Origin of the sequence: Candidatus Pantoea deserta (assembly GCF_003813865.1) — a bacterium.
Lineage (GTDB): Bacteria > Pseudomonadota > Gammaproteobacteria > Enterobacterales > Enterobacteriaceae > Pantoea > Pantoea deserta.
Genome location: NZ_RMVG01000011.1, coordinates 1 through 115343 on the forward strand (window position 1 = coordinate 1; position 115343 = coordinate 115343).

Sequence of the window (115343 nt, forward strand, 5' to 3'; positions counted from 1 at the left end):
TAGTTTTGCGACAGGCTGGATATTGGATCGTCAATGACAATAAGTTTTTCTCTGGCATCATATTCTTCGCGACTCCTTCTTCCCTGACAGGTTTCTATAAAATATAAAAAGGCAATCAGAGTTTTTTCTCCCTCACTTAAGCAATGAAATACTCTTTCTTGATTTTCGCCATTCGTTCGCTCCAGATAATAGGAATCTTGTTCTAAATCATGGAGCTTAATCCTAAAGCCAGATATGCCGAGTGCCTCCAGTCCATCATTTATTTTTTTCACTGTATCACTACAATTGACTATTTGACTTTGAAGTTCACGAATTTCATTATGTAAGGATAATAACGCCTCCTTTATCTGACGCTCTTGTTCTTCCAACTCATCTATATTTAATTTAATTTTAGAAAGTTTTTCATCATGTTTTGAAATTTCATCCATTGAAAGAAAACGAATGTGGCTACGCAGTCGTTGTTTCAGTTTTTCATATTCAGCTTGATAGTTATCAGCGCGTTGATTATGTTCGGTAATGTTTAAAGATAATATTTCATAGGCAGAGTTAAATGAGTTAATATGATTTGACAGGTCTTCTAAATAAATAGGTTGAGAAGGTGTAGAGATTTTTTTTAATATTAGTTTAAGATTGTTGTTCCAGCCCTTCATAAGATCGTTGAGCGCGCAGATAAGCGGACATTCTGGGGTTACAAGAGGACACAACATTGCTTCACTCGACCATTTTTTTGCTACATCAAGCCATTTGCTAATGCGTTGCGCTAAGTTCTCCAGCTGCATAATAGAATCTTTCCAGCTGCGTTCAAATAATGCAGAAATTTCCCGACGTAAATGATCTGCATCAATTTTACTCTGACAGAACGGGCACTCATCTTTGATTAGCCAGACTTGGCCCGATGCAACCCAATCTATGTTACCAAGTCTTGCAATTGCAGCCGAAAGCGTACTGTTTTCTGAAGGAATTAACATCTGATTAAGAAGTTCAATCTCTTGACTGTTTATAGATGGTATAGATAATGTTGGGATTACGGCAAGATGATTCCCTTGGCTTAGCTTAAGCGCCTGAAGCTCAGAAATGAGATTCGTAGTGGTTGTTGTAAGAACATCCGGATGTCCGATAATCGCATGATAGAGTCGGTCTCCCTGCTTAGCTCCGGCCATCAAATCCCATAGCTCAGTAGTTCTAATCTCAGCAACGCTCCCTCGAATCCTTTCAGCACATTTTTCGCGGACTTGTTTAGCAATTCGCTCATTTTTATCTTTGTCAGTTTTTATCCAATTGATTTTATCTTTTATTTTATCGGATTCTGCTTCTAGTTGTTCAATGCTGGCTCTTACCGTTGCATTCTCTTCACTTAAAGAAAAAATTCCGGGCTGGAACGCATTACTGAATAAATCAACAACGTATTCTTGGCTGAATACCAAAGTACGCATATCAAGTGGTGGACTGAGGCTGCATTGCCTGTAGTCATGATGGTTTGGACGGTAGAAAAACCGCGATATTGTGGATTTCCCCGAACCATTTTGGCCGTAAATCATCGTTACAGGTTCGCTTAAATCAAATGTCACGGGCTCAGGGCCACAGTAACTCCGTACCTTACTGAAAGAAAGTATGCTCATGGATGTCCCTTCCTGAAAATAAGCAGCGTTATTTTCTCTTCAGAGTAATTACTAGTGAATATGAGGTCCAGTAATAAATGAATACATGAGCTTATGATTTTCCTTTGTGATTTACTTTCATCTTAAATCGTGACAATCTTTGCACTTTGAAAGAAAATGAGTTGATTTTCTCCATTAATTGTTATTCGAATTTTTCACCATGAACCTAAACTAAGCTACAAAATAATACAGCCAACAATATATTCCTTTAGAGGAATGAGAATATCATTTCTTGCTATGTATTCCTGTATTGGAAAGATGTATAACCAGGTCCGAAATTAAGGCACAAGTCTTTTCCGCAATTCAAATTACCCAAACATGAAAAAGCCGACCCTCTGGTCGGCTTTTCCACTCACTCCTCCGCCAGAAACAGCTCCAGCAGCGAGTTTAAAAACAGCTTGCCCTTATCCGTGATCTGCCAGTGCGTCGCGCTCTCCGCCACGTAGCCTGCCGTAATCGCCGCATCCATCTGCGGACGAATTGTCTGCTCGCTTAATCCGGTGTAGCGGCTGAACTCGTCGCGCGGCGCGGCCTCCAGCAGTCGGAAGCGGTTCATAAAGTACTCGAACGGCTTCTCCGCGTCGGCCACCTCATACTGCTTCTCCTGATAGCGGCCTTGCATAAAACCGCGCGGATGACGCGTCTTCACGGTACGCACGATGCGCCCGTCCGGCTGGGTCAGCTTGCCATGCGCGCCGCAGCCGATGCCGAGGTAGTCGCCAAAGCGCCAGTAGTTAAGGTTATGCTCGCAGCGATAGCCCGGCTTTGCGTAAGCGGAGGTCTCGTACTGCTGATAACCGGCGGCGGTCAGCAGGCGATCCCCCTGCTCGAAAATATCCCACAGCGCGTCGTCGTCCGGCAGCGTTGGCGGACGCGAGCCAAACAGGGTATTCGGCTCAATGGTCAGCTGATACCAGGAGAGGTGCGGGGGATTGAGCGCAATCGCCTGTTTCAGATCGCTTAGCGCCTCCTCCAGCGACTGATCGGGCAGGCCGTGCATCAGGTCGAGGTTGAAGCTGCGCAGATGCAGGCCTTCAGCCAGCTGCGCAGCGCGCTTCGCCTCGTCGGGACCGTGGATGCGTCCCAGCCGTTCCAGCTTCTGCGGGCTAAAACTCTGCACGCCGATGGAGATGCGGTTAATGCCCGCGCGCTGGTAAGCGCTAAAGCGGTCGGCTTCCACGGTGCCGGGGTTGGCCTCCATGGTCACTTCCGCGTCGGCGGCCAGCGGCAGACGCGCGCGCACGCCATCCATCAGCATCTGCATGGCTTCGCTGCTGAGCAGACTTGGCGTGCCGCCGCCGATAAAGATAGTGCGCACCTCGCGTCCGTGCGTCAGCGGCAGATCGTTTTCCAGATCGCGCAGCAGGTGCTGCACATACTCGATGTGCGGCACCTCGCCTTTTAACGCATGGGAATTAAAGTCGCAGTAAGGACACTTCTGCACACACCAGGGAATATGGATGTACAGGCTTAACGGCGGTAAATCAGGCATTGCGCATCGCTTCCAGCAGCAGCGTCAATGCTTTACCCCGATGAGAAACCGCGCCCTTTTCCGTTTTGCTTAGCTCAGCGGCGGTTTTGCCCAGTTCAGGCACGTAGAAAATCGGATCGTAGCCAAAGCCGCCTTCACCAGCGGCGGAGCGGGTGATTTCGCCCGCCCAGCTGCCGTGGAACACCAGCGGCGTCGGATCCTCTGCGTGACGCAGATAGACCAGCACGCAGTGGAACTGCGCCTGACGTTCACCGTCCGGCACCCCATCCAGCGCCTTCAGCAGTTTTTCCAGATTGTCACTATCGCTGGCCGATTCGCCGGCGTAGCGCGCCGAATAGATGCCCGGCGCGCCGCCCAGCGCATCCACCGCCAGACCAGAGTCGTCGGCGATGGCGGGCAGACCGGTAATCTGCGCCGCATGGCGCGCTTTCAGGATGGCGTTTTCGATAAAGGTCAGGCCGGTCTCTTCCGCCGACTCTACGCCCAGATCGGTTTGCGCCACAATATCCAGGCCAAAGGCGGAAAGCAGATCCGCCAGTTCACGTACCTTGCCGGGATTGCCGGTGGCGAGCACAACTTTTTGCATAGCAGTTCCAGTCATATTTACAGCAGAAACCAGAGTCCGGGGAACAGGTCCATACCAAGGAAATTCAGCGCATAGAGCACCAGAATGACAATCATCGCCGAGAAGTCGATACCGCCCATTGCGGGCAGAACGCGGCGAATCGGCGCCATCAGCGGTTCAGTCAGTTGAACCAGCACATAGTCCAGCGGGCCGCGACCCTGGCTAATCCAGCTCATCAGCGAACGAATGATAATCACCCAGAACACCAGATAACCGGCGGACTTTACCAGCGACAGCAGGCCGACCAGCAGGTTCGCCGGATCGACTGAGAACGCGCCGACCTGAATCAGCAGCAGAATCGGGTACTTCAGCGTTGTCAGTACAAACGCCAGCAGCAGCGAGGCGGTATCGATCGGCCCGATGGCCGGAATAACGCGACGCAGCGGCTTAATAATCGGCTGAGTGATTTTGACCACGAACTGCGACAGCGGATTATAAAAGTCACAGCGTGACCACTGCATCCAGATGCGCAGCAGCAGCACCATCACGTACAGGTCGATCAGCGTTTTGACTAAAAACGTCAGTGTTAACATGGGGTTCCTCAATTATTGTTGTGGGTTGCGCGCAGCGTCTCGCGCGCCAAAAATCGCGGTGCCGATACGCACCATAGTGCTGCCCGCTTCGATCGCCGCTTCCATGTCGTCGCTCATTCCCAGAGAAAGCGTATCGACGTCGGGGTAGTGCTGCTTCAGCTGGCGGAAGGCATCAGCCATCTGCTGACACACTGCCAGCTGACGCGAGTGGTCGCTCTCAGGCGCCGGAATCGCCATCAGTCCGCGCAGGCGCAGTCGCGGCAGCGCGGCCACCTGCTGCGCCAGTTCGGGCAAAGCCTCCAGCATGATGCCAGATTTGCTGTTTTCGTCACTGATATTTACCTGAATCAACACATTCAGCGGCGGCAGCGAGGCCGGACGCTGATCGCTCAGGCGCTGGGCGATCTTCAGCCTGTCCACCGTGTGGCACCAGGCGAAATGCTCCGCCACCAGACGGCTCTTATTCGACTGCAACGGTCCGATGAAGTGCCATTGCACCTCAGGATGTGCGGCCAGCGCCTCAATCTTTTCAACCCCTTCCTGCACGTAATTTTCGCCAAAAGCAAGCTGACCGGCGGCGATGGCTTCTCTGACCGCGCTCGCAGGTTTGGTTTTGCTCACGGCAAGCAGGGTAACTTCTTCTGGATCGCGCCCGCATTGCGTTGCAGCAGCGCGGATTCGCTGACGCAGTTGCTGTAGGTTGTGCTGAATTGAGGTCATCGTCAGGAGGCTTTCTATGGAGTTGGAAGAGATCGTGGCGCTTAGTGTAAAGCATAATGCCGCCGATCTGCACCTGTGCAGCGGACATTCGCCGCGCTGGCGACGGCACGGCAGGCTGGAACCCATTCCGGATATCAGGCCGCTGACGGCTGACTGGCTGGCGCGCTTTACTGAGCGTTACCTTAACGCGCGGCAGCGCGAAGAGCTGGCGGCGCAGGGGCAAACCGATTTTGCGCTCTGCCTCGCCAGCGGCCAGCGGCTGCGCGCCAATCTGTTTACCCAGCGGCAGGGGCTGTCGCTGGCGCTGCGCACGCTGGCAACCGACTGTCCGGCGCTGGAAAGCCTGCACTTGCCGCCGGTGGTGTCGCGCTGGCTGACGCTGGAGGACGGGCTGATACTGGTCACAGGCGCGACCGGCAGCGGAAAATCAACCACGCTCGCCGCGCTGGTCGATGCGATCAATCGCCAGCAGGCAAAGCACATTATCACGCTGGAGGACCCTGTTGAGTTCGTGCATCAGAGCCAGCGGTCACTGATCCAGCAGCGCGAGATTGGCACCCACTGCGCCTCTTTTAGCCTGGGGCTGCGCGCCGCGCTGCGTGAAGATCCAGATGTGATCCTGCTTGGCGAGCTGCGCGACAGCGACACCATTCGTCAGGCGCTTACCGCGGCGGAAACCGGTCATCTGGTGCTGGCGACGCTGCATACCCGCGGCGCGGCGCAGGCGATAGACCGGCTGGTGGATGTCTGCCCGGCGGTGGAGAAAAATCTGGTGCGCACGCAGCTGGCGGGTAGTCTGAAGGCGGTGATGGCGCAGAAGCTGGTGCCGGCCAATGGCGGCGGTCGCATCGGACTGTTTGAGGTGCTCACCGCCACGCCCGCGATTGCCAACCTGATCCGCGATGGCAAAATGCATCAGATTGGCGGGCTGCTGCAAACCGGCGCGCAGGCTGGCATGCAAACCTTTGAACAGAGCCTGCTGGCACGGCAGCGGGAAGGGCTAATCGCCCGTGCGTCTGACGAGGGCGAACGGCCAGCCGAAAGCGGCGATCAGTGGGTCTCGAACCAGTCCTGCAAAATAATGGCGGCGGACTGCGAATCTACCGAGCCTTTATTCAGCGCTCGATAGCCGCCGCGCTCAAACAGGCCGGCGCGCGCCTCCACCGTGCTGAGGCGCTCGTCCTGTAGCTCAACGCGAATGCCGAAGCGGCCATGCAGGCGGCTGGCGAACTTACGCGCGCGCGCGGTCAGCGGCTGCTCGGTGCCGTCCATATTCAGCGGCAGGCCGACCACGACGAAATCAGGCTGCCACTCTTTCAGCAGACGCTCTATCTGTAGCCAGTCCGGCGTGCCGTCCTGCGCCTTCAGGGCGGCGAGAGGGCGGGCGCTGCCGGTGAGCTGTTGACCCACGGCCACGCCGATGCTTTTGGTGCCGAAGTCAAAACCTAACAGGGTTTGCGTCGTCATCAGGCGTGTCCCGCATCGCTGGCGATACTGTGAATATCGATGCCCATGCTGCGGGCGGCTTCGCGCCAGCGTTCGGCAATCGGCGTCTGGAACAGAATATTGCTGTTGGCCGGCGTGGTGAGCCAGGCGTTCTCCATCAGCTCATTCTCCAGCTGATCTTTCTCCCAGGCGCAGTAGCCCAGCGCCACCAGCACATGCTCCGGCTGCGAAGCCGTGCCGAGTGACTCCAGCACGTCGCGCGAGGTGGTGATCACCGTGGTGTCTGAGATACGAATGCTGGAGGAGAAGGTACGCTGCGCGGAGTGGAGAATAAAGCCGCGGTCGTCGGCCAGCGGGCCGCCGCTGAAAACAGGTTTATCCAGACGAATGGCAGGATCGCGCTCGCCAGAGACTATTTTCAGCTTCTTTAAAATGCCTTCGACCGTCAGGTTTTCCATCGGCTTATTAATAATTAAGCCCATCGCGCCTTCTTCATTGTGCTCGCAGACATAGACCACGGAGCGTCTGAAAAAAGGATCCTGTAGGGAAGGCATGGCAATCAAAAAATGATGCTGTAAATTCATTCTCACTCGATGTACCAAAAATAGCCGGCGCGCGGGCGCGCCGGTTTGGGTTGATCACGGAGCCTGGCTCCAGGGTCATGTTCAGCCCAGACGCTTCTCGATAGCGTCCATCAGCATACCGGTGATGGAGATCGGGAATGCGGCTTCGATTTCGCGCACGCAGGTCGGGCTGGTGACGTTCACTTCAGTGAGTTTATCACCAATGATGTCCAGGCCGACAAAAATCAGTCCTTTTGCTTTCAGCGTGGGACCGACGCGACGCGCGATTTCCCAGTCGCTTTCGCTCAGCGGGCGCGCTTCGCCGCGGCCGCCTGCGGCGAGGTTGCCGCGCGTTTCGCCGCCCTGCGGAATACGCGCCAGGCAGTAAGGCACCGGCTCGCCGTCGACGACCAGCACGCGTTTGTCGCCGTCTTTAATCGCTGGCAGATAATTCTGCGCCATGCAGAAGAACTGGCCGTGGTTGGTCAGCGTCTCGGTGATTACGCCGAAGTTCGCATCGTCCTGCTTCACGCGGAAGATAGACGCGCCGCCCATGCCGTCCAGCGGCTTCATAATAATATCGCCGTGCTCCTGCCAGAAGGCGCGCAGCTTCTCTTTGCTACGGGTGACCAGCGTATCCGGCGTAAACTCAGAGAACCATGCAGTATAGAGCTTTTCGTTACAGTCGCGCAGGCTCTGCGGTTTATTTACGATCAGCGTGCCCTGCTCTTCGGCGCGCTCCAGAATATAGGTGGCGTAGATAAACTCGGTGTCGAACGGGGGATCCTTACGCATCAGCACTACGTTTAGATCGGCCAGCTTGATCTCCTGCTCGCTGCCAAACTCGTACCATTTATCGTAGTTCTGATCCACGCTCAGCAGGCGCGTACGGGCATAAGAGACGCCTCCGCGCAGCGAGAGATCGCCCATCTCCATGTAGTGAATTTCGTAACCGCGGCGCTGTGCTTCCAGCAACATAGCGAAGCTGGTGTCTTTTTTAATGTTAATGGACGCGATGGGGTCCATAACGATGCCAAGTTTAATCATTATTCTCTCCTCAGAGAGGCGGTCTTTACCGCCCCGTTCCGTGCGGTCAGTCTGTGCTGACCAGTCAGGACGCCAGTGAGTGCTGCGCGCGTCTTAATATAAACCCTGATTATTCCCTAGCCCAGATCGCCAAACCTCACCTGAAGTGCCGTAATCGCGGTGAGCGCGGTGGTTTCCGTGCGTAAAACGCGCGGACCGAGCAAAATATCGGTAAAGCCGTGCTCGCCGGTCATGGCAATCTCTTCGCCGCTCAGCCCGCCTTCCGGCCCAATCAGCAGGCGAACCCGGTCAACCGGCTGCGGCAGGGTATTGATGCTGTGCTGCGCGCGCGGATGCAGGTTCAGCTTCAGACCGCTGTCTGCTTCGGCGCACCAGGCCTCCAGCGTCATCGCCGGGCGAATTTCCGGCACGCGATTGCGCCCGCACTGTTCGCAGGCGGCGATAGCGATCTTTTGCCACTGCTGGCGCTTTTTCGCCAGCCGTTCAGCATCCAGCTTGACGCCGCAGCGTTCGGAAAACAGGGGAGTGATCACGCTCACGCCCAGTTCAATGGATTTCTGGATAGTGAACTCCATTTTTTCGCCGCGCGACATCACCTGGCCGAGATGCAGAAACAGGGGAGATTCACGATCGTCAGGCTGGCCTTCAAGGACTCTTACTTTTACACGCTTTTTATCTGCAAGAGTGATCTCTGCCGCAAAAGTCAGATTAGTGCCATCAAAGAGTTCCAGACGCTGGCCGCTGGTCATGCGCAGGACGCGTCCAACATGATTAGAGGCGTCTTCGTCCAGCGTAATTTCGCTGCCGCTGGTTAAAGGTTCGGAATGATAAATGCGAGGTATGCGCATACAGGCCCTGAAAGCTGAGCGCCGCGCACGCGGCGCGGCGGAATCGAGAAGACGTTAGTGTAGGGCAGTGATTTTAACGCTGGCAAGCCTGCTGCACATAAGGATTGTGATTGCCCTGCACGCGGGCGATGCGCTGGTCGCGTTCACACTCCCAGCGGGAGACCGGATACTGCTTGTCCCAGACGGTAAAGAGCTGCGTCTGCTGGCGCGACAGGCGCAGATGATACTGGTCGCGCATATAGAAGTAGGTGCGCGCGATGGCGCCGCGGGCGCGGGCGGGCGGCTCGGCCTGTTTGTATTTAAAGTCGACCTTCATGGCGCACTGGCCGTACTGCTGTTCGCCGCCGTTCCACTGGCTGTAGGCGAAGTTGCCGCGATCGCCGTTTACTTCGCCCACAGCCGGTTGCAGGTTATGCAGATCGCTTTCGATGCGGCGATATTCCGCGTCTTTGCTGCAATTTTTGCGGCCGCCGTTCTGCCAGCACTGACGCTGATGGCCAAACTCCCAGGCCGGCATCACATGTTCCCACTCGATGCGCCCGGCGCGGCTGGCGTTTTTACGCACCTGATAGCCGCAGCTGCTGAGGTCGGGAATGCCTTTTTTACCCTGCCAGTTAATTTTACAGCCGCAGTAAAAGGAGCCGGGCGCATCGGCATTGATGGCGGCGGCGAAGATTTTTGCCTGCTGAAAATTATTCTGATGGTAGTTATCCAGCGAAAGCGCCTGAGTGGCGAACGGGGAGAGCAACAGCGTGACGGCAGCGATAAATTTGCGAGACATATTCCAGAATTCTACTCAGTCGGAAAAAGGGCGGCAGGGTAGCAGAATGGCGTAACGAGCGGAATGAGAATTGCCCTCAGGATGGCGAATAGTCGCCGGGTTTTAACAGGCTTTTGCAGCGGACGCAGCGATATTCGCTTTCGCCGCGCAGCACGCGGTTATGACGCCGGACGGTAAGATGATGCTGCTGACAGCCGCAGCGGTAGGGAAAGGTTTTCGCGCGCACCGAGGCGATCTCAAACTTATGGGTGCGGCGGGCGGGCACGCCAAGCACCTCCTGCATCATCCATTTCCACTCTTTGCCGTGCGGCGGCACGCGGCCAAACACTTTCCACACCAGCAGGTGCGCCAGCTCATGCGGCACCACTTCATCGACAAACGCCTGCTGGTTTTCCATCAGCAGAACCGGATTGAGGCGAATTTCCCACTTCTCCATCCAGGCGGTGCCTGCCGCCGTGCCGCGCTGCTGGTAAACCAGCGCCGGTTCGGCAAAGGGGCGCTCCAGCCTGTCGCTGGCAAGCTGAAGAAAGTGACGCAGCGAGCGCATAACGGCTTGCTGTACGGCGACAGGAAGGCGGGGTGTTTTCATGCCGGAAAGGATAAGCGGCGAAGGAAAGGAACTCAACCAAATAAAAAGGCGGGCTTTAAAGCCCGCCAGAGAGTTCGCGATGTGCTGATGTGGGTGACAAGGAGCGAGCGCAAAACGTCATCCCTGTCCGCTCGTCCCGCGCGCGGGACGCGTTGCGCCTGTCCATGTCACCGGGTTGCAGGCATCCGTGCCTGCTGCGGCTGGTTAGTCGTGCGAGCCGATGTCGCGCAGTTTCTTGCCGGACATCAGGTTACGCTCGATATGCTCCAGCGAGACGTTTTTGGTTTCCGGGATCAGCATCAGCGTCAGCACAATAAAGAAGACGTTCAGCAGCCCATAGACCCAGAAGGTCGGAGCGTTGCCCAGCGTATTCAGCATGGTGAGGAAGGTTGCGCCGACGATCATGTTGGCAATCCAGTTGGTGGCGGTAGAGACCGTGATACCAAAGTCGCGGCCTTTCAGCGGCTGGATTTCCGAACACAGCACCCAAATCAGCGGACCGGCGCTCATGGCGAAGCCAATGATAAACATCAGCAGCATCGCGATAGCGAAGTACTGCGCGCCCTGCGAATGGATGCCCATATGCAGCATGGTGCCCAGCACGCCCATACCGGCGGCCATCACCAGGAAGCCCAGGATCAGCGTCGGCTTACGACCCCAGCGGTCTACCAGGCCGATAGCGATAAAGGTCGCCAGCACGTTCACCAGGCCGACAATCACCGTTCCCCACATCTGCTCCGTGGTGTTGGAGAAGCCGGCGATCTCGAAGATTTTCGGCGCGTAGTACATGATGACGTTCATACCGGTAAACTGCTGCATCACCTGCAACAGCACGCCGAGGAATACCGCGCGGCGGAAGTTGCCGTTGCTCTGGAACAGCTGCCAGCCGGACTGTTTGATCTTCAGGCTTTCGCGGATCTCTTCCAGCTCGCGTTTCGCCTGCTCGCTGGTATCGCGCAGACGATCGAGCACGCGCTGGGCATCGCGGAAATCCCCTTTCGCCGCCAGCCAGCGCGGACTGTTAGGCAGGAAGACCACCCCAACCAGCAGCAGCACGGCCGGAATGGTGATAATACCCAGCATCCAGCGCCAGTCGCCTGATGCGCTGAACGCGGTATCAGAAAGATAGGCGCCGAGAATACCAATGGTAATCATCAGCTGATAAAGCGAAATCATACTGCCGCGAATTTTTTCCGGCGCGATTTCAGACAGGTAGAGCGGGGCGGTATAGGACGCCACGCCGACGGCCAGGCCCAGCACCACGCGCGCGACGATCAGCATGTCCGGGTTCGGCGCCATCGCGGACCAGAGCGAACCGATGACGAACAGGATAGCGCCGGCCATCAGGCTCTTCTTACGGCCCAGATGCGACGACATCCAGCCGGAGCCAATCGCGCCCACGGCCGCGCCAAACATCATCGAGCTGACGATCCACTCCTGCTGATGCGCCGTTACGTTAAAATCTTTGGCGATAAACGGCAGCGCGCCTGCAATCACGCCGATATCCAGTCCAAATAACAGGCCTGCAAGGGCCGCAAGAAAGCAGACAAAATAGGTCATCGCCTTGTTTGACGTTCTGCTTTTATGAGTGTTGCCAGGCATTTTGCCTCCGAGTTCATCCATCATTGTTGTTATCAATGTTAAGAAACCTTATCGGGGGAAAAAGTGAAGGCGATCACGCTAATGTAATCGCTTACACACGCTGAAACCCTGAAATTCAGCATTTTCAGCCCGAAAAAGTTAAATAACCAGTAAGGTATAGCACCTGTTAAGTTTCTGACATGGCGTCAATTATCGGCTATCAGAGGACGCTGAAAATAACGCATTTTCAGTGGAATAACCACGGCGGTTAAATCCTAAATAGCAGAAAAATAAAGCGTTTCAATTTGTAATCGGTAACACGCTTCCCATTGACGGGCCACAGAAGTGTAGTTGAGAAAAGAAAAAGTGCTGGAGAGGGGGCAAGAGGGAGCGGCAGAGGGGCAAAAACAGAGGCTATTCCCCGGATGGGGAACAGCACAATGTGATCAATTTACAGACCGGCAGCTTCGCGCAGCTGAGCAGCCTTGTCGGTTTTTTCCCACGGGAAGTGTTCACGACCAAAGTGACCATAGGCAGCCGTCTCTTTATAGATCGGCTGGAGCAGATCCAGCATCTGGATCAGGCCGTAAGGACGCAGGTCAAAGAACTCGCGAACCAGCAGCGTCAGCTGCTCGGTGGCGATTTTCTCGGTGCCGAAGGTTTCCACCATGATAGAGGTTGGCTCCGCCACGCCAATGGCGTAGGAGACCTGAATCTCACAGCGGTCAGCCAGGCCAGCGGCGACGATATTTTTCGCCACATAGCGCGCGGCGTAGGCGGCGGAACGGTCAACTTTTGACGGATCCTTACCAGAGAAGGCGCCGCCGCCGTGACGCGCCATGCCGCCGTAGGTATCAACGATAATTTTACGTCCGGTCAGGCCGCAGTCGCCCATCGGGCCGCCGATTACGAAACGACCTGTCGGATTGATATGGTATTTGGTGCTGGCGTTGATCCACTCGGTGGGCAGCACCGGCTTGATGATCTCTTCCATAACCGCTTCGCGCAGCGTGGCCTGGTCGATCTCTTCCGCGTGCTGAGTCGACAGCACTACCGCGTCGATGCCGACGATTTTGCCGCTGTCATACTGGAAAGTGATCTGGCTTTTCGCGTCCGGGCGCAGCCACGGCAGCGTGCCGTTTTTACGCACTTCTGCCTGACGCTGTACCAGACGGTGCGCATAGGTGACCGGCGCAGGCATCAGTACATCGGTTTCGTTGGTGGCGTAACCAAACATCAGGCCCTGGTCGCCTGCGCCCTGCTCCAGCGGGTCGGTACGGTCAACGCCCTGGTTGATGTCAGGAGACTGCTTGCCGATGGCACTCAGAACGGCGCAAGAATTGGCGTCAAAGCCCATATCGGAATGGACATAACCGATTTCACGTACGGTATTACGGGTGATCTCTTCAATATCGACCCATGCGCTGGTGGTGATCTCACCGCCGACCAGCACCATACCGGTTTTTACGTAGGTTTCGCAGGCCACTCGCGCTTTGGGATCCTGTTCCAGGATAGCGTCCAGCACGGCGTCAGAAATCTGGTCGGCGATTTTATCAGGATGTCCTTCTGATACGGACTCGGACGTAAAAAGGTGTTTAGCCATTCTGTTCTTTACCTTACAAATGGTTTGAATTCGACTGCATAGCGTAAGTGAGGTAATCCTACTTGACGCCCCTTCAGGCAAAGCCGCGAGCAGTTTAAGAAGTGTCAGTAAGCCAGGCTCGATCCGCCTGGATGTTAACCAGTTTAGATGGAAAACCATCTGGACGGCTATTTTAGGTTAAGGGATAAACGAAATGCCAGCCCTTTTTCTGTTTCCGCATTTTTCGGAAAAGCGGCGGCGGACAAAAAATCGTGACGCGAAACGGCGGCGCGCCAGCGAAACGCTTTGCATTTTTGCCCGCCGGACGGTATAAAACGCGGCGGCTGCCAGGGGCAGCCATCAGGATGACGCCGCTGTGCGTAGCCACTGTCAGAGTGCTGCTCTGGCATTCACCCAGTTTGTTTCCACATGCGAAAACATGTGTGGAGGTGACAGAAGTAATGAACCACGCTCTTCTTCCTTGCGGTTCTCTGCGCTCTGGCGGCGCGCTGGCGTTCTCCTTTCCTGCCTTACCTCTGCTTTACCGACGCGTCGCGCCCTGCGGTCATTATCCCGACACGCGCGCCGGTTAATCTGTTCTTCTTTTATTTACTTGCGCTGGCGATGGCTCGTCAGTGAACGTCGTGATGCATTCGGGGTCCACTTACACGTAACTGGCCTGGGTGTTTTACACTTAGTTTTATGCTTTTTCTTCCTGACCTCGCCGTCAGGCAGACGGGACAAAGCGTTTTATGTGGCAACTCATTAACAGACAGGGCGCGTCAAAACCGCATAACTGTTTCACATTCCAACAGAAATTCGAGGTTCGTGATGTCTGACGACATGAAGACTATCAAGGGTTCGTCAGCTGGCGAACAGGGTGTGCTCCGCTCGATGCAGGAGGTTGCAATGAACGATCGGGATGCCAGCAAAATGCTGCGTACCTATAACGTTGCCTGGTGGGGCAATAACTACTATGACGTCAATGAACTGGGCCACGTCAGCGTCTGTCCGAACCCGGATAAACCCGCGCTGCGCGTCGATTTAGCGAAACTGGTCAAAGAGCGCGAAGCTCAGGGGCAGCGCCTGCCTGCGCTGTTCTGCTTCCCGCAGATTCTGCAACACCGCCTGCGTTCCATTAACGCGGCGTTCAAACGCGCGCGCGAATCCTATGGCTACCGCGGCGACTACTTCCTGGTCTATCCCATTAAGGTTAACCAGCATAAGCGCGTGATTGAGTCGCTGGTTAACTCCGGCGAGCCGCTGGGGCTGGAAGCGGGATCGAAAGCGGAGCTGATGGCCGTGCTGGCGCATGCCGGTAAGACCCGTACGGTGATCGTCTGTAACGGCTACAAAGACCGCGAATATATCCGTCTGGCGCTGATTGGCGAGAAACTGGGACACAAAGTCTATCTGGTCATTGAGAAGATGACCGAGGTGCGCCTGGTGCTGGAAGAGGCCGAGCGCCTTAACGTGATCCCGCGCCTTGGCATCCGCGCGCGTCTGGCGTCGCAAGGCTCCGGCAAATGGCAGTCGAGCGGCGGCGAAAAATCTAAATTCGGTCTGGCGGCGTCGCAGGTATTGCAGCTGGTGGAAATCATGCGCAGCGCGGGCCGCCTCGACAGTTTGCAACTGCTGCACTTCCACCTCGGCTCACAGATGGCGAACATTCGCGACATCGCCACCGGCGTGCGCGAGTCGGCGCGTTTCTACGTTGAGCTGGCGAAGCTGGGCGTCAATATTAAATGCTTCGACGTGGGCGGCGGTCTGGGGGTAGATTATGAGGGCACGCGTTCGCAGTCGGACTGCTCTGTTAACTACGGCCTGAATGAATACGCCAACAACGTTATCTGGGCGATTGGCGATGCCTGTGAAGAGCATGGCCTTGACCATCCGACGGTTATCACCGAATCGGGCCGTGCCGTAACCGCGCACCACACCGTGCTGGTCTCCAATATCATCGGCGTCGAGCGTAACGAGTTCATCACGCCGCAGGCTCCGCAGGAAGAGGCCCCGCGCCCGATTCTCAGCATGTGGGAAACCTGGCAGGAGATGCACGAGCCTGACGTGCGCCGCTCGCTGCGCGAATGGCTGCACGACAGCCAGATGGATCTGCACGACATTCATACCGGCTATGCGTCTGGCACCTACGACCTGTCGCAGCGCGCCTGGGCGGAGCAGCTCTACCTCAGCATTTGCCACTATATTCAGCAGCATCTTGATCCGAGCAACCGCGCGCACCGTCCGATCATTGACGAGCTACAGGAGCGCATGGCGGACAAGATGTACGTCAACTTCTCGCTGTTCCAGTCTATGCCGGACGCCTGGGGTATCGACCAGCTGTTCCCGGTGCTGCCGCTGGAAGGGCTGCACAAGAAGCCGGAGCGCCGCGCGGTACTGCTGGATATTACCTGTGATTCCGACGGCACCATCGATCACTATGTTGACGGCGACGGGATTGCGACCACCATGCCGATGCCGGAATACGATCCTGAAAACCCGCCTATGCTCGGCTTCTTTATGGTGGGCGCCTATCAGGAGATCCTCGGCAATATGCACAACCTGTTCGGCGATACCGAGGCGGTCAATGTTTATGCGCGTGAAGATGGGACGGTTGATGTTGAACTGTCGGACGAAGGCGATACCGTTGCCGATATGCTGGAGTATGTGCAGCTTAATCCAGACGAGCTGATGACGCTGTTCCGCAATCAGGTAAAAGAAACCGACCTTGATGATGAGCTGCGCGCGCAGTTCCTGGAAGAGTTTGAAAGCGGCCTGTACGGCTACACCTATCTCGAAGACGAGTAACACCTCCTCTCTGAGCTGAGTCTCCTCTGAGGCTCAGCTCACACCGCGCCTGCCTTTTATACCTTTCTTTTCTTTTTTTATTGGTTATGTGATCTGACGCACGTTTCAGATGCTGTTAACAGTCTGAAACAGCTCACTGTTTCCCAGGCATCATGCTGTCGCCAAATTTTTGAGAAAAAACGAGACGTTAGTCTGCTCTGATTTTTAGCTGCCGCTTAGATTGTTAAAGATTCAATGGATTTTCTAATTCAAAAGCCTGCTTATATATAATTTTATCTGAACTTTATTACTAAAGTGAAACTTCCCTTCAGCATGATTTATTTGGGTTTTTCTGGAAATTATTTGAATGTGAGTTCCTGATGATATTTATCAGGATGGCTGATGTTTTTCATGTTTCATTTGATATTTTATTTATATAAAACAATGAAGTATATGAAATTCATTTCGTCAAGGTCTGTATTGCAATAAATTTATAGAATGTTTTGTGATTTTTGTTGCCTGAAAATTCGCGCTAAATCTGCGTATTGATTGCTTTTTCCTATTGATAATTCTTAGTGGTTTGGCTTAAATCTATTTTTCAAAGTGTAAGTTGTACGTTAGCATCTGGTTAAGGCGTTAAGAATGCTCTATGTTTTCTTAACTTTTTACATAAATTTTCCTGACATTTCCGTTGCTAATCTTCGGTAGCTGACTTTTCGGGTGGATCAGGTAGCAGAATGGGCCGTCAACTTAATTTCCATCAGCGCTATGTATTGCTGCTCGAGCCGATCCAGGCCCCTTCAGGGGAAACTATTGCCTGGGAGCTGTTAACCCGCTTTACCCACAGGGATGGGACTGTCCGCCAGCTGCCAGCGAATGACCCGCATCAGCCGTTTATCGGCATGCTGGCCGCAGAAAAATGGCAGCTATTTCTGCTTCAGCTGGAACAGATCGCGGCGCTGTATCAAAACGGCTTCTCCTGCATCACCAGTCTTAATATTGACAGCGATATTATTCACGGCATTTTGAAAAATGAGACCGTGCAGCAAAAGCTCGACCGCCTGCCTTTTTTACGCCTTGAGATCTCTGCCTTCTTTACCGAGCGCTATCACGCCCGTGACCGTTTGCTGTTGCAAAACCTGGCGGCAATGACGCCCGCGCTGCTCTGGCTGGATGACTTTGGCGCAGGCAGCTCGACCTTATCGATGTTGAACAGCGGGATATTTGAATACGTTAAAACAGATAAAACCTTTTTCCAGAAATACGGTGAAGCGTATCTCTTCGATACGTTGCTGAATCACCTTAATGAATTATGCCACGGCGTCATTGTTCAGGGCGTCGATACGCCGATCCAGCGCGCCGCGCTGGCGGGTAAAAAAATCACGGGTATGCAGGGAGACCAGTGGCACAGATGTAACCTGTCTGATTTTACTGAAAGTTTGATCATCAGCCATTCCGCCAAGCCGCTGAAAACACAGCGCGATACCGCAACACATTACCGCCATTTTTTATGATGTTTAGCCTTTGCCAGCAGTAAAGGCAAAGGCATGCCCACAGGGCTTATTAAAAAAATAAAAGTGATTCCCTCACCAGGATAAAGGCTCAACACGGCTCAGAGCGATTTCATCAAAAAATATGAGATCGACAAAGAGGGGAGTGAATAGCGCCGGGCGCTATTTACGAACACACCGGGGTCTCAGGATGCCGGGCATTTTTATGAATATTAATAACCTCAGTGGGATATACATAACATGAATAATATCTCAGTAACGCCTAAAGGCGGCACAATCGCCTCGCAGCTGAGTGGCAGCGACGTCAATCTAACCGCTCCGAGTCTGGTTAAGCTCAATCTTAACCGGTCTGACATCAAATCTTTTGCGCGCAACGGTAACGACCTGGTTGTCACAACGAAATCTGGGGAAACAGTTGTTATTCATAATTTTTATAGCCCGGCAGGCGAAAGCGATCTGGTATTGCAGGATGACCAGGGCGCGCTGTGGTGGGTAGAAGATCCAGGCCAGCAGGGCTTCCAGTTTGTTTCCATCGACAGCACAGAAGGGCTGCTGGCGGACAATATTACTAATGATGGCGCGATTGCCGCCTACGGTTTCGGCGGCGCGGCGCTGGCGGGTATTGCCGCGATGTTTGCCGGTGGCGGCGGCGGCGGCGGCAATTCCTCTGAGGCCGCGCCGGCTCCCGGCGATGGCGGCACAGGCGATGGCGGCACAGGCGGCGGCGATACAGGCGGGGGCGATACAGGCGGTGGCGATACCGGCGGCGGCGATACTGGCGGCGGCGATACCGGCGGCGGCGATACCGGCGGGGGCGATACCGGCGGCGGCGATACTACCGCCCCCGGCCCGGTTACTGATTTGCTTATCAGCGACAATGTCGGCAGCGTTCAGGGATCCATCGGCGCAGGTAGCATCACGGATGACAATACGCCAGTCCTGAGCGGAACGGCCGAGGCAGGCGCGGTCATCAGCGTTTATGACGGCAGCACGCTGCTGGGAACGGTAACGGTCAACGCAGACGGCAGCTGGAGCTTTACCTCCCCCACGCTGGCGGACGGCCAGCATAGCCTGACGGTTACGGTAACCGATGCCGCGGGCAACGTCAGTAGCGCCACTAGTCCGGTTAATTTCACCGTTGATACCCTCGCGCCTGAATCCATTGCCGATCTGACGGCAACCAGCAACAACGGCACCCTCGTGACGCCCATCGGGCAGGACAGCGTAACCAGCGATAATACGCCAACGCTTCAGGGAACCGCCGAAGCCGGCAGCACAGTTACCGTTCGCGATGGCGATACCGTGCTGGGCACGGTGACCGCGGGCAGCGATGGCCGCTGGACCTTTACCAGCCCGGCGCTGGAAGAGGGCAGCCATACGCTGAGCATTACCGCGACCGATGCGGCAGGCAATATCAGCCCGGCGACAACCCTCACCTTTACCGTTGATACCCTCGCGCCAGACATCGCCAGCGGATTGCAGCTGACGGATAACGTGGGCGACAGCCAGGGACCCTTGACTTCTGGCGGCTCGACCGATGACAGCACGCCAGTACTGAGCGGCCTGGCGGAAGCGGGGACTCTGGTCCGCGTCTACGACGGCGATACGCTACTGGGTTCGGTCACGGCGGGCGCAGACGGCGGCTGGAGCTTTACCACGCCGGCGCTGAGCAACGGCAGCCACAGCCTGACCGCTACCGTGACCGATGCGGCGGGCAACGTCAGCGCGGCAACCACGCCCATTGTCATTAACGTTGCGGCGGATCTGCCTCCGGCTACCAGCTCGCTGGAAATTACGGATGACAGCGGCAGCACCCTGGTATCGCTGACCAACGGCGCGGCGACTGCGGATAACACCCCGACGCTGAGCGGCGTCGCCGCCGCTAACGCGCTGGTCACCCTCTATAACGGCGATGCGGTGCTGGGCAGCGTCACTGCGGACGCCAGCGGTCAGTGGGCCTTTACGCCGCAAACGCTGGCGGACGGCACCTATGCTTTCCGCGCCACCAGTACCGACGCGGACGGCAACGTGAGCGACACGCCGACCATCACGGTGACTATTGATACGCTGCCGCCGGACGCCGCAGACAATCTGCAACTCAGCAACAACAGCGGTGAGACGGTGACGCCCGTTACGCCTGGCGGGGCGACCAGCGATAATACGCCGGTGCTGAGCGGCACGGCGGAACCGGGCAGCACCGTTACCCTCTTTGACGGCGCTACGCCGCTGGGTACGGCCACGGCAGGCAGTGACGGCAGCTGGAGCTTCACCACCCCGACGCTGACTGAGGGTAGCCACAGCCTGACCGCCACCGTGACCGATGCGGCAGGCAACGTCAGCGAGGCGGGCGCGCCGCTGCTCTTTACCGTCGATACGCTGCCGCCTGCGGCTGCCAGCGGTCTGGTAGTGACAGACGATGCGGGCAGCAGCACCGGCCCCCTGACGTCAGGGGCGACGACCGATGACAGCACGCCGATCCTGAGCGGTCAGGCGGAGCCGGATTCGCTGGTCACTGTTTACGACGGCAGCACGGTCATCGGCAGCGTCACCGTGGGCACTGACGGCAACTGGAGCTTCACCACGCCGCCGCTCAGCAACGGCAGCCACAGTCTGACGCTTACCGTCACCGATGCGGCAGGCAATGTCAGCCCGGCGACCGATGCGTTTGAATTAACCGTGGCGGCCGATTTGCCGCCGGCGACCAGTTCGCTGGCGATTACCGACGACAGCGGTAGTCAGCTGGTAACCCTGGCCGACGGCGACAGCACCAGAGACACGACGCCCGTGCTGACCGGCCAGACCACGGCTGGCGCGCTGGTTATCCTGTACAACGGGGATGAGGCGCTGGGCAGCGTCACCGCAGACGCCAGCGGCCAGTGGAGCTTTACGCCAGAGGCGCTGGCCGACGGCACCTATGCTTTCCACGCCACCAGCACCGACGCGGCGGGCAACGTCACCGACTCCGCTACGCTGAACATCACGGTAGATAGCGTAGCGCCAGAAAGCGCAACGGGCGTTCAGCTCAGCACTGACGCCAGCGGGTCGCCGGTGCCGATCACCTCCGGCTCCACCAGTGACGCCACGCCGGTACTGAGTGGCAGCGCCGAACCAGGCAGTATCATCACGGTTTCTGACGGCGCCACCATGCTGGGCAGCACTACGGCGGGCGACGACGGCGCGTGGAGCTTCACCACGCCGACGCTGGCTGAGGGCGCGCACAGCCTGACCGCCATCGTAACCGATGCCGCAGGCAACGCCAGCGCAGCCTCCGCGCCCGTTAACTTCAGCGTCGATACCACGCCGCCAGCGGCGGCGGCTGATCTGCTGCTCAACGGCAACAGCGGCGGCGTTTCCGTGCCGATCGGCGCGGGCGGCGCGACAAATGACGCCACGCCAGTGCTGAGCGGCAGCGCCGAACCGGGCAGCACCGTAACCGTCTCTGACGGCGACACCGTGCTTGGCAGCGTCACGGCCGCCGACGACGGCAGCTGGAGCTTTACCGTTCCGGCTCTTGACGAGGGCAGCCACAGCCTCACCACCACCGTGACCGATACGGCAGGCAACACAGGACCGGCGTCAGCGGCCATCGACTTTACGCTGGATACCAGCGCGCCAGACGCCGCCAGCGGGCTGGTGGTCACCGATGACGTCGGCGACGACCAGGGAGCGCTGGCGTCGGGCGATACCACCGACGACAGCACGCCAACCCTGAGCGGTCAGGCGGAGGCGGGCAGTCTGATTAATGTCTACGATGGCGACACGCTACTGGGTTCCGTTACCGCCGATGCGCAAGGCGGCTGGAGCTTTACCACCCCGACCCTGAGTAACGGTAGCCATAGCCTGACGGTCACCGTGACCGATACGGCAGGCAACAGCAGCGCGCCAACAGACGCCTTCGATCTGACCGTCGCGGCGGATCTGCCCCCTGCGACCAGTTCGCTGGAAATTAGCGACGACAGCGGCAGCACGGTAGTGCAGCTTGCCAGCGGCGCGACCACCCCGGATACCACGCCGGTGCTGAGCGGCCTGACAGCCGCGAACGCGCTGGTGACGCTCTATAACGGCGATCAGGTGCTGGGCAGCGTGACCGCAGACGCCAGCGGTCAGTGGACCTTCACGCCAGACGCGCTGGCGGACGGGGTTTATGCCTTCCATGCCGTCAGCACGGATGAGGCGGGCAGCGCCACCGATTCCGACACGCTGACCATCACCATTGATTCCGTCGCGCCGGAAGCAGTCGGTAATCTGCAACTGAGCAGCGATGCAGGCGGCTCGACGGTGGCAGTCACTTCCGGGGCGACCAACGACAGCACGCCGGTGCTCAGCGGCAGCGCTGAACCGGGCGCTGTTGTCACCGTCTCCGACGGCGCAACCGTGCTGGGCAGCGTCACCGCCGGCGCAGACGGCGCCTGGAGCTTTACGACGCCGACGCTGGCGGAGGGCGCGCATAGCCTGACCGCCACCGCGACCGATGCGGCAGGCAACGTCAGCGTGCCTTCTGCGCCTGTTACCTTTGATGTCGATACCACGCCGCCAGACGTGGTCGCGGATCTGGTGCTGAGCGACAACCGCGGCATTCTGCTGCCGGTCGCCCCTGGCGGCACCACCAACGATACGTCGCCAATACTGAGCGGGACGGCAGAAGCGGGCAGCACCGTAACCGTGGCTGACGGCGATACCGTACTGGGCAGCGTGACCGTCGGCAGTGACGGCAGCTGGAGCTTCATCACGCCAGCGCTGGGGGAAGGCGGCCACAGCCTGACCGCTACGGTCACTGACGCAGCAGGTAACACTGGCCCGGCGTCCGTCCCGCTGGACTTTAGCGTCGATACCGTCGCGCCTGACGCGCCCGGCGCGCTGGTTGTCAGCGACGACTTCGGCGCTGCGCAAGGCGCGCTGAACTCCGGCGATACCACGGACGACCGCACGCCGACGCTAAGCGGCCAGGCGGAGCCAGATGCGGTTATCAGCATCTATGACGGCGCTACGCTGCTGGGCAATGCCATCGCTGATGTTGCCGGCAACTGGAGCTTCACCACGCCAGTGCTGAGCACCGGCGCTCACAGCCTGACGGCGACGGCGACCGACGCGGCGGGCAACAGCAGTCCGGCGACGACTCCCTTCGATCTGACGATTGAGGGCGGTCTGCCGCCTGCGACGGCGCCGCTGGAAGCCACCGTTGAAGCAGACAGTACGCTGACGCCGATCGTTGACGGCGCTACCACTAACAATGACAGCCCGATCCTGAGCGGCGTCGCCGATCCCAATAGCCTGGTGACGCTCTATGACGGTAACACGGTGTTGGGCAGCGTCACGGCGGATGCCGGCGGCCAGTGGTCCTTCAGGCTCTTTTCTCTCTCTAACGGGCTGCATGTGTTCCTCGCGGTGGCGAACAGCCCGAACGGCAGCACCACCAACGCCGGGCCGCTCACGGTTACCGTGGATACCCTGGCGCCGGACGCGGCGGATAACCTGCAACTCAGCAATAACGAAGGCAGCGCCTCTCTGCCGGTCAGCGCGGGCGGCGCAACCAACGATGCCTCCCCGGTCCTGAGCGGCACCGCTGAGCCAGGCAGTACGGTCACGGTTTCCGATGGCAATACGCTGCTTGGCACCGCCACGGTTAACAGCGACGGAAGCTGGAGCTTTACCTCGCCTACGCTGGCGGAAGGGGCGCACAGCCTGACCACCACCGTCACCGATGCGGCAGGCAATGTCAGCCCGTCCTCCGCGCCGGTAAACTTTACGGTCGATACCATCGCGCCAGCCGCCGCGACCGGGCTGGTCGTGAGCGATAACGCTGGCGACGTTCAAGGACCGCTGACGTCAGGCGCGACCACCGATGACAATACGCCGACCCTGAGCGGTCAGGCGGAAGCGGGCAGCGTGGTCAGCGTCTATGACGGCGATGCGCTGCTGGGCACGGTCACGGCGGGTACCGACGGAAGCTGGAGCCTGACCACCGGCGCGCTGAGCAACGGCGTTCATAGTCTGACGGTGACGGTGACCGACGCGGCGGGCAATATCAGCCCGGCGACCCCGGCGGTGAATCTGAACGTGCAGGCCGACCTGCCGCCTGCGACCACGTCGCTGGAGGCGACCGACGACAGCGGCACCACCCTTGTGGCGCTGGCGGACGGCTCCGCCACGCAGGATGCCACGCCGGTGCTGAGCGGCCTGGCCGCCGCCGGCTCGCTGGTGACGCTCTACAGCGGCGAAACGGCGCTAGGCAGCGTGACGGCGGACGCTAACGGCCAGTGGACCTTTACCCCCGACACGCTGGCGGACGGCACCTATACCTTCCTCGCCACCTTTACCGATGCCGCGGGCAACGTCACGGACTCCGCGCCGCTGACGCTGACCATCGACACCACGCCGCCGGAGGCGGCAACGGGCGTGACCCTGACAGATGCCAGCGGCGATCCGCTTATCAACGGCGTCACGACCAGCACCAGCGCGCCTGTGCTGAGCGGCAGCGCCGAGACGGGCAGCATCGTCACCGTTTCTGACGGCGGCGCTGTACTTGGCTCGACCACGGCGGCAGGCGACGGCAGCTGGAGCTTCACCACCCCGACGCTGACCGAGGGCGATCACAGCCTGACAACCACGGTCACCGATCCGGCGGGCAACAGCAGTCCGGCCAGCGACGCCATTGCGATTACCGTCGATACCTTACCGCCGGCCATCCCGGCTGATGTGTCGCTCAGCAGCAACGTGGGCGACACGCCGGTTCCTGTGGCGTCAGGCGACGCCATCAACGATACCACGCCGGTACTGAGCGGCAGCGCCGAACCGGGCAGCCTGGTCACCGTTTCCGACGGCGATACGCTGCTTGGCTCGGTAACGGTCGGCAGCGACGGCGGCTGGAGCTTTACCACACCGACGCTGGCGGAGGGCGATCATAGCCTGACCGCCGCCGTCACTGACGCAGCGGGCAACAGCAGCGGGCCGTCTGCGCCGCTGCTGGTCACCGTTGATACCACGCCGCCGGTCGCGGCCGCCGATCTGCTGCTGAGCAACGATCAAAGCGGCACGCCGGTCGCCGTAACGGGCGGTATTACTAACGATCCCACGCCGGTGTTGAGCGGCAGCGCTGAGGCGGGCAGCCTGGTGACCGTTTCTGACGGCGATACGGTGCTTGGCTCGGTAACGGTCGGCAGCGACGGCGGCTGGAGCTTCACCACGCCTGCGCTGAGCGAAGGCGACCACAGCCTGACCGCCACCGTCACCGATACGGCGGGCAACAGCAGCCCGGCGACAGAAGCGGTGGCGATTACCATCAGCACCACGCCTCCGGTAGCGGCGGCTAATCTGCTGCTTACCAACGACCAGAGCGGCACGCCGGTGGTATCTGGCGGCGTGACCAACGATGCGACGCCGGTACTGAGCGGCACGGCGGCGGCGAGCAGCGCCATCTCGGTCTACGACGGCGACGCGCTGCTGGGCACCACGACCAGCGACGCGGAGGGTAACTGGAGCTTTACTTCCCCGGCGCTGGACGACGGCGGCCACAGCCTGACGGCGACCGTCACCGATGCCGCCGGTAACGTCAGCGCGCCGACGGAGCCAGTGAGTTTCACCCTCGACACGCTGCCGCCGGTCGCGGCTGCGGAGCTGGCGCTCAGCAACGATCAGAACGGTACGGCGATCGCGGCAGGCGGCATCACCAACGACACCAGTCCGGCGTTGAGCGGCACGGCAGAGCCTGGCGGCATCGTAACCGTCTTTGACGGCGACGCCGCGCTGGGTAGCGCCGCCGTCGATGCCGACGGCAACTGGCGTTTTACGCCAGAAACGCCGCTTGAGGCGGGAGCGCATAGCCTGACCGCCACCGTGACCGATGCGGCGGGCAATACCGGGCCAGCCTCCGATGCCTTTACCTTTACGGTCGATCTCACGCCGCCCGCCGCTGCGGACAACCTGCAAATCAGCAATGACGCCAGCGGTACGCCGGTGGCGATTGCCGCCGGCGGGGCAACCAATGACGCGACGCCGCTGCTAAGCGGCACCGCCGAAGCGGGCAGCACCATTACCGTTTCGGATGGCGATACGGTGCTGGGCAGCGCCACGGTGAACGGCGACGGCAGCTGGAGCTTCAGCGCGCCAGCCCTGAGCGAAGGCGAACACAGTCTGACGGTGGTGGTCACCAACCCGACGGGCAACAGCAGCGCGCCCTCTGAGCCGGTGACCTTTACCGTTGATACCACTGCGCCGACGACGGCGACCGCGCTACAGCTGAGCAGCGACGATAACGGCAATCAGATTGCCGCAGGCGGCGCCACCAACGACACCACGCCGGTGTTAAGCGGCAGCGCCGAAGCGGGCAGCCTCGTCACCCTGTCGGACGGGACCACCGTGCTGGGCAGCGTAACGGCAGGCAGCGACGGCAGCTGGAGCTTTACCTCGCCAGCGCTGGCCGAGGGCGCCCACAGCCTGACCGCCACCGTGACCGATAGCGCGGGCAACAGCAGCGCGCCGTCTGAGCCGTTCGACTTTAACGTCGATCTCACTGCGCCAGTGCTGGCGGATAATTTACAGCTGAGCGACAGCACCGGCACTCTCCTGGTGCCGATTACCGATGGCGGCTTTACCCGCGACACTGCGCCGCAGCTGAACGGCACGGCAGAAGCCAACAGCATTGTCACCATCTATGATGGCGATACCGCGCTGGGCAGCGTCGCCGCTGGCGCGGAAGGCAACTGGAGCTTTATCACGCCCGATCTGGCTAGCGGCGCGCATAGCCTTAGCGTCGTGGTGACCGACCCGGCGGGCAACAGCAGCGGCAATACCCCGACCATCAGCTTTACCGTGGATACCGCTGCGCCTGCCGCCGCGGCCGATCTGCTGCTGACCAATGACGCCAGCGGCGCGGAAATCGGCGACGGCGACCTCACCAGCGACAACACCCCGGTGCTGAGCGGCACGGCAGAAGCGGGCAGCACCGTCACCGTCTATGACGGCGATACGCTGCTGGGCAGCGCCACCGCAGATGATGCGGGCGCATGGCGTTTTGTTTCGCCCGTTTTGAATGACGGCGCGCACAGCCTGAGCGTGACCGTTACCGATGCGGCGGGCAATATCAGCCCGGCCAGCGATGCGATTACCCTCAACGTCGATACCCTGCCGCCTGCCGCCATTACCGGCCTGACGCTGGCGAACATTGCGGATGGCGGCCTGACCAGCATCAACACGCCGGTGGTCAGCGGCGTGGCCGAAGCGGGCACGCTCGTTACCATCGCTGACGGCGATACCGTGCTGGGTTCCGTGACGGCCGCCGACGATGGCAGCTGGAGCTTTACCGCTCCCGCGCTGGATGACGGCAGCCATACGCTGAGCGCGACCGCGACCGACGCGGCGGGCAATATCAGCGCGGCGGCTACGGTCAGCCTGGTGGTGGACGCCACTGCGCCAGCCGCAGCGAACGACGTCAGCCTCAGCAGCGACAACGGCGGCGCGGCGGCGACAATACTGGATGGCGATACCACCAGCGACAGCACGCCGCTGCTGAGCGGCACGGCGGAAGCGGGCGGCGTTGTTAGCGTTTATGACGGCGATACGCTGCTGGGCACCACCACGGTCGGCGCGAATGGTCAGTGGAGCTTTGCGGTCGCCACCCTGACCGACGCGCTTCACAGCCTGAGCGTGACGGTAACGGATGCGGCAGGTAATACCAGCGCCGCCTCAACGCCGATTGACTTTACCGTCGATACCGTTGCGCCGGATGCAACCGTTCTGACGGTCAGCAACGATAGCGGCAGCGCCCTTATCAACGGCGCTACCACCAGCGATAACACGCTATTGCTCACCGGCACCGCTGAAGCCAACAGCCTGGTCACGATCTATGACGGCAACCTGGCCATCGGCTCAATCGTCGCCAGCGACACCGGCGCATGGAGCCTGAGTACGCCAGCGCTGGCGGATGGCGGTCATGCGCTGAGCGCGACGGTCACCGATGAGATCGGTAACGTCAGCGCGCCTTCTGAGTTGTTTACCCTGGTGGTCGATGTCACCCCGCCGGAACCGGCTGGCGATCTGACGCTGCAAACCAGCGGCGGCGCAACGCTGGCGGATGGGGCGATCACCAGCGATAACGCGCCGGCGATCAGCGGCACGGCAGAGGCGAACAGCATTGTGCGTCTCTATGACGGCGAGACACTGCTTGGCTCGGTGGCGGCCGATGCCGGCGGCAGCTGGAGCTTTACGCCCGCCGCGCTTGATGACGGCGTTCATGCGCTGAGCGTGACGGTAAGCGATGCAGCGGGCAACGTCAGCGCCAGCGCGTCGCTGGGATCGATTACCGTTGACACCCTGCCGCCGGACGCGGCGACCTTTGCTATCTATGATACGGCTGGCGCTACGCCGGTGGTTATTGCCGACGGCGGCGACACCGACGATCAAACGCCGGTACTGCGCGGCAACGCCGAAGCGGGCGCCACGGTCAATGTCTACCAGGGCGATACGCTGCTCGGTACGGCCACGGTAAACGAAAACGGCATCTGGCGTTTCGAAACCGGCACCCTTGATGAAGGCACCTATGCCTTCACGGTTTCTGTCACCGACGCGGCGGGTAATACCAGCATCGAAGCCGAGCCGTACACCATCACTATCGATGTCACGCCGCCGCTGGCTATTAGCGATCTGCTGGTGAATGACGATGCGGGCGCGACCACCGGCCCGCTGCTGAGCGGCGCGACTACCGACGACAACACGCCGACGCTGAGCGGAACGGCGGAGCTGGGCAGCATTGTCACCGTCTATGACGGCGCGACGCTGCTGGGCACGGCGGTAACCACGGCGGAGGGAACCTGGAGCTTTACGCCTGCGGCGCTGAGCAACGGACCACACAGCTTTACCCTGACCCAGACGGATGCGGCAGGCAACGTGGGTCCGGTCTCAGAGGCCTTCCTGCTTACCATCGCCAACGGGCTGCCGCCCACCACCAGTACGCTCCAGCTCACGGATGACAACGGCAGTACGCTGGTGGCGCTGACCAACGGCTCGACCACCAACGACGACACGCCCGTACTGAGCGGCGTGGCGACGGAAGGCGACGTCATCTCCATTTATGACGGCGATACCGTGCTGGGGCAGGTTACGGTGGGCGCGAACGGCATATGGAGCTTTACGCCTGAGGCGCTGGCGGAAGGGGCGCACGCCCTCTACATCACCACCCTGGATGCGCAAGGCAATCCGGGGGAAACCTCCGACACCATTAACATCACTGTGGACGTCACTGTTCCGGCCACGGTTGCCGATCTGCTGGTAAGCAATGACGCGGCCGCAACCCCGACAGGCATCGCTAACGGCGGCACCACCAACGACAATACGCCGCTGCTCACTGGCACCACGGAAGCGGGCGCGCTGGTCACCGTGTATGACGGCAACACAGTTATCGGTTCGGCGACGGCGAACGCGGAGGGCGGCTGGAGCTTTAACACGCCGATTCTCACCAACGGCGCTCATGCGCTCAGCGTGACGGTGACGGACATCGCCGGTAACGTCAGCGAGCGCTCGGCGGCGCTCTCCTTTACCGTCGATACCGTAGCGCCAGCCACGGCCACCGGTCTGGTGATCACCAACGACATTACCAGCACGGTGGTGCCGAACGGCGGTTCGACCAACGACAGCTCGCCACTCCTGAGCGGCAACGCCGAGGCGGGCAGCCTGGTTACCCTCTATGACGGTACGACGGCGCTGGGTTCCGTGACGGCAGGCAGCGAGGGAACATGGAGCTTTACCTCTCCTGCGCTGGGTCAGGGCTTGCACAGCCTGTATGCCAGAGTGACGGATGTGGCGGGCAATACCAGCGTCGCCTCGGCGTCGGTGACGGTGACGGTGGATACCATCGCGCCGACGGCCGCGACGCTCAGCGCCAGCAACAACAACGGCGCGACGGCGACGCAGATCCTCAACAACGGTATCACCAACGACAGCACGCCGGCGCTGAACGGAACGGCAGAGGCGGGCGCGCGCGTCACCATTTCTGACGGCACTACCGTGCTGGGCAGCGTGACGGCGGGCAGCAACGGACAGTGGAGCTTTATCACGCCGACGCTGGCCGACGGCGCCCATACCTTGAGCGTGATCGCCACCGATGCGGCAGGCAACAGCAGCGCGCCGACGACGCTGACGCTGACGGTGGCCACTACCGCGCCAGCGCCGGTCGCCGACCTGGCGGTCAGCGATAACGTCGGCGCGATTCAGGGGGCGCTGACCAGCGGAGCCTTTACTGACGACACTACGCCCACCCTGAGCGGCACGGCCAGCGCTGGCAACATCGTTACCCTGTACGACGGCACCACGCTGCTCGGCACGGCAACGGCCGGCGCGGACGGCGCCTGGACCTTCACCACGGGCGCGCTGGCGCAGGGTGAACATACGCTGAACGTGACGGTAACCGACGCGGCGGGCAACGTCAGCCCGGCAACGCCGTTTAACCTGACGGTCGATACCCTTGCTCCGGCGGTGTCAACGCTGGTGGTGACCAACGATGTCGCTGGCGTGGTGGTGCCGAACGGCGGCGCGACCAGCGACAGCACGCCGGTACTGAGCGGCGCGGCGGAAGCGGGCAGCGTCGTTACCCTTTACGACGGCAACGCAACGCTGGGCAGCGTCACCGTGGGCGCAGGCGGCACATGGAGCTTTACGCCAGCGGCGGCGCTCGCCGAGGGCGCGCATTCCCTGAGCGTGACGGTAACGGATGCCGCAGGCAACGTCAGCGGCTCCACCTCTGCCAGCGTGGTTATCGACACCACGGCGCCTGAGGTTACGCTGACGGCAAGTAACAACAACGGCGCTACCCCGGTGGCGATCGCTGGCAACGGCCTGACCAGTGACAGCACGCCGCTGCTCAGCGGCGCGGCGGAAGCGGGCAGCCGCCTCACTATCTCCGACGGCACCACCGTGCTGGGAACGGTGACGGTGGGCAGCAGCGGCCAGTGGAGCTTTATCACGCCGACGCTGGCGGACGGAGCGCATACCCTGAGTGTGACGGCAACCGATGCGGTGGGCAACACCAGCGCGCCCGTGTCGCTGACGCTGACCGTAGACACTGCCCCGCCGGCAGCCGTGACCACGCTGGAGGTCAGGGATAACGTCGGGACGATACAGGGGCTGTTGAGCAATGGCGCGACGACGGACGACAACACTCCGACCCTGAGCGGCACGGCGGAAGCGGGCGCGGTCGTGACCATCTTTGACAATACCACGGCGCTGGGGTCCGTTACGGCGGCCGCGGACGGGACGTGGAGCTTTACTACTGCCGCGCTGAGCAATGGCGTTCATCCGCTGAGCGTGACGGTGCGCGATGCGGCCGGCAATACCAGCGCGCCGTCGGCCACGGTGGCCATTACGGTTGATACGGTCGCGCCGGTAGCATCGACGCTGGTGGTGACCAATGACGTCACCGGTACGGTAGTGGCGAACGGCGGCTCCCTTAACGACAGTACGCCGACCCTGAGCGGCCAGGCAGAGGCGGGCAGTCGCATCACCCTCTATGACGGCACAACCTTGCTGGGCACGGCGACGGCAGGCAGCAGCGGCGCATGGAGCTTTACCACCGGCGTACTGAGTAACGGCACCCATCCGCTGAGCGTAACGGTTACGGATCTGGCGGGTAACGTCAGTAGCGCCACCACGGCCAGCGTCATCGTGGATACGGTTGCGCCTGCGGCGGTAACGGCGCTGGCGCTCAGCAACAACAACGGCAGCACGCCGGTCGCGATCCCCGGCGGCGGTATTACCAACGACAGCACGCCGCTGCTGAGCGGCGCGGGCGAGGCGGGCGCGAGGATCAACGTCTACGATGGCGCGACTCTGCTGGGCACCACCACCGTCGGCAGCAACGGTCAGTGGAGCTTTGTCTCTCCGACCTTAAGTAACGGGGCGCACACCCTGAACGTGATCGCGACCGATGCGGCAGGCAACAGCAGCCCAGGCGCCTCCGTCACGCTGACGGTCGATACCCTGGCGCCAGCGGCCAGTACGCTGGTGATCACCAACGACACGGTGACGCCAAACGTCACGGTGCCGAGCGGCGGGGCGACGCGCGATACCACTCCGGTACTGAGCGGGGTGGCGGAAGCGGGCGCGCTGGTCAGAATCTATGACGGCACAACCCTGCTGGGAAGCGTTACGGCGGGTACGGGCGGCGCGTGGAGCTTTACAACGGCCACGCTGACGCAGGGAACCCATCCGCTGAGCGTGACGGTAACTGATACCGCAGGTAATGTCAGCGCGACGACCTCAGCCAGCGTCATCGTTGACAGTGTGGTGCCAACGGCGGTCAGCGGGCTGGCGATTAACACCGCAGGCACCACGCTGACCGGTACAGGGGAGGCGGGCGCAACCGTCACGGTACGCGATGCGGGCGGCAACGCCATCGGCAGCGGCACCGTGGCGGCGAACGGCAGCTTCTCGGTGGCGCTGACCACGGCGCAAACCACCGGCGCGACGCTGTCGGTGACGCAGGTCGACAGTGCGGGCAACGTTTCGCCTGCCGCCACGGTGCTGGGCGCAATCCGCGTGATCGCGACCAATGATGTGACCGAGGTCGATTACGCTACCCAGACGGGTACCATCACGAACGCCAATACCAGCGCCAGCGGAACTGCGCTGCTGAACGTCAACCTGGGCGGCGCGATTACGCTGGGCGTGTTGCAGAGTGCGGGCGCATATCAGTTCAGCGTCGGCGCGGGCGACACCCGTACCGTGACGCTGCACGCGTCAGCGACCAGCCTGGTCGCGCTGACGTCAACCTATACGCTCTATCTCTATCAGCAGCAGGCGAACGGTACCTGGACGGTGAAATCGACCAACGCCAACTACATCTCCACCTTCCTGACGGTGGGCACGCAGTCAGGCGGTAACGTGACCTACAGCAACCTCGGCACCGGTAACTACGCCGTGCTGCTGGGCACCAGCAGCGGCGTGGGCGTTCTGCCGACGACGACCGTGACCACCACGTCCGATATTACGACGCTGGCGGTGACGGTGGCGGCAAGCGTCACTGGCAATCTGCTGACCAACGACACCAGTTCGGTGGCGGGCACGATACCGACAGGCACGCTGGTCACCACGGTATCAGGCGGCGCAGTGGCAAGCACAGGCAATACGGTGATCAACACCACGTACGGCACCCTGACCATTGATGCCAAAGGAAATTACACCTATGCGCTGAAGGCCGGTCTGGATGCCGACTCGCTGCCTGCCGCCGACGTGTTCACCTATTCGGTGCGCGACGCCAGCGGCGCGGTCACCTCAGCCACCCTGACCGTCGATCTGCATAACGGTCCGGCGACCACGCTGCTGTCGATCAACAGCCTGTTTGCCGAAACCACCGTTGATGACGGCACCACGGCGAGCGGCAGCATCTACGGCGACAGCACGGCAACCCATAGCGGCGCGCTGAGCATCACCAACGAGAGCGGCCAGACCACCGCCGTCAGCAGCAGCGGTATTACGCTGGTGGCGGGCGACTACGGCACCCTGAGCATCTCCGCAGACGGTCACTACACCTACACGCTGAACACAGCCGTGAACGTGCAGGAGATTGCGCATAAAGAGGTGTTCAGCTACAGCCTGGCGGCGGCTGACGGCACCATTACCACCAACAGCTTCACCATTGAGCTGCATCCCACCATCACCGGCACGGCGAGCGCGGATGCGCTGATCAGCAGCGCCTACGACGACACCATCACCGCTGGCGCAGGCACCGATACCCTGGTGTATCACCTGCTGAACAGCGCCGATGCCGTCGGCGGCAACGGGCATGACACCTGGACCGATTTCTCTGTGGCCGACGGCGACAAGATTGACGTCAGCAGTCTGCTGGTGGGCTGGAACGACAGCAGCAACGTCAATGACTTCGTGAAGGTGGACCACACTGCGGACGGCAATACCGTGCTGTCAATTGACCGCGACGGCACCGGAACCGCCTACAGCAGCACGCAGCTGGTCACGCTGGAGGGCGTTAACGTTTCACTGGAGGAGCTACTGCAACAACCGCACCAGAACCCGGCGGCGTAAGCGCCGTTATGTCTGGCAGGGAAGCACTATCGGGCGCAGGGATGCGCCCCTTTCTCTAACTGACGAGTGGAATACGATGGATCGGATGCAATCAAGCGCAATATATCGCCGTTCTTTTACGCGCAGCGTTCTCTGTGCTGGCATCGCTTTTTTTACCTTTTCCTCTCTGGCGGCCGCCAGCGACACCTTGCAGACGGCCAGTCAGATCAACGCAACCGGCCTGGCGCAGCAGCCGGATCTCCCATCCTTAACCGGCGCCAGCGCTGAACCCGCGCTGGCGCGCGTGCCGGAGACGCTGACGGTCAGTCAGGCCGTGCAGCGCGCGATTCAGTGGCATCCCGATATAGCCGAGGCGGTGGGAAAGCTGCGCGAGCAGGCCAGCCAGGTAGACGTGGCTAAGGCGAAATACTATCCACAGGTCAGCGCCGGTATGAACAACGGCTACAGCAACGCCTACAGCGAAAAGGGCTTTAGCCCCTCTTTTGTGCTGTCGGTTTCTCAGATGCTCTACGACTTTGGCAAGGTGAGCAGTTCGGTGCGCTCCGCTGAAGCGGGGGTCGCGCAAGAGCAGGCCAACGTGCTGGTGAGTATTGATACTGTGGCGCACGACGCGGCGGCGGCCTTGATTCAGGTGCAGGGCTATCAGCAGCTGGTGAAAATCGCCCGGCAGCAGCTGACGGCCCTGACGAAAATCGGCGATCTCGCTCGCCAGCGCAACGATGAGGGCGCGGCTTCGCTCTCTGACGCGACGCAAACCGACGCGCGTATCGAAGGCGCGCGCACCACCCTTACGCAGTATCAGGCCAGCCTGAACCGCTGGCGCGCCACCCTGGCCACCTATCTCGGCTGGCCAGTGGTGAAGCAGGTCAGCGACGATTTTCCTGCCGGGCTGATGCGCGCCTGCGAGACGTCTCAGGCGGACGACCGCCTTATCCCGGCGGTGCTTGCCGCCTGGGCGCAGGCCACGCAGGCGCAGGCGAAGCTCGATAACGCCAATGCGCAAATGCTGCCGACCGTATCGCTGGAGCCGCAGGTGACGCACTATCTTAACGACCACTACGCCAACAGCCAGACGCTGGACCGCACGCAATATTCGGCCTGGGTTAAAGTTGAAATGCCGCTCTATCAGGGCGGCGGCTTGACCGCCAGCCGCGACGCGGCCGCCAGCGCGGTCAACGCCGCCAATGCCGCCGTTAACTCCGCGCGCCTCAAGGCGCGTCAGCAGCTGAGCGAATCGCAGAGCGAGTCGCAAAGTCTGGCGCTCAGCCTGGCTATCCAGGCGCGGCAGCAGCGGCTTGGCGAAAAGACCCAGGAACTCTACCAGGACCAGTATCTGCAACTCGGCACGCGTCCGCTGCTCGACGTGCTCAATGCCGAACAGGAAGTGTTCCAGACGCGATTCACGCTCCAGCAAACCATCAGCCAGTTACGCTCGCTACAGCTCGACTGCCTTTACAGCACCGGGCATATGCGCTCAGCCTTTGCCCTGAATAATCAGCGGATCCAGTCCGTGGAGATCCAGCCATGACGCAAATGCAGCTTCCAGACTCGCCTGCGGGCAAGCCCGAACGGGCCGACAGCGGGGTGCCGCTCCAGGGGTGGGCCACCGCGATTATCCTGATCGCCGCGCACTATCGGTTGCCCTGTTCGCCGGGCATGATCCTTGCCGCCAGCGAGTGGCAGGGCAGGCAGACGCGCGATAAAGCGCTGCGTCACCTGGCGCGTCAGGCCGGTCTCTCTCTACAGCTGTATGAAGAGAACAAATGGGAGATTAACCACTGGCGTCTGCCGCTGGCGGTAGAGCTGGCGGACGGTCAGGTGGGGGTTATCACCAGTTTTGACGGCGATGACGAGGTGCGGGTGCACTTCAGCGGCGACGAACAGCCCACGCCGCTGTCGCTGGCGGCGCTGCTGCCGGACATCCGCTTCGCCGCGGCCTTTCGTCCTCTGACCGCGGCGAAAGACAGCCGCGTCGATCGCTATCTGGAGACCATCAAGCCCGACTGGCTGCGCCGTCTGGTGCTGCGCGATCTGCGGCCCTACGGCTATGTCATGCTGGGATCTTTTTTGATCAACCTGCTGGCGCTGGTGGGCATTATCTTCTCTATGCAGGTTTACGATCGGGTGATCCCGGCTCAGTCCTATCCCACCCTCTATGTGCTGTATGGCGGGGTGATCATCTCGGTGATCTTCACCTATATCCTGCGCGTCGGACGCGATCACGTCACCGATCTGCTTGGCAAACGCGCCGATATGCGCGTGTCCGATCGGGTATTCGGTCACGCGCTGCGCCTGCGCAACAGCGCCATTCCGCGCTCCACCGGCACCTTTATTTCCCAGCTGCGCGAGCTGGAGGCGATCCGCGAGATGGTGACGTCGACCACCGTCACCTCTATCGTCGATATGCCGTTTTTCCTGCTGTTTTTGCTGGTTATGGCCATCATTGCGCCGCAGCTGGCGTGGATCGCCCCGGTCGCGGTGATCCTGATGATCCTGCCTGGGCTGCTGAAGCAGAAAACCCTGGCGAAGCTGGCGCATCAGGCGCTGAAAGAGTCGACGCTGCGCAACGCGGTGCTGGTGGAGAGCGTGCAGGGGCTGGAAGACATCAAGCTGATGCAGGCGGAAGACCGCTTTCTGCAACAGTGGAACAGCTATATCCGCATTACCGCGCAGTCCGGCGTGGAGATGCGCAAGGTGATGCACTCGCTGATCAGCTGGGGCGTGACGGTGCAGGGGCTGGTGTATGCCAGCGTGATCGTTATCGGCGCGCCAATGGTGATCAACGGCGACATCACGACCGGCGCGATCGTCGCGGCGTCGCTGCTCTCGTCGCGCATGATCGCTCCTATGGGCACGCTGTGCGGCGTGCTGGCGCGCTGGCAGCAGGTTAAGGCGGCGAAAACCAGCCTCGACGCGCTGATGGCGCTGCCGGTTGAAAACAGCAAGGATGAAACCCGCATTCACGCGCCGGTGCTGTTTGGCCACTATCACTTCAGCGAGGCGATGTTTCGCTACTACAGCGACTCCGCTACCATCGCGCTGCGCATCAAAAGCCTTACCATCAAGCCCGGCGAGCGCGTCGCGGTGCTGGGCCGCAACGGCTCCGGTAAATCGACGCTGTTGCAGGCGATGATTGGCGGCATGGATCTGGCAGGGGGCGAACTGCGGCTCGACAACCTGAGCCTGCCGCATATCGATCTGGCGGACGTGCGGCGCAACGTCGGCCTGATGACGCAGAATGCGCGGCTGTTTCACGGCACGCTGCGCGAGAACCTGACGATGGGCGCGGCGCACGCCAGCGATGAGGCGATCTTTGCCGCGCTGACAGTCAGCGGCGGCGCGGATTTTATCCGTCGTCTGCCGCTCGGTCTCGATCAGCCGGTGATGGAGGGCGGCGTCGGGCTGTCCGGCGGCCAGCGGCAGTCGGTGCTGCTGGCGCGCATGCTGCTGCGCGATCCCAATATTGTGCTGCTGGATGAGCCGACCGCCTCGCTGGACGATCACACCGAAAAAGAGTTTATCGAACGGCTTGGTCAGTGGCTGAACGGCCGCACGCTCGTGGTCGCCACCCACCGCGCCGCCATTCTGGCGCTGGTGGATCGCGTGCTGGTATTAAAAGAGGGGCAGCTGGTGATGGACAGTCCAAAAGAGAGCGCGCTGCCGCCCGCGCGCGCGGCGCTGAATCGTCCGGAGGATCAGGCATGAGCGAGCTGTCAACAAAGCTGCGGCTGGCGGCGCCGGAACGGGAAAGCGCCGAGGATCTCAACGGCGATCTCCACTCGGAAACCTACTACACCGGCGCGGTACGGCTGATAGCGATTAGCGCCGTTCTGCTGCTGGCGGGGCTGATCTGGGCGTGGTTCGGCGTGCTGGATGAGGTCTCGACCGGCACCGGCAAAGTGATCCCCAGCTCGCGCGATCAGGTGCTGAGTTCGCTGGAGGGCGGCATTCTGGCCGAGCTGCACGTGCACGAAGGGGATCGGGTGCAGGCCGGGGAGATCGTGGCGAAGCTCGATCCCACCCGATCCGTCTCCAGCGTCGGCGAGAGCGCGGCCCGCTATCGCGCCGCGCTGGCGGCCAGCGCGCGCCTCTACGCCGAAGTGAACGATCGACCTCTGCGCTTTCCTGATGAGCTAAAGGCCTTTCCCGATCTGATCGCGTCGGAAACCCGGCTCTACACCACCCGACGGGCGCAGCTGAAAGATTCCACCGCGCAGATCCAGCAGTCCCTTGAGCTGGCTAACCGCGAGCTGGCGATTACCCAGCGGCTGGCGAAAACCGGCGCGGCCAGCAGCGTTGAGGTGCTGCGACTCCAGCGCGACCGATCCGATCTGGAGCTGAAACTCACCGATATGCGCTCGCAATATTATGTGCAGGCGCGCGAGGATCTGGCGAAGGCGTCGGCGGAGGCGGACAGCCTGGCGCAAACGGTAAAAGGGCGTGAGGATACCGTTAGCCGACTGACGCTGCGCTCGCCCATGCGCGGCATCGTGAAAAACATCAAGGTGACTACCGTAGGCGGGGTGATCCCGCCTAACGGCGAGCTGATGAATATCGTACCAATGGACGATCGTCTGCTGATCGAGGCGCGCCTGTCGCCGCGCGATATTGCGTTTATTCATCCAGGGCAGAAGGCGCTGGTGAAGATCTCTGCCTATGATTACGCCATATACGGCGGGCTGCATGGGGTGGTGGAGAGCATCTCGCCGGATACTATTCAGGATGAGGTGAAGCCGGAGATTTACTACTACCGCGTCTTTATTCGCACCGACACCGACTATGTGCAGAACAAAGCCGGACGCCGCTTCTCTATCAGCCCTGGTATGGTCTCCACGGTGGACATCAAAACCGGCGAGAAAACCGTGATGGATTATCTGATCAAGCCGTTCAATCGGGCCAAAGAGGCGCTGCGTGAGCGTTAACCTCTGCCGGTTGCTGTTGCGTTTAGACGACCCAGGCCACACTGATTGCAGGCTAAGTCGATCTTCAGGATAATCTTGTCAGATAACGCGTATTCAACTCCCTTCCACGTCGGGCTTAACGACGTGGAGGGGATTTTTTTATCAGGCGATGATTTCCCTGCAACGTGACGCTGGGCGGCGAGAGGCCGCTCAGCGGACAAAGAGGCGATTTATGTACAATACACTGAATAATCAATACGACAACTCACTGGTTTCCAACGCGTTTGGCTTTATGCGTTTTCCAGTGAACTTTCAGCCTTACAGCAGCGACGCCGAGTGGGTGATTACCGGCGTGCCCTTTGACGCCGCCACCTCAGGTCGTCCAGGCAGTCGTTTGGGACCGGGCGCTATTCGCCAGATCTCGACCAATCTGGCCTGGGAAGGCTGTCGCTGGCCGTGGCAGTTCGATCTGCGTCAGCGCCTTAACGTCGTGGACTGCGGCGATCTGGTCTATGCCTTCGGCGATTCGCAGGACCTTTCCGACAAGCTTCAGGCGCATGCGGAAAAACTGCTGGCGAACGGCAAACGTATGCTGACCTTCGGCGGCGACCACTACGTCACGCTGCCGCTGCTGCGCGCCCACGCGAAACATTTCGGCAAGCTGGCGCTGGTGCACTTTGACGCGCATACCGATACCTATTCCAACGGACCGACCTTTGACCACGGCACCATGTTCTTTACCGCGCCGAAAGAGGGGCTGATCGATCCGCAGCATTCGGTGCAGATTGGCATTCGTACCGAGTTCGACAAGAGCCTGGGCTTTAACGTGCTGGATGCGGCGCAGGTGAACGATCGCAGCGTGGATGACATTCTGGCGGAAATTAAGCGCACCGTGGGCGATATGCCGGTCTACCTGACCTTTGACATCGACTGTCTGGACCCGGCGCACGCGCCCGGCACCGGCACGCCGGTTATCGGCGGCCTGACCACCGACAAAGCCACCAAACTGGTGCGCGGCCTGCAAGGGTTGAACATTGTGGGCATGGATCTGGTCGAAGTCGCGCCGGGCTACGATCACGCCGATCTCACCTCGCTGGCCGCGGCGACGCTGGCGCTGGATATGCTGCACGTTCAGGCGGCGAATAAAGGCTAATTATCTAATCAGGGCGCGAACAGGCGCCCGCTTATTTCTGGAGAACATCATGGGATTACTCGATCAGCTTGTAGGGGCGTTAGGCAACGGCAACGGACGCAACACCCTGGGTGAACTGGAAGCGGTATGGCACTGGGTGCAGGAGCAGGGCGGCGTTGAAGCGCTGCTGCAAAAGTTTCAGCAGGGCGGCCTGGGCGAAATTCTGGCTTCCTGGATCGGCAATGGCGGCAACCAGTCGGTGAGCGGCGGAGAGCTGAAATCGGCGTTGGGCGAAGAGGCGTTGCAGTCGCTGGCGCAAAAGCTGGGCACCGATGTGAACGGCGCCTCCGGCACGCTGGCTGAGCTGCTGCCGCAGTTAATCGATCGTCTTTCACCGCAGGGCGAAATCCACCCGCAGGCGGCGCAGAACAATCAGCTCGATCTGGCGTCGCTGGTCGGACAGCTGTTTAAGCGTTAACACCCGGATGAGGCGCGCTGTCACATCACAGCGCGCCTCCGCTTATTTTCCGCCGTCCGCCGCGATGCGCTCGCGAATATGCTGCGCGCGCGCCGCCGAGTCCGGATGGGAATCAAACAGGCTGCTCTGCTGGCCCTGCTGCATTTTCGCCAGTTTCTCGAAGCTGGTGGCCAGACCCATCGGATCGATGCCGCGCTTTTTCAGTAGGTCGTAAGAGTAGTCATCCGCCTGAGACTCCTGCGTTTGCGAGAACTGGGCGTTAACCAGCTGCTCGCCCATATCCCCCAGCTGCGACTGCGACAGCGAGCCGATAATACCGCCAACCGACGAGGCCGCAGTGCGCGCCGCCGTGGTGCCGAATGCCACCTGCATCGCTTTGCGCGTATGGCCCAGCGCCACGTGTCCCATCTCATGGCCCAGCACGCCTTCGACTTCATTGTCATCCATCATATCCATCAGGCCGCTGTAGACGCGGATACAGCCATTCGCCATTGCCCAGGCGTTGACGTCTTTGGTGACGTAAACCTTATAGTTGGCCGGCGTGCCGTTGATATTGTCGCCCAGCGCGGCGGCGATCTTGTTGAGACGCTGCTGGTAGGTGCTGTCCGCAGGCGCAAGCTGATTCTCTTTGTCCATCTGTGCGCAGGATTGATCGCTAAGCTGTTTCACCTGCGCGTCATTGAGGGTATAAGCCTGAAAAGCCTGCGCCCCCGACTGTAGCAGCGCGTTATTGTCCATTCCCTGACAGCCGCTGAGCAGCGCCGCCAGAGAGACTGCAACCATTCCTGGAATCTTCATCGTTAAGTCCCGTACATAACAAGGTAAGAAAAACAGGCACCTGAAAAAAGGCCAGGCGCCGCAACGGATCGGTTATAGCGTGCAGGAGGCGACTGCGCTAGCAGATAATGCCCTAAATGCCAGACGGAACGGCGACAATTAGCACGGCACGCATGTACTTTTGCCCCGATTTTCATGTACATTGATGAGCGACTTTTTTCTTGTTTTGCCTGATAAACCATTAATAACAATGAGTTAAAAAGGTGAATCATTCATCCGACCTGGAGTAGAAAATGCCCTCTCGTAAAGAGCTTGCCAACGCCATTCGCGCGTTAAGTATGGACGCAGTACAGAAAGCCAAATCGGGACATCCGGGGGCCCCGATGGGTATGGCCGATATCGCCGAGGTGCTGTGGCGCGGCTACCTGAACCATAATCCGACCAACCCGCAGTGGGCCGATCGCGATCGCTTCGTGCTGTCTAACGGCCACGGCTCTATGCTGATTTACAGCCTGCTGCACCTCACCGGCTACGATCTGCCGATGAGCGAGCTGCAAAATTTCCGTCAGCTGCACTCAAAAACTCCAGGTCACCCGGAATACGGCTACACCCCAGGCGTTGAAACCACCACCGGTCCGCTGGGCCAGGGGATCGCCAACGCGGTGGGCTTTGCGATCGCCGAGCGCACGCTGGCGGCACAGTTTAACCGTCCGGGTCACGACATCGTCGATCACAACACTTATGTGTTTATGGGCGACGGCTGCATGATGGAAGGGATTTCCCACGAGGTCTGCTCGCTGGCCGGCACGCTGAAGCTGGGCAAACTGGTGGCGTTCTACGACGATAACGGCATCTCTATCGACGGCCATATCGACGGCTGGTTCACCGACGACACCGCAAAACGTTTCGAAGCCTACGGCTGGCACGTGGTGCGCGGCGTGGACGGTCACGATGCGGACGCGATCGCTAAGGCGATTGAAGAGGCGAAAGCGGTCAGCGACAAGCCTTCGCTGCTGATGTGCAAAACCGTGATCGGCTTCGGCTCGCCGAACAAAGCCGGCACCCACGACTCGCACGGCGCGCCGCTGGGCGACGACGAAGTGGCGCTGACGCGTAAACAGCTGGGCTGGGAACACGCGCCTTTCGTTATCCCGTCAGAAATTTACGCCGAGTGGGACGCGAAAGAAGCGGGCAAGGCAAAAGAAGCCAAGTGGGACGAGAAGTTCGCCGCCTACGCGCAGGCTTTCCCGGAGCTGGCCGCCGAGTTCAAACGTCGCGTCAGCAACGAACTGCCGGCTAACTGGCAGGAAGAGTCGCAGAAATTTATCGAACAGCTTCAGGCCAGTCCGGCGAAAATCGCCAGCCGTAAAGCCTCGCAGAACGCCATTGAAGCGTTCGGCAAGCTGCTGCCGGAATATCTGGGCGGTTCTGCCGACCTGGCGCCGAGCAACCTGACCATGTGGTCTGGCTCTAAGCCGATCAACGTTGACCTGGCGGGCAACTATATTCACTACGGCGTGCGCGAATTCGGTATGACCGCTATCGCTAACGGCATCGCGCTGCATGGCGGCTTCCTGCCTTACACCGCGACCTTCCTGATGTTCGTCGAATACGCGCGCAACGCGGCGCGTATGGCGGCGCTGATGAAGATTCGCCAGATCATGGTCTACACCCACGACTCTATCGGTCTGGGCGAAGACGGTCCGACGCACCAGCCGGTCGAGCAGCTGGCCAGCCTGCGCACCACGCCGAACATGAGCACCTGGCGTCCGTGTGACCAGGTTGAATCCGCGGTGGCGTGGAAATACGCTATCGAGCGTAAAGATGGCCCAAGCGCGCTGATCTTCTCGCGTCAGAACCTGGCGCAGCAGGAGCGCACCCCGGAGCAGCTGGCGAATATCGCGCGCGGCGGCTATATCCTGAAAGACTGCGACGGTCAGCCGCAGCTGATCCTGATCGCCACCGGTTCCGAAGTTGAGCTGGCGGTGGCGGCCTGGGACAAGCTGAGCAGCGAAGGCATCAAGGCGCGCGTGGTCTCTATGCCGTCTACCGACGCCTTCGATAAGCAGGATGCGGCCTATCGCGAAGCGGTGCTGCCGAAGGCCGTGGGCGCGCGCGTGGCTATCGAGGCGGGCATCGCTGACTACTGGCAGCGTTATACCGGCCTGCACGGCGCGGTGGTGGGCATGACCACCTTCGGCGAATCTGCCCCGGCAGAGAAGCTGTTTGAGGTGTTTGGCTTTACCGTCGACAACGTTGTCGCGCAGGCGAAAGCGGTACTGTAAGGCGTAAAGGTTCGCCTGCCTGTGCAGGCGAACCAGAAAGGCTACTGCTGCAACAGCGTCGCCTTATGCAGTTGAAACTCCTGACCGGAGGGCGTTGGCGCTTCGGTCTTATTCTGCTCCCAGGGTTTAGATACGCCGTAGAAACGTCCCTGATGATGGACGGCGAGCGAGTCGCATTCCACGGTGCCATCCATAAAGCCTTCGGCATTAATGGCGACTTCCCGGCTGCGGCACAGTCCTTTTAACTCGCCGCTGATTTCAATGCGCTGCGCATAAATCTCCCCGTCAACGCGCCCCTTTTTTTGCACAAAAACGGTTTTCTCGGCGTTAATTTTTCCCGTCACGGTGCCATTAATGTGAATATCGCCCTGGGAGGTGATTTCGCCGTTGATCGCGCAGGTTTCCGGGATGGTGGTGGTGTGATCCGGGGCGACCTTAACCACGGTGGCGACGGAGACGCTCTCTTCGAAGTCATCTTCGAGCGCGGGATCGGGAGCAAACTTCTCGGCGTAGCCGGCATTAAAACCGTTCTCTTTGCGTTTAAACATCATTATTCCTTTATTGAATAGTAATTTCCTGAAAGCTGCCTGGGCGATAAACGTCATCCCCAGCGCCAGCAGCAGCCCGCGATACTGACGAACCATCGCCAGCGTAACGCTCCAGCTAAATACGTAGACCACCAGAGCGAAAGACCAGATAAACCAAAGGTACCAAAGCAGGTTGTAATTCATAGGTTGTCTGTCATAAGGAAGCGCCTGTTACCGCTGTCCGACTGCGCGGCAAGCTACAATGACTCTATGAAACGGAGCCGCGTCAGATGGTCGTTTTATATGCATCCTGAAGTTTTTAGTGTGATCGCCGTCTGATTTTCAGATTCTGATTTGATCTGACGCATTCCAATTTTTAGCGGTTCTATTTATTGTAGCTGAACCGTTTCAGTAGGCGCTGCGACGGCTTTTTTTCAGCTGGCAGACCATGGCAAAAGCGCAATAATTTCCTGTACAAACGTCAACGTCTGGCTCAGGCTAACGCTCCGATTTTGCACTGAATTTATTTGCAGGGGTGATATGACGGTTCGCATTGCCATAAACGGATTTGGCCGCATCGGGCGCAACGTGCTGCGCGCACTCTATGAAACCGGCCGGCGGGCGGAAATCACCGTTGTCGCCATCAATGAGCTGGCGGAAGCCGCGGGAATGGCGCATCTGCTGAAGTATGACACCAGCCATGGCCGCTTCGCTTTTGACGTGCGTCAGGAGCGTGATTTACTCTGTATTGGCGACGATACCCTGCGTATTCTGCATCATGCTGACATCGGGATGCTGCCGTGGCGCGAACTTAACGTCGATATAGTGCTGGACTGCACCGGCGTCTACGGCAGTCGGGCGGACGGCGAGGCGCATTTACAGGCGGGAGCCAAAAAAGTGCTCTTTTCCCATCCCGGCGGTAACGATCTCGACGCCACCGTCGTGTTCGGCGTTAACGAACAGGCTCTTAAACAAACTGACCGCATTGTTTCCAATGCCTCCTGCACCACCAACTGCATTATTCCAGTGATTAAGCTGCTGGATGACGCCTTTGGCATTGAATCCGGCACGGTAACGACCATCCATTCGGCCATGCACGATCAGCAGGTGATCGACGCCTATCACAGCGATCTGCGCCGCACGCGCGCCGCCAGTCAGTCGATTATTCCGGTTGATACCAAACTGGCCGCGGGGATTACGCGCATTTTTCCGAAATTTAACGATCGCTTCGAAGCTATCGCGGTTCGCGTACCAACCATTAACGTGACCGCCATTGATTTAAGCGTCTCGGTGCGGCAGTCGGTAAGGGCCGCAGAGGTTAACGCGCTGCTGCGTCATGCGTCAGAAGGGGCATTTCGTGGTATAGTTGACTATACGGAATTACCGTTAGTCTCAGTAGATTTTAACCACGATCCGCACAGTGCCATTGTGGACGGCACGCAAACGCGGGTCAGCGGTCAGCGCCTGATCAAGACCCTGGTCTGGTGCGACAACGAATGGGGCTTTGCTAACCGAATGCTCGACACGACGTTAGCGATGGCCGCAAGCGGTTTCAGGTAAGGCGCGGTTTGCGCCTGGCAAAACTTATGAGAATCAACGAGAGGGTTCACCATGTCTGTAATTAAGATGTCCGATTTGGATCTGGCTGGTAAGCGCGTTCTGATCCGTGCCGATCTAAACGTACCAGTAAAAGAAGGGAAAGTGACGTCAGACGCACGTATCCGTGCTTCTCTGCCTACCATCGAATCGGCGTTGAAACAGGGCGCGAAAGTGATGGTAACCTCTCACCTGGGTCGTCCGACCGAAGGTGAATACAACGAAGAATTCTCCCTGCTGCCTGTTGTTAACTATCTGAAAGATAAACTGAACGGCACCAACGTTACCCTGGCTAAAGACTACCTCGACGGCGTGGAAGTTGGCGCAGGCGAACTGGTGGTGCTGGAAAACGTTCGCTTCAATAAGGGCGAGAAGAAAGACGACGAAGCGCTGTCGAAGAAATACGCTGCGCTGTGCGACGTGTTCGTTATGGACGCATTTGGTACTGCGCACCGCGCGCAGGCTTCAACTCATGGCGTGGGCAAGTTCGCGCCGATCGCCTGTGCCGGCCCGCTGCTGTCCGCCGAGCTGGAAGCGCTGGGTAAAGTGATGAGCAACCCGGAGCGTCCGCTGGTGGCCGTTGTCGGCGGTTCAAAAGTGTCGACCAAATTCGACGTATTGCAGTCGCTGGTGAAAATCGCTGACACCGTGATCGTCGGTGGCGGTATCGCCAACACCTTCGTGGCGATCGACAACAACGTGGGCAAATCACTCTACGAGCCGGACTTTGTCGAGGCGGCGAAAGGCCTGCGCGATCAGTACGGTATTCCGGTTCCGACCGATTCCCGCGTAGGCACGGAATTCTCTGAAACTGCTCCGGCGACCGTGAAAAAGGTTTCCGAAGTGGCGGATAACGAAGAGATTATGGACTTCGGCGATGAAACCGCGCAGGCGATGGCGAAGCTGCTGAAAGAAGCCAAAACCATTCTGTGGAACGGCCCGGTGGGCGTATTTGAATTCCCGAATTTCCGTAAGGGCACCGAAATCGTGGCTAACGCCATTGCCGACAGCGACGCGTTCTCTGTAGCAGGCGGCGGCGATACCCTGGCGGCTATCGACCTGTTCGGCATCGAAGACAAAATTTCTTACATCTCTACCGGCGGCGGCGCTTTCCTGGAGTTCGTCGAAGGCAAAAAACTGCCTGCGGTCGCCATGCTGGAAGAGCGTGCTAAGCAGTAATCCTTTGGGGGCGACGCCTCGGCGCGTCGCCTGAAGACTTGCCCCGTAGGGCGTTTAAAGCGCTGTCCCTTTTGGGATAGTCGGTCACGAAACAGGACACAATCATGTCTAAAATTTTTGATTTCGTTAAACCCGGCGTTGTCACTGGTGATGACGTTCAGAAGATCTTCCAGGTCGCGAAGGAGAATAAATTCGCGCTGCCAGCGGTAAACTGCGTCGGCACCGACTCCATCAACGCCGTGCTGGAAGCGGCTGCGAAAGTTAAAGCGCCGGTAATCGTGCAGTTCTCTAACGGCGGCGCGGCATTTATCGCGGGTAAAGGCTTTAAAACCGACAAGCCGCAGGGCGCAGCCATTTTTGGCGCCATTTCTGGCGCGCACCACGTTCACCTGATGGCTGAACAGTACGGCGTTCCTGTGATCCTGCACACCGACCACTGCGCGAAGAAACTGCTGCCGTGGATCGACGGTCTGCTGGACGCGGGCGAAGAACACTTCAAGAAAACCGGCAAACCGCTGTTCTCTTCTCATATGATCGATCTCTCTGAAGAGTCGCTGGAAGAAAACATTGAAATTTGCAGCAAGTACCTGGCGCGCATGGACAAACTGGGCATGACGCTGGAGATCGAGCTGGGCGTGACCGGTGGCGAAGAAGATGGCGTGGACAACAGCCACGTTGACGCGTCTGCGCTGTATAGCCAGCCGGAAGACGTTGACTATGCCTACACCGAACTGAGCAAAATCAGCAAGCGTTTCACCATTGCTGCCTCGTTTGGTAACGTGCACGGCGTTTACAAGCCGGGCAACGTTAAGCTGACGCCGACCATTCTGCGCGACTCGCAGAAGTACGTTTGTGAAAAACATGGCCTGCCGCACAACGCGCTGGACTTCGTTTTCCACGGCGGCTCCGGCTCGTCTGCGGCAGAAATCGAAGAGTCCATCAGCTATGGCGTGATCAAGATGAACATCGATACCGATACCCAGTGGGCAACCTGGGACGGTATTTTGCAGTACTACAAAAAGAACGAAGAGTATCTGCAAGGCCAGCTCGGCAACCCGCAGGGTGCCGACAGCCCGAACAAGAAATATTACGATCCGCGCGTCTGGCTGCGTGCGGCGCAAGCCTCAATGGTTGTGCGCCTTGAGCAGGCTTTCAAAGAGCTGAACGCTATCGATCGTCTGTAATCCGCATCGCGGGTAAGCACTCAGGCCAGATCTGTTGATCTGGCCTTTTTTATGCAGCCGCTGCGGTAAATTGCTTAAAATTTCAGCTAATTCAACGCGAATTTGGCATATCATTCCAATGTTGATTACCCTTGTTATCTGGTTTGCCGGAATTTTCTGGCTGTGATTTGACTTTCCCGACAGGGAATTCAACAACAGGGCACTCAAATGGAAGACTTAAATGTCGTAGACGGCATTCACAACGCTGGTGGCTGGCTGGTACGTAATCAGGCGTTGATCCTCAGCTATGCGGTCAATATCGTAGCGGCTATCGTTATCCTTATCCTCGGGATGATCGTTGCGCGCATTATCTCACGCGGCCTTAACCGCGTGCTGGTAGCGCGCCATATCGACAAAACGGTCGCAGATTTTCTTTCAGCGCTGGTACGTTACGGCATTATTGCCTTTACGCTGATCGCTGCGCTGGGTCGCATCGGCGTACAAACCGCCTCGGTGATTGCCGTGCTGGGTGCCGCAGGCCTGGCGGTTGGTCTGGCGCTGCAAGGCTCACTGTCTAATCTGGCAGCAGGCGTACTGCTGGTCACCTTCCGTCCGTTCCGTGCGGGCGAGTTTGTCGACCTCGGCGGCGTAATGGGCACAGTGCTTAACGTACAGATCTTCTCAACCACGCTGAAAAGCGCAGACGGTAAAATCGTCGTAGTGCCAAACGGCAAAATCATTGCGGGCAATATCGTTAACTTTTCCCGCGAGCCGGTGCGTCGCAATGAATTTATTATCGGCGTTGCCTACGAGGCAGATGTTGATGAAGTGATTGCGCTGCTGGAAGAAGTTGTGAAGAACGATCCGCGCGTGCTACAGGACATGGGCGTACAGATCGGTCTCAACGAACTGGCCGCCTCGTCGCTGAACTTCGTGGTGCGCTGCTGGAGCAACAGCGGCGACCTGCAAAACGTCTACTGGGATCTGCTGAAAAACTTCAAGCGGGCGCTGGACGCGAAGGGCATCGGCATTCCTTATCCGCAAATGGATGTACATCTGCATCGCGTCAAAGAGCCTGAAGCCGAAGCGCAAGCGCAGTAAAATCTGCCGGGCGGCATTCCTGCCGCCCGAATTAATCGTTCTAATACCCAATTAAATTTTTCAATTTCATCTAATAATTCCCGCTCTGTATACTCCCCCACATCTCACCGATGTAAGGAAAATTCCGTGTTATCCATGTACTTACAAGGGCTTGCTCTTGGGGCCTCGCTTATTCTGCCGCTGGGACCGCAGAATGCGTTCGTCATGAATCAGGGCGTAAAGCGTCAATACCATTTAATGACGGCTTCACTGTGCTCCCTGAGCGACATCGCCCTGATTTGCGGCGGCATTTTCGGCGGCAGCGCCTTGCTGCGCCAGTCGCCGCTACTGCTGATGCTCATTACCTGGGCTGGCGTGGCCTTTTTGCTGTGGTACGGCTGGAACGCTTTGCGTATCGCTTTCAGCGGCAATGTGGATCTGGCCAGCAACAGCGAGCTAAAGCAGAGCCGCTGGCGCATTATCGCCACCCTGCTGGCGGTTACCTGGCTCAATCCGCACGTCTATATCGATACCTTTGTGGTGCTGGGCAGCCTGGGCAGCCAGCTGCCGACGCAGACGGCGCGCCACTGGTTTGCGTTTGGCACCGTAAGCGCATCGGTCATCTGGTTCTTCGGGCTGGCGCTGATGGCGGCCTGGCTGTCGCCTCGCTTGCGCACCGTCCGGGCGCAGCGGGTGATCAATCTGCTGGTCGGCGCGGTGATGTGGGTTATCGCGGGTCAGCTGGCGCTGCAAGGAATAGCGAATTTCTGATTGAATAGTCTGAAAGCGGCAGAACAGAATAAGCAAAGCGCGCGCTTTTAGGGTATAACACGCTCTCAGCCGTGCATACTATTTCATTCAAGCCTGCGCCTTTGAAGCCGCAGCAAAACAGAGATTTCAAGGAGGACTTTCGTGAAACTGAAAGCACTGGCGCTGGTCGCCATTACAGGCGCGCTGGCGCTGCCGCTAAGCGCCGTAGCCGATGAGCTGCCGAACGGACCGCATGTTGTGACCTCTGGTCAGGCAACGGTTGACGCGCGACCGGATATTGCCACGCTCTCAATCGTGGTCAACGTCTCGTCAAAGGATGCGGCGGATGCGAAAAAACAGGCCGACGATCGCGTTGCTCAGTACTTTGACTTCCTGCAAAAAAATGGCATCGAGAAAAAAGACATCGATGCCGCCAACCTCAGCACGCAGCCGGAGTACGACTACACCAAAGAGGGCAAATCGGTGCTGAAAGGCTACCGTGCGGTGCGTCAGGTGCAGGTTACGCTGCGCCAGCTGGATAAGCTGAATGAGCTGCTGGATGGCGCGCTGAAAAGCGGTCTGAATGAGATCCGTTCGGTCGAGCTGGGCGTGACCAACCCGGAAAGCTATAAGGCGCAGGCGCTGAAGGCGGCGATTGAAAATGCGAAGCAGCAGGCTGCGGCGCTGGCGGAAGGGTTTGATGCGAAGCTGGGTTCGGTCTACAGCATTCGCTATCACGTTGCCAACTATCAGCCGATGCCGATGGCGCGCATGTATAAAGCCGCTGCCCAGTCAGCCGACACCTCTGCACAGCAGACCTATGAGCAGCAGAGCATTCACTTTGACGATCAGGTGGATGTGGTGTTCGACATCAAGCCGAATACGGCTGGCGCACAGTAAACACAAGGGGCGCTCAGCGCCCCTTTTTACTGACGCGCAGACCGTGAGTTCGCCAGGACGCAGGCGGCAAGCGAATGGCAACGCGACGCAGGCGGCACAATGTGCCCCCGGCATAGAGTCCGCCAGCCTGAAGGGTTTGCCTCATCCACGCGCAGCCTGCCAGTTTGTTGGCCGCAATGGGCTGAGCGCAGGGGCGACGCCCGCGCGCGCCGCTGGCTCAGGGCGCGCTATCCAGCCTGCGTTAAGCCGCTAAATCATCCTGCCGCAGCACGCGATGACCGTGAGAAATCAGCGCGTCGGTAACGCGTCGCATCAGGCGGCTCTCCGGCGCAAAGCGGTGCCAGTAGAGCATACGCCGCTGGCACAGGCCGGGGGTTAAATCCAGCAGCTCGCCGCCCGCCAGCTCGCGCTCAATTTGCAGATGCGGGATCATACAGCAGGTCGAACCCTGTCGCGCCAGCTGCACAAAGGCTTCTGACGAGTTGACGATATGGCAGGGCACGCTGCCGGGCGAAAGATCGAAGTTCTGTTGCAGGAAAGCCTGATGCATATCATCAAGGTGGTCGAAAGCGACCGCCGGGGCCTTCAGCAGCGCCGAGCGCGTCACGCCGTTAGGGAAATAGCGCGCGGCGAACTCTGGCGAGGCGACAAACAGGTAGTCGAGCGCGCCAAGCTGATCGACCAGGCAGCTCGGCAGCGGCTGCGGCTGAATACTGACCGCGCCGACCACTTCGCCGCGGCGCAGCCGCTCCTGGGTGCGCGTCTCATCTTCGACCTGCAAATTAAGCCGCACCGGCGAATCTGCCAGCACATCTTTCAGCGCGGGCAGCAGCCAGGTCGCCAGACTGTCGGCGTTGACCGCCAGCGACAGCAGCAGCGGCGTCGTGCCGCCGTTCTCATCGCTCAGCCACTCCTCTTCCAGCAGCTCCACCTGATGCAGCAGAGCCAGCAGCTTCTGGCCTTGCTCGGTGGGGCGCGGCGGCACGGTCCGCACCAGCAGCGGCTGGCCGAAGAGATTTTCCAGCTGTTTAATGCGCTGCGAGACGGCCGACTGGGTGATGCATAATTTCTGGGCGGCGCGCTCGAAGCCGCGTTCGCGAATCACTGCGTCCAGCGCCTGAAGCGTTCGATAATCAGGGCGTTTCATTGTTGTTTTCTCTCCTTCAGGATGGACGTTACTATGCCACAAAAAATTCATCTGACGCGCTTCGCTGCGGATCTTTCCGCGCGCCGCGCCGCAGAACCGCCTTCAGGCGTGGTTTTTTTGCGGGCTGGCTTCCAAAGCGATCATCGCAGCCGAAACAGCCGCGCACTTTCGGCAAACGTTGCTTTATACTACGCCCACTTCGTTGTCGCACAGGTTTTAAACATATCATGACCCAGGATGAACTGAAAAAAGCCGTAGGCTGGGCCGCGCTGAAATACGTGCAGTCGGGCAGCGTGGTCGGGGTGGGTACGGGTTCCACTGCCGCGCACTTTATTGATGCGCTCGCCACGATGAAACATCAGATTGAGGGGGCGGTTTCCAGTTCGGAAGCCTCAACGCTGAAGCTGAAAGCGCTTGGCATTCCGGTTTTCGATCTCAATGAGATCGACGATTTGTCGATCTACGTGGACGGCGCGGATGAGATCAATCCGCATATGCAGATGATCAAAGGCGGCGGGGCGGCTCTGACGCGCGAGAAGATCGTGGCGGCCGTGGCGGATAAGTTCATCTGTATTGCTGACGCCTCCAAAGAGGTGGATGTGCTGGGCCGCTTCCCGCTGCCGGTTGAAGTGATTCCGATGGCGCGCGCCTTTGTCGCGCGCGAGCTGGTGAAGCTCGGCGGCTTGCCGGAGTACCGCCAGCACGTCGTCACCGATAATGGCAACATTATTCTCGACGTGCATAATCTGCGTATTCTCGACCCCATTGAGCTGGAAAAAACCATCAACGCGCTGCCCGGCGTGGTCACCGTTGGACTCTTTGCGGCGCGCGGCGCGGATATTGCGCTGATCGGTACGCCTGACGGCGTGAAAACCATCGAAAAATGATCTGTCCGGCGTGCAGAGCGCGCCGGTTTTTTATTTGCCTGAAACATCTTTTCTGACTTCTGCCAAATTCGGTGACTTATGTCACATAAGCGTCATCGGCAGCAGGTTCATCCTCTGTTCATCGTTCAGCTCCCGATTTTCTGTGGCAATGTGCTGAGCTAAGCCGTCCCCGTGCTGGCAGCAAAGCAAACGGTTGTATTGCCGCAGGCGTAATTTTTGATATTTTGACAGAAGGCGCGCTTATGGCGGCCATTGTTGAAATCACAATAGGGTCGGGGAAATGGCAAAGGTATCACTGGAAAAAGACAAGATTAAGTTCCTGCTGGTGGAAGGCGTACACCAGAGCGCGCTGGAAAATCTGCGGGCGGCAGGGTATACCAACATCGAATTCCACAAAGGCGCGCTGGATGCGGAAGCGCTGAAATCCTCCATTCGCGATGCGCACTTTATCGGCATCCGCTCCCGTACCCAACTCACCGAAGAGATTTTCGCCGCAGCGGAAAAGCTGGTTGCCGTAGGCTGCTTCTGCATCGGCACCAATCAGGTCGATCTCAATGCAGCGGCGACGCGCGGCATCCCGGTGTTCAATGCGCCGTTCTCGAATACCCGGTCGGTTGCTGAACTGGTGATTGGTGAAATGCTGCTGATGCTGCGCGGCATCCCTGAGGCGAACGCCAAAGCGCACCGCGGTATCTGGAACAAAAACGCCGTGGGTTCTTTTGAAGCGCGCGGTAAAAAGCTGGGCATCGTCGGCTACGGTCATATCGGCATGCAGCTTGGCGTGCTGGCTGAGAGCCTGGGGATGCATGTCTTTTTCTACGATATTGAGAACAAGCTGCCGCTGGGCAACGCTACGCAGGTGCGCCACCTTGCCGATCTGCTGAATATGAGCGACGTGGTGAGCCTGCATGTGCCGGAAACGCCCTCTACGCAGGATATGATCGGCGCGCAGGAGCTGGCGCAGATGAAGAAGGGCGCGTTGCTGATCAACGCTTCGCGCGGCACAGTGGTCGATATTCCGGCGCTGTGCGACGCCCTGGCGAGCAAACACCTTTCCGGCGCGGCCATTGACGTCTTCCCGGTGGAACCGGCAACCAATACCGATCCCTTCAGCTCGCCGCTGTGCGAGTTCGACAACGTGATCCTGACGCCGCACATCGGCGGCTCCACCCAGGAAGCGCAGGAGAACATCGGTATTGAAGTGGCGGGCAAACTGGCTAAGTACTCCGATAACGGCTCTACGCTTTCAGCGGTTAACTTCCCGGAAGTGTCGCTGCCGATGCACGGTGCCAGCGCCAGCCGTCTGCTGCACATCCATGAAAACCGTCCGGGCGTGCTGACGGCGATTAACCAGATTTTTGCCGAGCAGGGCATCAACATTGCCGCGCAGTTCCTGCAAACCTCGCCGCTGATGGGCTATGTGGTTATCGACATCGATGCGCCGCAGGATCTGGCGGATAAAGCGTTGCAGCTGATGAAGGCGATTCCGGGCACCATTCGCGCCCGTCTGCTTTACTAATCCGCTAATCAGGCTTCAGGATGATATGTGCCGTCTGCTCTCTCCCGGACGGCACATAATGCTTAAGCCGCTCTCTCACGGCAAAAGCCGCTACTCCCACTGCCAGAGTCGCGACGGCGTCAGCACCGCAGGCAACGGCACATCCCATGCCGCAGCCGGCAAAGAATCCACCTGCTGACAGTCATGCGCCAGACCAACCGGTAAAAAGCCGTGCCGCCGCCAGTGCTGCAAGGTGCGATCGTAAAAGCCGCCGCCCATGCCCAGCCGCTGTCCGGTCTGGTCAAAAGCCACCAGCGGCACCAGCATGACATCCAGTTTATCCAGCGTAATGAGCTGACGAATATCGAGCGGCGGTTCAGGAATGCGCAGCTTGTTCGGCGTGAGCAGCGTGTCGGGCGTGTAGCGCAGAAACAGCAAATGGCCGGCGGCAAAAGGGTGCAGCACCGGCAAATAGACCTGCTTTTTCTGCTGCCAGAGTTTGGCAATCAGCGGACGCGTATTGAGTTCGCCGTCTACCGACAGAAACAGCGCAACATGATTAGCGTTAGCGAGAGGCGCAAAATTAACAGCATGTTCCGCCAGCCGGTCGGCGGCCTGTTCCTGCTGTTCTTCCGTCAGCGCGCGGCGCAAATGGCGCACATGCTGGCGAATAGCGTGTCGATCGAGAGGAGAGGGCTGAGACATAAAAACCCCGCTGATAAGCTGCTGATTGAGCAACTATATCATTCAGCGCGGGGAAGAACAGATGCAGAACGTAAGGAGATCTCCGAGATGCCGCCGCAGGCTGTAACCCTTGAACCCTTGGTTCAAGGTGAATGTGCCGTCGCAACCATCAGGCTTCTCGGACGAACCGAGCATGCTCACAGGTTACAGAGCGCCACACTCTGTTGGTATGAAATATCGGCTCAGGGGACTGGCCCGCTTGCAAACATCTCAGAGAAAATTGACTTCACCGTTACTCTAAAACAGCAACCATAAAGTATTATTCGAATTTCGCACCCTGGCGGTCGGTAATGCGACCCTGCTCAACAAGAGCCTGTTCAATCGTCTGCTGTAGCATACGGATACGTTGTTCCATATTAGCAGCATAATCGCGCGTTTTCACCTTCTCTTGCGCCAGTTCATGGCAGATGTTTAGCGCGGCGATGAACACCAGTTGCTCGGTATTTGTGACTCTAGTGCGAACTTTTAAATCTTGCAACCGTTGATTGAGATCGTCGGCAGCCGCGTTCAGCGCATCTTGCTGTTCAGGCGGACAATTCACTCTCAATGAACGACCAAAAATTTGTATATCTACTGGTTGTGCAGACATGCCACCTTCCTGACTGATTACTTCGCCCGCAGCTCCCTTTACTGTCAATGCGTTGGGAGGCGGGCAACTATATAGACCCGCGAAATAAGATACAACCCCTTTCTGGAAACCCTGAGGCAGCTAGTGGTAGCATAACACGAACTTATTCTGCCAACGACGACGAATCCTTATGTCTTTACAGAACGCAACCCCCGATTACAACGCGCTGGCGTCAGCGCTCTCTCAGCAAGGCGTGGGGATGACGCCAGCAGAAATGCACGGCCTGATCAGCGGCATTCTGTGCGGAGGCAACCAGGACAGCAGCTGGAAAACGCTGGTGCACAACCTGACTAACGAAGGCATGGCGTTTTCGCAAAACCTTGCGACGCCCCTTCAGACGCTGCATGACAGCACCGCCAGTACGCTGGAAGACGAAGGCTTTATGTTTCAGCTGATGCTGCCGGACGACGAAGACATTAGCGTATTCGATCGCGCCGATGCGCTGGCAGGCTGGGTCAATCATTTCCTGCTGGGACTGGGCGTGACCCAGCCGAAGCTGGACAAAGTCACCGGCGAAACCGGCGAAGCGATTGACGACCTGCGTACTATCGCTCAGCTCGGCTATGAAGAAGATGAGGATCAGGATGAGCTGGAGCAGTCGCTGGAAGAGGTGATCGAATATGTGCGCGTCGCGGCGCTGCTGTGCCACGATACCTTTAATCGTCCACAGCCGACCGCCCCCGAAGTGCAAAAACCCACGCTACACTAAGCCAGACATCTCAGGGCGCGGACGCGCCCGTTTTACAGGGAGTGCAAACATGATTTCTCTGGACACTTTCCAGCAGCGTCGTCAGGCGCTGCTGGCAAAAATGGCGCCGGGCAGCGCCGCCTTGATATTCGCCGCGCCGGAAGCGACGCGCAGCAATGACAGCGAATACCCGTTTCGTCAGAACAGCGATTTCTGGTACTTCACCGGCTTTAACGAGCCGCAGGCGCTGCTGGTGCTGATTAAAAGCGACGATACCCATAACCACAGCGTGTTGTTTAATCGGGTTCGCGATCTGACGGCGGAAATCTGGTTTGGACGGCGACTGGGCCAGGAAGCGGCGCCGGAAAAATTAGGCGTCGATCGCGCGCTGCCCTGGGATGATACTGGCGAGCAGCTGCACCTTCTCCTTAACGGACTCGACGTGGTTTACCACGCTCAGGGCGAATATGCCGAAGCGGATGCGCTGGTGTTCGCTGCGCTGGATAAGCTGCGTCGTGGTTTCCGGCAAAATCTCAGCGCGCCCGCGACCCTGACCGACTGGCGTCCCTGGGTTCATGAAATGCGCCTGTTCAAAGGGCCGGAAGAGATTGAGATTCTGCGCCGCGCGGGAAAAATCAGCGCGCTGGCGCACACCCGCGCCATGGAGAGCTGCCGCCCAGGCCTGTTTGAATACCATCTTGAGGGCGAAATCCACTACGTCTTTAACCGTCACGGCGCGCGTTTTCCCTCCTATAACACCATTGTTGGCTCTGGCGAAAACGGCTGCATTCTGCACTACACCGAAAATGAGAGCGAACTGCGCGACGGAGATTTGGTGTTAATCGATGCCGGCTGTGAATTTCACGGCTACGCCGGCGATATTACCCGCACCTTCCCGGTGAATGGCAAGTTTACCGCGCCGCAGCGCGCCGTATACGACATCGTGCTGGCCTCCCTTTATCGGGCGCTGACGCTGTTTCGGCCTGGCGTCAGCATTCGCGAGGTCAATGAGGAAGTGGTGCGCATTATGGTGAGCGGCCTGGTGGATCTGGGCATTCTGCACGGCGAAGTGGACACGCTGATTGCGGAAGAGGCGCACCGTAAGTTCTTTATGCACGGGTTGAGCCACTGGCTCGGTCTGGACGTGCATGACGTCGGCCATTACGGCACGCCTTCGCGCGACCGTATTCTGGAGCCGGGCATGGTGCTGACCGTCGAGCCGGGTCTCTACATAGCGCCGGATGCCGATGTGCCCGTGGAGTATCGGGGCATCGGCATCCGTATCGAAGATGACATTCTTATCACCGAAACGGGCAATGAGAATCTTACCGACAGCGTAGTGAAAGACGCGGATGCCATTGAGGCGCTGATGGCAGCGGCGCAGCAGGCATGAGTATTATCATCGTTGGCGGCGGGATGACTGGCGCAACCCTCGCGCTGGCCATCTCCCATCTGACCCAGGGGCAGCTGCCAGTTACGCTCGTTGAGAACAGCGCGCCCGGCAGCCGCGCCCATCCAGGTTATGACAGCCGCGCTATCGCGCTGGCGGCCGGTACGCGTCAGCAGCTGGCGGATATTGACCTCTGGCGCAGTATTGAAAAGCGCGCCACGCCCATCACCCATATTCACGTTTCCGACCGCGGGCATGCCGGATTCGTTACCCTGAACGCCGATGCTTATCAGATCCCGGCGCTCGGCTACGTCGTTGAGCTTTTCGAGGTCGGGCAGCGGCTGTTTGAGCGGCTGCAAACCGCGCCTGGCGTAACCTTGCGCTGTCCGGCGCGCGTCGCGGCCGCGCAGCGGCTGCCGGACAGCGTGCAGGTGAGGCTGGAGAGCGGCGAACAGCTGGAGGGCACGCTGCTGGTCGCGGCAGACGGCTCGCGCTCTCCGCTTGCCGCCTCGCTCGGCATCCAGTGGCAGCGGGAGGATTATCAGCAGCTGGCGGTGATCGCCAACGTCTCTACCCAGCTGCCGCATCAGGGCCGCGCCTTTGAGCGCTTTACCGAGCATGGTCCGCTGGCGCTGCTGCCAATGTCGGACAATCGCCTGTCGCTGGTATGGTGTCACCCGCTGTCGGCGCGCGAAGCGGTCGAAAGCTGGAGCGACGATGAGTTTCTGGCGCAGCTGCAACGCGCGTTCGGCTGGCGGCTGGGACGCTTTACCCATGCCGGCAGGCGTGAAAGTTATCCGCTGGCGCTGCAAAACGCGACGCAGCAGGTTGCGCATCGGCTGGCGCTGGTGGGCAACGCGGCGCAGACGCTGCACCCTATTGCCGGACAGGGCTTTAATCTGGGACTGCGCGACGTGATGTCGCTGGCGGAAACCCTGGCCGCCGCGCATCGTCAGCAGCAGGATGCGGGCAGCTATGCCGTGCTGCATCACTATCAGCAGCGTCGCCAGCCCGATCGCGACGCCACAATCCGCATCACGGATGGGCTGGTGCGTCTGTTCGCCAATCGTTATGCGCCGCTGGTGGCGGGACGAAATCTGGGGCTGATGGCGATGGATCATCTGCCGTGGCTGCGTAATCAACTGGCCGAGCGCACGCTTGGCTGGGTTAAGCGTTAACTAAGGGGCACCGATGCAAAGTTTTGATGTGGTCATCGCCGGCGGCGGTATGGTTGGACTGGCGGTCGCCTGCGGCTTGCAGGGCAGCGGGCTGCGCGTCGCCGTGCTGGAAAAAACAGCGCCGCCGCAGTTCGACGCCAGCGCTGCGCCGTCGATTCGCGTCTCGGCGATCAACGCCGCCAGCGAGCGGCTGCTGCAAAAGCTTGACGTCTGGCCTGATATTCTGACGCGTCGCGCCAGCGCTTATCACGGCATGGAAGTGTGGGATCGCGACAGTTTCGGCGCGATTCAGTTTGACGATCAGCAGCAGGGGCTGACGCACCTGGGACACATCGTCGAAAATCCGGCGATTCACAGCGCGCTCTGGCAGCGCGCCAGCCGCTGTAGCGACGTCACGCTGATGGCGCCTGCGCAGCTTCAGCAGGTGGCGTTCGGCGAAAATGAAGCCTTTGTCACGCTTCAGGACGGCGCCATGCTTACCGCGCGCCTGCTTATCGCCGCCGACGGCGCCAACTCCTGGCTGCGCAACAAAGCCGATATCCCCTTGACCTTCTGGGATTATGACCATCACGCGCTGGTGGCTAACATTCGCACCGAGCGGCCCCATGAATCGGTGGCGCGCCAGGTCTTTCACGGCGACGGCATTCTGGCGTTTCTGCCGATGCAGGACCCTCACCTCAGCTCGATTGTCTGGTCGCTGTCGCCGCAGGAGGCGAGCCGCCTGGCCAGTATGCCGCAGGCGCTGTTTAACCAGCAGCTTGCCGTTGCCTTTGATATGCGTCTTGGGCTGTGTCAGCTGGAGAGCGAGCGCAAATCCTTTCCGCTGATGGCGCGCTATGCCCGCAATTTTGCGGCGCACCGTCTGGCGCTGGTCGGCGACGCGGCGCATACCATTCATCCTCTGGCAGGGCAGGGCGTCAATCTCGGCTTTATGGACGCCGCGGAACTGACGGGCGAAATCCGTCGTCTGCATCAGCAGGGCAAAGATATTGGACAGCATCTCTACCTGCGCCGTTACGAACGCAGCCGTAAACATAGCGCCGCGCTGATGCTGGCCAGCATGCAGGGCTTTCGCGAGCTGTTCGCCGGCTCCAGTCCGGCGAAAAAGCTGCTGCGCGATCTGGGGCTGAAGCTGGCGGACAGCCTGCCGGGCGTGAAACCCGCTATGCTGCGTCAGGCGATGGGGCTGCATGATATGCCCGACTGGCTCCGCTAAACCCGTTTCGCCTTTTTTAGAGCCAGCGCTGAGCTGGCTTTTTTTATGCCTGCAAGCCGAGGCGCACCAAAAAAGGGCGTCGCTGCACCTCAGACGCGCCTCGTTTGATTTATTCTAATTTCACCCCCTTCTTCGCATTATTTTTATTTATGCGAAGCTGATTTGTCTCTTTTGTCTTTTTAACAATTTGCGTGGCTTTCCTCATTATCTGGCTGGATAGCTGCGCAACAATCCGATTTACTGCGCGATAAATCACAAAATGCTAGTTAATTATGCTATTGGCTTTGCCTGCACCTTAAAAGGCATGCTTCAATTCACCCCTGTACAGCTTATGGTTAAACGCGCTTTTCAATGATAACGTCAGGGAAAAGAGAACGTTTGCGCGGGCTGCCATCGTGACGATGACACCCCAAAACTTACCCGCTTCTGACAGGATGGCTATGACTCAGCAAACCCCTTTGTTTGAACAGCATCAGGCCTGCGGCGCCCGCATGGTGGACTTTCACGGCTGGATGATGCCGCTGCACTATGGCTCGCAGATCGACGAGCACCATGCCGTGCGCCAGGACGCCGGTATGTTTGACGTCTCACATATGACCATCGTCGATTTGCGCGGAGCGCAGACGCGCGATTTCCTGCGCCATCTGCTCGCTAATGATGTCGCCAGACTGACGCAGCCCGGCAAGGCGCTCTACACCGGCATGCTTAACGCCTCTGGTGGCGTCATTGATGATTTGATTGTTTACTTTATGACCGAAGACTTTTTCCGCCTCGTGGTTAACTCGGCGACGCGCGAAAAGGATCTGGCGTGGATCGGCAAGCATGCCGCGGCATACGGCGTGGCGCTGACGGAGCGCGACGACCTGGCGCTGATTGCCGTTCAGGGACCGCAGGCCCAGCAGAAAGCGCAGACGCTGTTCAGCGCCGCGCAGCGCGAAGCGGTAGCCGATATGAAGCCCTTTTTTGGCATAGAGTCCGGCGAGCTGTTTATCGCCACCACAGGGTACACCGGCGAAGCGGGCTATGAGATTGCGCTGCCTGCGACCGAGGCGGCAGATTTCTGGCAGCGCCTGCTCGCGGCGGGCGTGAAGCCTGCGGGGCTGGGCGCGCGCGATACGCTGCGTCTGGAAGCCGGGATGAACCTCTACGGTCAGGAGATGGACGAAGGCGTTTCACCGCTGGCGGCCAATATGGCCTGGACGGTTTGCTGGGAGCCAGAAGATCGTGATTTTATCGGGCGTGAGGCGCTGGAAGCGCAGCGCGAGAGAGGCACGGAAAAACTGGTGGGCCTGATCATGACGGAGAAGGGCGTGCTGCGTCACGGCCAGCCGGTGCGTTTCACCGACGCGCAGGGCCAGCCGCAGCAGGGCGTTATCACCAGCGGCTCTTTCTCGCCGACGCTCGGCTACAGCATTGCGCTGGCGCGCGTGCCGGCCGGTATTGGCGACAGCGCTATCGTTGAGATCCGCCAGCGTGAAATGCCGGTAAAAGTAACCAAACCTGTTTTTGTCCGCGGCGGTAAGCCGGTTCATTAATTTATTTTCAGGAGAAATGGCGATGAGCAATGTGCCGAATGAGTTGAAATACCGTGACAGCCATGAGTGGGTGCGCAAGGAAGCAGACGGCACCTTTACCGTCGGCATCACCGAGCATGCGCAGGAGCTGTTGGGCGATATGGTATTTGTGGACCTGCCTGACGTGGGCAACAGCTACGCCGCAGGCGACGAGTGCGCGGTAGCGGAGTCGGTGAAAGCGGCCTCCGATATTTATGCGCCCGTCAGCGGCGAAATTGTCGCCGTCAATGATCAACTGGGCGACGCGCCGGAGCTGGTCAACAGCGAGCCTTACGCCGCCGGCTGGCTGTTTAAAATTAAACCCAGCGATGAATCTGAACTGGATTCCCTGCTGGATGCGGACGCCTACAGGGCCTCCATTGACGAATAAGCGTTACGGCGGTCAGCCTTTTTGACCGCTTGTTAGTGCCTTGCTATGGCTGAACGCCAGCCCGATTCAGGATTGACTGCTAATGACCCAGACTTTGATCCAGCTCGAACATAACGGTGCCTTTATTGAACGTCATATCGGCCCTTCACCGGAACAACAGGCGCTGATGCTGGAGGCGATTGGCGCCAGCTCGCTGGAGGCCCTGATTAGCGCCATCGTGCCTGCCGACATCCAGCTGCCCGGCCCGCCCGCCGTCGGCGATGCCGCCACCGAGCAGCAGGCGCTGGCCGAGCTGAAAGCGATTGCGGGTCAGAACCAGCGCTACAAATCCTGGATTGGCATGGGCTACAGCGCGGTGGTGACGCCGCCGGTGATCCTGCGCAATATGCTGGAGAATCCCGGCTGGTACACCGCCTATACGCCTTATCAGCCGGAAGTCTCCCAGGGGCGTCTCGAAGCGCTGCTCAACTTCCAGCAGGTCACGCTCGATCTTACCGGACTGGACGTCGCCTCCGCCTCGCTGCTGGATGAAGCCACGGCGGCGGCGGAAGCGATGGCCATGGCGAAGCGCGTCAGCAAGCTGAAAGCCGACAAGTTTTTTATTGCCGATGATATTCATCCCCAGACGCTCGACGTGGTGCGCACCAGGGCAGAAACCTTTGGCTTCGAACTGATTATCGACCGCGCCGACAAGGTGCTGGAGCACGATGCGGTGTTCGGCGTGCTGCTGCAACAGGTGGGCACCACGGGTGAAGCGCACGACTACAGCGCCCTGATCGCCGAACTCAAGCGCCGTAAAATCGTGGTCAGCGTCGCGGCCGATTTTATGGCGCTGGTGCTGTTAGAAGCGCCGGGCAAGCAGGGGGCGGACATTGTTTTCGGCTCAGCGCAGCGCTTTGGCGTGCCGATGGGCTATGGCGGTCCCCACGCCGCTTTTTTCGCCAGCCGCGATGAGCACAAACGTTCCATGCCGGGACGCATTATCGGCGTCTCGCGCGATGCGGCAGGGAATACCGCGCTGCGTATGGCGATGCAAACGCGCGAACAGCATATTCGTCGCGAGAAAGCCAACTCCAATATCTGTACCTCGCAGGTGCTGCTCGCCAATATCGCCGGTCTGTACGCGGTCTATCACGGTCCCAAAGGGCTGAAGCGCATCGCTTCCCGCATTCACCGCCTGACCACCATCCTCGCCGCCGGGCTGCAACATGGCGGGCTGAAGCTACGCCATCGCAGCTGGTTCGATACCCTGACGGTTGAGGTGGCCGACAAGGGCGCAATCCTGAACCGCGCGCTGAGCTTTGGCGTCAACCTGCGCAGCGATATTCACAACGCTGTCGGCATTACGCTGGATGAAACCACCCGTCGCGAAGATGTTCAGACGCTGTTTGCTATCCTGCTGGGCGACCAGCACGGCCTGGACATCGACAAGCTGGACGCCGCTGTGGCGGCTGACAGCCAGGCGATCCCTGCGGCGCAGCAGCGTCAGGGCGACATCCTGACGCATCCGGTTTTCAACCGTCACCACAGCGAAACCGAGATGATGCGCTACATGCACAGTCTGGAGAAAAAGGATCTGGCGCTGAATCAGGCGATGATCCCGCTTGGCTCCTGCACCATGAAGCTCAACGCGGCGGCGGAAATGATCCCCATTACCTGGCCGGAATTTGCTGAGCTGCACCCGTTCTGCCCGGCGGAACAGGCTTCCGGCTACCTGCAAATGATTGGTCAACTGTCGCAGTGGCTGGTGCAGCTCACCGGCTACGATGCGCTCTGCATGCAGCCGAACTCCGGCGCGCAGGGAGAGTATGCCGGCCTGCTGGCCATTCGCCGCTACCATGAAAGCCGTAACGAAGGGGCGCGCAATCTCTGCCTGATCCCCAGCTCCGCGCACGGCACCAACCCGGCTTCGGCGCAGATGGCGGGCATGGACGTGGTGGTGGTCGCCTGTGACAAGCAGGGCAATATCGACCTGGGCGACCTGCGTGAGAAAGCCGCGCAGGCGGGGGAGCATCTCTCCTGCATTATGGTGACCTATCCGTCGACCCACGGCGTGTATGAAGAGACCATCCGCGAGGTGTGCCAGATCGTGCATCAGTACGGCGGCCAGGTTTATCTCGACGGCGCCAATATGAATGCGCAGGTGGGCATCACCACGCCGGGCTATATCGGCGCGGACGTTTCGCATCTCAACCTGCATAAAACCTTCTGTATCCCGCACGGCGGCGGCGGCCCAGGCATGGGACCTATCGGCGTCAAAGCCCACCTCGCGCCTTTTGTGCCGGGGCACAGCGTGGTGCAGATCGACGGCGTACTGACGCAGCAGGGGGCGGTTTCCGCCGCGCCCTTTGGCAGCGCCTCTATTTTGCCGATCAGCTGGATGTATATCCGGATGATGGGAGCGGAGGGACTGAAGCGCGCCAGCCAGGTGGCGATTCTCAACGCCAACTATATCGCCAGCCGCCTGCAATCGGCCTATCCAATCCTCTACGCCGGTCGTGATGGCCGCGTCGCGCACGAATGTATTCTCGACATTCGTCCGCTGAAAGAGCAGACCGGCATCAGTGAGCTGGACATCGCTAAACGTCTGATTGACTACGGCTTCCATGCGCCGACCATGTCTTTCCCGGTGGCGGGCACCCTGATGGTGGAGCCGACCGAGTCGGAGAGCAAAATCGAGCTGGACCGCTTTATCGATGCGATGCTCTCTATCCGCATGGAGATCGACCGCGTCGCCGATGGCGAATGGCCGGCAGAGGATAATCCGCTGGTTAACGCGCCGCATACGCAGATGGAAGCGGTCGGCGAGTGGCATCACCCCTACAGCCGCGAGCTGGCGGTCTTCCCGGCAGGCAGCGACAACAAATACTGGCCGACGGTAAAACGTCTGGATGATGTGTTTGGCGACCGCAATCTGTTCTGCTCCTGTGTGCCGATGAGCGAGTATCAGTAAACGCCGCGCAAGGGTAACAACGAATAACAAGGGCCGCTTATCCGGCCCTTTATTTTACTTCTGGAGAGCGTATGACACTGGCTCTGGTAACTGGCGCAAGCCGGGGAATTGGCCGCGCGACGGCGATTAAGCTGGCGCAGCAGGGCTATCGCGTAGCGGTAAACTATCGCCAGCGCGCCGAAGAGGCGCAGCAGGTGGTGGCGCAGATCCGCGAGCAGGGCGGGGAAGCCTTTGCGGTTCAGGCGGATATTGCCGATGAGGCGCAGGTGGTGGCGCTGTTTCAGCGGCTGGATCAGGAATCGATGCCGCTCGCGGTGCTGGTTAACAATGCCGGTATTCTTTTCACCCAGTGCCGGGTTGAGGAGATCAGCGCTGAGCGGCTGCAGCGCGTCTTCGCCACCAATGTCACCGGTACCTTTCTCTGCTGCCGCGAGGCGGTCAAGCGCATGGGCAAACATCACGGCGGCGCAGGCGGCGCGATTATCAACGTCTCCTCAGCGGCTTCGCGCCTCGGCGCAGCGGGCGAATATGTCGATTATGCCGCGTCGAAAGGGGCGATGGATTCACTGACGAAAGGATTATCGCTGGAAGTGGCGGCGCAGGGCATCCGCGTTAACAGCGTCAGGCCGGGCTTTATCTATACCGACATGCATGCGGACGGCGGCGAACCGGGACGCGTGGATCGCGTGGCGGCCACGGCGGGCGTGATCCCGATGGGACGCGGCGGAGAAGCGGAAGAAGTTGCCGAAGCCATTGTCTGGCTGGCGAGCGAGGCGGCCTCCTATATTACCGGCACCTTTATAGACGCTGCCGGAGGCCGCTAAACAGCAGGCCGCGTCCGCTGCGGCCTCACTGCTTACAGCGTTTCGCCGTTGCTGGCGATCACCTGCTGATACCAGCCGAAGCTTTTTTTACGCGAGCGGGCGAAATCGCCGCTGCCGTCGTCATGCTTATTCACGTGAATAAAGCCGTAGCGCTTATCGTACTGGCCGGTGGTGAACGAGACGCAGTCGATGCAGCCCCAAGGCGTATAGCCCATCAGCGCAACGCCGTCATGCACGACCGCTTTTTTCATCTCAGCGATATGGGCGCGCAGATAGTCAATGCGGTAATCATCTTCAATCAGGCCCTGCGCATTCGGCTGGTCGATGGCGCCGAAGCCGTTTTCGACGATAAACAGCGGTTTCTGATAACGCTCGTACAGCGCGTTGAGCGTATAGCGCAGCCCCACCGGATCGATCTGCCAGCCCCAGTCCGATGCGCCGACGTGCGGGTTTTTCACTACGCCGTCAAAGCCGGTAATGGGATCCTCAACGCCGCTGGCGTCGTGTTTCACCGCGTTGCTCATGTAATAGCTAAAGCCGACGTAATCGGCGCAGCCGTTACGCAGCGTCTCGGCATCATCCGCCGCCATCTCAATCTGGTAGCCTTTGCGCGCCCACTCTTTCAGGGTGTAGGCGGGATACTGACCGCGCATCTGCACGTCGCTGAACACGTAGCGCTGATGCATCGCTTCCTGCGCCAGCATCACATCGTCAGGATGGCACGAGTAGGGATAGATGGGCACCAGGGCGATCATGCAGCCAATCTGCAAGTCCGGGTTAATCTCGTGGCCGAGTTTAACCACCTTCGCGCTGGCGACAAACTGGTGATGCATCACCTGATACATCGCCTCTTCCGGCTTCTCATGGTCGGTAAATATGACGCCGGAGCAGCAGTAACCAAACAGCGGATACTGCCAGTTGCGCTGGTTATTGATTTCGTTAAAGGTCATCCAGTACTTCACTTTGTGCTGATAGCGGCGCAGCACCACGTCGCTAAAGCGCACAAAGAAGTCCACGACTTTGCGGTTATGCCAGCCGCCGTACTGCTTCACCAGGTGGTAGGGCATTTCAAAGTGGGAAAGGGTGATCACCGGCTCGATGCCATATTTCAGCAGCTCGTCGAACAGGTCGTCATAAAATTGCAGGCCCGCCTCGTTCGGCTCCTGCTCGTCGCCGTTGGGGAAGATACGCGTCCAGGCGATAGAGGTGCGAAAACACTTAAAGCCCATCTCAGCAAACAGCGCAACGTCTTCTTTATAGTGAGAATAGAACTCAACGGCCTGATGGTTGGGATAGTTGTTGCCTGGCTGCACGCCGTCGGTAATCACGCGGCTTACGCCGTGCGCGCCGCCGGTCAGCACGTCAGCAATGCTCACGCCTTTGCCGCCCTGATCCCAGCCGCCTTCAACCTGATGCGCCGCCACCGCGCCGCCCCATAAAAAATTGTGCGGAAAGCCTGATTCGTTATGCATATATCCCTCTCAGCGAAGTAAATCTTGTCGCGAGTGTAGCAAAGCAAAATACGAAGTCACGCTATAACACCGGCGCGCCAGCGTAATATGTTACGGCGCAAAAACAGCCTGTTTTATTTAATCAGCAGACGGCCAGTGGCTTCGAGAATATACATAACCGGCACCTGAGTGGTGATGTCGTAATTATCGTTCAGGCGCACCACCGGCACATGATACGCCAGCGTAAAATCGCTCATTTTAGCCAGCGAGCTGTTTTCCGAGTGGGTAATGGCCAGGGTTTTACAGCCGCGCAGGCTAAACTGGCTGGCGAGGCGCAATATTTCCGGCGTTTCGCCCGAAACGGAAAGCAGTATAGCCAGCGTATTTTCATCAAGTCCGCCGCTCACCGGATAATAGGGATCGTCAATATAGTGGCTGAATTTCCCGACGTTAGAGAAAAAGCGCGCGCCATATTTCGCCAGGCTGCCTGAGGTGCCTGCGCCAATAAAGAAAAGCTGTTCGGCCTGATTAATCATGCTGGCGGCGCGAGAGATCAGAGCGCTAAATTCGTCATTATTAATGCTTTTGAAAAAACTCAGCATCTCGCTGACGCCGACGTTGCTCTGCATCGGCTGCGTCTGCTGCTGCGCCAGCCGAAAACGAATACGAAACTCTGACCAGCCGTCGCACTGCATTTTTCGACAGAAGCGCAACACGGTGGTGGTGGAAACGCCGGCGCGCTCCGCCAGTTCGCGGATGGTCATATAGCTGACGCTTTCCGGGTGTCTGATGATGTCGTGATAAACCTGCATTTCCAGATCGTTCAGGCTGGCAAGATCGTGATGAGAGAACATCTGTACGCGCGCTCATTAAGATAAGATCAGCGGGCAGTGTACCAGATTTGCGCGCAGCCCTGGCTGTAACACGCATTCACACAATAATTTGAGCGTACAAGTGTACTCTCAAATTTTTCCTGGCTATGCTGGTGGTCAGAAAAAGTGCACTCAGTTTGATGTTCAGGATGTGACGTTATGAAAAATCGCGTAGTTGCTCCGGGTTACTCGCTTGCTGAAGATATCGCCAACAGCATTAGTCATGGGGTCGGCTGTCTGTTCGGCATTGTGGGGCTGGTGCTGCTGCTGGTGCAGGCGGTAGAGATGCGCGCCACCGCCACGGCCATTACCAGCTATAGCCTGTACGGCGGCAGCATGATCCTGCTGTTTCTCGCCTCGACCCTGTATCACGCTATTCCCCACTACGGCGCCAGGCGCTGGCTGAAAAAGCTTGACCACTGCGCCATCTATCTGCTGATTGCCGGAACCTACACGCCTTTTTTACTGGTGGGGCTGAAGTCGCCGCTGGCGCATGGGCTGATGGTGGTGATCTGGGGGCTGGCGCTGGCGGGCATAATTTTTAAGCTGACGATCGCGCACCGCTTTAAGGCGCTGTCGCTGGTGACCTATCTCTGTATGGGATGGCTGTCGCTTATCGTTATTTATCAGCTGGCGCTGACGCTTTCGGCAGGCGGTCTCTGGCTGCTGGTGGCGGGCGGCGTTATCTATTCGCTTGGCGTGATTTTCTATGTGGCGCGACGCATTCCCTACAATCACGCCATCTGGCACGGCTTTGTGCTGGGCGGCAGCGCCTGTCATTTCTGCGCAATCTATTTCTATGTGATGTAGCCTGCGGCAACCTTTCCCGGCGAAACGGGAAAAGTTGCCGCGCGGCCTTACTCTTCCAGCGTGTAGGGCAGCGGCTTAATCAGCAGACGACCGCCTTCATCGCCTTCGACCCGCAGGACGCTTTCCGGTTCCAGATCGTTGTTCATCACCACCTGAACCCACACCTCGCCATCTTCAAGCTGGACGGCGGTCAACACCGTGCCGGTGCGACGCCAGCGCTCGCCCATTTGCAGCTCCAGCGAATCATTCGCGGCGGGAACCCGGCTTGCCTGACCGGCCAGCCAGTAGAGCGCGCGCTTGTTGGCGCCGCGGAATTTGGCGCGCGCCACCATTTCCTGGCCGGTGTAGCAGCCTTTCTTAAAGCTGATGGCGTCCAGCGCCTGAAGGTTGGTGGCCTGCGGGATCAGCTGCGCTGTGGTCGCCGGTTCAATCACCGGAATGCCCGCCTCAATATCCAGCGTCAGCCACTGTGCGCTGTCGTTCAGCTGCGCGTCGTCGGCCAGCTTCTGCTGAAGCGCCTGCGCCTGTTCGCGCGTGGTGACAATCAGAAAACGCTCTGCGGGCGTGGCGAACCACAGCAGCGAGGTGTCCGCCTGCTGCACCACCGGATGCTCGCTGTCCGGCAATACCGCAAACAGGCTGGTCAGCGCCGCGCGCGCCTGAAAACCAGCTACGCCAAGCAACACCGCGTCATCGTCCGCCGCCAGCGTGACTTTGGAAAATACCGCGTATTTTTTCAGTTCGGTCAGCTGCTGATCGCGCAGCTCGCGACGCACCAGATAGGCGTAACCCTCACCGCGGTGAAACAGACGCAGATTGCTCCACATTTTGCCTTTGGCGTCGCAGTGCGCCGCTGGACGATGCTGATCCGCCGACAGGGCGGCTACGTCCAGCGTGAGCTGGCCTTGCAGATAAGAGGTGCTGTCGGGCCCCTGAACCGACACCAGCGCCCAGCCGTCCAGCGACATCAGGGTTAACGGCAGACGAGAGGCGGCCACAGGCTGGCGCGGCGGTAAGCTAAAAATAGGCATTGGCTGTCCTGATTGAAAAGTGAATCCTGAGTTCAATGTTAAAAGAGCGTACTGGCTTTGCAACAGGTTTACGGGACCAGGCGCACAAATCGCGAGTCGGCTTGCCCATCAGGGGCGGCGGCGTGCGGCCTGTCGCACAGCAGCGCAACGCGCCTCGGCAGGCGCGATAAAACCAGGTTACACTAGCCGCACTGTCTGAACTGCGGAAACAACACATATGGACATTCATGACAAATCACGCATTCACTGGGCCTGCCGTCGCGGCATGCTGGAGCTGGATGTCGCCATCATGCCTTTCTTTAAATACGAATACGATACGCTTAACGATGTTGATAAACAGGCCTTTGTCGCCCTGCTGAAGGCCGACGATCCCGATCTGTTTAACTGGATGATGGATCACGGCGAACCGGCCGATCCGGAGCTGAAGCGTATTATCCGGCTTATTCAGCAGCGCAACCGTGCACGCGGGCCCGTGGCACTGTAAGCTGCGACCTTCGCGTCAGGCGCGTCTTCTGCACGGCGCGTTTGTCGCTGGCGCGCTGGCGATCGTGGCGGGCGCGCCGCTGCCCGCGCTCTGCTGGCTGATAAAAGCGCCGCTGTTATGGCTGATGCTCAGAGAGGGACGCCAGCAGCAGCAGCGACTGGCGCAGCGGCGGGGCCTGCTACAGTGTAAAAACGACGGCAGCTGGCGCTGGCAGGGAGTACGCTGGCGCGTGGCCGCCCCGATTCGCTGGCTGCCAGGCGCGGCGTTGCTGGTGCTGCGCAGTGAAAAGGGACGCGTGCTCCGGCTGTGGCTGTTGCGGGATATGATGCCGCCCGCCCGGTGGCGTCTGTTCCGCGCCTGCTTTCTGCATGGCTAGAGAACGGTTAAACCTGCGCTACAGCAGCGCAGCGGTTTCAGTCAGAATCTGTTCGCACCACTGTTCGATACGCTCATCGGTCACGTCAAACTGATTGACGTCATCCAGCGCCAGGCCGACAAACTGTTTCCCGTCCGCGGTGAGCGGTTTCGGGCTGGTAAATTCATAGCCTTCCAGCGGCCAGTAGCCAATGAATCTTACGCCCATCGGCTGCAACAGCTCATGCAGCATGCCCAGCGCGTCAAGGAACCATTCGCCATAGCCGAGCTGATCGCCCATACCGTAGAGCGCGACGATCTTGTTGCGCAGATTAAGCGTGGGCAGCTGCGGCCAGATCGCCTCCCAGTCTTCCTGCAACTCGCCGAAATCCCAGGTCGGGATGCCTAAAATCAACAAATCGTACTGCTCCATCAGCAGCGGATCGTCATCTTTCACGTTGTGCAGCGTAACCAGCTCAGCGCCAATAAAGTCGCGAATTTTCTCGGCGGCCATTTCGGTATAGCAGGTGCTTGAGCCGTAAAAAAGACCAATTTTCATGCAGATAATGCTCTGAGTAAGACTGACTTTGGCGCAATTGTATCAGAAGCAGGGCGGATTCAGGCATAATGAGCACGATTTCACCTCAAAGCGGGGATACCGTGCAAGACAGCGACCTGACAGAACAGTTTCTGGATGCGCTCTGGATTGAACGCAATCTGGCGCAAAATACCTTGTCCTCCTATCGGCAGGACTTAAAGACGCTGCTCGACTGGCTGACGCATCACGGGCTGACCTTACTGACGCTACAGACGGCGGATTTACAGCAGTTTCTCGCCGAACGGCTGGAGGGCGGCTATAAGGCCAGCAGTTCGGCGCGGCTGCTGAGCGCCATGCGACGCCTGTTTCAGTACCTGTATCGTGAAAAGCTGCGTAGCGACGATCCCAGCACGCTGCTCTCGGCGCCGAAGCTGCCGCAGCGGCTGCCGAAAGATTTGACCGAGGCGCAGGTCGAGCGACTGCTCCAGGCACCGAGCGCCGATATTCCGCTGGAGCTGCGCGATAAGGCTATGCTGGAACTGCTCTACGCCACCGGACTACGCGTCTCTGAGCTGGTCGGGCTGACGCTGAGCGACATCAGCCTGCGTCAGGGAGTGGTGCGCGTTATTGGTAAAGGCAATAAAGAGCGTCTGGTACCCTTAGGCGAAGAGGCCGTTTACTGGCTGGAGCACTATCTGGAGCATGGGCGTCCCTGGCTGCTCAACGGGCAGACGCTGGACGTGATGTTTCCCAGCAGCCGGGCGCAGCAGATGACGCGTCAGACGTTCTGGCACCGCATCAAGCACTATGCCGTACTGGCGGGAATCGACGGCGAGAAGCTGTCGCCGCATGTGCTGCGCCACGCCTTCGCCACCCATTTGTTGAACCACGGCGCCGACCTGCGTGTCGTACAGATGTTGCTGGGACACAGCGATCTCTCTACCACGCAAATTTATACGCATGTCGCGACCGAGCGGCTGCGTCAGTTGCATCAACAGCATCATCCGCGCGCCTGACGTGGATAATAAGGAAAGAAGATGAAGAAATTTATTCTGCTGGCTCTGTTGACGGGCGCTTTCAGCAGTGCAGTTCAGGCCGATGACGGCGCAATCCTGCAATCCCTGAAAAAACTAGGGCTGCAACAGACGGAAATCGTGCCGTCGCCGCTGTCAGGATTCAAGACCGTGCTGACGGAAAGCGGCGTGATTTACGTCAGCGAAGACGGCAAGCATATGATTCAGGGACCGCTTTACGACGTCAGCGGCGCGCAGCCGGTAAACGTCACTAACCAACTGCTCGACAAAAAGGTCGAGGCGCTGGCGTCGCAAATGATTGTTTATAAAGCGGCAAAAGAGCAGCACGTTATTACCGTGTTTACCGACATCACCTGCGGCTACTGCCGCAAGCTGCATGAGCAAATGGCGGACTACAACGCGCTGGGCATTACGGTGCGCTACCTTGCCTTCCCGCGCGAAGGGCTGCACGGCCAGGTGGAAAACGCCATGAAATCCATCTGGTGCGCCGCCGACCGCAATAAAGCCTTTGACGAGGCGATGAAGGGCAATGCGCCGCAGATGAGCGCGCCGGATAGCTGCAAGATCAATCTCGATCAGCACTATAAGCTGGGCATCCTCTACGGCATTCAGGGCACGCCAGCGATCCTGACCGACTCCGGCATGATGATTCCGGGTTATCAGGGACCGCAGGAGCTGAAACAGGTGTTAGATCAGCAGAAGCGCGGTGGCTAATTGGCAGTGATGAAATCTGTAGAACTGCGGCGGCGCGCTATCAGCGTCGAGGATCAACTCCCGGCGGATCTTCCGCCGCTGCTTAAACGTCTCTATCTGCAACGCGGCGTGCGCAGCGCGGCCGAGCTTGAGCGCGGCGCAAAACATCTGCTGCCCTTTACCACCCTCAGCGGGCTGGAGGACGCGGTTGAGCTGCTGCATCAGGCCCTGCTCGACGGGCGGCGCATTATGGTGGTGGGCGACTTTGACGCCGACGGCGCGACCAGTACCGCGCTCACGGTGCTGGCGCTGCGCAGTATGGGCGGCCACAACGTGCAGTATCTGGTGCCTAATCGCTTTGACGACGGCTATGGCCTGAGTCCTGAAGTGGTTGAGCAGGCGCGCGCGCGGGGCGCGCAGCTTATCCTGACGGTGGATAACGGCATCTCTTCGCACAGCGGCGTCGCCTGCGCGCATCAGCACGGTATTCCCGTGCTAATCACCGATCACCATCTGCCAGGCGAAACCCTGCCGGAGGCGGAGGCGATCGTTAACCCCAACCTGAACGACTGCGAGTTTCCGTCGCGCGCGCTGGCGGGCGTTGGCGTGGCCTTCTACCTGATGATGGCGCTGCGCGCCCATCTGCGTCAGCAGGGCTGGTTTGGCGCCACGCGCGCAGAGCCGAATCTGGCAGAGTTGCTGGACCTGGTTGCGCTCGGCACCGTTGCCGACGTGGTGCCGCTCGACGTTAACAATCGCATTCTGGTGTGGCAGGGGCTGAGCCGCATTCGCGCCGGAAAATGCCGTCCGGGCATTCGCGCCCTGCTGGAGATCGCTAATCGCGACGCCCGCCAGCTGGTGGCGAGCGATCTCGGTTTTGCGCTTGGCCCGCGCCTCAATGCGGCGGGACGGCTGGATGATATGTCGGTCGGCGTGGCGCTGCTACTCACCGACGACATTACCCAGGCGCGTATGCTGGCCAGCGAGCTGGATGCGCTGAATCAGACGCGTAAAGAGATCGAGCAGGGGATGCAGAGCGAGGCGCTGGCGCTGTGTCAGCAGCTGGAGCGCCAGCAGACCGAGCTGCCGCTGGGGCTGGCCTTTTATCATCCCGAATGGCATCAGGGCGTGGTCGGCATTCTGGCTTCGCGCCTGAAAGAGCGTTTTTACCGTCCGGTGATCGCTTTTGCGCCAGCGGGTGACGGCACGCTGAAAGGCTCTGGCCGCTCGATCCCCGGCCTGCATCTGCGCGATGCGCTGGAACGACTCGATACGCTCTATCCGGGTCTGATGCTGAAGTTCGGCGGTCACGCTATGGCGGCGGGCCTGTCGCTGGAGGAATCGCGCTTTGACGAGTTTCGTCAGCGCTTCGCCGATCTGCTGGGCGAATGGCTAAGCGAAGAGACGCTGCAAAGCGTGGTCTGGTCAGACGGCGCGTTGCAGCCGGGCGAATTTAGTTTGCACACCGCCGAACTGCTGCGCGAAGCCGGTCCCTGGGGACAAGCCTTCCCGGAGCCAGCTTTCGACGGCAAATTTAAGCTGCTACAGCAGCGTCTGGTCGGAGAGCGCCATTTAAAGGTGATGCTGGAGCCGCTCGGCGGCGGCCCGCTGCTTGACGGCATCGCCTTTAACGTCGATACCACCCTGTGGCCTGACAGCAGCGTTCGTCAGGTCGAGCTGGCCTTTAAGCTGGATATTAACGAATATCGCGGCAATCGATCGGTTCAGCTGATTATCGATAAGATCTGGCCGCTGAATTAGCGCCCGCTTCAGTGGGAGAGCCGCGGCAGCTCTCTCGCTGACAGCCTGGTCATCTCCTCTGCCAGCGCCCCGGCCAGCCTGTGGCGCGCGACTGAAATCCTACAATCTCACGGCTATTTCGGTTAGACTGCTGGGTTTCCATCCCGACATTCAGCGAAAAGAACCGAAAGCCATGTTTGAAATCAATCCGGTTAAAAATCGTATTCAGGACCTCACCGAACGCAGCGACGTTCTTAGGGGGTATCTTTGACTACGATGCCAAGAAAGAACGCCTCGAAGAAGTAAACGCCGAGCTGGAGCAGCCTGACGTCTGGAACGAGCCAGAACGCGCTCAGGCGCTGGGTAAAGAACGCTCGTCACTGGAAGCCATTGTCGACACGCTCGACCAGATGAAGCAGGGCCTTGACGATGTCGAAGGACTGCTGGAGCTGGCGGTGGAAGCCGATGATGAAGAGACCTTCAACGAAGCCGTTACTGAACTCGACGTGCTGGAAACCCGGCTGGGCGAGCTGGAGTTTCGTCGTATGTTCTCTGGCGAATATGACAGCGCCGACTGCTACATCGATTTGCAGGCCGGTTCCGGCGGCACCGAAGCGCAGGACTGGGCCAGCATGCTGCTGCGTATGTATTTGCGCTGGGCTGAAGCCAAAGGCTTCAAGACCGAAATCATTGAAGAATCAGAAGGCGAAGTGGCCGGTCTGAAATCCGCCACCGTGCGCATCTCCGGCGACTACGCGTTTGGCTGGCTGCGTACCGAAACCGGCGTGCATCGCCTGGTGCGCAAGAGTCCGTTTGACTCCGGCGGCCGTCGCCACACCTCGTTCAGTTCGGCGTTTGTTTATCCGGAAGTGGATGACGACATCGACATCGACATCAACCCGGCGGATCTGCGCATTGACGTTTATCGCGCGTCGGGCGCGGGCGGTCAGCACGTTAACCGTACTGAATCAGCCGTGCGTATTACCCATATTCCGACCGGTACCGTTACCCAGTGTCAGAACGACCGCTCACAGCATAAAAACAAAGATCAGGCGATGAAGCAGATGAAGGCGAAGCTGTACGAGCTTGAGATGCAAAAGAAAAATGCTGAGAAGCAGGCGCTGGAAGACAACAAATCCGACATCGGCTGGGGTAGTCAGATTCGTTCCTATGTGCTGGACGATTCCCGCATTAAGGATTTGCGTACCGGGGTTGAAACCCGCAACACTCAGGCGGTGCTGGATGGCGATCTCGACCGTTTTATTGAAGCAAGTTTAAAAGCAGGGTTATAAGGAACCGACATGTCTGAACAACAACCGCAGAGCGCTGATGCCGCCCTTGAGTTAAATAACGAACTAAAAACGCGTCGCGAAAAACTCAGCGCGCTGCGTGAGAACGGCGTGCCGTTTCCTAACGATTTCCGCCGCGACGCCACCTCAGACGCACTGCACGCGCAGTATGACGAGAAGAGCAACGAAGAGCTGGAAGACTTAGGCGTCGAGGTCAGCGTCGCCGGGCGTATGATGACCCGCCGCATTATGGGCAAGGCGTCCTTCGTGACCTTGCAGGACGTAGGCGGCCGCATTCAGCTTTATGTGGCGCGCGACGATCTGGCGGAAGGGATCTACAACGAGCAGTTCAAGAAGTGGGATCTGGGCGATATTCTTGGCGCGCGCGGCAAGCTGTTCAAAACCAAAACCGGCGAACTGTCGATTCACTGTCATGAACTGCGTCTGCTGACCAAAGCGCTGCGTCCGCTGCCGGATAAGTTTCACGGTCTGGCCGATCAGGAAACCCGCTACCGCCAGCGTTACCTTGACCTGATCGCCAACGACGAATCGCGCCACACTTTTAAAGTGCGCTCAAAAATCATGGCTGGCATTCGTCAGTTCATGGTGGGCCGCGACTTTATGGAAGTGGAAACCCCGATGATGCAGGTGATTCCGGGCGGCGCATCGGCGCGTCCCTTTATCACCCATCATAACGCGCTGGATATCGACATGTATCTGCGCATCGCGCCGGAGCTTTACCTGAAGCGTCTGGTGGTTGGCGGCTTCGATCGCGTATTCGAAATCAACCGTAACTTCCGCAACGAAGGCATTTCGCCGCGCCATAACCCTGAGTTCACTATGATGGAACTCTATATGGCCTATGCGGATTACAAAGATCTGATCGAGCTGACCGAAAGCCTGTTCCGCACTCTGGCGCAGGATGTGCTCGGCACCACTAAAGTGCCTTACGGCGACCAGGAGTTTGATTTCGGTAAGCCGTTTGAGCAGCTGACCATGCGCGAAGCGATCAAAAAGTACCGCCCGGAGACCGATCTGGCGGATCTGGATGATTTTGATAAAGCCGTGGCGATTGCGCAGTCGATCGGCATTAAGGTTGAGAAGAGCTGGGGCCTGGGCCGCGTCGTCACCGAGATCTTTGAAGAGACGGCGGAAGCGCATCTGATTCAGCCGACCTTTATCACCGAATACCCGGCAGAAGTGTCGCCGCTGGCGCGCCGCAACGATGAGAACCCGGAAATTACCGACCGCTTTGAGTTCTTTATCGGCGGCCGAGAAATCGGCAACGGCTTCTCCGAGCTGAACGATGCGGAAGATCAGGCAGAGCGTTTCCAGCAGCAGGTTAATGCGAAAGACGCAGGCGACGACGAAGCGATGTTCTATGACGAAGACTACGTTACCGCGCTGGAGCACGGCCTGCCGCCAACGGCCGGTCTGGGCATCGGCATCGACCGTATGGTTATGCTGTTCACCAACAGCCATACTATCCGCGACGTGATCCTGTTCCCGGCGCTGCGCCCCACCGCGAAGTAAACCAAAAAGGCCGGATTCTCCGGCCTTTTTCTTTAGCGCTGAGCGAAGAGGGCGGGAAGGGGGCGATCGCAGACTCACTCAGGACATTCCCGTCGCGGGACCCTTTGCTCTTCGGACGCAACCCGGCGCGCCCAGGGCTGTCAGGACTTCACCACGCCGTTTAACCACGCCTCAAAGCGCGCGTAGGGCACATAAAGCGCGACGTCGCGATACAGGGTTTTCCCGCTCTGATTATCATTAATACGGCTGCTGTAGCCGACAATGACACCTGCAAGGGTATCATCCGAGGCGTTATAGACCGCGCCGCCCGACATGCCTTTCACCACGCCCGCATTCGCCGCAACCACCACGCATTCCGCCTTGTTCCAGCTATTCGCCAGCGACGTATTAATCAGGTTCTCGCCGCTGGAGCTGACCGGCATGGCGCTGATAAAGCTATAGCCGTACAAATTCACCTTGTCGCCGATACGGCTGTTGCGAAAACGCGGCGGCAGATTCGCCTCTGCATTTTTATGGTAGACCACAGCGATATCGCACTCGGGATGCCAGGCCTTAACGCGATACAGCGAAAATTTAGCGACGTGCGCGGCGGTGAGGCTGTACTCGGCCGTCAGCGGAATGGTGGTGCCCATGGTGCCCAGACCCAGCGCGGTAGGAATGCCGGTATAGGTCATATCAACGCGCTTCTGCGCTTCGCTGCTGTACTCATAGTGGCCGACGGAGCAGCCGCTGAGGCAGAGCGCCATTAAAACCATTAGCCGTTGCATTATCTCTCCCCGCTTAAGAATGGCTTCACGCTGTCAGGCAATCCCTTTGGGGTATCGGCAACGCGGAATATTCCTTTATTCGGTTGAATCCGGACAAAAAGCCTCTCTTTTCATAGCGCGACCGGCGGATGACATCAAGCGTCGCGTAGAGCAGGAATACATTAATAAGATTTTATCAGGCGTCTGACGCGCCATTATTGCGTTTGCGGCAAAAGATCCTTTCCGCACGCAGGGTATATGCAAACAGAGGGCTATGATTTAATACTTGCTGTGACGAAGTTCAAATATTTATAACCGTCCACGCCCGGCGTCCGCTGCGGCGTTCACCTGCTTATTTATTGGGAGACTGTGTTATGCCTGTTGCTTTACTGGCGCTGGCGCTGAGTGCGTTTGCGATTGGAACTACCGAGTTCGTCATTATGGGGCTATTGCCTGAGGTGGCGGGCGATTTACAGGTGTCGATTCCGTCGGCAGGCTGGCTAATCAGCGGCTATGCGCTTGGCGTGGCAATAGGCGCACCTATTATGGCGCTGCTCACCGCCAGTCTGCCGCGTAAAAAGACCCTTATCCTGCTGATGGTCATCTTTATCATCGGCAACGTGCTGTGCGCGCTGGCCTACACCTACAACCTGCTGATGATGGCGCGCGTGGTAACCGCACTCTGTCATGGCGCCTTCTTCGGCATCGGCGCGGTCGTGGCGGCGAGCCTGGTGGCCCCGGACCGTCAGGCCTCGGCGGTGGCGCTGATGTTTACCGGACTGACGCTGGCGAACGTGCTGGGCGTGCCGCTCGGCACCTGGTTTGGCCAACTGTTCGGCTGGCGAGCCACCTTCTGGGGCGTGGCGATTATCGGCGTGCTGGCCTTTATCGCGCTGATCGTCAGCCTGCCCACCAATAAAGAAGAGAAGCCCGTGCATCTGGCGAGCGAAATCAGCGCGCTGGCAAACGGCAAACTCTGGCTGTCGCTGCTGATGACGGTGTTCTTCGCTGCGGCGATGTTTGCGCTGTTCAGCTATATCGCCCCGCTGCTGTTGCAGGTAACCGGCATCAGCGCGCGCGGCGTCAGCTGGACGCTGTTCCTGATTGGAGCAGGCCTGACCGTCGGCAATATCCTCGGCGGCAAGCTGGCGGACTGGAAAGTCTCCTTTAGCCTGATCCTGAGCTTTTCGCTGATCGCCCTCTTTTCGCTGCTGTTTAGCTGGACCAGCCACGCGCTGTGGCTGGCAGAGATCACCCTGTTCCTGTGGGCGATGGCGACCTTCGCCACCGTGCCTGGCTTGCAGATCAACGTGGTGCGTCACGGCAAAGAGGCGCCGAACCTGGTTTCCACCCTGAATATTTCCGCGTTTAACGTCGGCAATGCGCTGGGCGCGTGGGTCGGCGGCGCGGTTATCAGTCAGGGCTATGGCCTGACCGCCGTGCCGGTTGCCGCCGCCGCGCTGGCCGCGACAGGCCTGGCGATCTGCCTGATTACTTTCCGTCAGTCGGGCGGCACCACCGCCACCGCGCGCGCCTAAGCCAGCCGCTCGGCGATGCGCTGAGGGAAATCGACCACCTGGGATTGCAGGTGGTCGATAAACGCCGCCGCCAGCGCCGAGTCCGGCCGATGCAGCGGCCGCACCAGGCTAACGGTAAACGGCACCGCGACGCTGAATTTACGCATCACCACGCCGCTGTCGGCATAATCAAGCGCCGTCAGCGGATTCACCACTGAAATGCCGACGCCCGCGCGCACCATGGCGCACACCGACGCCGCGCTGTGCGTCTCCATCACCAGCCTGCGCTCCACGCCATTCTCATGAAACAGCGCATCCAGCAGCTGACGATAGCTGTCGGCGCGCGACAGGCTAACGTAATTCTCTCCGGCAAAATCCTGCGGCGTCAGCACCGCGCGCTGGCACAGCGGATGCTGCTGCGGCAGCACGCAGACCTCATCGCAGGTCAGTAGCGCCAGCCGCTCGGTTCCGGCAGGGGCGTGCTGCGTTTCGGTCAGACCAAGATCGTAGCGCTGTGCCGACAGCCACTCCTCCAGCAGCGGAGACTCCTGCGGGATCATATTCAGGCTAACGTCGGGGTAGCGCTGTAAAAAAGGCTGCACCAGCTGGGGCAGCAGCGACTGCGAGAACACCGGCAGACAGGCGATGGACAGTTCGCCCTGGCGGAACTGACGCAGCCCTTCAGCCGCTTCGACGATGCGATCCAGCCCGTACCACGAACGCTGCACCTCTTCAAACAGACGCAGACCCTGCACGGTTGGCTGAAGCCGGCCGCGCACCCGCGCGAACAGCCGCAAACCCAGCTGCTTCTCCAGCCGCGCCAGCTCGCGGCTGACGGTAGGCTGCGACGTATTCAGCAGCGTAGCCGCCTGCGTCAGATTGCCGCTGGTCATCACCGCGTGAAAAATCTCTATATGTCGCCAGTTAATCTTTGCCATCTGTTGCCATATCCATTTTGCATAGCAGCTATTAAAACAGATATTTTTAAGCATGGCACGGTTCTGGCTTAATAGGCGTAACGACAGGAGAATCCCGATGCCACGCCCTTTAACCGACTCTACTACCGCGCTTAACGCCGATAACCTGCTGCCGCTGGCGCAACAGTACCAGGGCCCGTTCTGGGCCTATGACGCGCAGATTATTCAGCAGCGCATCGCACAACTGCGCGCTTTCGACGTGGTGCGCTTCGCGCAGAAAGCCTGCTCAAACATTCATATTCTGCGCCTGATGCGCGCGGCCGGCGTCAGGGTCGATTCGGTATCGCTGGGCGAAATCGAACGCGCGCTGGCGGCGGGCTATCAGGCAGGCGGCGACGAGATTGTCTTTACCGCCGACGTCTTTGACCGTCCGACGCTGGCGCGTATTGCTGAGCTAAAGGTGCCGGTTAACGCGGGATCGGTGGACATGCTGCATCAGCTGGGCGAGGTCTCGCCGGGCCATGCGGTATGGCTGCGCATCAATCCCGGCTTTGGCCACGGCCACAGCCAGAAAACCAACACCGGCGGCGAGAACAGCAAGCACGGCATCTGGCACAGCGAACTGCCGCTGGCGCTGGCGGCGATCAGGCAATATGGCCTGCGCCTGGTGGGCCTGCATATGCATATCGGCTCCGGCGTCGACTATGGTCACCTGCAACAGGTGTGTGACGCGATGGTGGAGCAGGTCATGGCGCTCGGCCAGGATCTTGAGGCGATATCCGCCGGCGGCGGTCTCTCTATTCCCTATCGCTCTGGCGAAGAGGCGATCGATACCGCGCACTATTTTGGCCTGTGGGACGCCGCGCGCCAGCGTATTGCCGCCCATCTTGGTCATCCGGTCAAACTGGAGATCGAACCGGGCCGTTTTCTGGTGGCCGAATCGGGGGTGCTGGTTTCGCAGGTGCGCGCGGTAAAAGCGATGGGCAGCCGTCATTTTGTGCTGGTGGATGCGGGCTTTAGCGATCTGATGCGCCCGTCGATGTACGGCAGCTATCACCATATTTCGCTGCTGCCGGGGGATGGTCGGGTCGTTGATCCACAGGCGCAGGTGGACAGCGTGGTCGCCGGGCCGCTGTGCGAGTCGGGCGACGTCTTTACTCAGCTGGAAGGCGGTAAGGTTGAAACGCGCGCGCTGCCTGCGGCGCAGGTTGGCGACTACCTGGTGTTTCACGATACCGGCGCCTATGGCGCATCGATGTCGTCGAACTACAACAGCCGCCCGCTGATCCCGGAAGTGCTGTTCGAACAGGGTAAACCGCGTGAAATTCGCCGTGCGCAGACCATTCAGGAGCTGCTGGCGCTAGAGCTGGGCTGATACACGCGATGAAAATCCTTGATTTGCGCGCTGCGCCGCAATACGCCGAACAGATCATCGACTGGCTGTGGCGCGCCTTTGATGCGGACAACAGCCGCGATTTTATGGCCAGCGTAGTGAACAGTTCGCTGCAAGAGGCGGAGTTTCCCGTCACCTTTGTGGCGATCGACCACGAGGGCAGGGCGGCAGGCACGGTGGGCTTCTGGCGCTGCGATCTGATCAGCCGGCAGGATCTCTTTCCCTGGCTCGCCGCGCTCTACGTGGATGAAAGCGCCAGAGGCAGCGGGTTGAGCGCGGCGCTACAGCAGCACGTTATCGCCTGTGCGCAACAGCGCGGCTATCGCCACCTCTGGCTGTGGTCAACCTTCAGCGGCTATTACGAACGCGCGGGCTGGATGCCGGCGGGCGAGGCGCTGGAGTATCCGGATAAAAAGGTCCGGCTTTACCGCCGCGAGATTTAGCCCGGCCCGCTCACGGAATGCCGCCGCACCAGCGTCGGGCTGAACATATTGGTGACTTCGGGCAGCGGCTGCGCGTGAGCCAGCGCCAGCGCCAGTTCGGCGGCCTGCTGCGCCATTGTCACGATGGGATAGCGTACCGTGGTCAGGCGCGGACGCACGTAGCGCGAAACCAGCACATCATCAAAGCCAATCAGCGACATCTCTTCCGGCACGCGCACGCCGTTATCGCTCAGCACCGCCAGCGCGCCGGCCGCCATAGAGTCGTTATAGCAGGCGACGGCGGTAAAGTTGCGGCCGCGTCCCAGCAGCTCGGTCATGGCCTGTTCGCCGCCGGTTTCATCCGGCTCGCCCAGCGCCACCAGACGATCGTTGCAGGGCAGGCCGTGCTCTTTCAGCGCGTCGTAATAGCCCTGAAGGCGATCTTCGGAGTCGGAAATGGGATGGGTCGAGCAGATAAAGGCGATGTTCTGATGACCCTGCTGGATCAGGTGCCGCGTCGCCAGCCAGGCGCCGTAGCGGTCGTCAAGCGCGATGCAGCGCGATTCAAAGCCTTTCAGCAGCCGGTTGAGCAGCACCATGCCCGGCACCTGTTTCATCAACACTTCCAGCTCGGCGTCTGGAATTTTTTTGGCGTGGACCACCAGCGCCGCGCAGCGGTGGCGCATCAGCTGCTCAATCGCCTGACGCTCTTTTTGCTCATTATGGTAACCGTTACCAATCAGCAAAAAGTTACCGGTCTGACCCGCGACTTCATCCACCGCTTTTACCATCGCGCCGAAAAAGGGGTCGGAAACGTCGCCGACCACCAGGCCCAGCGTCTCTGTTGACTGCTGCGCCAGCGCGCGCGCATTGGCGTTGGGGTGATATTGCAGCTCTTCCATTGCCTGGCTAACGGCCTGTCGGGAATTTTCGCTGGCCTTCGGTGAATTATTGATCACGCGGGAAACCGTCGCGACGGATACCCCCGCCAGTCTGGCAACATCCTTAATGGTAGCCATGCGTTGACCTGTTGTAGGGAAAACGTTTACACATGCCAGCAGTGTTACGGAAAACAGCACGCACATCAAGCCAGCAGAATGTCTGCGCCGTCGCAAAAAGGGGCAAAATGACGGGCTTAACCTGGCAGAGGGCCGCATGGTATCCTGTTTTTTTCCTTTACCTGCCATGAAACGAAACCATGAAAAAGCGAGTGCCACATCTGGCGCACTGGGGCGCGTTCACCGCCATTACTGAAAACGATCGTCTGATCGGTTGCGAACCCTTTTTTGCTGACGCCGATCCCTCGCCGATGCTGAACACCATCCCTGAGCTGGTCTACTCCGACAGACGCATTAAGCAGCCGATGGTGCGCCGCTCCTGGCTGAAATCCCGCGAGAACAGCGACCGCACGCTGCGCGGCCGGGAAGATTTCGTCGCCGTCGACTGGGAAACCGCGCTGGATCTGGTGGCGGACGAAAACCGCCGCATCCGCGAACGCTACGGCGCGTCAGGCATTTTCAATGGCTCTTACGGCTGGTCGTCGGCAGGGCGCGTCAACCATGCGCGCACCCTGATCCGTCGTTTTTACTTTCAGGGCGGCGGCGGGGTCGATCAGCAGGGCAACTATAGCTGGGGCGCCGCGCAGTTCTTCCTGCCCTATGTGATTGGCACCTATATGCCGCTGACCGGCCGCGTCACCGACTGGCCGCAGGTGGTGGAACACGCCGACATTTTTGTCGCCTTTGGCGGCCTGGCGTTGAAAAACGCTCAGGTGGCGTCAGGCGGAGCGGGCCAGCATAGCCTGAAGCCGGCGCTGGAGCAGCTGGCGGCCAAAGGCACACCGGTGATCAACATCAGCCCGATGCGCGACGACTGCCCGGCGTTTGTTAACGCCGACTGGATCCCAATTCGCCCCAATACCGACGTGGCGCTTATGCTGGCGCTGGGCTATGAAATCACCCGGCGCAACGCGGTGGATGAGGCGTTTCTCGCCAGCCACTGCACCGGCTGGCCCCAGCTGCGCGCCTACCTGCTGGGCGAAAGCGACGGCGTGGCGAAGACGCCAGGCTGGGCGAGCCGTATCACCGGCATTCCGCCGGAACGCATTGTGCAGCTGGCGGCGCAGCTGGCGGGCAAGCGCAGCTTTATTACCTGTTCCTACTCGGTACAGCGCGCCCATCGCGGCGAGCAGCCCTACTGGATGATGATTGCCCTGTCGTCGATGCTCGGCCAGCCGGGCCTGCCGGGCGCAGGCTTCTCCTTTGGCCACGGCTCCATGAACAGCGTAGGCAATCCGCGTCAGGACGGTCCCGCGCCGCTTATGGCCACGGGTCCGAATCCCTCCGGCCTGTCGATTCCGGTGGCGCGCATCAGCGATATGCTGCTTAATCCCGGCCAGCCCTACACCTTTCAGGGCGAGACGCTGCACTATCCCGATATTCATCTGGTGCACTGGGCGGGCGGCAATCCGTTCCATCACCACCAGCAGCTAAACCGACTGGTGGAAGGCTGGCAGAAGCCGGACACCGTGGTGGTGCAGGATATTGTCTGGACGCCTGCGGCGCAGATGGCGGACATCGTTCTGCCTGCCACCACCACGCTGGAGCGTAACGATATTGGCGGCTCTTCGCGCGACCGCTTTGTGCTGGCGATGCATCAGGCGATCAGGCCGCAGCACCAGGCGCGCAACGACTTCGATATTTTCGCCGATCTGGCCGAACGCCTCGGCTATCGCGACGCCTTTACCGAAAGCCGCAACGAGCGCCAGTGGATCGAGCACCTTTACCAGCAGTGCGCGGTGGCGCACGCGCGCAAAGGCATCGACTTCCCGGAGTTTGCCGAGTTCTGGTCGCGCGGCTTTGTCGAAATCCCGGAGGGCGGCAAGCCCTACGTATTTATGGATGATTTCCGCGCCGACCCTGAGCGCCACCCGATTCAGACCGCCAGCGGTAAAATCGAACTCTTTAGCGAGACCATCGCCAGCTACGGCCTGGCCGATTTCGCCGGGCATCCGGAGTGGCGGGAGCCGCAGGAGTGGCTGGGCGCGCCGCTAAGCGAGCAGTTTCCGCTGCATATGATCTCTATTCAGCCGTCGGATCGTCTGCACAGTCAGCTTGACGCTACGCCCACCGTGCAGGGCAATAAGACCGCCGGACACGAAACCCTCTATATGCATCCGCAGGACGCCGCGCCGCGCGGCCTGGCAGAAGGTGACGTGATTGAGGTGCGCAACGCGCGCGGCGCGATGCTGGCCGGCGTTCGTCTGACCGACGGGCTGACGCCGGGCGTGGTGATTGTCGCCACCGGCGCCTGGTTCGACCCTGGCTTTGGCGCTGAATGGCAGCCGTTCGACCGCGCAGGCAATCCCAATGTGCTGACGCTGGATATTGGCACCTCGTCGCTGACGCAGGGACCCAACGCCATGAGCTGCCTGGTTGAAATTAAAAAACACAGGGTTTGCAAAAACGCTTAATAAACTCATGGCTGGTTACATTTTGCCGGACACTGTTGCGTTTAGGCGATGGCAGCCCTTCTCTCTGCCTTGCTACAGTCAGGGTCCCAGAGGTATTGATGGGTGAACATCAACTGATTTTCTTGATTACACCGACCTGCGCAGATGCGCAGGTTTTTTTTTGCCTGCCGCGCGATTACGAACTGATACACAGTTTTTCTGTTAACCGCCTGACGCTTTCTTTATAACTGCTCGCCTGGATATTTTTTTATTTTTTTCGCAGCGGATTGCTATGCCCCGGATAAAAAAACTACTGGGAAAAGACCAGATCAAAGCCCCTTTTAACCCGTTTCGCTTTCGCCTGATCTGCCTCGGCGTGCTGACCTGCATGGTCATACTGATGGCGCGCATTGCCGATTTGCAGTTCCTCAATCAGCCGATGCTGGAGCATGAGGCGGATCAGCGCTCGCTGCGCACCGTAACGCTGCCCACTAACCGCGGCACCCTGCTGGATCGCAACGGCGAAGCGCTGGCGCTGTCGGTGCCGTCGCGCGACGTGATTGCCGATCCGCTGCGCGTGCTGGAGGCCAATCCCGATTTTTTCAGCGCGAAGTGGGCCTATTTAGCCTCGGCGCTGAATATGCGGCCTGAGCAGATTGCCGCGCAGATCACCGCCAGTCCTAAACGTCGCTTTCTCTATCTGGGTCGCAAAGTCGAGCTGGGCATCGCCAAAGATATTGCCGAACTGCATCTGAAAGGCATCAGCGAAGTTTATGACGACAGCCGCTTCTACCCGATGAGCGAAGCGGCCGCGCCGCTGATCGGCATCGTCGGGGCGGACAATACCGGTCTGAACGGGCTGGAAAAAGGTTATGACAAGCTGCTTCAGGGCGTGCCGGGCAAAGAGGTCTACCGTCAGGACGCCGCGGGCAACATTATCTCGATGCTGAGCTATACGCCGCCCACGCAGCCGCCGACCGTGCAGCTCAGCATCGACAAGTTCGATCAGTACACGCTCTACAGCAAACTGCGCGACGGCGTGCTGCTGAATAAAGCCGACTCAGGCGCCGCGGTGCTGATAAAAATCGACACCGGCGAAATTCTCGGCATGGCCTCGTACCCGTCGTTTAACCCGAACAACTACGACGGCGCGACGCCCGCGCAGATGCGCAATGCGGCCATCAACGACAGCTATGAGCCTGGCTCGACGGTGAAGCCGCTGGTGGTGATGGAGGGGCTGGAGCGCCATCTGGTGCGTCCGGACTCGGTGATCGATACCACTCCCTACAGCGTTAACGGCCACCTGATCCGCGACGTCGGCCACTGGCCGCGCCTGACCATGACCGGCATTTTGCAGAAGTCGAGCGACATCGGCGTTTCCCATATCGCGCTGGCGATGCCTGCCGAAGCGCTGGTCAATACTTATCAGGCGTTTGGACTGGGCAAACCCACCGGACTGGGGCTGACCGGCGAGAGCGTCGGCTATTTCCCGGCGCACCGTCAGCGCTGGGCTGACATTGAACGCGCCACCTTCTCCTTTGGCTACGGCCTGCGCGTGACGCCGCTGCAAATCGCGCGCGAATACGCCACGCTCGGTTCGTTCGGCATTTACCGTCCGCTCTCTATTACCCGCGTGACGCCGCCGGTGCTTGGCAAGCAGGTGGCCAACCCGGAAACGGTAAAAGAGGTGGTGCATATGCTGGAGAGCGACGTCCTGCCGGGCGGAACCGGCGTCAAAGCGGCGGTGCCGGGCTATCGGCTGGCGACTAAAACCGGCACGGCGGAGAAGATGGGTGCCAGCGGCAAGTATGACGGCGGCTATATCAACTATACCGCCGGTATTGCCCCTGCCAGCCATCCGGAAGTGGCGCTGGTGGTGATGATCAACCATCCTACCGCTGGCGACCACTTCGGCGGCTCGGTGGCCGCGCCCATCTTCGGCAATATCATGGGGCCGGTGCTCAAGCATATGAACATCGCCCCGGATGCCATCTATACGAAGGCTTCGGATAAATCTTAGAAAAATCAATGTGTAACCAGGTAGGGGAGTTATTCATACCTGGTTTCATTTCGCCGAACTCCGTTGCGTTTTCGCGCTGTCCTGTCCCGCTTCAGAGTGCGAGGATAGCAGTCCCAGAGGTATTGATCGGTGCGAAAACACGCTGCTCCAGGCAGTGCTATCCGCAAGGATAAACCACCCTGTTCATTGCACCAACCCACGCGGATGCGTGGGTTTTTTTTTATATTTTCGCCATCGCCGATCCTCTTCAGAGGCTGTCGCAGCCGCCTTCTCCTGCGGCAACGCGGCAGTAAAGCCTGATTTTTCTTAACGAAAACCTTACGGTTTTCCGATGGAAAAATAACCGGCACTTCGCGGATAATACGCGGCGCTACGATCCTGGCTCTTAATAACCTTCTGAATTTAGTGGTTTTTTATTTCTTCTTGCTGGCAAAATTTAACAATGACTAAATCGTCCCGTTCCTCACGCGCCCGCTGGTTTAAGTGGCTGCTGTTGTTCCTTCTGCTGGCGATTATCGCCGGCGTTGTCTGGCGTATTCTGCCGACTGGTAAAGGGCAGGGCGGTATGCCGCCAGGCGGGAGAGCAGGCGCGCATGGGGGGCGCGGCGGCCCGCCAGGTATGGCGATGATGGGCGGCGGCGCAACCCTGGTGCACAGCGGCGTCGCCGCCACTGCCGACGTGCCAGTCTACCTTAACGCGCTGGGGACGGTGATCCCTGACGCCAGCGTCACCGTCACCAGCCGCGTCGACGGTCAGCTGGAGAAGGTTTACTTTACCGAAGGGCAAAAAGTCGAGGCGGGTCAGCTGCTGGCGCAAATCGATCCGCGCAGCTTTGAGGCGACGCTGAATCAGTATCAGGCTGAGCTGAGTGAAAATCAGGCGCTGCTGAACAGCGCCGAGCTGACGCTGGCGCGCTACCGCAAACTCTACGCGCAGGACTCGCTGGCGCGGCAGGATCTCGATACGCAAATCGCGACCGTGGGCCAGTATCGCGGCGCGGTCGCCGCCGACCGGGCGCAGATCGCCAGCGCAAAGCTGAACATTGAGTATGCGCGTATTACCGCGCCGATCAGCGGCCGCGTCGGGCTGCGTCAGGTCGATCCAGGCAACATGGTGCAAAGCTCCAGCAGCACCGGGCTGGTGACCATTACCCAGATGCAGCCCGCCGCCGTCACCTTTAGCGTGCCGCAGAGCAACATTCCTGAGCTGATTAAGGCGCTGCATAGCGGCCAGGCGCTGCCTGCGACCGCTTTCGATCAGGACAACAGCACAACGCTGGCGCAGGGCGAGGTGAAGTTCATCAGCAACCAGATCGACACCAGCACCGGCACCGTGGCGCTGAAGGCCACCTTCGCCAATGACGATGAGGCGCTGTACGCCAACCAGTTCGTTAATCTGCGCCTGCAAACCCGCATTCTCAAGGGCGCAACCGTGATCCCTTCTCAGGCGCTTCAGCTGAGCAGCGACGGCAGCTTTGTGTTTGTTATCGGTAAAGACAACACCGTGACGCGCAAAGCCGTGACCGCCGGACCGGCGTTCGGCGACGACCAGCAGGCGATCCTGAAGGGCGTCGAGCCGGGCGATCGTCTGGTTACGGAAGGTATTGATCGCCTGACCAACGGCAGCAAAGTCGCGCTGGCGGATGAGACGCAACCGACCGTCACTGCCGAGGCAAAATGAACCCGTCACGCCTGTTTATCCTGCGTCCGGTCGCTACCATTCTGCTGATGGTGGGCGTGCTGGTCGCCGGCATTTTTGCCTATAAATTTCTCTCTACCTCGGCGCTGCCGCAGGTGGACTATCCGACTATTCAGGTCACTACCCTCTATCCCGGCGCCAGCCCCGATGTGATGGCGTCATCGGTGACGTCGCCGCTGGAGCGGCAGCTGGGACAAATGGCGGGTCTCAGCCAGATGACCTCCACCAGCTCCAGCGGATCTTCAATCGTGACGCTGAAGTTCAGCCTCGATCTGTCGCTCGACGTGGCGGAGCAGGAAGTGCAGGCGGCAATCAACGCGGCGAATAACCTGCTGCCGAACGATCTGCCGAATCCGCCGACCTATAAAAAGGTCAACCCGGCGGACAGCGCGGTGATCACCCTGGCGGCCAGCTCAGAGAATTTGCCGCTGACGCAGGTGCAGGATCTGGTGAATACCCGCGTGGCCCTGAAGCTGTCGCAGATTTCCGGGGTCGGCATGGTAACGCTGGCCGGCGGTCATCAGCCGGCGATCCGCGTGCAGATGAACCCCACCGCGCTGGCCGCGCACAACCTGACGCTGGAAGACGTCAATACGCTGATTAGCAACAGCAACGTTAACGGCTCCAAGGGCGGCTTCGACGGCAAATATCATTCGGTCACCATCGACGCCAACGACCAGCTGCGCACTGCCGATGAATACGGCAACCTGATCCTTACGTATCAGAACGGCGCGGCGCTGCGCCTGAAAGACATCGCCCATATCGAACAGGGACCGGAGAACAGCTTCCAGTCCGCCTGGGCCAATAACAGCCCGGCCATCGTCATCAGCGTACAGCGCCAGCCCGGCGCGAACGTGATTCAGGTGGTGGATAACATCAAGGCCGCGCTGCCGACGCTACAGGCTGCGCTGCCGGACGGCGTGAAGATGACCATTCTTTCTGACCGCACCCAGACCATTCGCGCCTCAATCAGCGATGTGCAGTTCGAGCTGATGCTGTCGATCGCGCTGGTGGTGATGGTGACCTTCCTGTTTCTGCGCAACGTGGCGGCGACGCTGATCCCCAGTGTGGCGGTGCCGCTGTCGCTGGTTGGCACCTTCGGCGTGATGTATCTGGCCGGCTTCAGCCTTAACAACCTGTCGCTGATGGCGCTGACCATCGCCACCGGCTTTGTTATCGACGACGCCATCGTGGTGGTAGAGAACATTTCGCGGCGGCTGGAGGAGGGGGAAACGCCGATGCAGGCGGCGCTGAAAGGCTCGCAGCAGATAGGCTTCACCATTATCTCGCTGACCTTCTCGCTGATTGCCGTGCTGATCCCGCTGCTGTTTATGGGCGATGTGGTTGGACGGCTGTTCCGCGAGTTCGCCATTACCCTGGCCGTCTCGATTCTGGTTTCAATGCTGGTGTCGCTGACGCTGACGCCCATGCTGTGCGCTTATCTGCTGCGCCATATTCCACCGGAGCAGCAGTCACGCTTTGCGCGCAAAGGCGGCGAGATGTTCGATAAGCTGATCCGCGGCTATGACCGACTACTGACCGTCGTGCTTAATCACCAGAAGCTGACGCTGCTGGTGGCGCTGGCGACCTTTGCGCTTACCGCGCTGCTTTATCTGGCGGTGCCGAAAGGCTTCTTTCCGACCCAGGACACCGGACTGATTCAGGGCGTCACGCTGGCGTCGCAGGATGTCTCCTTTAGCGAGATGGCGAAGCGTCAGCAGGCGCTGGCAAAGGTGGTGCTGGCGAATCCGGCCGTGGAGAGCGTGTCGTCCACTATCGGCATTGACGGCAATAATACCAGCCTGAACAGCGGTCGGCTGCAAATCAACCTGAAGTCCTTTGACGCGCGCGATGTCAAGGCCGACGCGGTGATCAAACAGCTTCAGCAGGCAGCGACGCAGGTGGCGGGTATTCAGCTCTATATGCAGCCCGCGCAGGATCTGACGGTTAACGATCAGGTCACGCCGAGCCAGTATCAGTTCTCGCTGGACGACGCCGACAGCGAAAACCTGGTCACCTGGTCGCCGCAGCTGGTGGCGGCGCTGCAAAAGCGGCCAGAGTTTAACGGCGTCGTCAGCAACCTGCAGGATCAAGGCCGCGTCGCCTTTGTCGAGCTGAACCGCGATAAAGCGGCGCGCTACGGCATTACCGCCTCGGACGTTGACACTGCGCTGTATAACGCCTTCGGCCAGCGGCTGGTCTCTACCATTTTCACCCAGTCAAATCAGTATCGCGTGGTGCTTGAAGTTGCACCGCAGTACCAGCAGTCGCCTGCTTCGTTTGAGGATGTGTATCTGGCGCCGTCGACCAGCAGCGACAGTACCAGCACGTCAACCACAACCAGCACGTCATCCACAACCAGCACGTCAACTACAACCAGCGCCTCAACGACGTCCAGTACGACTACAGACAGCAGCAGCAGCGGAATGGTAAAGCTGACCTCTGTCGCCACTATTCATCAGCGCGTCGGTTCGCTGATGCATATGCGTCTGAACCAGTTCCCGGCGGTCATGATCTCTTTCAACCTCAACAGCGGCTACTCGCTGGAGGACGGGCAGAAGGCGATTGCCGAGGTGCAGCGGCAGTTGCAGATGCCGTCGAGCATCACGCTGCGCTATCAGGGCGAAACCTCGGCTTTCCAGAGCGCCACCGGCAATACGCTGTGGCTGATCCTCGCCGCGCTGCTCACTATGTACGTGGTGCTGGGCATTCTCTATGAGAGCTTTATTCATCCGGTGACCATCCTCTCAACGCTGCCGTCGGCGGCGGTCGGCGCGCTGCTGACGCTGCTGCTGGCGGGCAGCGAGTTCAGCCTGATCGCATTGATTGGGGTGATTTTGCTGATCGGCATTGTGAAGAAGAACGCCATTATGATGATCGACTTTGCGCTGGAGGCGGAGAACAAACAGCGCCTCAGCCCGCGCGAGGCGATCCATCAGGCCTGTCTGCTGCGCTTCCGTCCGATACTGATGACCACCATGGCGGCGCTGCTCGGCGCGCTGCCGCTGATGCTGGCATCGGGATCCGGCGCGGAGCTGCGCCAGCCGCTGGGTCTGGTGATTGTCGGCGGCCTGATCGTCAGCCAGGTACTGACGCTCTTCTCCACGCCGGTGATTTATCTGTGGTTTGACGCCATCGCGCAGCGCGGCAACGCCTGGGTAAAACGTCGTCAGCAGCAGACGCGAGGCGAGTCATGAACCTGACACGGCTGTTTATCTTCCGCCCGGTCGCTACGCTGCTGCTGACGCTGGCGATCCTGCTGCTGGGCGCGCTCGGCTATCGGCTGCTGCCGGTCGCGCCGCTGCCGCAGGTCGATTTTCCCACCATTATGGTGAGCGCCAGCCTGGCGGGCGCCAGTCCGGAAACCATGGCGGCCACCGTCGCGACGCCGCTGGAGCGGTCGCTGGGGCAGATTGCCGGTATCACCGAGATGACCTCCAGCAGTTCGCAAGGCTCCTCCAGCATCATTTTGCAGTTCGAGCTGGACCGCGACATTAACGGCGCGGCGCGCGACGTGCAGGCCGCCATTAACGCCTCGCGCAGCCTGCTGCCGAGCAGCATGGAGTCGCTGCCGACCTACCGCAAAGCCAATCCTTCCGACGCGCCCATTGTGATGCTGGCGCTGACCTCCGAGACGCGCACGCCTGGTGAGCTGTACGATCTGGCCGAAAGCAAGATCGAACAGGCGATGGGCCAGGTCAAAGGCGTTGGCGAAGTGTCGCTGATGGGCAGCGCGCTGCCTGCGGTACGTATCGATCTCCAGCCGCAAAAGCTGACGCACTACGGCATTTCGCTGGATACGGTGCGCAGCGCCATCGCCAACAGCACCACCAACCTGCCCAAAGGGATGTTGCAGGGCAGCAGCACGTCGTGGGTGGTGGACAGCAACGGCCAGCTTGATAAAGCGGCGCAGTATCGCGATCTGATCGTCACCTATCAGTCAGGCAAAGCGGTGCGACTGCACGACGTCGCCACCGTCTACGACTCGGTGGAGGATCAGTATCAGGCCGGTTTCCTCAACGCCGCGCCGTCGGTGATGATCGGCATTAAGCGTCAGGCGGGCGCCAATATGCTCGATACCATCGACGCGATTAAGGCGCAGCTGCCCGCGCTGGAGAAAGATCTGCCGGCTGACACCCAGCTGAAAGTGGTGATCGACCGATCGCCCGGCGTGCGCGCCTCGCTCTACGACACCGAGGAGACGCTGCTGATTGCCGTGCTGCTGGTGATCGCCGTGGTGTTTGTCTTCCTGCGCAATCTTCAGGCGGTGGTGATCCCGGCGCTGGCGCTGCCGGTGTCGCTGATCGGCACCTGCGCGGTAATGTACCTGCTCGGCTACAGCCTCGATAACCTGTCGCTGATGGCGCTGATTATCTCTACCGGCTTTGTGGTGGATGATGCGATTGTGGTGCTGGAGAATATTACGCGCCATATCGAAGAAGGCTCAGGACCGGTGCGCGCCGCGGTGCGGGGCGCGCGCGAAGTGAGCTTTACCGTATTGTCGATGACGGTGTCGCTTATCGCCGTGTTTATTCCCATCCTGCTGATGGGCAGCATCGTGGGCCGCCTGTTCCGCGAGTTCGCCGTCACGCTCACCGTGTCGCTGCTGATCTCGATGTTCGTCTCGCTCAGCCTGACGCCGATGCTCTGCTCGCGGCTGCTGAAGCGCAGGCCGCGCGTGACGAAAAGACCGCATCCGGTTTATCAGTTCATTGAGAACCAGCTTAACGCGCTGCTGGCCGCCTATGCGCGCGGGCTTAACTGGGTGATGCGCCACCAGAAGCTGACGATGTGCAGTCTGGCGCTGACCGTGCTGCTGAATCTGTTTCTTTATAGCGTGGTGCAGAAGGGTTTCTTCCCTAATCAGGACACCGGTCTGCTGATGGGCGCGCTGCGCGCCGACCAGAATATTTCGTTTCAGGCGATGAAGCCGAAAATGCTGATGTTCACCAGTATTATCCAGTCCGATCCGGCGGTAGAGAGCGTGATGTCCTCGATGGGCAGCGGCATGTTTGGCTCGCGCAACAGCGCCAACTTCTTTGTGCGGCTAAAAGATTTCAGCCAGCGCGACGCCACCGCCACCGAAGTCGCCAACCGGCTAAGCATGAAAACCAGCCATATCGCCGGCGCGCAGATGTTTCTGATGGCGGCGCAGGATTTGCATATCGGCGGCCGCAGCGCCAACGCCAGCTATCAGTACAGTTTGCAGGCGGACGATCTCGATCTGCTGCGTAGCTGGACGCCGAAAGTGCAGGCGGCGCTGGCGGCGATCCCGCAGCTCAACAGCGTCGACTCCGATTCGCAAACCGGCGGCCAGGAGGTCGTGATCAATATCGATCGCGACCGCGCCACACGGCTCGGCGTTGACGTGCAGATGCTGGATACCCTGCTGAACAACGCCTTTAGCCAGCGCCAGGTCGCCACGCTTTATCACACGCTCAATCAGTATCACGTCGTGATGTCGCTCAACAGCAGCTACACGCGCGATCCGGCGATACTGAATGAGCTGTATGTCATTAACGACAGCGGCGATCGCGTGCCGCTCTCCGCCTTCGCCAGCCTGACAAGCGGCAACGCGCCGCTGTCGGTGGCGCACCAGGGCCAGTCAGCGACCAGCACCATCGCCTTTAACCTCAACGACGGCGTCTCGCTGGAAGAGGCTCAGGGGCTAATCAAGCAGGCGATGGCAAAGCTTGGGCTGCCGTCCACGATTCAGGCTGGCTTTGCCGGGACGGCGGCGGCCTTTTCCCAGCTGACGGCGACGATGCCCTGGCTGATTGTGGCGGCGCTGGCGGCGGTTTATATCGTGCTGGGCGTGCTCTATGAGAGCTATGTGCATCCGTTGACTATTCTCTCAACGCTGCCGTCGGCGGGCGTCGGCGCGCTGCTGCTGCTGCTGCTGACCAATACGCAGCTCACGGTGATTGCGCTTATCGGCATCATCCTGCTGATCGGCATCGTAAAGAAAAACGCCATTATGATGATCGATTTCGCGCTCGACGCCGAGCGTCGTCTTGGCCTGACGCCGCAGCAGGCGATCGTCCAGGCGTGCCTGATGCGTTTTCGCCCCATCATGATGACCACGCTGGCGGCCTTCTTCGGCGCGCTGCCGCTGGCGCTCGGCAGCGGCGGCGACGCCGACCTGCGCAGCCCGCTTGGCATCGCCATTGCGGGCGGGCTGGCGCTCAGCCAGCTGCTGACCCTGTTTACCACGCCGGTGGTCTATCTCTGGTTCGACCGTCTGAGTCGAGCTTCTCAACGTCAGTGGCGTCGTTTGCGCCATGCGGAATCCTGATCGATGAAAAAAGTGTCTCTCATGTTACTGCTGCTGCTCGGCGGCTGCGCTGTTGGTCCCGACTATCAGCGTCCCGCCGCCAGCGTGCCGCTGCGCTATAAAGAAGCCAAAGGCTGGCAGCGCGCCGTGCCGCAGGACGATCAAAGCAAAGGCGAATGGTGGGCGGTTTATCACGACGCCACGCTGAGCAACCTGTTGCGGCAGGTCAGCATCTCTAACCAGAACGTCGCCAGCTACGCCGCGCAGTATCGCGAAGCCCAGGCGCTGGCCGCCCAGTCGCGCGCCGCGCTCTTTCCGTCGCTCGCCTATGACGTCAGCGGAACGCGCAGCGGCACACGCTCCGTCACTACTGGCGCGCGCAGCACCACCAACAGCAACTCGGCGCAGCTGAGCGCCAGCTGGGAGCTGGATTTGTGGGGCAAACTGCGCCGCACGCGCGAGGAGAACAACGCCAGCGCCGAGGCGAGCGCCGCCGAACTGGCCAATGTTACGCTGAGCGCTCAGTCAGAGCTGGCGCAGGACTATTTTCAGCTGCGCATTATGGATGAGAAGATTGCGCTCTATCAGCAGAGCGTTGACGCCTACGCGCGCTATCTGAAGGTGATTGATAACAAATATCAGTCAGGCAGCGAGTCGCGCGCCACGCTGGCGCAGGCGCAGATGCAGCTGGAGAGCGCCCGCGCCTCGGCGCTCGACTATCAGTGGCAGCGCGCCCAGCTGGAGCACGCCATTGCGCTGCTGGTCGGAAAAGCGCCTGCGGAATTTAGCCTGCCGACGGCAAAGCTGAGCGCGACGCTGCCGCCCCCGCCGCACGCGCTGCCTTCGCAGCTGTTACAGCGCCGTCCTGACATCGCCTATGCCGAACGCAACGTCGCGGCGGCTAACGCGGCGGTCGGCGTGGCGATTGCCGGTTACTACCCCGACCTGACGCTGAGCGCCAGCGGCGGCACCAGCGCGTCGGCGCTGCATAATCTCTTTTCGCTGCCTTATCGCGTCTGGTCGCTGGGGCCGGATCTGAGCGGCACGCTGCTCGATTTTGGCGCCACCTCGGCGAAGGTCGATCAGGCGCGCGCCGCCTATGACGCCAGCGTCGCCAGCTACCGTTTATCCGTGCTGACGGCGATGCAGGAAGTCGAGGATGACCTGGTCGAACTCGCTACGCTGAGTAGCGAACTGGACGCGCAGCGGCGCGCGACCGACGCCGCGCGCGAGTCGGCGCGCGTGACGCGCAATCAGTATGAGGCGGGAATGATCGACTACCTCGACGTCGCCACCACCGAGACCAGCAGTCTGAGCGAGCAGCAGAGCCTGCTGACGCTGGAGAGCACGCAGTGGGTCACCAGCGTCGCTCTGATCGCCGCGCTGGGCGGCGGTTATCAAACGGCACAGTAATTCTCGCGCTTGCGCTTGTCGAACGACGTCAGATCCTGCATCGTTAGAAACCTTTTTTAACGGTGCTATGGAGCTGGCATGTTGTTTACATTTTTACGTCTGGTCTGCCGCCTGCTGTGGCGGGTCGAACTGCGTGGCGATACCGCCGCGCTGCACAAGGAAAAAGTGCTGATCGCGCCGAACCATATGTCTTTTCTTGACGGCATACTGCTGGCGCTGTTTCTGCCGGTCAGGCCGGTTTTTGCCGTCTATTCCACCATTAGCGAACAGTGGTATATGCGGCTGGTGAAGCCGCTGATCGACTTTGTGCCGCTCGATCCCACCCGACCCATGTCGATCAAACAGCTGGTGCGGCTGATCGACAGCGGTCGTCCGGTGGTGATCTTCCCGGAAGGGCGCATCACCGTGACCGGCTCGCTGATGAAAATCTACAGCGGCGCGGGATTTGTCGCGGCGAAGTCGCAGGCCAGCGTGGTGCCGATGCGTATTGAGGGCGCGGAGTATTCGCCGTTTGGCCGCCTGGCAGGGGTGTTTAAGCGACGTCTGTTTCCCCGTATTACCCTGACCATTTTGCCTGCTACTCATATTCCGATGCCGGAAGCGAAGCGCGCGCGCGACAGGCGTCAGCTGGCCGGCGAGCATCTGCACCATATTATGATGGAAGCGCGTATGGCGGTGCGCCCGCGCGAAACCCTGTTTGATGCTTTCCTTAACGCCCGCACCCGCTACGGTTTTTTCAAACCCTGTATCGAAGACATTAACTTCAAAGCGGACAGCTATAGCGCGCTGCTGAAAAAAGCGCTTGGCGTCGGGCGCATTCTGGAACGCTACGGCCAGCCGGGCGATATTATCGGCCTGCTGTTGCCCAACGCGACGGTAACGGCGGCGGCGATCCTCGGCGCGTCAATGCGCGGTCGCGTGCCGGCCATGCTCAACTACACCGCGGGCGTGCAGGGGATGCGCGCGGCGCTCGCCGCCTCGCAGGTGAAAACCGTCTTTACCTCGCGCCAGTTTCTGGAGAAGGGCAACCTGTGGCATCTGCCGCAGGGGCTGACAGAGGTCGAGTGGGTCTATCTGGAGGATCTGCGCGACACGGTGACGACCCAGGACAAGCTGTGGATCCTCGGCCATCTGCTGTTTCCGCGCCGCGCGCAGGTGGCGCAGCAGCCGGAAGACGCCGCGATGGTGCTGTTTACTTCGGGTTCGGAAGGCAACCCCAAAGGGGTGGTGCACACCCATAAAAGCCTGCTGGCGAATGTGGAGCAAATCCGCACCGTGGCCGATTTTACCCCGCGCGATAAATTTATGTCGGCGCTGCCGCTGTTTCACGCCTTTGGTCTGACGGTGGGTCTGTTTACCCCGCTGATGACCGGCGCGCAGGTGTTTCTCTATCCCAGCCCGCTGCACTATCGCATTGTGCCGGAGCTGGTTTACGACCGTAACTGCACCGTGCTGTTCGGCACCTCTACCTTTCTCGGCAACTACGCGCGCTTTGCCGCGCCCTATGATTTTGCCCGCCTGCGCTACGTGGTGGCGGGCGCTGAGAAGTTGCAGGAGGCGACGCGCCAGATCTACATGGAAAAGTATGGCATCCGCATCCTGGAGGGCTATGGCGTAACCGAATGCGCGCCGGTGGTGGCGATCAACGTGCCGATGGCGGCGAAGGCGCACACCGTCGGCCGCATTCTGCCGGGGATGGATTCCCGCCTGATGTCAGTCGAGGGGATCGAGCAGGGCGGCAGGCTTCAGCTGCGCGGCCCGAACATTATGAAAGGCTATCTGCGCGTGGAGAAGCCTGGCGTGCTGGAAGCGCCCGCCGCCGATAACGGCGAAGGACAGATGGAGGCGGGCTGGTACGACACCGGCGATATTGTCAGTTTCGATGAAGGCGGTTTCTGCCAGATTCAGGGACGGGCTAAACGCTTCGCCAAGATTGCCGGAGAGATGGTCTCGCTGGAAATCGTGGAGCAGATCGCCCTGAAAGCGTCGCCGGAAAAACAGCATGCGGCCTCGCTGCGCGCCGACGGCAACCGCGGCGAAGCTCTGGTGCTGTTTACCACCGACAGCGCGCTGAAGCGTGACGCGCTGCAAAGCGCCGCCCGCGAGCTGGGCGCGCCGGAGCTGTCGGTTCCGCGCGACATTCGCGTCATGAAAACGCTGCCGATACTGGGCAGCGGCAAGCCGGACTACGTCAGCCTGAAAAAAATGGCGGAAGAGGAGCAATCATGAGCACCCTTAACGCGCAGGACGCCTCGCTGACGTCACGCGGCATGATGGCCGTGATGTGCGCCCAGTTTTTTTCCGCCTTTGGCGATAACGCGCTGCTGTTCGCCACGCTGGCGCTGCTGAAAAGCCAGCTCTATCCCGACTGGAGCCAGCCGGTGATGCAGATGCTGTTTGTCGCGGCCTATATTCTGCTGGCGCCTTTTGTCGGCCAGCTGGCGGACAGCTTCGCCAAGGGGCGCGTGATGATGTTCGCCAACAGCCTGAAGCTGCTGGGGGCGCTGCTGATCTGTTTCGGCTTTAATCCCTTTGCGGGCTATACGCTGGTGGGTATTGGCGCGGCCGCCTATTCGCCGGCCAAATACGGCATTCTCACCGAGCTGACCTCCGGCGAGAAACTGGTGAAGGCTAACGGCATGATGGAAAGCTCGACCATCGCCGCTATCCTGCTCGGCTCGCTGTCAGGCGGCGTGCTGGCCGACTGGAGCCTGCTGGCGGCGCTGGTAGTCTGCGCCATTACTTATGCGATAGCGGTGGCGGCCAATCTGTTTATTCCCAGCCTGCCGGCGGCGCGCGCAGGCCAGAACTGGCGTCTCGGCGCCATGCTGAACCGCTTTTTCCATGCCTGCGCCACGCTATGGCACAACGCGGAGACGCGCTTTTCCCTGCTTGGCACCAGCCTGTTCTGGGGCGCGGGCGTTACGCTGCGTTTTCTGCTGGTGCTGTGGGTGCCGGTCGCGCTGGGTATCAGCGATAACAAAACTCCCACCACGCTCAATGCGATGGTGGCGATTGGCATTGTTATCGGCGCAGGCGCGGCAGCGAAACTGGTGACGCTGGACACGGTGCGCCGCTGTATGCCTGCTGGCGTGCTGATTGGCGTGATGGTGGTGATCTTCTCGATGCAGCACTCGCTGGCGAGCGCGTATCTGCTGCTGATGGTGACGGGCGCGCTGGGCGGCTTCTTTGTGGTGCCGCTCAATGCGCTGTTGCAGGCGCGCGGCAAAGCGAGTGTCGGCGCGGGCAATGCTATCGCGGTGCAGAACTTCGGCGAGAATATCGCCATGCTGGTGATGCTGGGGCTGTATACGCTGGCGGTAAAGGCGGGCGCGCCCGCCGTCACGACCGGTATCAGCTTCGGCGCGCTCTTTGCGCTGGCGATTGCGGTGCTGTGGGTGTGGCGTCCGAAAGCCGCCGCGCGTTAAGCGCGCGGATGCGGGTCGGGCCATAAACCTGGCTCCTCTGCGGGCCGGAAGCCCGACCCGCTACCTGCCGACAGCGCCGCTGCGGCGCGGCAGCGGGATGCGTTTTAGCAGGCCCGCTGGCTCTGGCGCTGTTCAGGTCTCGCCGAGCACTCTCCGCGCTTCGCGCGCCACGTTCTCCATTTCGTCCTGCAACTCCAACAGCTCCGGCTCCAGCGCGTCTATATCGCTGCTCTGGCGCAGGTTCTGCTCCAGCTGACGGCAGAGCTGCTTCATGCGCGGCACGCCGCTGTAGCTGGCGCTGCCGTGCAGTTTGTGAATAATCTCGCGCAGTCCCTGCACATCGTTCGCCACCATAAAAGCATCAATCTTTTCGTGCACTTCCGGCAGGAAATCCAGCAACATTGTCAGCATATCGCGCGCCAGATCGGGTTTGTTCGCGGCCTGACGCAGCGCCAGCTCCCAGTCGAGCGACGGCGAGACCGCCGGCACCGGCGTGGCGATGGTCGGCAGCGCCGGGCTGTAGCGCGCCAGCAGCTGGCTGAGCTTGCCTTCGTCAATCGGCTTCGCCAAATAATCGTTCATACCGGCGTTAATCAGGTGCTCGCGTTCGCCGTCGATGGCGTGGGCGGTGACCGCTACAATCGGCGTACTGGCGTGCAGCGGCATGCCGCGAATGATTTCGCTGGCGCGGATGCCGTCGATGTCCGGCATCTGAATATCCATCAGGATAATATCCAGCGGCTGCTGACGTGCCGCGGCAATCGCCTGCTCAGCGTTATTGCACAGCAGGATGTGCTGCACCTGCTCCTCCAGCAGCGCGCCGATTAACTTCAGGTTGGCGGGGTTATCGTCCACGGCCATAACCCGCAGCGGCAGGCGCGTGCTGTTGGGCAGATCGCTGCGCTGGCGAGTGTGCAGTTCGGCCAGCATCGGCATCAGACGCGTCGTGGAAACCGGTTTGGTGATGCAGCCGTGAATGCCGCGCGCTTTGAGCCGATCCGCCAGCAGCATCATGGCGCTCGGCAGCGCCAGCAGCACGCAGTCGGCGCGGCTGAGCATCGCCTCGATAAAGCTATCCTCCAGCAGCGCCTGCTGCGTGATGTTAACCGGCACGCCCACCAGCAGCAGCGGATAGTGCGGCTCGCTCAGGCCTGCCAGCGTTTTGCTGTACTCCACCTGCAATGGCGTGACGCGCAGCATTTTCAGCGCCGCGTCGGCGGAGGCGTCGTGCGCCTCGACGTAGGCCATACGCGAGCGCGACAGCACATCGAGGGCGCGCGGCAGCGTCGGGGCATTGGGATTAAGATCGAGCTGTATCCGCACCCAGAAGGTCGAGCCTTCATTGATACGGCTGTGGAAGGTAATCTCGCCGCCCATTTCACTCACCAGTTTCTGGGTGATCACCAGACCCAGGCCGGTACCGCCGTGACGACGGGAGATGCTGGCGTCAGCCTGGCGAAACGCCTGAAACAGCTGGCTCTGCTGCTGCTCCGAGATGCCGATGCCGGTATCATGCACCTGAATCTCCAGCTCAACGCGCGTGGCGCTGACCGCGCGCTGCTCGACGCGCAGATCGATGGTGCCGCGCTCGGTAAACTTAATCGCGTTGCCCAGCAGATTGATCAGAATCTGTTGCAGACGCAGCGGATCGCCAATGACATTATCCGGCACGCTGCTGTCGCACAGCACCGTCAGCTCCAGCTCTTTGTCATGCGCCGAGGGGGCCAGCAGCACGATGGTTTCATCCAGCGTGGCGCGCAGCGGGAAAGGGATCGACTCCAGCACCAGCTTGCCCGCCTCCAGCTTAGAGAAGTCCAGCACGTCGTTGATGATGCTGAGCAAATTATTGGCCGAGCGCTCAATGGTGTGCATATAGTCGCGCTGCGCGGTGCCGAGAGGCGTCTTGAGCATCTGGCGGGTAAAGCCGATGACGCCGTTAAGCGGCGTACGCAGCTCATGGGACATATTGGCGAGAAATTCCGATTTAATGCGCGCGGCTTCCTGCGCCCGCTTTTTAGCCAGATCCAGCTCAACGTTCTGGATCTCCAGCTGCTCCAGCGTTTCCCGCAGATCCCAGGTCGCCTGATCGATATTGTGCTGCATCTCTTCATGGTAGGCGGTCAGCGACATCGCCATGGCGTTAATGCCGTTTTTCAACATGCTCAGCTCGCCCAGCATATAGCCCTCCACCCGGCTGTCGAGCTGACCACGGCGGATGCGGTCGACGGTGGTCACCATATTGCGTATCGGGCCGGTGACGTCGCGCATCAGGCGATAGGCGAACAGCATGGCGATACAGAGGCAGAACAGCAGCATCAGGGTAGCGATAAACACCTCTTTATACTGCTGCAAACGCACCGACTGAAGATCCAGCTCAATGGCCACATAGCCCAGCGGATTGCCCGCCGGTTTGTTCACATCCTCAGGCTGCTCGTCTGGCGCGAAGCCTTCCGAGGTGATGGGCGTACGCAGGATCAACAGCGTTCCCTGACGCTCTATGGACACCTCATCGGGCAGCGCGCGAATATCCTCTTTTTGCAGCAGGCTCAGGTTCTGATTGCTATTGGAGGTGACGTAAAGATGATTATCGTTGTCGAACACCGAAATGGCGCGGACAATAGTGGAGTGGCGGCGATGCAGCAGGCTGACCAGTTCGCGGATAGCATCGCGATTGTGCGAGGTCATACTGTATTCGCTGGAGACGGCCAGCGGCTCGATGATATTCGCGCCCGCGTCGACGACCTGTCGTTGCAGTTCGTTATAGCGGTGCACCACAAAAAATGAGCTGAGCAGCAAACCAACCATCAGCGTCGGTGCCAGAATCAAAATCATCATTCGCGCCCGCAGGCTGTATTTCGTCATAATAGTCGCCGGCTTTTGCAAGCCCTTATCCCTGTGCCGCGGTGAGAGCCGCCTGTGCACGCCGAATTTTATTGAGAATGTAGAACACTATGGCGCAATTTTACTCCGCAAAACAGCGCGCGACGACTAAGCAACGCATTATCGTTACCGTGAATGAGCTTGATGCTTTTGGTCAGGGCGTCGCGCGGCATCAGGGCAAGACCCTGTTTATTAGCGGCGCGCTGCCGGACGAGCAGGCGGAAGTGGCGCTGGTAGAGGAGAAACGACAGTACGCGCGCGGCAAAGCAACGCGGCTGTTAAGCCTCAGCCCGGATCGCGTCACGCCGCGCTGTGCGCACTTTTCCCGCTGCGGCGGCTGCCAGCAGCAGCACGCCGCAGAGCCGTTGCAGCAGCGCAGCAAGGCCGCGGCGCTGTCGCGCATGCTGAGCCAGGCCGCGCAGCGCAGCGTGGCGGTGGACGACATTCTTGCAGGTCCGGCCTGGGGCTATCGCCGCCGCGCGCGACTCGGCTTGCAGTGGCAGCCGAAAACGCGCGAGCTGCAAATGGGCTTTCGCCAGGAGGGGAGCAACGATCTGGTGGCGATTCGCGAATGCCCCATTTTGACGCCCGAACTTGAGGCGTTGCTGCTGCCGCTGCGCGACTGCCTGCGCGCGCTGAAGGCCGCCAGCCGGCTGGGACACGTTGAGCTGGTGCTGGCGGATAACGGTCCGCTTATGGTGCTGCGCCATCTTGACCCGCTGCACCCTGACGATCGCGAAAAACTGGAACGTTTTTCGCATGAGCATAGCCTGATGCTGTTTCTTGACGCAGGCGGCGACGCGCTGGAGAACGTCGGCGGCGGCGAGCCTTATTATCACGCCGCGGGCGTGCGGCTGAATTTTAGCCCGCAGGACTTTATTCAGGTCAACGACGCGGTTAATCAGCAGATGGTCGCGCAGGCGATCCGCTGGCTCGATCTGCAACCTGACGATCGCGTGCTGGATCTGTTTTGCGGCATGGGAAACTTTACGATCCCTGTAGGAAAATTCGTACAAAATGCTGTGGGTGTGGAGGGCGTTGCAGCATTAGTGCGGCAGGCAGCGTATAATGCGCAGTTGAATAATCTTAAAAATGTCCGTTTTTTCCAGCACAATCTGGAGGAAGACGTTGCGCGCCAGCCGTGGGCGGCGCAAGGCTTTAACAAGGTATTGCTCGATCCGGCGCGCGCCGGGGCTGCGGGCGTGATGGCGCATGTGGTTAAACTTGCGCCAGAACGCGTGGTCTATGTTTCGTGTAATCCCACAACGCTTGCTCGCGACAGCCAGACATTACTGTCGGCGGGCTACCATCTGGAAAGGGTCGCGATGCTGGATATGTTTCCTCATACCCGTCATCTCGAATCCATGGTGCTGTTCAGCAAAACATAAGCGGCAGGTGATGTCGCTGTGGCAGGAGAGGATATGGTTGCGGTCAGAAGTGCGCATTTAAATACGGCAGGAGAGTTTGCTCTCGATCAGTGGATCGCCAGTCTTGGTATTGCCAACCCGCAATCATGTGAACGCATCGCTGAAACCTGGCGCTACTGCGAGGCTCAGACGCAGGATCATCCCGATCAGGCGCTGCTGCTGTGGCGAGGCATTGAGATGGTGGAGATCCTCTCCATGCTCAGCATGGACATCGAAAGTTCCTGCGCCGCGCTGATCTTCCCGCTGGCCAATGCCGAGGTGGTGAGCGAAGAGAAGCTGAGCGAAACCTTTGGCGACGGCATTGTGACGCTGGTGCACGGCGTGCGCGATATGGACGCGATTCGCCAGCTTAAGGCGATTCATAACGACTCCATGGCCTCCGAACAGGTGGACAACGTTCGCCGTATGCTGCTGGCGATGGTGGAAGACTTCCGCTGTGTGGTGATCAAGCTGGCGGAACGCATCATGAACCTGCGCGAAATGAAAGACGCGCCGGAAGATGAACGCGTGCTGGCGGCTAAAGAGAGCACCAATATTTATGCGCCGCTGGCGAACCGGCTCGGTATCGGCCAGCTGAAGTGGGAGCTGGAGGATTACTGCTTCCGCTATCTGCATCCTGACGAATACAAGCGCATCGCCAAACTGCTGCATGAGCGCCGCATCGACCGCGAACAGTACATCGAGAATTTTGTCGACTCGCTGCGTAAAGAGATGGTGAAAGAGGGCGTGCGCGCCGAGGTGTATGGCCGTCCGAAACATATCTACAGCATCTGGCGTAAGATGCAGAAGAAGTCGCTGGCGTTTGACGAACTCTTTGACGTGCGCGCGGTGCGTATCGTCGCCGAGCGCTTGCAGGATTGCTATGGCGCGCTCGGCATTGTCCATACGCTCTATCGCCATCTGCCTGCCGAGTTCGACGACTACGTGGCGAATCCCAAGCCGAACGGCTATCAGTCGATCCACACCGTGGTGCTGGGACCGAAGGGCAAAACCGTCGAGATCCAGATTCGGACGCGTCAGATGCACGAAGATGCGGAGCTGGGCGTCGCCGCGCACTGGAAATACAAAGAGGGACCGGGCAGCAGCAACGCGCGCGGCGCGTCCGGTCACGAAGAGCGCATTGCCTGGCTGCGTAAGCTGATCGCCTGGCAGGAAGAGATGTCTGACTCTGGCGAAATGCTGGAAGAGGTGCGCAGTCAGGTTTTTGACGATCGCGTCTATGTCTTTACGCCAAAAGGCGACGTGGTGGATTTGCCCGCCGGCTCCACGCCGCTCGACTTTGCCTATCATATTCACAGCGATATCGGCCACCGCTGCATCGGCGCCAAAATCGGCGGCCGCATCGTGCCCTTTACCTATCAGCTACAGATGGGCGATCAGGTAGAGGTCATTACCCAGAAGCAGCCGAATCCCAGCCGCGACTGGCTCAACCCGAACCTCGGCTATATCACCACCAGCCGGGGACGCGCCAAGATCCATAACTGGTTCCGCAAGCAGGATCGCGACAAGAATATCGCCGCAGGCCGCCAGATCCTCGACAGCGAGCTGAACCAGCTGGATATTAGCCTGCGCGAAGCGGAGAAACTGCTACTGCCGCGCTATAACGTCACCTCGCTGGACGAGCTGCTGGCGGCCATCGGCGGCGGCGACATCCGGCTTCACCAGATGGTCAACTTCCTGCAGGCGAAGCTCAATAAACCGAGCGCGGAAGAGGAAGATCGCGAGGCGCTGCGCCAGCTGACGCAGAAGAGCTACTCGCCGCCGTCGCGTAAAGAGAGCGGCCGCGTGGTGGTCGAAGGCGTCGGCAACCTGATGCATCATATTGCGCGCTGCTGCCAGCCGATCCCCGGCGATGATATTGTCGGATTTATTACGCAGGGGCGCGGCATTTCCATCCACCGTGCCGACTGCGACCAGCTGGCCGAGCTGACGTCCCACGCGCCGGAGCGTATCGTCGACGCGGTGTGGGGCGAAAGCTACTCCAGCGGCTATTCGCTGGTGGTGCGCGTCACCGCCAACGATCGCAGCGGGCTGTTGCGCGACGTCACGACGATTCTCGCCAACGAGAAGGTGAATGTGCTGGGCGTCTCCAGCCGCAGCGACACCAAAAAACAGCTGGCGACCATCGATATGGATATTGAAATCTACAATCAGCAGGTACTGGGGCGCGTTCTGTCGCGTCTGAACCAGGTGCCTGACATCATTGACGCCCGACGTCTTCACTGATTTGCGGGATGGGCGTATGCTCATCCCCCGTTTTTCCCCTCCTGCCCGAAAGGATTTGCCATGAACTCTCTCGATCGCCTGCTCACCATTATGCAAACCCTGCGCGATCCGCAGCGCGGCTGCCCGTGGGATCGCGAGCAAACGTTCGCCTCTATTGCGCCCTATACGCTGGAAGAGACCTATGAAGTGCTGGACGCTATTCAGCGCGAAGACTTTGACGATCTGCGCGGCGAGCTGGGCGATCTGCTGTTTCAGGTGGTGTTCTACGCGCAGATGGCCAGCGAGCAGCGGCGCTTTAACTTCGACGACATCTGCAACGCCATCAGCGATAAGCTGGAGCGCCGTCATCCGCATATCTTTGGCGACGCCAGCGTGGCAAGCAGCGCGGAGGTGCTGAAAAACTGGGAGGCGATTAAAGGCGCGGAGCGGGCGGAAAAGGCGCAGCATTCGGCGCTGGATGATATTCCCAGAGCGCTTCCGGCGTTGATGCGCGCCCATAAAATCCAGAAGCGCTGCCATAACGTGGGGTTCGACTGGACCTCAATTGGTCCGGTACTGGATAAAGTGCATGAGGAGATTGACGAGGTGATGCACGAGGCGCAGCAGGCCACCGTCGATCCCCACAAGCTGGAAGAGGAGATCGGCGATTTGCTGTTCGCCACCGTTAACCTGTCGCGCCATCTCGGCAGCAAAGCGGAAACGGCGCTGCAAAAGGCCAACGATAAGTTTGAACGCCGCTTTCGCGCGGTTGAAGCTATTATCGCCGCGCAGGGATTAAGCATGCAGGAGGCGACGCTCGATCAGATGGAAGCCGCCTGGCAGCAGGTGAAAAACGGCGAAAAACGCTGATTATTCCAGCCGTGCGTAATATTTAGCCGGTCACGCTTACTCGATTCAGCCTGAGAAAAAAGTTGTGACCTGCATCAACATTTCCTCGGCCGCTATCCGCTATGTTACCCGCAGCAATGCGTTGGAGGATGGCGGTGATTCATCAATTGTGGCTAGCAGGGGTTTCCGGTATACTGTTTTCCCGTCCTGGTTATTCCACCGTCTTTAAACCTAAACTCTCAGGTTCAGCATGACAACGAATTATATTTTTGTGACCGGCGGGGTCGTTTCCTCTCTGGGTAAAGGCATTGCCGCAGCCTCCCTCGCAGCCATTCTCGAAGCTCGTGGTCTGAATGTGACCATCATGAAGCTGGATCCCTACATCAACGTCGATCCGGGCACCATGAGCCCTACCCAGCACGGTGAAGTCTTCGTCACCGACGACGGGGCCGAAACCGATTTGGATTTAGGTCACTACGAGCGCTTCATCCGCACTAAAATGACGCGCCGCAACAACTTCACCACCGGTCGTATCTACTCTGAAGTGCTGCGCAAAGAGCGTCGCGGCGACTATCTCGGCGCGACCATTCAGGTTATCCCGCATATCACCAACGCCATTAAAGAACGTATTATCGAAGGTGGCGAAGGTCATGACGTCGTTCTGGTGGAGATCGGCGGAACCGTAGGTGATATCGAATCGCTGCCGTTCCTTGAGGCGATTCGCCAGATGGCGGTTGACGTTGGCCGCGAGCACACCATGTATATGCACCTGACGCTGGTGCCTTATATGGCGGCAGCGGGCGAAGTGAAAACCAAACCGACCCAGCACTCGGTGAAAGAGCTGCTCTCTATCGGTATTCAGCCGGACGTGCTGATCTGCCGTTCCGACCGCGCCGTGCCGGCAAACGAACGCGCCAAAATCGCGCTGTTCTGTAACGTGCCGGAAAAAGCGGTCATTTCGCTGAAAGATGTCGACTCTATCTACAAAATCCCTGGCCTGCTGAAATCGCAGGGCCTGGATGACTATATCTGCAAGCGCTTCAACCTCAACGCGCCGGAAGCCAACCTGTCCGAATGGGAGCAGGTGATCTATGAAGAGGCTAATCCGGGCGGCGAAGTCACTATCGGTATGGTCGGCAAATATGTCGAACTGCCGGACGCCTACAAATCCGTTATTGAAGCGCTGAAGCACGGCGGCCTGAAAAATCGCGTCACGGTGAACATCAAGCTGATCGACTCGCAGGACGTCGAGACGCGCGGCGTCGAAATTCTGAAAGATCTGGATGCGATTCTGATCCCCGGCGGCTTCGGCTACCGCGGCGTGGAAGGCAAGCTGATGACCGCGCAGTACGCGCGTGAAAACAACGTGCCGTATCTGGGCATCTGTCTCGGCATGCAGGTCGCGCTGATGGAGTTCGCGCGCAACGTCGCCGGGATGGAAGGCGCCAACTCCACGGAATTTGTGCCAGACTGTAAATACCCGGTGGTGGCGCTAATCACCGAATGGCGCGATGAAAACGGCAATGTGGAACAGCGTACGGAAAGCAGCGATCTGGGCGGCACCATGCGCCTCGGCAGCCAGCAGTGTCAGCTGACGCCGGACAGCAAAGTTCGCCAGCTGTACGGTTCCGATACTATTGTTGAGCGTCATCGCCACCGCTACGAAGTTAACAATCTGCTGCTGAAGCCGATTGAAGCCGCAGGGCTGCGTATTGCCGGACGTTCTGGCGACGATCAGCTGGTTGAGATCATTGAGATCCCGAACCACCCCTGGTTTGTCGCATGTCAGTTCCACCCGGAGTTTACGTCAACACCGCGCGACGGTCATCCGCTGTTCGCCGGCTTTGTTAAGGCCGCGCAGGATCACCAGAAGCGTTTAGCGAAGTAAGTTTCACGAGCAACGCGCGAACTTTTCGCGCGTTGTTTGTCTTAGGATTGACTAACTTGTACTGAGGAAAATCGTAATGGCCAAAATCGTTAAAGTCATCGGTCGCGAAATCATCGACTCCCGCGGCAACCCGACTGTAGAAGCGGAAGTACATCTGGAAGGTGGTTTTGTTGGTCTGGCAGCGGCACCGTCAGGCGCTTCTACCGGTTCACGCGAAGCGCTGGAACTGCGTGACGGCGACAAATCCCGTTTCCTTGGCAAAGGCGTAACTAAAGCAGTTGCTGCGGTTAACGGTCCGATTGCTGACGCGGTAAAAGGCAAAGACGCGAAAGATCAGGCGAACATTGACAAGATCATGATCGACCTGGACGGTACTGAAAACAAATCCAACTTCGGCGCAAACGCCATCCTGGCGGTTTCTCTGGCAGCCGCGAAAGCCGCCGCCGCCTCTAAAGGCCAGCCGCTGTATGAGCACATCGCTGAGCTGAACGGCACCCCAGGCAAATTCTCTATGCCGCTGCCGATGATGAACATCATCAACGGCGGCGAGCACGCCGACAACAACGTCGACATCCAGGAGTTCATGATCCAGCCGGTTGGCGCTTCAACAGTTAAAGAAGCTATCCGCATGGGTTCTGAAGTGTTCCATCACCTGGCGAAAGTGCTGAAGGCGAAAGGCCTGAACACCGCTGTAGGTGACGAAGGCGGCTACGCGCCGAACCTGGGTTCCAACGCCGAAGCGCTGGCCGTTATCGCAGAAGCGGTAAAAGCAGCAGGCTATGAGCTGGGCAAAGACATCACCCTGGCGATGGACTGCGCAGCGTCTGAATTCTACAAAGACGGCAAATACGTGCTGGCTGGCGAAGGCAACAAAGCCTTTACCTCTGAAGAGTTCACTCACTTCCTGGAAGATCTGACCAAACAGTACCCGATCGTCTCTATCGAAGACGGCCTGGACGAGTCAGACTGGAACGGCTTTGCTTACCAGACCAAAGTGCTGGGCGACAAAATCCAGCTGGTGGGCGACGACCTGTTCGTTACCAACACTAAGATTCTGAAAGAAGGTATCGAGAAAGGCATCGCTAACTCCATTCTGATCAAATTCAACCAGATCGGTTCTCTGACCGAAACCCTGGCTGCGATCAAAATGGCCAAAGACGCTGGCTACACCGCGGTGATTTCACACCGTTCAGGTGAAACCGAAGATGCGACCATCGCCGACCTGGCGGTAGGTACCGCAGCAGGCCAGATCAAAACCGGTTCTATGAGCCGTTCTGACCGCGTGGCTAAGTACAACCAGCTGATCCGTATCGAAGAAGCGCTGGGTTCAAAAGCGCCTTTCAACGGTCTGAAAGAAGTAAAAGGCCAGGCGTAATCGCCTGCTGATGCCGTCGCCTGACGGCATATGCCTGAGACAAAGCCCCGCCTTGCGCGGGGCTTTTGTTTTTTTACTGATTCCATTAAAGGATTGATGCAGTTTTTAGAAAGATGATCCTGAGCATTTATCCCGTGTCGCAAAGGTGGCGTTTTGAAATAGTAATGACACACTGAGAATAATAGACAAATAAAACTCCGTATTTGACAACATGTCCTCCATAAAAGATAACGAAGTTAACTTATTAATATGGGCTTGAAATTAAATATGTAGATTCATGAGTATTTAAAGTGTGATTTTAACTCTTATGGTTAATTTTTTACGTCATAATGATTTAAATCATCATTTTTTTATTTTTCCTGACGTAGGTTGAATTCTTTTGTTAACTCAAGGAACGTCAGCTATGGCTCTACCCATTTATCTTTGGATTTACGAGGAAGAGGGCGAGTTACTAAAGGGAAGCGTCGAAGGTTACGGCCGGGAAGGGAGTATTGAAATAGTGGGTATGCAACACGATATTTCTCTGCCTACAGACAATATCAACGGTGCCATTACCGGAGCACACCAGCACGAGGCTTATACTTTCGAAAAACAAATTGACTCATCTTCTCCGCTTTTGTATCGGGCACTTACCACCGGCCGCACTCTGGCAAAAGCGATATTCAAATATTACCGTATTAATTATAACGGGAGCGAAGACAAGTATTTCAAAGTGGTTCTGGATAAAGTGAAAGTATGCCATGTCGTGCCCATTATGTTTAATGTAAGAGATACGGATTTCGAGAGTTACGGGCATATTGAACATGTGGGATTACACTATGAGAAAATTCACTGGAGCTATCTGGATGGAAATATTCAGCATGCTGATTGCTGGAAAGAGTTTAAAATCGCATAAGGAGAGCGATAATGGCCAAATGGATATACAAGCAAAGCACAGGAGAACTGTTTCAGGATGGTAAGTTAATTGAGAAAGGCTATTCTGGTGTGCTTACTAACAAAAATAATCCTGACCGCGAACAGGTTCGAGGCATGGGACCCATTCCACGCGGAATCTGGAAAATAGGCAGCACCGGCACCAGCAAAGGTCCACTTACCATTACGCTAATTCATATCAGCGGCGAAACGTACAACCGAGATATGCGCACTTTCCGTATCCATGGCGAAAAAGTTCACGGCGTTCCCGGCTTTGCCTCTTCAGGCTGTATAATCATGTATCCTCATACGCGCCTGTTGGTGAGCAAGGATCGGGGTGCTTATCTGGAGGTTATACGATGAAGTGGATAGCCACACTCCTTGTGCTGCCTGCCTTTGCACTGGCTACACCCTCGCCTGATACCGCTGCAAAAAACAGTTTAACACCTTCAGACTGGCGATATGTCGCACAAAAGGTAGCGGCAGGTGACGGCGCCTGGCTTGGCGCTGTTCCTGACCTTGCAGTAAAAGCCGATCGTAAACAAGCCGATCAGCTTGAAGAGGCATTAGCTACTGCTCTGCCGATAAATCCCAGGGGCGTTTTAGCGGTTTTACACAGGCTGGACGCAGGCTCCTGGCCTCACATGAGCGGTACGAATATTGTTTGTACGCGGATGGTCGTACAGCCAGGGAAAGCCGCGTCAGAATATTATACTGCTGCGCGCTGGGCCTTGCTTAGTGAGCCTGGCGGGGCCGAATGCCTCTGGAATCTGGAGGGCATTTGGGAAGAAGTGAACCAGCAGAAAAATAACGCTGAATAAGATTTTTTGAAAATTGAAAACTTTGCATGCCAGCCAGCGTAGGCAATATGAGAAGAACCAGAGTTGCTTTCCACTTCGCCTCTTTGCCGCCTGGCAGGCTATGCCAACTGGCAAAGAGCTATTTCTTGCGCACAGAAAAGGCACATCGCGTGGTTGAGCTGCGCGGCAAATCTGCCATAATCAGCGCCCTGTTTTTTACTAGCGAGTCCGTAATGCAATACCCGATTAACGAAATGTTCCAGACGCTCCAGGGAGAGGGATTCTATACCGGCGTTCCGGCCATCTTTATCCGCTTACAGGGATGCCCGGTGGGTTGTAGCTGGTGTGATACCAAACATACCTGGGAGAAGCTGGCCGATCGGGAAACGGCGCTAGGCGATATTCTGGTCAAAACGGTGGAAACGGATGCGTGGGGCAACGCCGATGCGGCGCTGCTGGTTGAGACCATTCAGCGCCAGGGCTGGACGGCGCGTCACGTGGTCATTACCGGCGGCGAACCGGCAATTTACGATCTGCGTCCGCTGACCACGGCCCTGGAAGCGCAAGGCTTTCAGTGCCAGATCGAAACCAGCGGCACCCATGAGGTGCACTGTTCAGAGAACACCTGGGTCACGGTATCGCCAAAGGTGAATATGCGCGGCGGCTATGACGTGCTGGCGCAGGCGCTACAGCGTGCGGATGAGATTAAACATCCGGTGGCGCGCGAGCGTGACGTCGAGGCGCTGGACGCGCTGCTGGCGACGCTTACCGACAGCAAAGCGCGCATTATCGCGCTACAGCCGATCAGCCGCAAAGATGAGGCCACCAGGCTTTGCATCGAAACCTGTATTGCGCGCAACTGGCGTCTTTCGATGCAGACCCACAAGTATCTCAATATCGCCTGACGGAACAGCGCAGGGCGGCGACCGCCGCCCGTTTATCCTTACTGCTTCGCTTTATAAGCGTCAAATGCCTTTTTAATCTCGTTCTTCGCGGCTTCCGCGCTTTCAAACCCGTTGAGTTCGACCTTCTTTCGGCCATCCGGCAGCTGTTTATAAACGCGGAAAAAAGCCTGTAGACGCTCCTGCTCGATCTTGGGCAGATCGCTCAGGCTTTTGATGTCGTCATAGGTCGGATCAATCTTGCTGGTCGGCACCGCGACGATCTTGTCGTCCACTTCACCGCCGTCGATCATCTTCAGGACGCCGATGGCGCGCAGTTTGATCAGCGTGCCGGGCTGCAACGGCGCGCGGGTATAAAAGATCACGTCGAGCGGATCGTTATCGCCGCCCAGCGACTGCGTCAGCGATCCGTAGTTGGCCGGGTAGACGACCGGCATCGACTGAAAGCGATCCGCAACGATAAAACCGGTTTTCGCATCGGTCTCATATTTAATCATGCCGCCAGCCGGAATTTCAGTGACGGCATAGAACGCTTCCGGCAGGTTGTCAGGCTGAGGAAAGTCGAGGACGTTTTGCGCCTGAACGGCGGCGGAGGCGCTAAAAAGCAGCGCCATAGCGGCGATAGACTTAAGGTTCATCGTTGATTCTCTTGCTGTTTAATCAGGAAGAGAACAACGTAGAGAGAGCAGATGACAGGCAGATGACAACGCGCTAAAGAAGCGCGTGCGGGCTGCGCAAACAGCAGCCCTGACGGGATTACCCTTTATAGACGCAGCCAGCGGTACAGGTTTCTTTGATCATGACCGCGCTCAGCTCAGGCAGAAGCGGCTTCATCTCATCCCAAATCCACTTTGCCAGCACTTCGCTGGTGGGATTTTCCAGACCGGGGATGTCATTCAGGTAATGGTGATCGAGGCGCTCATAAAGGGGCTTGAACGCCGCCTTCAGTTCGGCAAAGTCCATTACCCAGCCGGTATGCGCATCCACTTCGCCGGTAATTTCCAGTCGCACCAGAAACGAATGGCCATGCAGGCGACCGCATTTGTGTCCTTCCGGTACATTAGGAAGGTGATGCGCGGCTTCGAACTGGAACTCTTTAAACAGTGTGGTAGACATAATGGTTCTCAGGCTTAAAAACAGAGAAATTCTACCTGAAAAGCAGAATTTTCGCACTCGCATCGCTATAAAGGGGCATTTTCAGGAGAAGCCGAAGAGATTAACTTCTTAAGTAAATGAAAATAAGCGCTTTTCTATACCAGTTTTACTGATTATACCTACCCAAAAAACCACTTAGTCATTTTGGTTATTTATTATGTCGAAGCCGTATTTAATCGTTAATATA

Annotated in this window: 83 protein-coding genes and 1 other RNA gene; 55 read left to right on the top strand and 29 right to left on the bottom strand. The window is 59.3% G+C overall.

Annotated features, from left to right (window positions below):
• The 5 genes from BBB56_RS14210 to BBB56_RS14230 all read right to left on the bottom strand — a co-directional run.
• Positions 1-1619: AAA family ATPase (locus BBB56_RS14210; protein WP_123801604.1), on the bottom strand; the 1619-nt coding region annotated here is incomplete at its 3' end.
• A gap of 391 nt (positions 1620-2010) precedes the next feature.
• Complete coding sequence (gene hemW, locus BBB56_RS14215; RefSeq protein WP_123801605.1) at positions 2011-3150, bottom strand: radical SAM family heme chaperone HemW; 1140 nt, start codon at positions 3148-3150, stop codon at positions 2011-2013.
• Positions 3143-3736, bottom strand: a complete 594-nt coding sequence (locus tag BBB56_RS14220) for an XTP/dITP diphosphatase (protein WP_123801606.1) — start codon at positions 3734-3736, stop codon at positions 3143-3145. Before BBB56_RS14220 ends, hemW begins: the two co-directional genes overlap by 8 nt.
• A 17-nt stretch (positions 3737-3753) precedes the next feature.
• On the bottom strand, positions 3754-4308 hold the full coding sequence (locus BBB56_RS14225) for a YggT family protein (protein WP_123801607.1): 555 nt from the start codon (positions 4306-4308) through the stop codon (positions 3754-3756).
• Positions 4309-4320: 12 nt separating this feature from the next.
• Positions 4321-5028: a YggS family pyridoxal phosphate-dependent enzyme gene (locus BBB56_RS14230; protein WP_123801608.1), complete on the bottom strand. Its 708-nt coding sequence runs from the start codon at positions 5026-5028 to the stop codon at positions 4321-4323.
• Between the two features lie 16 nt (positions 5029-5044).
• Between BBB56_RS14230 and BBB56_RS14235 the strand changes: the two genes are divergently transcribed.
• Positions 5045-6157 (top strand): type IV pilus twitching motility protein PilT, encoded by a 1113-nt coding sequence (locus BBB56_RS14235; RefSeq protein ID WP_123801609.1) that lies wholly within the window; start codon positions 5045-5047, stop codon positions 6155-6157.
• On the opposite strand, the gene ruvX is transcribed toward BBB56_RS14235, so the two are convergent.
• The 8 genes from ruvX to metK all read right to left on the bottom strand — a co-directional run bounded on the left by ruvX (position 6079) and on the right by metK (position 13486).
• Positions 6079-6495, bottom strand: a complete 417-nt coding sequence (gene ruvX, locus BBB56_RS14240) for a Holliday junction resolvase RuvX (protein ID WP_123801610.1) — start codon at positions 6493-6495, stop codon at positions 6079-6081. The genes BBB56_RS14235 and ruvX overlap by 79 nt on opposite strands.
• Entirely contained in the window at positions 6495-7058 is a 564-nt protein-coding gene (locus tag BBB56_RS14245; RefSeq protein ID WP_123801611.1) for a YqgE/AlgH family protein, read from the bottom strand. Before BBB56_RS14245 ends, ruvX begins: the two co-directional genes overlap by 1 nt.
• An 81-nt stretch (positions 7059-7139) precedes the next feature.
• Entirely contained in the window at positions 7140-8084 is a 945-nt protein-coding gene (gene gshB, locus BBB56_RS14250; RefSeq protein WP_123801612.1) for a glutathione synthase, read from the bottom strand.
• A 116-nt stretch (positions 8085-8200) separates the two neighbouring features.
• Complete coding sequence (gene rsmE / locus BBB56_RS14255) at positions 8201-8932, bottom strand: 16S rRNA (uracil(1498)-N(3))-methyltransferase (protein WP_123801613.1); 732 nt, start codon at positions 8930-8932, stop codon at positions 8201-8203.
• Between the two features lie 73 nt (positions 8933-9005).
• Positions 9006-9713 (bottom strand): deoxyribonuclease I, encoded by a 708-nt coding sequence (gene endA, locus BBB56_RS14260; RefSeq protein ID WP_123801614.1) that lies wholly within the window; start codon positions 9711-9713, stop codon positions 9006-9008.
• A gap of 76 nt (positions 9714-9789) precedes the next feature.
• Positions 9790-10302 (bottom strand): SprT family zinc-dependent metalloprotease, encoded by a 513-nt coding sequence (locus BBB56_RS14265; RefSeq protein ID WP_123801615.1) that lies wholly within the window; start codon positions 10300-10302, stop codon positions 9790-9792.
• Between the two features lie 204 nt (positions 10303-10506).
• On the bottom strand, positions 10507-11904 hold the full coding sequence (locus BBB56_RS14270; RefSeq protein ID WP_123801728.1) for a sugar porter family MFS transporter: 1398 nt from the start codon (positions 11902-11904) through the stop codon (positions 10507-10509).
• A gap of 430 nt (positions 11905-12334) precedes the next feature.
• Complete coding sequence (metK, locus tag BBB56_RS14275; RefSeq protein WP_123801616.1) at positions 12335-13486, bottom strand: methionine adenosyltransferase; 1152 nt, start codon at positions 13484-13486, stop codon at positions 12335-12337.
• A gap of 810 nt (positions 13487-14296) precedes the next feature.
• Between metK and speA the strand changes: the two genes are divergently transcribed.
• The 8 genes from speA to BBB56_RS14315 all read left to right on the top strand — a co-directional run bounded on the left by speA (position 14297) and on the right by BBB56_RS14315 (position 40300).
• Entirely contained in the window at positions 14297-16273 is a 1977-nt protein-coding gene (gene speA / locus BBB56_RS14280; protein ID WP_123801617.1) for a biosynthetic arginine decarboxylase, read from the top strand.
• A gap of 716 nt (positions 16274-16989) precedes the next feature.
• Positions 16990-17766 carry an EAL domain-containing protein gene (locus BBB56_RS14285; protein ID WP_123801618.1) on the top strand — a complete coding sequence of 259 codons (777 nt, stop codon included), beginning with the start codon at positions 16990-16992 and terminating at the stop codon, positions 17764-17766.
• Between the two features lie 237 nt (positions 17767-18003).
• A complete protein-coding gene (locus BBB56_RS14290; RefSeq protein ID WP_123801619.1) occupies positions 18004-33789 on the top strand; it encodes an Ig-like domain-containing protein in 15786 nt (5261 codons plus the stop codon).
• Between the two features lie 76 nt (positions 33790-33865).
• Entirely contained in the window at positions 33866-35317 is a 1452-nt protein-coding gene (locus tag BBB56_RS14295; RefSeq protein ID WP_123801620.1) for a TolC family outer membrane protein, read from the top strand.
• A complete protein-coding gene (locus BBB56_RS14300; RefSeq protein WP_123801621.1) occupies positions 35314-37494 on the top strand; it encodes a type I secretion system permease/ATPase in 2181 nt (726 codons plus the stop codon). Before BBB56_RS14295 ends, BBB56_RS14300 begins: the two co-directional genes overlap by 4 nt.
• A complete protein-coding gene (locus BBB56_RS14305) occupies positions 37491-38711 on the top strand; it encodes an HlyD family type I secretion periplasmic adaptor subunit (RefSeq protein WP_123801622.1) in 1221 nt (406 codons plus the stop codon). The genes BBB56_RS14300 and BBB56_RS14305 overlap by 4 nt, the downstream gene beginning before the upstream one ends.
• Positions 38712-38922: 211 nt before the next feature.
• Entirely contained in the window at positions 38923-39843 is a 921-nt protein-coding gene (speB, locus tag BBB56_RS14310) for an agmatinase (RefSeq protein ID WP_123801623.1), read from the top strand.
• A gap of 49 nt (positions 39844-39892) precedes the next feature.
• A complete protein-coding gene (locus BBB56_RS14315; RefSeq protein ID WP_123801624.1) occupies positions 39893-40300 on the top strand; it encodes a YidB family protein in 408 nt (135 codons plus the stop codon).
• 42 nt (positions 40301-40342) lie between these two features.
• Here BBB56_RS14315 and loiP read toward each other — a convergent pair whose 3' ends face one another.
• Positions 40343-41098 (bottom strand): metalloprotease LoiP, encoded by a 756-nt coding sequence (gene loiP, locus BBB56_RS14320; RefSeq protein WP_123801625.1) that lies wholly within the window; start codon positions 41096-41098, stop codon positions 40343-40345.
• A gap of 272 nt (positions 41099-41370) precedes the next feature.
• Between loiP and tkt the strand changes: the two genes are divergently transcribed.
• Positions 41371-43362, top strand: a complete 1992-nt coding sequence (tkt, locus tag BBB56_RS14325) for a transketolase (RefSeq protein WP_123801626.1) — start codon at positions 41371-41373, stop codon at positions 43360-43362.
• Positions 43363-43403: 41 nt separating this feature from the next.
• Here tkt and BBB56_RS14330 read toward each other — a convergent pair whose 3' ends face one another.
• Complete coding sequence (locus BBB56_RS14330; RefSeq protein WP_123801627.1) at positions 43404-44093, bottom strand: bactofilin family protein; 690 nt, start codon at positions 44091-44093, stop codon at positions 43404-43406.
• Between the two features lie 336 nt (positions 44094-44429).
• Here BBB56_RS14330 and epd point away from each other — a divergent pair, with 336 nt between their 5' ends.
• The 6 genes from epd to BBB56_RS14360 all read left to right on the top strand — a co-directional run bounded on the left by epd (position 44430) and on the right by BBB56_RS14360 (position 50557).
• Complete coding sequence (gene epd / locus BBB56_RS14335) at positions 44430-45449, top strand: erythrose-4-phosphate dehydrogenase (RefSeq protein WP_123801628.1); 1020 nt, start codon at positions 44430-44432, stop codon at positions 45447-45449.
• 51 nt (positions 45450-45500) lie between these two features.
• Complete coding sequence (gene pgk / locus BBB56_RS14340) at positions 45501-46664, top strand: phosphoglycerate kinase (RefSeq protein WP_123801629.1); 1164 nt, start codon at positions 45501-45503, stop codon at positions 46662-46664.
• A gap of 104 nt (positions 46665-46768) precedes the next feature.
• Positions 46769-47848, top strand: a complete 1080-nt coding sequence (gene fbaA / locus BBB56_RS14345) for a class II fructose-bisphosphate aldolase (RefSeq protein WP_123801630.1) — start codon at positions 46769-46771, stop codon at positions 47846-47848.
• Between the two features lie 207 nt (positions 47849-48055).
• Positions 48056-48928 carry a small-conductance mechanosensitive channel MscS gene (gene mscS, locus BBB56_RS14350; RefSeq protein ID WP_123801631.1) on the top strand — a complete coding sequence of 291 codons (873 nt, stop codon included), beginning with the start codon at positions 48056-48058 and terminating at the stop codon, positions 48926-48928.
• Between the two features lie 126 nt (positions 48929-49054).
• Positions 49055-49678: an arginine exporter ArgO gene (gene argO / locus BBB56_RS14355; RefSeq protein WP_123801632.1), complete on the top strand. Its 624-nt coding sequence runs from the start codon at positions 49055-49057 to the stop codon at positions 49676-49678.
• Positions 49679-49819: 141 nt separating this feature from the next.
• Entirely contained in the window at positions 49820-50557 is a 738-nt protein-coding gene (locus BBB56_RS14360) for an oxidative stress defense protein (RefSeq protein WP_123801633.1), read from the top strand.
• Between the two features lie 241 nt (positions 50558-50798).
• Here the strand turns inward: BBB56_RS14360 and BBB56_RS14365 are convergent, their stop codons facing one another.
• The gene (locus BBB56_RS14365) at positions 50799-51704 is read right to left on the bottom strand and encodes a LysR family transcriptional regulator ArgP (RefSeq protein ID WP_033752211.1); all 906 of its coding nucleotides are present in this window, start codon (positions 51702-51704) and stop codon (positions 50799-50801) included.
• Positions 51705-51737: 33 nt separating this feature from the next.
• Here BBB56_RS14365 and BBB56_RS14370 point away from each other — a divergent pair, with 33 nt between their 5' ends.
• The 3 genes from BBB56_RS14370 to serA all read left to right on the top strand — a co-directional run bounded on the left by BBB56_RS14370 (position 51738) and on the right by serA (position 54110).
• On the top strand, positions 51738-51935 hold the full coding sequence (locus BBB56_RS14370; RefSeq protein ID WP_123801634.1) for a hypothetical protein: 198 nt from the start codon (positions 51738-51740) through the stop codon (positions 51933-51935).
• A complete protein-coding gene (gene rpiA / locus BBB56_RS14375; protein ID WP_123801635.1) occupies positions 51932-52591 on the top strand; it encodes a ribose-5-phosphate isomerase RpiA in 660 nt (219 codons plus the stop codon). Before BBB56_RS14370 ends, rpiA begins: the two co-directional genes overlap by 4 nt.
• A gap of 280 nt (positions 52592-52871) precedes the next feature.
• Complete coding sequence (gene serA / locus BBB56_RS14380; RefSeq protein ID WP_123801636.1) at positions 52872-54110, top strand: phosphoglycerate dehydrogenase; 1239 nt, start codon at positions 52872-52874, stop codon at positions 54108-54110.
• Between the two features lie 90 nt (positions 54111-54200).
• Here serA and BBB56_RS14385 read toward each other — a convergent pair whose 3' ends face one another.
• The 3 genes from BBB56_RS14385 to zapA all read right to left on the bottom strand — a co-directional run bounded on the left by BBB56_RS14385 (position 54201) and on the right by zapA (position 55422).
• On the bottom strand, positions 54201-54794 hold the full coding sequence (locus BBB56_RS14385) for a 5-formyltetrahydrofolate cyclo-ligase (protein ID WP_123801637.1): 594 nt from the start codon (positions 54792-54794) through the stop codon (positions 54201-54203).
• Positions 54795-54869: 75 nt separating this feature from the next.
• Positions 54870-55053: non-coding RNA, 6S RNA (ssrS, locus tag BBB56_RS14390), on the bottom strand.
• Positions 55054-55092: 39 nt separating this feature from the next.
• Entirely contained in the window at positions 55093-55422 is a 330-nt protein-coding gene (gene zapA / locus BBB56_RS14395; protein ID WP_081140900.1) for a cell division protein ZapA, read from the bottom strand.
• A gap of 169 nt (positions 55423-55591) precedes the next feature.
• On the opposite strand from zapA, the gene BBB56_RS14400 reads away from it, so the two are divergent.
• From BBB56_RS14400 to BBB56_RS14435, 8 genes are all read left to right on the top strand, one after another.
• Positions 55592-56170 (top strand): YecA/YgfB family protein, encoded by a 579-nt coding sequence (locus tag BBB56_RS14400; RefSeq protein ID WP_123801638.1) that lies wholly within the window; start codon positions 55592-55594, stop codon positions 56168-56170.
• Positions 56171-56219: 49 nt separating this feature from the next.
• Positions 56220-57542: a Xaa-Pro aminopeptidase gene (gene pepP, locus BBB56_RS14405; protein WP_123801639.1), complete on the top strand. Its 1323-nt coding sequence runs from the start codon at positions 56220-56222 to the stop codon at positions 57540-57542.
• A complete protein-coding gene (gene ubiH / locus BBB56_RS14410) occupies positions 57539-58717 on the top strand; it encodes a 2-octaprenyl-6-methoxyphenyl hydroxylase (protein ID WP_123801640.1) in 1179 nt (392 codons plus the stop codon). The genes pepP and ubiH overlap by 4 nt, the downstream gene beginning before the upstream one ends.
• 13 nt (positions 58718-58730) lie before the next feature.
• The gene (ubiI, locus tag BBB56_RS14415; RefSeq protein ID WP_123801641.1) at positions 58731-59933 is read left to right on the top strand and encodes an FAD-dependent 2-octaprenylphenol hydroxylase; all 1203 of its coding nucleotides are present in this window, start codon (positions 58731-58733) and stop codon (positions 59931-59933) included.
• 440 nt (positions 59934-60373) lie between these two features.
• A complete protein-coding gene (gcvT, locus tag BBB56_RS14420) occupies positions 60374-61468 on the top strand; it encodes a glycine cleavage system aminomethyltransferase GcvT (RefSeq protein WP_123801642.1) in 1095 nt (364 codons plus the stop codon).
• A gap of 22 nt (positions 61469-61490) precedes the next feature.
• On the top strand, positions 61491-61877 hold the full coding sequence (gcvH, locus tag BBB56_RS14425) for a glycine cleavage system protein GcvH (RefSeq protein WP_123801643.1): 387 nt from the start codon (positions 61491-61493) through the stop codon (positions 61875-61877).
• An 82-nt stretch (positions 61878-61959) separates the two neighbouring features.
• Positions 61960-64830, top strand: a complete 2871-nt coding sequence (gene gcvP / locus BBB56_RS14430; protein WP_123801644.1) for an aminomethyl-transferring glycine dehydrogenase — start codon at positions 61960-61962, stop codon at positions 64828-64830.
• Between the two features lie 71 nt (positions 64831-64901).
• Positions 64902-65654 (top strand): SDR family oxidoreductase, encoded by a 753-nt coding sequence (locus BBB56_RS14435; protein WP_123801645.1) that lies wholly within the window; start codon positions 64902-64904, stop codon positions 65652-65654.
• A gap of 32 nt (positions 65655-65686) precedes the next feature.
• Here BBB56_RS14435 and BBB56_RS14440 read toward each other — a convergent pair whose 3' ends face one another.
• Positions 65687-67126 (bottom strand): 6-phospho-beta-glucosidase, encoded by a 1440-nt coding sequence (locus BBB56_RS14440; protein WP_123801646.1) that lies wholly within the window; start codon positions 67124-67126, stop codon positions 65687-65689.
• Between the two features lie 113 nt (positions 67127-67239).
• A complete protein-coding gene (locus BBB56_RS14445) occupies positions 67240-67959 on the bottom strand; it encodes a MurR/RpiR family transcriptional regulator (protein ID WP_123801647.1) in 720 nt (239 codons plus the stop codon).
• Between the two features lie 177 nt (positions 67960-68136).
• On the opposite strand from BBB56_RS14445, the gene trhA reads away from it, so the two are divergent.
• Positions 68137-68787, top strand: a complete 651-nt coding sequence (gene trhA / locus BBB56_RS14450) for a PAQR family membrane homeostasis protein TrhA (RefSeq protein ID WP_123801648.1) — start codon at positions 68137-68139, stop codon at positions 68785-68787.
• Positions 68788-68834: 47 nt separating this feature from the next.
• Here the strand turns inward: trhA and ygfZ are convergent, their stop codons facing one another.
• On the bottom strand, positions 68835-69818 hold the full coding sequence (gene ygfZ / locus BBB56_RS14455) for a tRNA-modifying protein YgfZ (RefSeq protein ID WP_123801649.1): 984 nt from the start codon (positions 69816-69818) through the stop codon (positions 68835-68837).
• Between the two features lie 217 nt (positions 69819-70035).
• Here ygfZ and sdhE point away from each other — a divergent pair, with 217 nt between their 5' ends.
• Positions 70036-70302, top strand: a complete 267-nt coding sequence (gene sdhE, locus BBB56_RS14460; RefSeq protein ID WP_123801650.1) for an FAD assembly factor SdhE — start codon at positions 70036-70038, stop codon at positions 70300-70302.
• Complete coding sequence (locus BBB56_RS14465) at positions 70277-70678, top strand: protein YgfX (RefSeq protein WP_123801651.1); 402 nt, start codon at positions 70277-70279, stop codon at positions 70676-70678. The genes sdhE and BBB56_RS14465 overlap by 26 nt, the downstream gene beginning before the upstream one ends.
• An 18-nt stretch (positions 70679-70696) precedes the next feature.
• On the opposite strand, the gene fldB is transcribed toward BBB56_RS14465, so the two are convergent.
• Positions 70697-71215, bottom strand: a complete 519-nt coding sequence (gene fldB / locus BBB56_RS14470; RefSeq protein ID WP_123801652.1) for a flavodoxin FldB — start codon at positions 71213-71215, stop codon at positions 70697-70699.
• 68 nt (positions 71216-71283) lie between these two features.
• On the opposite strand from fldB, the gene xerD reads away from it, so the two are divergent.
• The 5 genes from xerD (at position 71284) to lysS (ending at position 77483) form a co-directional block, all read left to right on the top strand.
• Positions 71284-72210 (top strand): site-specific tyrosine recombinase XerD, encoded by a 927-nt coding sequence (xerD, locus tag BBB56_RS14475; protein ID WP_123801653.1) that lies wholly within the window; start codon positions 71284-71286, stop codon positions 72208-72210.
• A gap of 21 nt (positions 72211-72231) precedes the next feature.
• Positions 72232-72942, top strand: coding sequence for a bifunctional protein-disulfide isomerase/oxidoreductase DsbC (gene dsbC / locus BBB56_RS14480; RefSeq protein WP_123801654.1), 711 nt, complete (start codon positions 72232-72234; stop codon positions 72940-72942).
• A 9-nt stretch (positions 72943-72951) separates the two neighbouring features.
• A complete protein-coding gene (recJ, locus tag BBB56_RS14485; protein WP_123801729.1) occupies positions 72952-74682 on the top strand; it encodes a single-stranded-DNA-specific exonuclease RecJ in 1731 nt (576 codons plus the stop codon).
• Between the two features lie 172 nt (positions 74683-74854).
• Positions 74855-75953, top strand: a protein-coding gene (prfB, locus tag BBB56_RS14490) for a peptide chain release factor 2 (RefSeq protein ID WP_123801655.1) whose coding sequence is annotated in 2 segments (ribosomal slippage) — positions 74855-74929 and positions 74931-75953 — 1098 coding nt in all. Because the reading frame shifts where the segments join, the coding sequence is not laid out codon by codon here.
• 9 nt (positions 75954-75962) lie between these two features.
• Positions 75963-77483, top strand: a complete 1521-nt coding sequence (lysS, locus tag BBB56_RS14495) for a lysine--tRNA ligase (RefSeq protein ID WP_123801656.1) — start codon at positions 75963-75965, stop codon at positions 77481-77483.
• A gap of 140 nt (positions 77484-77623) precedes the next feature.
• Here the strand turns inward: lysS and BBB56_RS14500 are convergent, their stop codons facing one another.
• On the bottom strand, positions 77624-78250 hold the full coding sequence (locus BBB56_RS14500; RefSeq protein ID WP_123801657.1) for a serine protease: 627 nt from the start codon (positions 78248-78250) through the stop codon (positions 77624-77626).
• Positions 78251-78603: 353 nt separating this feature from the next.
• On the opposite strand from BBB56_RS14500, the gene BBB56_RS14505 reads away from it, so the two are divergent.
• Positions 78604-79767, top strand: a complete 1164-nt coding sequence (locus BBB56_RS14505; RefSeq protein ID WP_123801658.1) for an MFS transporter — start codon at positions 78604-78606, stop codon at positions 79765-79767.
• On the opposite strand, the gene BBB56_RS14510 is transcribed toward BBB56_RS14505, so the two are convergent.
• The gene (locus BBB56_RS14510) at positions 79764-80684 is read right to left on the bottom strand and encodes a LysR family transcriptional regulator (RefSeq protein ID WP_123801659.1); all 921 of its coding nucleotides are present in this window, start codon (positions 80682-80684) and stop codon (positions 79764-79766) included. The two genes, BBB56_RS14505 and BBB56_RS14510, sit on opposite strands and share 4 nt — an antisense overlap.
• Before the next feature lie 97 nt (positions 80685-80781).
• Between BBB56_RS14510 and lysA the strand changes: the two genes are divergently transcribed.
• Complete coding sequence (gene lysA / locus BBB56_RS14515) at positions 80782-82038, top strand: diaminopimelate decarboxylase (protein ID WP_123801660.1); 1257 nt, start codon at positions 80782-80784, stop codon at positions 82036-82038.
• An 8-nt stretch (positions 82039-82046) separates the two neighbouring features.
• Entirely contained in the window at positions 82047-82499 is a 453-nt protein-coding gene (locus tag BBB56_RS14520) for a GNAT family N-acetyltransferase (RefSeq protein ID WP_123801661.1), read from the top strand.
• On the opposite strand, the gene galR is transcribed toward BBB56_RS14520, so the two are convergent.
• Positions 82496-83497, bottom strand: coding sequence for an HTH-type transcriptional regulator GalR (gene galR, locus BBB56_RS14525; RefSeq protein WP_123801662.1), 1002 nt, complete (start codon positions 83495-83497; stop codon positions 82496-82498). The genes BBB56_RS14520 and galR overlap by 4 nt on opposite strands.
• A gap of 179 nt (positions 83498-83676) precedes the next feature.
• Here galR and BBB56_RS14530 point away from each other — a divergent pair, with 179 nt between their 5' ends.
• From BBB56_RS14530 to lplT, 8 genes are all read left to right on the top strand, one after another.
• Complete coding sequence (locus BBB56_RS14530) at positions 83677-85950, top strand: molybdopterin guanine dinucleotide-containing S/N-oxide reductase (RefSeq protein ID WP_123801663.1); 2274 nt, start codon at positions 83677-83679, stop codon at positions 85948-85950.
• Positions 85951-86221: 271 nt separating this feature from the next.
• Positions 86222-87949 (top strand): penicillin-binding transpeptidase domain-containing protein, encoded by a 1728-nt coding sequence (locus tag BBB56_RS14540; protein ID WP_123801665.1) that lies wholly within the window; start codon positions 86222-86224, stop codon positions 87947-87949.
• A gap of 442 nt (positions 87950-88391) precedes the next feature.
• Positions 88392-89630: an efflux RND transporter periplasmic adaptor subunit gene (locus BBB56_RS14545; RefSeq protein ID WP_123801666.1), complete on the top strand. Its 1239-nt coding sequence runs from the start codon at positions 88392-88394 to the stop codon at positions 89628-89630.
• Positions 89627-92845, top strand: a complete 3219-nt coding sequence (locus BBB56_RS14550; protein WP_123801667.1) for an efflux RND transporter permease subunit — start codon at positions 89627-89629, stop codon at positions 92843-92845. Before BBB56_RS14545 ends, BBB56_RS14550 begins: the two co-directional genes overlap by 4 nt.
• The gene (locus tag BBB56_RS14555; RefSeq protein WP_123801668.1) at positions 92842-95943 is read left to right on the top strand and encodes an efflux RND transporter permease subunit; all 3102 of its coding nucleotides are present in this window, start codon (positions 92842-92844) and stop codon (positions 95941-95943) included. Before BBB56_RS14550 ends, BBB56_RS14555 begins: the two co-directional genes overlap by 4 nt.
• 3 nt (positions 95944-95946) lie before the next feature.
• Positions 95947-97335 carry an efflux transporter outer membrane subunit gene (locus tag BBB56_RS14560; RefSeq protein ID WP_123801669.1) on the top strand — a complete coding sequence of 463 codons (1389 nt, stop codon included), beginning with the start codon at positions 95947-95949 and terminating at the stop codon, positions 97333-97335.
• A gap of 78 nt (positions 97336-97413) precedes the next feature.
• The gene (gene aas, locus BBB56_RS14565) at positions 97414-99564 is read left to right on the top strand and encodes a bifunctional acyl-ACP--phospholipid O-acyltransferase/long-chain-fatty-acid--ACP ligase (protein ID WP_123801670.1); all 2151 of its coding nucleotides are present in this window, start codon (positions 97414-97416) and stop codon (positions 99562-99564) included.
• Entirely contained in the window at positions 99561-100763 is a 1203-nt protein-coding gene (gene lplT / locus BBB56_RS14570; protein WP_123801671.1) for a lysophospholipid transporter LplT, read from the top strand. The genes aas and lplT overlap by 4 nt, the downstream gene beginning before the upstream one ends.
• Positions 100764-100895: 132 nt before the next feature.
• Here the strand turns inward: lplT and barA are convergent, their stop codons facing one another.
• Complete coding sequence (gene barA, locus BBB56_RS14575) at positions 100896-103625, bottom strand: two-component sensor histidine kinase BarA (RefSeq protein WP_123801672.1); 2730 nt, start codon at positions 103623-103625, stop codon at positions 100896-100898.
• A gap of 89 nt (positions 103626-103714) precedes the next feature.
• On the opposite strand from barA, the gene rlmD reads away from it, so the two are divergent.
• From rlmD to queE, 9 genes are all read left to right on the top strand, one after another.
• Positions 103715-105031, top strand: a complete 1317-nt coding sequence (rlmD, locus tag BBB56_RS14580) for a 23S rRNA (uracil(1939)-C(5))-methyltransferase RlmD (RefSeq protein ID WP_123801673.1) — start codon at positions 103715-103717, stop codon at positions 105029-105031.
• Between the two features lie 33 nt (positions 105032-105064).
• Positions 105065-107296 carry a GTP diphosphokinase gene (gene relA / locus BBB56_RS14585; protein ID WP_123801674.1) on the top strand — a complete coding sequence of 744 codons (2232 nt, stop codon included), beginning with the start codon at positions 105065-105067 and terminating at the stop codon, positions 107294-107296.
• A gap of 60 nt (positions 107297-107356) precedes the next feature.
• Positions 107357-108145: a nucleoside triphosphate pyrophosphohydrolase gene (gene mazG / locus BBB56_RS14590; RefSeq protein WP_123801675.1), complete on the top strand. Its 789-nt coding sequence runs from the start codon at positions 107357-107359 to the stop codon at positions 108143-108145.
• Between the two features lie 229 nt (positions 108146-108374).
• Positions 108375-110012: a glutamine hydrolyzing CTP synthase gene (gene pyrG, locus BBB56_RS14595; RefSeq protein ID WP_123801676.1), complete on the top strand. Its 1638-nt coding sequence runs from the start codon at positions 108375-108377 to the stop codon at positions 110010-110012.
• A gap of 76 nt (positions 110013-110088) precedes the next feature.
• The gene (eno, locus tag BBB56_RS14600) at positions 110089-111387 is read left to right on the top strand and encodes a phosphopyruvate hydratase (protein WP_123801677.1); all 1299 of its coding nucleotides are present in this window, start codon (positions 110089-110091) and stop codon (positions 111385-111387) included.
• 403 nt (positions 111388-111790) lie between these two features.
• Positions 111791-112282, top strand: coding sequence for a type VI secretion system tube protein TssD (tssD, locus tag BBB56_RS14605; RefSeq protein ID WP_123801678.1), 492 nt, complete (start codon positions 111791-111793; stop codon positions 112280-112282).
• A gap of 11 nt (positions 112283-112293) precedes the next feature.
• Entirely contained in the window at positions 112294-112662 is a 369-nt protein-coding gene (locus BBB56_RS14610) for a tlde1 domain-containing protein (protein ID WP_123801679.1), read from the top strand.
• Positions 112659-113120 carry a hypothetical protein gene (locus BBB56_RS14615; protein ID WP_123801680.1) on the top strand — a complete coding sequence of 154 codons (462 nt, stop codon included), beginning with the start codon at positions 112659-112661 and terminating at the stop codon, positions 113118-113120. The genes BBB56_RS14610 and BBB56_RS14615 overlap by 4 nt, the downstream gene beginning before the upstream one ends.
• A gap of 212 nt (positions 113121-113332) precedes the next feature.
• On the top strand, positions 113333-114004 hold the full coding sequence (gene queE / locus BBB56_RS14620) for a 7-carboxy-7-deazaguanine synthase QueE (RefSeq protein WP_123801681.1): 672 nt from the start codon (positions 113333-113335) through the stop codon (positions 114002-114004).
• A gap of 38 nt (positions 114005-114042) precedes the next feature.
• Here queE and BBB56_RS14625 read toward each other — a convergent pair whose 3' ends face one another.
• Both BBB56_RS14625 and queD read right to left on the bottom strand, forming a co-directional pair.
• A complete protein-coding gene (locus tag BBB56_RS14625) occupies positions 114043-114639 on the bottom strand; it encodes an inorganic diphosphatase (protein ID WP_123801682.1) in 597 nt (198 codons plus the stop codon).
• Between the two features lie 118 nt (positions 114640-114757).
• Entirely contained in the window at positions 114758-115120 is a 363-nt protein-coding gene (queD, locus tag BBB56_RS14630) for a 6-carboxytetrahydropterin synthase QueD (protein ID WP_199756247.1), read from the bottom strand.
• Positions 115121-115343 lie beyond the last annotated feature (223 nt).

Coding starts and splice junctions, on each gene's coding strand:
- hemW (WP_123801605.1), bottom strand. CDS start 3,150: ATGCCTGATTTACCGCCGTTAAGCCTGTACATCCATATTCCCTGGTGT.
- BBB56_RS14220 (WP_123801606.1), bottom strand. CDS start 3,736: ATGCAAAAAGTTGTGCTCGCCACCGGCAATCCCGGCAAGGTACGTGAA.
- BBB56_RS14225 (WP_123801607.1), bottom strand. CDS start 4,308: ATGTTAACACTGACGTTTTTAGTCAAAACGCTGATCGACCTGTACGTG.
- BBB56_RS14230 (WP_123801608.1), bottom strand. CDS start 5,028: ATGACCTCAATTCAGCACAACCTACAGCAACTGCGTCAGCGAATCCGC.
- BBB56_RS14235 (WP_123801609.1), top strand. CDS start 5,045: ATGGAGTTGGAAGAGATCGTGGCGCTTAGTGTAAAGCATAATGCCGCC.
- ruvX (WP_123801610.1), bottom strand. CDS start 6,495: ATGACGACGCAAACCCTGTTAGGTTTTGACTTCGGCACCAAAAGCATC.
- BBB56_RS14245 (WP_123801611.1), bottom strand. CDS start 7,058: ATGAATTTACAGCATCATTTTTTGATTGCCATGCCTTCCCTACAGGAT.
- gshB (WP_123801612.1), bottom strand. CDS start 8,084: ATGATTAAACTTGGCATCGTTATGGACCCCATCGCGTCCATTAACATT.
- rsmE (WP_123801613.1), bottom strand. CDS start 8,932: ATGCGCATACCTCGCATTTATCATTCCGAACCTTTAACCAGCGGCAGC.
- endA (WP_123801614.1), bottom strand. CDS start 9,713: ATGTCTCGCAAATTTATCGCTGCCGTCACGCTGTTGCTCTCCCCGTTC.
- BBB56_RS14265 (WP_123801615.1), bottom strand. CDS start 10,302: ATGAAAACACCCCGCCTTCCTGTCGCCGTACAGCAAGCCGTTATGCGC.
- BBB56_RS14270 (WP_123801728.1), bottom strand. CDS start 11,904: ATGCCTGGCAACACTCATAAAAGCAGAACGTCAAACAAGGCGATGACC.
- metK (WP_123801616.1), bottom strand. CDS start 13,486: ATGGCTAAACACCTTTTTACGTCCGAGTCCGTATCAGAAGGACATCCT.
- speA (WP_123801617.1), top strand. CDS start 14,297: ATGTCTGACGACATGAAGACTATCAAGGGTTCGTCAGCTGGCGAACAG.
- BBB56_RS14285 (WP_123801618.1), top strand. CDS start 16,990: ATGGGCCGTCAACTTAATTTCCATCAGCGCTATGTATTGCTGCTCGAG.
- BBB56_RS14290 (WP_123801619.1), top strand. CDS start 18,004: ATGAATAATATCTCAGTAACGCCTAAAGGCGGCACAATCGCCTCGCAG.
- BBB56_RS14295 (WP_123801620.1), top strand. CDS start 33,866: ATGGATCGGATGCAATCAAGCGCAATATATCGCCGTTCTTTTACGCGC.
- BBB56_RS14300 (WP_123801621.1), top strand. CDS start 35,314: ATGACGCAAATGCAGCTTCCAGACTCGCCTGCGGGCAAGCCCGAACGG.
- BBB56_RS14305 (WP_123801622.1), top strand. CDS start 37,491: ATGAGCGAGCTGTCAACAAAGCTGCGGCTGGCGGCGCCGGAACGGGAA.
- speB (WP_123801623.1), top strand. CDS start 38,923: ATGTACAATACACTGAATAATCAATACGACAACTCACTGGTTTCCAAC.
- BBB56_RS14315 (WP_123801624.1), top strand. CDS start 39,893: ATGGGATTACTCGATCAGCTTGTAGGGGCGTTAGGCAACGGCAACGGA.
- loiP (WP_123801625.1), bottom strand. CDS start 41,098: ATGAAGATTCCAGGAATGGTTGCAGTCTCTCTGGCGGCGCTGCTCAGC.
- tkt (WP_123801626.1), top strand. CDS start 41,371: ATGCCCTCTCGTAAAGAGCTTGCCAACGCCATTCGCGCGTTAAGTATG.
- BBB56_RS14330 (WP_123801627.1), bottom strand. CDS start 44,093: ATGAATTACAACCTGCTTTGGTACCTTTGGTTTATCTGGTCTTTCGCT.
- epd (WP_123801628.1), top strand. CDS start 44,430: ATGACGGTTCGCATTGCCATAAACGGATTTGGCCGCATCGGGCGCAAC.
- pgk (WP_123801629.1), top strand. CDS start 45,501: ATGTCTGTAATTAAGATGTCCGATTTGGATCTGGCTGGTAAGCGCGTT.
- fbaA (WP_123801630.1), top strand. CDS start 46,769: ATGTCTAAAATTTTTGATTTCGTTAAACCCGGCGTTGTCACTGGTGAT.
- mscS (WP_123801631.1), top strand. CDS start 48,056: ATGGAAGACTTAAATGTCGTAGACGGCATTCACAACGCTGGTGGCTGG.
- BBB56_RS14365 (WP_033752211.1), bottom strand. CDS start 51,704: ATGAAACGCCCTGATTATCGAACGCTTCAGGCGCTGGACGCAGTGATT.
- BBB56_RS14370 (WP_123801634.1), top strand. CDS start 51,738: ATGCCACAAAAAATTCATCTGACGCGCTTCGCTGCGGATCTTTCCGCG.
- rpiA (WP_123801635.1), top strand. CDS start 51,932: ATGACCCAGGATGAACTGAAAAAAGCCGTAGGCTGGGCCGCGCTGAAA.
- serA (WP_123801636.1), top strand. CDS start 52,872: ATGGCAAAGGTATCACTGGAAAAAGACAAGATTAAGTTCCTGCTGGTG.
- BBB56_RS14385 (WP_123801637.1), bottom strand. CDS start 54,794: ATGTCTCAGCCCTCTCCTCTCGATCGACACGCTATTCGCCAGCATGTG.
- zapA (WP_081140900.1), bottom strand. CDS start 55,422: ATGTCTGCACAACCAGTAGATATACAAATTTTTGGTCGTTCATTGAGA.
- BBB56_RS14400 (WP_123801638.1), top strand. CDS start 55,592: ATGTCTTTACAGAACGCAACCCCCGATTACAACGCGCTGGCGTCAGCG.
- pepP (WP_123801639.1), top strand. CDS start 56,220: ATGATTTCTCTGGACACTTTCCAGCAGCGTCGTCAGGCGCTGCTGGCA.
- ubiH (WP_123801640.1), top strand. CDS start 57,539: ATGAGTATTATCATCGTTGGCGGCGGGATGACTGGCGCAACCCTCGCG.
- ubiI (WP_123801641.1), top strand. CDS start 58,731: ATGCAAAGTTTTGATGTGGTCATCGCCGGCGGCGGTATGGTTGGACTG.
- gcvT (WP_123801642.1), top strand. CDS start 60,374: ATGACTCAGCAAACCCCTTTGTTTGAACAGCATCAGGCCTGCGGCGCC.
- gcvH (WP_123801643.1), top strand. CDS start 61,491: ATGAGCAATGTGCCGAATGAGTTGAAATACCGTGACAGCCATGAGTGG.
- gcvP (WP_123801644.1), top strand. CDS start 61,960: ATGACCCAGACTTTGATCCAGCTCGAACATAACGGTGCCTTTATTGAA.
- BBB56_RS14435 (WP_123801645.1), top strand. CDS start 64,902: ATGACACTGGCTCTGGTAACTGGCGCAAGCCGGGGAATTGGCCGCGCG.
- BBB56_RS14440 (WP_123801646.1), bottom strand. CDS start 67,126: ATGCATAACGAATCAGGCTTTCCGCACAATTTTTTATGGGGCGGCGCG.
- BBB56_RS14445 (WP_123801647.1), bottom strand. CDS start 67,959: ATGTTCTCTCATCACGATCTTGCCAGCCTGAACGATCTGGAAATGCAG.
- trhA (WP_123801648.1), top strand. CDS start 68,137: ATGAAAAATCGCGTAGTTGCTCCGGGTTACTCGCTTGCTGAAGATATC.
- ygfZ (WP_123801649.1), bottom strand. CDS start 69,818: ATGCCTATTTTTAGCTTACCGCCGCGCCAGCCTGTGGCCGCCTCTCGT.
- sdhE (WP_123801650.1), top strand. CDS start 70,036: ATGGACATTCATGACAAATCACGCATTCACTGGGCCTGCCGTCGCGGC.
- fldB (WP_123801652.1), bottom strand. CDS start 71,215: ATGAAAATTGGTCTTTTTTACGGCTCAAGCACCTGCTATACCGAAATG.
- xerD (WP_123801653.1), top strand. CDS start 71,284: ATGAGCACGATTTCACCTCAAAGCGGGGATACCGTGCAAGACAGCGAC.
- dsbC (WP_123801654.1), top strand. CDS start 72,232: ATGAAGAAATTTATTCTGCTGGCTCTGTTGACGGGCGCTTTCAGCAGT.
- recJ (WP_123801729.1), top strand. CDS start 72,952: ATGAAATCTGTAGAACTGCGGCGGCGCGCTATCAGCGTCGAGGATCAA.
- lysS (WP_123801656.1), top strand. CDS start 75,963: ATGTCTGAACAACAACCGCAGAGCGCTGATGCCGCCCTTGAGTTAAAT.
- BBB56_RS14500 (WP_123801657.1), bottom strand. CDS start 78,250: ATGCAACGGCTAATGGTTTTAATGGCGCTCTGCCTCAGCGGCTGCTCC.
- BBB56_RS14505 (WP_123801658.1), top strand. CDS start 78,604: ATGCCTGTTGCTTTACTGGCGCTGGCGCTGAGTGCGTTTGCGATTGGA.
- BBB56_RS14510 (WP_123801659.1), bottom strand. CDS start 80,684: ATGGCAAAGATTAACTGGCGACATATAGAGATTTTTCACGCGGTGATG.
- lysA (WP_123801660.1), top strand. CDS start 80,782: ATGCCACGCCCTTTAACCGACTCTACTACCGCGCTTAACGCCGATAAC.
- BBB56_RS14520 (WP_123801661.1), top strand. CDS start 82,047: ATGAAAATCCTTGATTTGCGCGCTGCGCCGCAATACGCCGAACAGATC.
- galR (WP_123801662.1), bottom strand. CDS start 83,497: ATGGCTACCATTAAGGATGTTGCCAGACTGGCGGGGGTATCCGTCGCG.
- BBB56_RS14530 (WP_123801663.1), top strand. CDS start 83,677: ATGAAAAAGCGAGTGCCACATCTGGCGCACTGGGGCGCGTTCACCGCC.
- BBB56_RS14540 (WP_123801665.1), top strand. CDS start 86,222: ATGCCCCGGATAAAAAAACTACTGGGAAAAGACCAGATCAAAGCCCCT.
- BBB56_RS14545 (WP_123801666.1), top strand. CDS start 88,392: ATGACTAAATCGTCCCGTTCCTCACGCGCCCGCTGGTTTAAGTGGCTG.
- BBB56_RS14550 (WP_123801667.1), top strand. CDS start 89,627: ATGAACCCGTCACGCCTGTTTATCCTGCGTCCGGTCGCTACCATTCTG.
- BBB56_RS14555 (WP_123801668.1), top strand. CDS start 92,842: ATGAACCTGACACGGCTGTTTATCTTCCGCCCGGTCGCTACGCTGCTG.
- BBB56_RS14560 (WP_123801669.1), top strand. CDS start 95,947: ATGAAAAAAGTGTCTCTCATGTTACTGCTGCTGCTCGGCGGCTGCGCT.
- aas (WP_123801670.1), top strand. CDS start 97,414: ATGTTGTTTACATTTTTACGTCTGGTCTGCCGCCTGCTGTGGCGGGTC.
- lplT (WP_123801671.1), top strand. CDS start 99,561: ATGAGCACCCTTAACGCGCAGGACGCCTCGCTGACGTCACGCGGCATG.
- barA (WP_123801672.1), bottom strand. CDS start 103,625: ATGACGAAATACAGCCTGCGGGCGCGAATGATGATTTTGATTCTGGCA.
- rlmD (WP_123801673.1), top strand. CDS start 103,715: ATGGCGCAATTTTACTCCGCAAAACAGCGCGCGACGACTAAGCAACGC.
- relA (WP_123801674.1), top strand. CDS start 105,065: ATGGTTGCGGTCAGAAGTGCGCATTTAAATACGGCAGGAGAGTTTGCT.
- mazG (WP_123801675.1), top strand. CDS start 107,357: ATGAACTCTCTCGATCGCCTGCTCACCATTATGCAAACCCTGCGCGAT.
- pyrG (WP_123801676.1), top strand. CDS start 108,375: ATGACAACGAATTATATTTTTGTGACCGGCGGGGTCGTTTCCTCTCTG.
- eno (WP_123801677.1), top strand. CDS start 110,089: ATGGCCAAAATCGTTAAAGTCATCGGTCGCGAAATCATCGACTCCCGC.
- tssD (WP_123801678.1), top strand. CDS start 111,791: ATGGCTCTACCCATTTATCTTTGGATTTACGAGGAAGAGGGCGAGTTA.
- BBB56_RS14610 (WP_123801679.1), top strand. CDS start 112,294: ATGGCCAAATGGATATACAAGCAAAGCACAGGAGAACTGTTTCAGGAT.
- BBB56_RS14615 (WP_123801680.1), top strand. CDS start 112,659: ATGAAGTGGATAGCCACACTCCTTGTGCTGCCTGCCTTTGCACTGGCT.
- queE (WP_123801681.1), top strand. CDS start 113,333: ATGCAATACCCGATTAACGAAATGTTCCAGACGCTCCAGGGAGAGGGA.
- BBB56_RS14625 (WP_123801682.1), bottom strand. CDS start 114,639: ATGAACCTTAAGTCTATCGCCGCTATGGCGCTGCTTTTTAGCGCCTCC.